Annotated in this window: 106 protein-coding genes and 2 tRNA genes; 64 read left to right on the top strand and 44 right to left on the bottom strand. The window is 73.1% G+C overall.

Features of this window, described 5'->3' with window-relative positions; genetic code table 11:
* Window positions 1-68: 68 nt before the first annotated feature.
* A tRNA-Ser gene (locus GPA02_RS09130) sits at window positions 69-157 on the top strand.
* Window positions 158-398: 241 nt separating this feature from the next.
* On the opposite strand, the gene GPA02_RS09125 is transcribed toward GPA02_RS09130, so the two are convergent.
* Window positions 399-1484: a glycoside hydrolase family 88 protein gene (locus tag GPA02_RS09125; RefSeq protein WP_162457737.1), complete on the bottom strand. Its 1086-nt coding sequence runs from the start codon at window positions 1482-1484 to the stop codon at window positions 399-401.
* Between the two features lie 143 nt (window positions 1485-1627).
* Between GPA02_RS09125 and GPA02_RS09120 the strand changes: the two genes are divergently transcribed.
* The 6 genes from GPA02_RS09120 to GPA02_RS09095 are packed head-to-tail and all read left to right on the top strand — an operon-like array spanning window position 1628 to window position 7249.
* Window positions 1628-2323 (top strand): FadR/GntR family transcriptional regulator, encoded by a 696-nt coding sequence (locus GPA02_RS09120; RefSeq protein WP_156199601.1) that lies wholly within the window; start codon window positions 1628-1630, stop codon window positions 2321-2323.
* Window positions 2320-3234, top strand: coding sequence for a dihydrodipicolinate synthase family protein (locus GPA02_RS09115; protein WP_156199600.1), 915 nt, complete (start codon window positions 2320-2322; stop codon window positions 3232-3234). Before GPA02_RS09120 ends, GPA02_RS09115 begins: the two co-directional genes overlap by 4 nt.
* Window positions 3235-3257: 23 nt before the next feature.
* Complete coding sequence (locus GPA02_RS09110; RefSeq protein WP_156199599.1) at window positions 3258-4586, top strand: ABC transporter substrate-binding protein; 1329 nt, start codon at window positions 3258-3260, stop codon at window positions 4584-4586.
* Window positions 4587-4602: 16 nt separating this feature from the next.
* Window positions 4603-5565: a carbohydrate ABC transporter permease gene (locus GPA02_RS09105; protein WP_156199598.1), complete on the top strand. Its 963-nt coding sequence runs from the start codon at window positions 4603-4605 to the stop codon at window positions 5563-5565.
* Complete coding sequence (locus GPA02_RS09100) at window positions 5562-6416, top strand: carbohydrate ABC transporter permease (RefSeq protein ID WP_156199597.1); 855 nt, start codon at window positions 5562-5564, stop codon at window positions 6414-6416. The genes GPA02_RS09105 and GPA02_RS09100 overlap by 4 nt, the downstream gene beginning before the upstream one ends.
* 20 nt (window positions 6417-6436) lie before the next feature.
* Complete coding sequence (locus GPA02_RS09095) at window positions 6437-7249, top strand: aldo/keto reductase (protein ID WP_204986551.1); 813 nt, start codon at window positions 6437-6439, stop codon at window positions 7247-7249.
* A gap of 130 nt (window positions 7250-7379) precedes the next feature.
* Here the strand turns inward: GPA02_RS09095 and GPA02_RS09090 are convergent, their stop codons facing one another.
* Window positions 7380-7586: a hypothetical protein gene (locus GPA02_RS09090; RefSeq protein ID WP_156199595.1), complete on the bottom strand. Its 207-nt coding sequence runs from the start codon at window positions 7584-7586 to the stop codon at window positions 7380-7382.
* A gap of 164 nt (window positions 7587-7750) precedes the next feature.
* On the opposite strand from GPA02_RS09090, the gene GPA02_RS09085 reads away from it, so the two are divergent.
* Entirely contained in the window at window positions 7751-8554 is an 804-nt protein-coding gene (locus GPA02_RS09085; protein WP_204986550.1) for a helix-turn-helix transcriptional regulator, read from the top strand.
* A gap of 34 nt (window positions 8555-8588) precedes the next feature.
* Here GPA02_RS09085 and GPA02_RS09080 read toward each other — a convergent pair whose 3' ends face one another.
* The 7 genes from GPA02_RS09080 to GPA02_RS09050 all read right to left on the bottom strand — a co-directional run bounded on the left by GPA02_RS09080 (window position 8589) and on the right by GPA02_RS09050 (window position 16531).
* Complete coding sequence (locus GPA02_RS09080; RefSeq protein WP_156199594.1) at window positions 8589-9599, bottom strand: NAD-dependent epimerase/dehydratase family protein; 1011 nt, start codon at window positions 9597-9599, stop codon at window positions 8589-8591.
* A gap of 93 nt (window positions 9600-9692) precedes the next feature.
* Window positions 9693-11117, bottom strand: coding sequence for an FAD-dependent monooxygenase (locus tag GPA02_RS09075; RefSeq protein WP_156199593.1), 1425 nt, complete (start codon window positions 11115-11117; stop codon window positions 9693-9695).
* A gap of 211 nt (window positions 11118-11328) precedes the next feature.
* Entirely contained in the window at window positions 11329-12348 is a 1020-nt protein-coding gene (locus GPA02_RS09070; RefSeq protein WP_156199592.1) for a LacI family DNA-binding transcriptional regulator, read from the bottom strand.
* Between the two features lie 33 nt (window positions 12349-12381).
* Window positions 12382-13341 carry a glycoside hydrolase family protein gene (locus tag GPA02_RS09065; RefSeq protein ID WP_156199591.1) on the bottom strand — a complete coding sequence of 320 codons (960 nt, stop codon included), beginning with the start codon at window positions 13339-13341 and terminating at the stop codon, window positions 12382-12384.
* Between the two features lie 47 nt (window positions 13342-13388).
* Window positions 13389-14234 carry a carbohydrate ABC transporter permease gene (locus GPA02_RS09060; protein WP_156199590.1) on the bottom strand — a complete coding sequence of 282 codons (846 nt, stop codon included), beginning with the start codon at window positions 14232-14234 and terminating at the stop codon, window positions 13389-13391.
* Window positions 14231-15160, bottom strand: coding sequence for a carbohydrate ABC transporter permease (locus GPA02_RS09055; protein ID WP_156199589.1), 930 nt, complete (start codon window positions 15158-15160; stop codon window positions 14231-14233). Before GPA02_RS09055 ends, GPA02_RS09060 begins: the two co-directional genes overlap by 4 nt.
* Before the next feature lie 57 nt (window positions 15161-15217).
* Window positions 15218-16531: an extracellular solute-binding protein gene (locus GPA02_RS09050; RefSeq protein WP_156199588.1), complete on the bottom strand. Its 1314-nt coding sequence runs from the start codon at window positions 16529-16531 to the stop codon at window positions 15218-15220.
* 480 nt (window positions 16532-17011) lie between these two features.
* Here GPA02_RS09050 and GPA02_RS09045 point away from each other — a divergent pair, with 480 nt between their 5' ends.
* Window positions 17012-17503 carry a glycoside hydrolase family protein gene (locus tag GPA02_RS09045; protein WP_204986549.1) on the top strand — a complete coding sequence of 164 codons (492 nt, stop codon included), beginning with the start codon at window positions 17012-17014 and terminating at the stop codon, window positions 17501-17503.
* A 151-nt stretch (window positions 17504-17654) separates the two neighbouring features.
* Window positions 17655-18104 (top strand): DUF898 family protein, encoded by a 450-nt coding sequence (locus GPA02_RS09040; protein WP_240133961.1) that lies wholly within the window; start codon window positions 17655-17657, stop codon window positions 18102-18104.
* A 48-nt stretch (window positions 18105-18152) separates the two neighbouring features.
* Here GPA02_RS09040 and nhaA read toward each other — a convergent pair whose 3' ends face one another.
* The 4 genes from nhaA to GPA02_RS09020 form a co-directional block, all read right to left on the bottom strand.
* Complete coding sequence (gene nhaA / locus GPA02_RS09035; protein ID WP_193567850.1) at window positions 18153-19421, bottom strand: Na+/H+ antiporter NhaA; 1269 nt, start codon at window positions 19419-19421, stop codon at window positions 18153-18155.
* 131 nt (window positions 19422-19552) lie between these two features.
* Window positions 19553-21196, bottom strand: coding sequence for an ABC transporter permease (locus tag GPA02_RS09030; RefSeq protein ID WP_156199586.1), 1644 nt, complete (start codon window positions 21194-21196; stop codon window positions 19553-19555).
* Window positions 21193-22131, bottom strand: coding sequence for an ABC transporter ATP-binding protein (locus GPA02_RS09025; protein WP_156199585.1), 939 nt, complete (start codon window positions 22129-22131; stop codon window positions 21193-21195). Before GPA02_RS09025 ends, GPA02_RS09030 begins: the two co-directional genes overlap by 4 nt.
* Window positions 22132-22166: 35 nt before the next feature.
* Window positions 22167-22820: a TetR/AcrR family transcriptional regulator gene (locus GPA02_RS09020; protein ID WP_156199584.1), complete on the bottom strand. Its 654-nt coding sequence runs from the start codon at window positions 22818-22820 to the stop codon at window positions 22167-22169.
* A gap of 149 nt (window positions 22821-22969) precedes the next feature.
* Between GPA02_RS09020 and GPA02_RS19000 the strand changes: the two genes are divergently transcribed.
* From GPA02_RS19000 to GPA02_RS08960, 12 genes are all read left to right on the top strand, one after another.
* Complete coding sequence (locus tag GPA02_RS19000; protein WP_193567849.1) at window positions 22970-23206, top strand: YtxH domain-containing protein; 237 nt, start codon at window positions 22970-22972, stop codon at window positions 23204-23206.
* Window positions 23206-23619 carry a phage holin family protein gene (locus GPA02_RS09010; protein WP_156199583.1) on the top strand — a complete coding sequence of 138 codons (414 nt, stop codon included), beginning with the start codon at window positions 23206-23208 and terminating at the stop codon, window positions 23617-23619. The genes GPA02_RS19000 and GPA02_RS09010 overlap by 1 nt, the downstream gene beginning before the upstream one ends.
* Complete coding sequence (locus GPA02_RS09005; RefSeq protein ID WP_156199582.1) at window positions 23616-23882, top strand: DUF3618 domain-containing protein; 267 nt, start codon at window positions 23616-23618, stop codon at window positions 23880-23882. Before GPA02_RS09010 ends, GPA02_RS09005 begins: the two co-directional genes overlap by 4 nt.
* Window positions 23879-25012 carry a YihY/virulence factor BrkB family protein gene (locus GPA02_RS09000; RefSeq protein ID WP_204986548.1) on the top strand — a complete coding sequence of 378 codons (1134 nt, stop codon included), beginning with the start codon at window positions 23879-23881 and terminating at the stop codon, window positions 25010-25012. The genes GPA02_RS09005 and GPA02_RS09000 overlap by 4 nt, the downstream gene beginning before the upstream one ends.
* Before the next feature lie 246 nt (window positions 25013-25258).
* A complete protein-coding gene (locus GPA02_RS08995) occupies window positions 25259-26140 on the top strand; it encodes a manganese catalase (protein ID WP_156199664.1) in 882 nt (293 codons plus the stop codon).
* Window positions 26141-26227: 87 nt separating this feature from the next.
* Window positions 26228-27052 (top strand): ammonia-dependent NAD(+) synthetase, encoded by an 825-nt coding sequence (gene nadE / locus GPA02_RS08990; RefSeq protein WP_156199581.1) that lies wholly within the window; start codon window positions 26228-26230, stop codon window positions 27050-27052.
* Window positions 27049-27639 (top strand): cysteine hydrolase family protein, encoded by a 591-nt coding sequence (locus tag GPA02_RS08985; protein ID WP_193567848.1) that lies wholly within the window; start codon window positions 27049-27051, stop codon window positions 27637-27639. Before nadE ends, GPA02_RS08985 begins: the two co-directional genes overlap by 4 nt.
* A 274-nt stretch (window positions 27640-27913) precedes the next feature.
* Complete coding sequence (locus tag GPA02_RS08980; RefSeq protein ID WP_156199580.1) at window positions 27914-28117, top strand: CsbD family protein; 204 nt, start codon at window positions 27914-27916, stop codon at window positions 28115-28117.
* A gap of 83 nt (window positions 28118-28200) precedes the next feature.
* The gene (locus GPA02_RS08975) at window positions 28201-29247 is read left to right on the top strand and encodes an iron-containing redox enzyme family protein (RefSeq protein ID WP_193567847.1); all 1047 of its coding nucleotides are present in this window, start codon (window positions 28201-28203) and stop codon (window positions 29245-29247) included.
* Entirely contained in the window at window positions 29240-29440 is a 201-nt protein-coding gene (locus GPA02_RS08970) for a CDGSH iron-sulfur domain-containing protein (RefSeq protein ID WP_156199579.1), read from the top strand. The genes GPA02_RS08975 and GPA02_RS08970 overlap by 8 nt, the downstream gene beginning before the upstream one ends.
* On the top strand, window positions 29440-30444 hold the full coding sequence (locus GPA02_RS08965) for a glycosyltransferase family 2 protein (RefSeq protein ID WP_156199578.1): 1005 nt from the start codon (window positions 29440-29442) through the stop codon (window positions 30442-30444). The genes GPA02_RS08970 and GPA02_RS08965 overlap by 1 nt, the downstream gene beginning before the upstream one ends.
* Window positions 30445-30516: 72 nt before the next feature.
* A complete protein-coding gene (locus tag GPA02_RS08960; RefSeq protein WP_156199577.1) occupies window positions 30517-32079 on the top strand; it encodes a SulP family inorganic anion transporter in 1563 nt (520 codons plus the stop codon).
* Window positions 32080-32107: 28 nt separating this feature from the next.
* Here the strand turns inward: GPA02_RS08960 and fgd are convergent, their stop codons facing one another.
* The 3 genes from fgd to GPA02_RS08945 form a co-directional block, all read right to left on the bottom strand.
* Complete coding sequence (fgd, locus tag GPA02_RS08955) at window positions 32108-33118, bottom strand: glucose-6-phosphate dehydrogenase (coenzyme-F420) (RefSeq protein WP_156199576.1); 1011 nt, start codon at window positions 33116-33118, stop codon at window positions 32108-32110.
* A 79-nt stretch (window positions 33119-33197) separates the two neighbouring features.
* Window positions 33198-34133, bottom strand: a complete 936-nt coding sequence (locus GPA02_RS08950) for a formylglycine-generating enzyme family protein (RefSeq protein ID WP_204986547.1) — start codon at window positions 34131-34133, stop codon at window positions 33198-33200.
* A gap of 138 nt (window positions 34134-34271) precedes the next feature.
* Window positions 34272-35225 (bottom strand): AraC family transcriptional regulator, encoded by a 954-nt coding sequence (locus GPA02_RS08945; RefSeq protein ID WP_156199575.1) that lies wholly within the window; start codon window positions 35223-35225, stop codon window positions 34272-34274.
* Between the two features lie 78 nt (window positions 35226-35303).
* Between GPA02_RS08945 and GPA02_RS08940 the strand changes: the two genes are divergently transcribed.
* Window positions 35304-36212 (top strand): NmrA family NAD(P)-binding protein, encoded by a 909-nt coding sequence (locus tag GPA02_RS08940; protein ID WP_156199574.1) that lies wholly within the window; start codon window positions 35304-35306, stop codon window positions 36210-36212.
* A 123-nt stretch (window positions 36213-36335) separates the two neighbouring features.
* Here the strand turns inward: GPA02_RS08940 and GPA02_RS08935 are convergent, their stop codons facing one another.
* A complete protein-coding gene (locus GPA02_RS08935; protein ID WP_156199573.1) occupies window positions 36336-36920 on the bottom strand; it encodes a TetR/AcrR family transcriptional regulator in 585 nt (194 codons plus the stop codon).
* Window positions 36921-37028: 108 nt separating this feature from the next.
* Here GPA02_RS08935 and GPA02_RS08930 point away from each other — a divergent pair, with 108 nt between their 5' ends.
* The 5 genes from GPA02_RS08930 (at window position 37029) to GPA02_RS08910 (ending at window position 41236) form a co-directional block, all read left to right on the top strand.
* On the top strand, window positions 37029-37481 hold the full coding sequence (locus GPA02_RS08930; RefSeq protein WP_156199572.1) for a hypothetical protein: 453 nt from the start codon (window positions 37029-37031) through the stop codon (window positions 37479-37481).
* A complete protein-coding gene (locus tag GPA02_RS08925; RefSeq protein WP_156199571.1) occupies window positions 37478-37975 on the top strand; it encodes a nitroreductase/quinone reductase family protein in 498 nt (165 codons plus the stop codon). The genes GPA02_RS08930 and GPA02_RS08925 overlap by 4 nt, the downstream gene beginning before the upstream one ends.
* 36 nt (window positions 37976-38011) lie before the next feature.
* On the top strand, window positions 38012-39355 hold the full coding sequence (locus tag GPA02_RS08920) for a sensor histidine kinase (protein WP_156199570.1): 1344 nt from the start codon (window positions 38012-38014) through the stop codon (window positions 39353-39355).
* Window positions 39352-40044, top strand: coding sequence for a response regulator (locus GPA02_RS08915; RefSeq protein ID WP_275689720.1), 693 nt, complete (start codon window positions 39352-39354; stop codon window positions 40042-40044). The genes GPA02_RS08920 and GPA02_RS08915 overlap by 4 nt, the downstream gene beginning before the upstream one ends.
* Before the next feature lie 76 nt (window positions 40045-40120).
* On the top strand, window positions 40121-41236 hold the full coding sequence (locus GPA02_RS08910; protein ID WP_156199569.1) for a fatty acid desaturase family protein: 1116 nt from the start codon (window positions 40121-40123) through the stop codon (window positions 41234-41236).
* 42 nt (window positions 41237-41278) lie between these two features.
* On the opposite strand, the gene GPA02_RS08905 is transcribed toward GPA02_RS08910, so the two are convergent.
* Both GPA02_RS08905 and GPA02_RS08900 read right to left on the bottom strand, forming a co-directional pair.
* A complete protein-coding gene (locus tag GPA02_RS08905) occupies window positions 41279-44128 on the bottom strand; it encodes a glycoside hydrolase family 2 protein (protein ID WP_156199568.1) in 2850 nt (949 codons plus the stop codon).
* Window positions 44129-44230: 102 nt separating this feature from the next.
* Entirely contained in the window at window positions 44231-45649 is a 1419-nt protein-coding gene (locus GPA02_RS08900) for an MFS transporter (RefSeq protein ID WP_170296838.1), read from the bottom strand.
* Window positions 45650-45739: 90 nt separating this feature from the next.
* On the opposite strand from GPA02_RS08900, the gene GPA02_RS08895 reads away from it, so the two are divergent.
* On the top strand, window positions 45740-46168 hold the full coding sequence (locus tag GPA02_RS08895; protein WP_156199567.1) for a winged helix-turn-helix transcriptional regulator: 429 nt from the start codon (window positions 45740-45742) through the stop codon (window positions 46166-46168).
* A 50-nt stretch (window positions 46169-46218) separates the two neighbouring features.
* On the top strand, window positions 46219-47106 hold the full coding sequence (locus GPA02_RS08890) for a helix-turn-helix domain-containing protein (RefSeq protein WP_156199566.1): 888 nt from the start codon (window positions 46219-46221) through the stop codon (window positions 47104-47106).
* A 5-nt stretch (window positions 47107-47111) separates the two neighbouring features.
* Here the strand turns inward: GPA02_RS08890 and GPA02_RS08885 are convergent, their stop codons facing one another.
* The gene (locus GPA02_RS08885) at window positions 47112-47981 is read right to left on the bottom strand and encodes a helix-turn-helix domain-containing protein (RefSeq protein WP_156199565.1); all 870 of its coding nucleotides are present in this window, start codon (window positions 47979-47981) and stop codon (window positions 47112-47114) included.
* A 109-nt stretch (window positions 47982-48090) separates the two neighbouring features.
* Here GPA02_RS08885 and GPA02_RS08880 point away from each other — a divergent pair, with 109 nt between their 5' ends.
* Genes GPA02_RS08880 through GPA02_RS08845 form a run of 8 tightly spaced genes read left to right on the top strand, consistent with a single transcriptional unit; the run spans window position 48091 to window position 59608 of the window.
* Window positions 48091-51501 carry a DUF5107 domain-containing protein gene (locus GPA02_RS08880; RefSeq protein ID WP_156199564.1) on the top strand — a complete coding sequence of 1137 codons (3411 nt, stop codon included), beginning with the start codon at window positions 48091-48093 and terminating at the stop codon, window positions 51499-51501.
* On the top strand, window positions 51498-52802 hold the full coding sequence (locus GPA02_RS08875; RefSeq protein WP_156199563.1) for a cellulase-like family protein: 1305 nt from the start codon (window positions 51498-51500) through the stop codon (window positions 52800-52802). Before GPA02_RS08880 ends, GPA02_RS08875 begins: the two co-directional genes overlap by 4 nt.
* A 53-nt stretch (window positions 52803-52855) precedes the next feature.
* Entirely contained in the window at window positions 52856-54175 is a 1320-nt protein-coding gene (locus GPA02_RS08870) for an ABC transporter substrate-binding protein (RefSeq protein ID WP_156199562.1), read from the top strand.
* Window positions 54172-55104 (top strand): carbohydrate ABC transporter permease, encoded by a 933-nt coding sequence (locus tag GPA02_RS08865; protein ID WP_204986546.1) that lies wholly within the window; start codon window positions 54172-54174, stop codon window positions 55102-55104. Before GPA02_RS08870 ends, GPA02_RS08865 begins: the two co-directional genes overlap by 4 nt.
* 1 nt (window position 55105) lies before the next feature.
* On the top strand, window positions 55106-55969 hold the full coding sequence (locus tag GPA02_RS08860) for a carbohydrate ABC transporter permease (protein ID WP_156199560.1): 864 nt from the start codon (window positions 55106-55108) through the stop codon (window positions 55967-55969).
* A complete protein-coding gene (locus GPA02_RS08855) occupies window positions 55966-58029 on the top strand; it encodes an alpha-galactosidase (protein ID WP_156199559.1) in 2064 nt (687 codons plus the stop codon). Before GPA02_RS08860 ends, GPA02_RS08855 begins: the two co-directional genes overlap by 4 nt.
* Window positions 58026-58826, top strand: a complete 801-nt coding sequence (locus GPA02_RS08850; protein ID WP_204986545.1) for a hypothetical protein — start codon at window positions 58026-58028, stop codon at window positions 58824-58826. Before GPA02_RS08855 ends, GPA02_RS08850 begins: the two co-directional genes overlap by 4 nt.
* 47 nt (window positions 58827-58873) lie before the next feature.
* Window positions 58874-59608: a helix-turn-helix domain-containing protein gene (locus GPA02_RS08845; protein WP_240133960.1), complete on the top strand. Its 735-nt coding sequence runs from the start codon at window positions 58874-58876 to the stop codon at window positions 59606-59608.
* Here the strand turns inward: GPA02_RS08845 and GPA02_RS08840 are convergent.
* Together GPA02_RS08840 and GPA02_RS08835 are read right to left on the bottom strand one after the other, a co-directional pair.
* Window positions 59563-60138, bottom strand: coding sequence for a dihydrofolate reductase family protein (locus tag GPA02_RS08840; RefSeq protein WP_156199558.1), 576 nt, complete (start codon window positions 60136-60138; stop codon window positions 59563-59565). The two genes, GPA02_RS08845 and GPA02_RS08840, sit on opposite strands and share 46 nt — an antisense overlap.
* Window positions 60139-60214: 76 nt before the next feature.
* A complete protein-coding gene (locus tag GPA02_RS08835; protein WP_162457736.1) occupies window positions 60215-63094 on the bottom strand; it encodes an endo-1,4-beta-xylanase in 2880 nt (959 codons plus the stop codon).
* A 520-nt stretch (window positions 63095-63614) separates the two neighbouring features.
* Here GPA02_RS08835 and GPA02_RS08830 point away from each other — a divergent pair.
* Together GPA02_RS08830 and GPA02_RS08825 are read left to right on the top strand one after the other, a co-directional pair.
* Window positions 63615-64565 carry a bile acid:sodium symporter family protein gene (locus tag GPA02_RS08830; protein WP_240133959.1) on the top strand — a complete coding sequence of 317 codons (951 nt, stop codon included), beginning with the start codon at window positions 63615-63617 and terminating at the stop codon, window positions 64563-64565.
* Between the two features lie 235 nt (window positions 64566-64800).
* Entirely contained in the window at window positions 64801-65853 is a 1053-nt protein-coding gene (locus GPA02_RS08825; protein WP_156199556.1) for a zinc-dependent alcohol dehydrogenase family protein, read from the top strand.
* 99 nt (window positions 65854-65952) lie between these two features.
* Here GPA02_RS08825 and GPA02_RS08820 read toward each other — a convergent pair whose 3' ends face one another.
* Both GPA02_RS08820 and GPA02_RS08815 read right to left on the bottom strand, forming a co-directional pair.
* Window positions 65953-66738 (bottom strand): ABC transporter permease, encoded by a 786-nt coding sequence (locus tag GPA02_RS08820; RefSeq protein ID WP_156199555.1) that lies wholly within the window; start codon window positions 66736-66738, stop codon window positions 65953-65955.
* Window positions 66735-67790 (bottom strand): ATP-binding cassette domain-containing protein, encoded by a 1056-nt coding sequence (locus GPA02_RS08815; protein ID WP_193567846.1) that lies wholly within the window; start codon window positions 67788-67790, stop codon window positions 66735-66737. The genes GPA02_RS08820 and GPA02_RS08815 overlap by 4 nt, the downstream gene beginning before the upstream one ends.
* Before the next feature lie 61 nt (window positions 67791-67851).
* On the opposite strand from GPA02_RS08815, the gene GPA02_RS08810 reads away from it, so the two are divergent.
* Window positions 67852-68847 carry a helix-turn-helix transcriptional regulator gene (locus GPA02_RS08810; RefSeq protein WP_156199554.1) on the top strand — a complete coding sequence of 332 codons (996 nt, stop codon included), beginning with the start codon at window positions 67852-67854 and terminating at the stop codon, window positions 68845-68847.
* Window positions 68848-68888: 41 nt separating this feature from the next.
* Here the strand turns inward: GPA02_RS08810 and GPA02_RS08805 are convergent, their stop codons facing one another.
* The 3 genes from GPA02_RS08805 to GPA02_RS18935 all read right to left on the bottom strand — a co-directional run bounded on the left by GPA02_RS08805 (window position 68889) and on the right by GPA02_RS18935 (window position 71485).
* Window positions 68889-70202 carry an FtsX-like permease family protein gene (locus GPA02_RS08805; protein WP_156199553.1) on the bottom strand — a complete coding sequence of 438 codons (1314 nt, stop codon included), beginning with the start codon at window positions 70200-70202 and terminating at the stop codon, window positions 68889-68891.
* Window positions 70199-71101 carry an ABC transporter ATP-binding protein gene (locus GPA02_RS08800; protein WP_156199552.1) on the bottom strand — a complete coding sequence of 301 codons (903 nt, stop codon included), beginning with the start codon at window positions 71099-71101 and terminating at the stop codon, window positions 70199-70201. Before GPA02_RS08800 ends, GPA02_RS08805 begins: the two co-directional genes overlap by 4 nt.
* Window positions 71102-71176: 75 nt before the next feature.
* Window positions 71177-71485: an ATP-binding protein gene (locus tag GPA02_RS18935; RefSeq protein WP_170296837.1), complete on the bottom strand. Its 309-nt coding sequence runs from the start codon at window positions 71483-71485 to the stop codon at window positions 71177-71179.
* Between GPA02_RS18935 and GPA02_RS18930 the strand changes: the two genes are divergently transcribed.
* The 3 genes from GPA02_RS18930 (at window position 71477) to GPA02_RS08785 (ending at window position 72702) form a co-directional block, all read left to right on the top strand.
* Complete coding sequence (locus GPA02_RS18930; protein WP_170296836.1) at window positions 71477-72121, top strand: molybdopterin-dependent oxidoreductase; 645 nt, start codon at window positions 71477-71479, stop codon at window positions 72119-72121. The genes GPA02_RS18935 and GPA02_RS18930 overlap by 9 nt on opposite strands.
* A 53-nt stretch (window positions 72122-72174) precedes the next feature.
* Window positions 72175-72507 (top strand): hypothetical protein, encoded by a 333-nt coding sequence (locus GPA02_RS08790; RefSeq protein ID WP_156199551.1) that lies wholly within the window; start codon window positions 72175-72177, stop codon window positions 72505-72507.
* Window positions 72508-72629: 122 nt separating this feature from the next.
* A tRNA-Arg gene (locus GPA02_RS08785) sits at window positions 72630-72702 on the top strand.
* A gap of 68 nt (window positions 72703-72770) precedes the next feature.
* Here the strand turns inward: GPA02_RS08785 and GPA02_RS08780 are convergent.
* On the bottom strand, window positions 72771-73577 hold the full coding sequence (locus GPA02_RS08780) for a TIGR03619 family F420-dependent LLM class oxidoreductase (protein ID WP_156199550.1): 807 nt from the start codon (window positions 73575-73577) through the stop codon (window positions 72771-72773).
* Window positions 73578-73681: 104 nt separating this feature from the next.
* Here GPA02_RS08780 and GPA02_RS08775 point away from each other — a divergent pair, with 104 nt between their 5' ends.
* The gene (locus GPA02_RS08775; RefSeq protein WP_156199549.1) at window positions 73682-74482 is read left to right on the top strand and encodes an isocitrate lyase/PEP mutase family protein; all 801 of its coding nucleotides are present in this window, start codon (window positions 73682-73684) and stop codon (window positions 74480-74482) included.
* Window positions 74483-74495: 13 nt separating this feature from the next.
* The gene (locus GPA02_RS08770) at window positions 74496-74855 is read left to right on the top strand and encodes a TraR/DksA family transcriptional regulator (RefSeq protein ID WP_156199548.1); all 360 of its coding nucleotides are present in this window, start codon (window positions 74496-74498) and stop codon (window positions 74853-74855) included.
* Here GPA02_RS08770 and GPA02_RS08765 read toward each other — a convergent pair whose 3' ends face one another.
* The gene (locus GPA02_RS08765; RefSeq protein ID WP_156199547.1) at window positions 74856-75092 is read right to left on the bottom strand and encodes a hypothetical protein; all 237 of its coding nucleotides are present in this window, start codon (window positions 75090-75092) and stop codon (window positions 74856-74858) included.
* A gap of 48 nt (window positions 75093-75140) precedes the next feature.
* On the opposite strand from GPA02_RS08765, the gene GPA02_RS08760 reads away from it, so the two are divergent.
* Entirely contained in the window at window positions 75141-75284 is a 144-nt protein-coding gene (locus GPA02_RS08760) for a hypothetical protein (RefSeq protein WP_156199546.1), read from the top strand.
* A 31-nt stretch (window positions 75285-75315) separates the two neighbouring features.
* Here the strand turns inward: GPA02_RS08760 and GPA02_RS08755 are convergent, their stop codons facing one another.
* The 7 genes from GPA02_RS08755 to GPA02_RS08725 all read right to left on the bottom strand — a co-directional run bounded on the left by GPA02_RS08755 (window position 75316) and on the right by GPA02_RS08725 (window position 83444).
* Window positions 75316-76788 carry an NAD-dependent succinate-semialdehyde dehydrogenase gene (locus tag GPA02_RS08755; RefSeq protein WP_156199545.1) on the bottom strand — a complete coding sequence of 491 codons (1473 nt, stop codon included), beginning with the start codon at window positions 76786-76788 and terminating at the stop codon, window positions 75316-75318.
* A gap of 96 nt (window positions 76789-76884) precedes the next feature.
* Window positions 76885-77592 (bottom strand): aldolase/citrate lyase family protein, encoded by a 708-nt coding sequence (locus GPA02_RS08750; protein ID WP_156199653.1) that lies wholly within the window; start codon window positions 77590-77592, stop codon window positions 76885-76887.
* Window positions 77593-77636: 44 nt separating this feature from the next.
* The gene (gene hpaH / locus GPA02_RS08745) at window positions 77637-78422 is read right to left on the bottom strand and encodes a 2-oxo-hept-4-ene-1,7-dioate hydratase (RefSeq protein WP_156199544.1); all 786 of its coding nucleotides are present in this window, start codon (window positions 78420-78422) and stop codon (window positions 77637-77639) included.
* A gap of 60 nt (window positions 78423-78482) precedes the next feature.
* The gene (gene hpaD / locus GPA02_RS08740; RefSeq protein ID WP_156199543.1) at window positions 78483-79643 is read right to left on the bottom strand and encodes a 3,4-dihydroxyphenylacetate 2,3-dioxygenase; all 1161 of its coding nucleotides are present in this window, start codon (window positions 79641-79643) and stop codon (window positions 78483-78485) included.
* Between the two features lie 35 nt (window positions 79644-79678).
* Window positions 79679-81238: a 5-carboxymethyl-2-hydroxymuconate semialdehyde dehydrogenase gene (hpaE, locus tag GPA02_RS08735; RefSeq protein WP_156199542.1), complete on the bottom strand. Its 1560-nt coding sequence runs from the start codon at window positions 81236-81238 to the stop codon at window positions 79679-79681.
* Window positions 81239-81261: 23 nt separating this feature from the next.
* Window positions 81262-81963 carry a GntR family transcriptional regulator gene (locus GPA02_RS08730; RefSeq protein ID WP_156199541.1) on the bottom strand — a complete coding sequence of 234 codons (702 nt, stop codon included), beginning with the start codon at window positions 81961-81963 and terminating at the stop codon, window positions 81262-81264.
* Window positions 81960-83444 (bottom strand): fumarylacetoacetate hydrolase family protein, encoded by a 1485-nt coding sequence (locus GPA02_RS08725; RefSeq protein WP_156199652.1) that lies wholly within the window; start codon window positions 83442-83444, stop codon window positions 81960-81962. Before GPA02_RS08725 ends, GPA02_RS08730 begins: the two co-directional genes overlap by 4 nt.
* A gap of 143 nt (window positions 83445-83587) precedes the next feature.
* Here GPA02_RS08725 and GPA02_RS08720 point away from each other — a divergent pair, with 143 nt between their 5' ends.
* Both GPA02_RS08720 and GPA02_RS08715 read left to right on the top strand, forming a co-directional pair.
* Entirely contained in the window at window positions 83588-84958 is a 1371-nt protein-coding gene (locus tag GPA02_RS08720; protein WP_156199540.1) for an MFS transporter, read from the top strand.
* A 55-nt stretch (window positions 84959-85013) separates the two neighbouring features.
* The gene (locus GPA02_RS08715) at window positions 85014-86909 is read left to right on the top strand and encodes an FAD-binding monooxygenase (protein WP_156199539.1); all 1896 of its coding nucleotides are present in this window, start codon (window positions 85014-85016) and stop codon (window positions 86907-86909) included.
* Between the two features lie 6 nt (window positions 86910-86915).
* Here GPA02_RS08715 and GPA02_RS08710 read toward each other — a convergent pair whose 3' ends face one another.
* A complete protein-coding gene (locus GPA02_RS08710; RefSeq protein WP_156199538.1) occupies window positions 86916-88607 on the bottom strand; it encodes a thiamine pyrophosphate-binding protein in 1692 nt (563 codons plus the stop codon).
* A gap of 242 nt (window positions 88608-88849) precedes the next feature.
* Between GPA02_RS08710 and GPA02_RS08705 the strand changes: the two genes are divergently transcribed.
* The 7 genes from GPA02_RS08705 to gndA all read left to right on the top strand — a co-directional run bounded on the left by GPA02_RS08705 (window position 88850) and on the right by gndA (window position 96402).
* Window positions 88850-89899 carry an ABC transporter substrate-binding protein gene (locus GPA02_RS08705; protein WP_156199537.1) on the top strand — a complete coding sequence of 350 codons (1050 nt, stop codon included), beginning with the start codon at window positions 88850-88852 and terminating at the stop codon, window positions 89897-89899.
* A 37-nt stretch (window positions 89900-89936) separates the two neighbouring features.
* Complete coding sequence (locus tag GPA02_RS08700; RefSeq protein ID WP_156199536.1) at window positions 89937-90983, top strand: FecCD family ABC transporter permease; 1047 nt, start codon at window positions 89937-89939, stop codon at window positions 90981-90983.
* Window positions 90980-92032, top strand: coding sequence for a FecCD family ABC transporter permease (locus GPA02_RS08695; RefSeq protein WP_156199535.1), 1053 nt, complete (start codon window positions 90980-90982; stop codon window positions 92030-92032). Before GPA02_RS08700 ends, GPA02_RS08695 begins: the two co-directional genes overlap by 4 nt.
* A gap of 139 nt (window positions 92033-92171) precedes the next feature.
* Window positions 92172-92996 carry an ABC transporter ATP-binding protein gene (locus GPA02_RS08690; RefSeq protein WP_156199534.1) on the top strand — a complete coding sequence of 275 codons (825 nt, stop codon included), beginning with the start codon at window positions 92172-92174 and terminating at the stop codon, window positions 92994-92996.
* 72 nt (window positions 92997-93068) lie between these two features.
* Window positions 93069-93149 carry a putative leader peptide gene (locus GPA02_RS19595; protein WP_414635341.1) on the top strand — a complete coding sequence of 27 codons (81 nt, stop codon included), beginning with the start codon at window positions 93069-93071 and terminating at the stop codon, window positions 93147-93149.
* A gap of 99 nt (window positions 93150-93248) precedes the next feature.
* A complete protein-coding gene (locus GPA02_RS08685) occupies window positions 93249-94706 on the top strand; it encodes a dicarboxylate/amino acid:cation symporter (RefSeq protein ID WP_156199533.1) in 1458 nt (485 codons plus the stop codon).
* Between the two features lie 247 nt (window positions 94707-94953).
* Entirely contained in the window at window positions 94954-96402 is a 1449-nt protein-coding gene (gndA, locus tag GPA02_RS08680) for an NADP-dependent phosphogluconate dehydrogenase (protein ID WP_156199532.1), read from the top strand.
* Between the two features lie 93 nt (window positions 96403-96495).
* Here gndA and GPA02_RS08675 read toward each other — a convergent pair whose 3' ends face one another.
* Entirely contained in the window at window positions 96496-97458 is a 963-nt protein-coding gene (locus GPA02_RS08675; RefSeq protein WP_156199531.1) for a helix-turn-helix transcriptional regulator, read from the bottom strand.
* Between the two features lie 62 nt (window positions 97459-97520).
* On the opposite strand from GPA02_RS08675, the gene GPA02_RS08670 reads away from it, so the two are divergent.
* Both GPA02_RS08670 and GPA02_RS08665 read left to right on the top strand, forming a co-directional pair.
* Window positions 97521-98105, top strand: coding sequence for a DinB family protein (locus GPA02_RS08670; protein WP_156199530.1), 585 nt, complete (start codon window positions 97521-97523; stop codon window positions 98103-98105).
* Window positions 98102-98563 carry a VOC family protein gene (locus GPA02_RS08665; protein WP_156199529.1) on the top strand — a complete coding sequence of 154 codons (462 nt, stop codon included), beginning with the start codon at window positions 98102-98104 and terminating at the stop codon, window positions 98561-98563. Before GPA02_RS08670 ends, GPA02_RS08665 begins: the two co-directional genes overlap by 4 nt.
* 5 nt (window positions 98564-98568) lie before the next feature.
* Here the strand turns inward: GPA02_RS08665 and GPA02_RS08660 are convergent, their stop codons facing one another.
* Both GPA02_RS08660 and GPA02_RS08655 read right to left on the bottom strand, forming a co-directional pair.
* Window positions 98569-99315: a glycerophosphodiester phosphodiesterase gene (locus GPA02_RS08660; protein WP_156199528.1), complete on the bottom strand. Its 747-nt coding sequence runs from the start codon at window positions 99313-99315 to the stop codon at window positions 98569-98571.
* 84 nt (window positions 99316-99399) lie between these two features.
* Entirely contained in the window at window positions 99400-99945 is a 546-nt protein-coding gene (locus GPA02_RS08655; protein ID WP_204986544.1) for a GNAT family N-acetyltransferase, read from the bottom strand.
* 69 nt (window positions 99946-100014) lie between these two features.
* Between GPA02_RS08655 and GPA02_RS08650 the strand changes: the two genes are divergently transcribed.
* A complete protein-coding gene (locus GPA02_RS08650; protein WP_240133957.1) occupies window positions 100015-100485 on the top strand; it encodes an aminoacyl-tRNA deacylase in 471 nt (156 codons plus the stop codon).
* A 3-nt stretch (window positions 100486-100488) separates the two neighbouring features.
* Here the strand turns inward: GPA02_RS08650 and GPA02_RS08645 are convergent, their stop codons facing one another.
* From GPA02_RS08645 to GPA02_RS08630, 4 genes are all read right to left on the bottom strand, one after another.
* Entirely contained in the window at window positions 100489-101313 is an 825-nt protein-coding gene (locus GPA02_RS08645) for a carbohydrate ABC transporter permease (RefSeq protein ID WP_156199527.1), read from the bottom strand.
* Window positions 101310-102161: a carbohydrate ABC transporter permease gene (locus GPA02_RS08640; RefSeq protein WP_338027518.1), complete on the bottom strand. Its 852-nt coding sequence runs from the start codon at window positions 102159-102161 to the stop codon at window positions 101310-101312. The genes GPA02_RS08645 and GPA02_RS08640 overlap by 4 nt, the downstream gene beginning before the upstream one ends.
* Before the next feature lie 101 nt (window positions 102162-102262).
* Window positions 102263-103612, bottom strand: coding sequence for an ABC transporter substrate-binding protein (locus GPA02_RS08635; RefSeq protein ID WP_156199525.1), 1350 nt, complete (start codon window positions 103610-103612; stop codon window positions 102263-102265).
* A gap of 123 nt (window positions 103613-103735) precedes the next feature.
* Window positions 103736-104518, bottom strand: a complete 783-nt coding sequence (locus GPA02_RS08630) for a LacI family DNA-binding transcriptional regulator (protein ID WP_162457735.1) — start codon at window positions 104516-104518, stop codon at window positions 103736-103738.
* Window positions 104519-104663: 145 nt separating this feature from the next.
* Between GPA02_RS08630 and GPA02_RS08625 the strand changes: the two genes are divergently transcribed.
* The 5 genes from GPA02_RS08625 (at window position 104664) to GPA02_RS08605 (ending at window position 111752) form a co-directional block, all read left to right on the top strand.
* Window positions 104664-105866, top strand: coding sequence for an ROK family protein (locus GPA02_RS08625; protein ID WP_162457734.1), 1203 nt, complete (start codon window positions 104664-104666; stop codon window positions 105864-105866).
* Window positions 105867-106004: 138 nt separating this feature from the next.
* Window positions 106005-108440: a glycoside hydrolase family 2 protein gene (locus GPA02_RS08620; protein ID WP_240133956.1), complete on the top strand. Its 2436-nt coding sequence runs from the start codon at window positions 106005-106007 to the stop codon at window positions 108438-108440.
* A gap of 33 nt (window positions 108441-108473) precedes the next feature.
* Entirely contained in the window at window positions 108474-109547 is a 1074-nt protein-coding gene (locus GPA02_RS08615; protein WP_156199522.1) for a DNA polymerase IV, read from the top strand.
* Entirely contained in the window at window positions 109544-110449 is a 906-nt protein-coding gene (locus GPA02_RS08610) for a serine hydrolase domain-containing protein (RefSeq protein WP_156199521.1), read from the top strand. The genes GPA02_RS08615 and GPA02_RS08610 overlap by 4 nt, the downstream gene beginning before the upstream one ends.
* A 124-nt stretch (window positions 110450-110573) precedes the next feature.
* Window positions 110574-111752 carry an ROK family transcriptional regulator gene (locus tag GPA02_RS08605; RefSeq protein ID WP_156199520.1) on the top strand — a complete coding sequence of 393 codons (1179 nt, stop codon included), beginning with the start codon at window positions 110574-110576 and terminating at the stop codon, window positions 111750-111752.
* Window positions 111753-112051 lie beyond the last annotated feature (299 nt).

Below are 112051 nucleotides of genomic sequence, written 5' to 3'. Positions count from 1 at the left end.
CCGGTCGGCTCGCCGCCCAGAGGCGCTTTGCCCGTCGCGCCAGACGTTGGGTACCCTAGGTACCGCTAGGAGACGTCGCATAGTCAGGTCTAGTGCGCATCCCTGCTAAGGATGTGAGCCCGCAAGGGCTCCGTGGGTTCAAATCCCACCGTCTCCGCCGAAGAGGTCGAGCCCGCCCCGCGATTGTCGGGGCGGGCTCGATGTCGTTGGGCACCTGACAACGGGCGGGATGTGGGAGGAGCCAAGCGGCCTGCGACGGACGAGCCGGCCGCTGTGCGACGGCGTCCCACCGTCTCCGCAGCGAAGCCCCGGTTCCCTGATGGAAATCGAGGCTCTTCGTTGCAGGACGCGGGTCCCCACGTGGCGGCTCGGCGTCCGGGGTGGGCGGACGCAGCACGTCACGCGAGGGCGTACAACCCCTCCCCGCCGCTGGCCTGCACCAGCGCTTCGAGGTAGAAGTAGTCGCCCCACGCCGTGGACTCACGGAGGCCGCGACCGGCCGGGTAGTGGTAACAGCTGTACTCGATGAGACCCTGCTGACCCTTGCGAGCGTCGGTAACAGCTGCTTCGGTGACGAGAGAGGTGAGCGACTTCAGCGCCTTGCCCCGCACCTCGTTCCGCGTCGTCTCGGCCACCGTGCTGTCACGCGTCAGGTACAGCGCGCCGGAGACCGCGATCGCGGTAGCTGAGGCGTCGGGGATCGTGTCCGCTCCCTGCGGCATCACGAAGTCCCACGGCGCGAGGCCTGACGGCAGGCTGTTGTCGAAGAAGCGCAGGGCGAGCTCGGCCGCTCGAGTGGCGTAGTCGGGCTCGTCGAGGTGATGCGAAGCGAGAGCGAGCCCGTAGATCGCCCATGCCTGCGCCCGCGCCCACGCGGAATCGTCGTGCGCGCCCTGGAGCGTCGTGCCGCCGATCGGCTCTCCAGTGTCTGGCTCGAGCTCGAACGCGTGGTAGAGCCAGCCATCGGCTCGCGCGAGATGGCGGACCGAGGTGTGCACATGTGCCCGAGCGACCTCGAGATACCGTGCCTCGCCGCTCGCTCCGTACGCCCAGTAGAGCAACGGGACCGTCATCAGGGTGTCGGCGATGAATCGCCCGGGCGGGCCGTCGTTTCCTGCGGCCCACGGCGTCGCGATGCCGGATGAGTCCGACCAGCCGTGCGCGCGGATGAACCCGCCTACCTCGTTGAACCGACCGGCAAGGATGTCGGCAGCACGTAGCGCAACCGCCCGTGCAGCGTCGTCGTCGGTCCGCCGTGCCGCCACCGCCGCGCCGAGGAAGTACTGGAACCCGGCATCGTGATCGAGACGGCCGGCGCGCTCGTCGAGGTACGCCGCCAAGCGCTGCTGCGCATGCGCTGCGCCCTCCATCAGTGCCGCCTCCGGACGCACGCTGTCCGCCAGGTGGAGCTGGCCCGGCCAGAACCCCGCCGACCATGGCAGCTCCTCCTGCGGCGACGTGGCGTAGACGAGGTTCTCGCTCACGTACGGGAAGCATGCTCGAAAATCCGCCAGGCCCAGGTGGATGTGCTCGAGGGCACGGTCGATGGCGTCGTCGACTGCGACGGATACTTGACACATAACTGATATCTCATATCCAATAGCCCCGACACGTCAAGGGAGGACATGTGAGGCAGCCGCTGTCACAGCAGGCCGAGAGCCGCATCCGAGAGCTGATTCTGGAGCGTTCGCTGCGGCCGGGGGACCCGCTGCCCTCGGAGGGTGAGATCGCTCGGTTGCTCCAGATGAGCAAGCCCTCGGTTCGTGAGGGTGTCCGCCGCCTCGAGACTCTCGGTGTCGTCGAGGTGCGCCACGGCCTCGGTTTGTTCGTCGGGACCCTCTCGCTGGACCCGATCGTCAAGCACCTTCCCTACACCCTCGCGGCCGACAACGTCCCCCTCGCCGAGCTGCTTCAGGTCCGCCAGTCGCTGGAGTCCGGACTCATCGCCGACGTGATCCCGCTCAGCACCCCGGCCTGGCTCGACCGGCTGGACGGTCTCGTGGAGCGGATGCACGAGACCGCCACCGAGGCAGGCGTCGACCCCGCCGTCGACCAGCAGTTCCATCTCGCGTTGTTCGAGCCGCTCGGCAACCGCCTCGTGCTGCAGCTGATCGACGTGTTCTGGCAGGCCTTCACTCGCGCTTCGGAGAGCCAACCGCGCACCGCACGCCACACGGCCGACGATCACGCCGCGATCGTCGACGCTGTTCGCGCGCAAGACCCGGTCGCCGCAGCACGCGCGGTCCGCGAGCACTTCGCCGATATCGAGATGGCGGTCGGCACCCCGGCTCAGCTCCAGTCGCAGCAGGAGGCGGCCTCATGATCCCGGCCGGCGTCTTCGCCGCCACGCTCGTCGGATATGCCGACGACGGCGCTCTCGACCTCGATCGGACCGGGGCGCATTACGCCCGGCTCCGTGAGCGGGGTATCGACGGCCTGTTCGTCGGCGGGACGACAGGTGAGTCGTTCCTGCTCGATCGTGACGAACGAGCCGCGATCATCGAGCACGCCGACGCCACACTGGGCGACTTCCCCTGGATCGCGCACGTGGGGTCGATGGACACCACTGCGACGATCGAGCTCACCCGTCTGGCTGACCAGACGGGCGCGGCGGCGATCGCGGTGATCACGCCCGTCTACTTCGCGCTCTCGGCCCGCGAGCACGCAGAGCACTTCCGCGCCGTCGGGCGCGAGACGAGCAAGCCGTTGATCGCCTACCACATCCCGGCGCGCTCGGGCGTGCAGCTCGGTCCGGACTTCTTCGCCGACCTCGCCGCGGAGGGCGTTCTCGCGGGCCTCAAGTACTCCTCGACCGACCTGTACCCGATGGTCGAGGTGATCCGCCGTGCTCCCGAAGGCTTCGCCGTCTACAACGGCTCCGACGAGGTCCTGACCGGTGGGCTAGCACTAGGTGCGATCGGCGGGATCGGATCCACCTACACCGTGCTTCCGGAGACCTACGCGGCCATCTATGCAGCCGCGGCGGCCGGAGACCTGACCGCAGCGCGCGCGCACCAGGTTCAGGCGAACACGCTGGTCGAACAGCTGCAGCGCCACAACTTCCTCGCATTCCTGCGCGCACTCATCGAACGCGACGGCGTCGACCTCGGCCCCAGCCGCGCACCGCTGCTCGCTCTCGACGAGGACGAGGCCGCCGAGGTGCGCGAGTGGGCGCAGCGCCACGCCGACCTCCTAGCCGCCGGCCCGCGATCGCCAGCCACAACCACGACCTGACCACAGACCATCAGGGAGGAACGATGATGTCCCACACCCGACGTTTTTCACGCCGTCAAGCACTGATGATCGGCGTCGCGGGAGGCGCCGCGACCCTGACCGCCTGCACCGGAGGCGGGCTGGGTGACGGCAGCTCGCAGAGCGACGATGAAGGTGGGGACGGCTCGGGCGGCTCGCTCGAGATCGTCTGGCCCGGTACGTCCGATCCGGAGATCGCCGTCGCCGAGGAGTTCGGTGCCGCGATGGCCGAGCAGGGCATCGAGATCGAGTTCAACTTCCTGTCCTGGGCCGACATGCAGCAGCAGCTGGCCGTCCGGATCCAGGCCAATGATGTCCCGGACATCACGATGACGCAGGACGTCACCGACCTGGTCGGGCTCGGAGCGCTGGAGCCGCTCGAGGGCTACCTCGAGGACTCGGCGGTCGACACGACCTTGTTCAGCCCTGGTTCCCTGGAGTACTCCACGATCGACGGCAAGCTGTACTCCCTGCCCTACCTGGCGCAGGCGTTCACCCTGATCGTGAACGAGCCGATGCTCGCCGAGGCGGGCTTCGCGCCGGAGGAACTCCGGACATGGGACGACGTCGTCGCGGCTGCGGCCGCGATGACCGACGGCGACCGGTACGGCTTCGCCTGCCCGCTCGGCAACCCTCGGTTCGCCTTCCGCGTGCCTCTGACCATGGGGTACTCGAACAACCTCAACCTCGGCGACCCTGACCCGGCCGCCGAGCAGCGGTGGTTGGAGCTGCTCGACCACCTCGTGGCACTCCAGCCCTACCGCCCGGCGGCGGATGTCGCCTGGGACTACCCGGAGATGTGGCAGGCGTTCGCGAACGGGCAGGTGGGCATGATCGTCGCGGGGACGTACTTCTCGGCGAACGTCCAGCCGCTCAACCCCGAGGCGCTCGAGACAGCCGTCAGCATGCCCTACCCGGCAGGCCCGTCGGGCGAGGCGCTGGCACCGGTCTCCAATGCCGGTTATGCGATCTTCTCCGGCTCCTCCAACAAGGAGCTCGCCTGGACGGTGCTCCAGGAGCTGGCGAGCCCGGAGTGGACCGCGCGACTGGCCGCCGTGGTCAACACGCCGGCGCGAGCCGACGTGACCATCGACGACATGGCCGATGCGGTCGCCGAGGTGTATCCCGACGCCGTCGAGGGCCGTCTCACCCAGCTCGAGAACGACATGGCGGTGATCCAGACGAGCGGGACTCCGCTGAAGCAGATCGTGGGGCAGCCCGAGATGGAGGCCGAGGTGCAGGAGGTCCTGCTCGACCTCCTCGACGGATCGATCGAACGAGACGAGGCCTACGGCCTGCTGATCGAGCGGCTCGGCGCGATCGCCGACGGCTGACCGGGAGACACACGTCATGACCGAGGCCGTCAGCGCAGCGATCGGCACCGGAGGTCGCGGTGCCGGCCGGGTACGCGGCAGGACGGGCGCGTGGATGCGCGGACAGGGTTTCTGGCTCGCGCTGATGTCGCCGGTGCTGCTGTTCCTGATCGTCACCCAGTTCTGGCCGCTCGTCGACACGAGTCGGATCAGCGTGTTCGACTACCAGCCGACCCGCTCGCCCGACAGCACCTTCGTCGGGGTCCAGAACTACGTCGACCTGTTCGTCAACGACCGCAGGTTCTGGATCATCACCCGGAACAGCTTTCTGTGGATGCTCGGCTCGACCGCGGTCCAGGTCGTCGTGGGCACTGCGGGGGCGCTGGTGCTGAACATGAACCTGCGGCTCCGTGGGCTTTGGCGCGGTCTGATGATGGTGCCGTGGGTGACCCCGGTCGTGGTCGTCGCGATCATCTGGCGGTGGATGTTCGACGGCGGCGAGAACGGCCTCGTCAACTATTACCTCGGTCAGGCTGGACTGCTCTCCGACCCGCTCGTGTGGCTGAGCTCCGACGTATGGGTCTGGCCGGTCGTGCTGCTCGCCTCCACCTGGAAGGGCACGCCGTTCGTCATCCTGCTGGTTCTCGCTGGGCTGCAGTCGCTTCCCGGTGAGCTGATCGAGTCTGCTCGCGTAGACGGTGCCGGGGCGTTCAAGCGGTTCCGGTACGTGGTGCTCCCGCACCTGCGTCCCACGCTCGCGGTGACCACGCTCATCGCACTCGTGACGGTGTGGTTCAAGTTCGAGCTGATCTGGGCGCTCACGACCGGAGGGCCGGCGTTCGCGACGACGATCTTGCCGATCTACGTGTTCACACAGGCGTTCCGCGACTTCAACTTCGGGATGGCCGGCGCGGTGGCCACGATCGCGATGCTCACGCTGCTGACGGTCGTCGGTGTGCTCGGGCTTCTCACCCGGCTTCGTAAGGAGGGCTCCTCGTGAGCGACGTCCGCGTGCGGCGCGCGGTCGCCTCGGTCGCGGGCCGCTACAGCGCGGTCCTCGCCCTGATGCTGTTCCTGCTGCTACCGGCGATCTGGCTGGTGCTGTCCTCGCTGCGGCCGAACCGCGAGATCTTCACCTCCATGCCGTCGTGGTCTTTCCTGGGGCTCACGCTCGACAACTACGAGTGGGCGCTGTCGGAACGCGGCATGGGCATGGTGCAGCTGTTGGCCACCACCTTGTTCGTGTGTGCGGCAACGGCCGTCCTGACGGCCGTGTTCGCCATGCTCGCAGGGTACGGCCTCGCGCGCTACCAAGGGGTCGGGGCCCGCGCCGCGGTGGTCATCCTGCTGCTGGCGCAGATGATCCAGGGCCCGATGATCTTGATCCCGTGGTACTCCGTCACCGCGCAGCTGGGTTTGCTCAACACCCGGACCGTGCTGATCCTGATCTACCAGACGATCACCCTGCCGGCTGCGGTCTGGCTCATGTCGAGCTTCTTCCGGCGCATCCCGCAAGAGCTGGAGGAGGCGGCAGCGATCGACGGCGCAGGCCGGCTGCGCACCCTGGCTCAGGTGGTGCTGCCGATCGCGATGCCTGGGGTCGCCGCAGTGACGATGTACGCCTTCATCCTGGCGTGGAACGATTACCAGTACGCACTGACGCTGACCTCGAGCCGGACCACCAAGACGGTGCAGGTGGGCATCGCCCAGGTCATGGAGAGCCTCGGCGCGACGAACTGGGGCGGGATCATGGCCTCAGGGGTGCTCGCGATCGTGCCCGTGGTCATCGTGTTCGCGCTGGTCCAGAAGACCTTGATCTCCGGACTGACCGCGGGAGCGGTCAAGGGATGAGCAGTATGGTCCGACACCCGATGGTGACCCTGTCCTCCGGCACGCAGGTGCCCATGACCTCGTTCGGGACGTCGCAGCTGCGCCCGGACGAGGTGCGCCCGGCGATCGCGGCCGCCGTTGCCGCCGGGTACCGGCTGGTGGACACCGCGGCCAGCTACCGCAACGAGATCAGCGTGGGCGAGGCGATTCAAGCGCTGCCCGAGGCGGACGAGGTGATGGTCTCGACCAAGATCCGCGGCCCGGCGCATGGCTATGACTCCACGATCCGTGCCGCGCACGAGAGCATGGAACGGCTGCAGCGCCAGCATCTCGATGTGCTGCTGATCCACTGGCCGCTACCAACGGTCGACAGATACGTCGACACCTGGCGTGCGCTGCAAACCCTTCGTGACGAAGGCCTCGTGAGCACGATCGGTGTGTCGAACTTCCTTCCGGAGCACCTGCAGCGCCTGTACGAGGAGACCGGCGAGTGGCCTGCGCTCAACCAGATCGAGTGCCACCTGCAGAACTGGCGGCGCGAGGAGGTCGCCTTCCACGCCTCGACCGGCATCCGTACCCAGGCGTGGAGCCCGCTGGCCAAGGGCGGGGACGTGCTCGAGCACGAGGCAGTGCTCGCCGCCGCTCGCCGGACCGGGCGTACCCCGGGCCAGGTGGTGCTGCGGTGGCACGTCCAGCGCGGTGTCCTGCCCGTACCGAAGTCAGCCACGCCCAGCCGGATCGCTGAGAATGCCGCGATCACCGACTTCGAGCTCACTGATTCGGAGATGACCTCGTTCGAGGTCCTCGACGTGGGGATCTGGCTCGGCCCGGACCCCAGGACTCACGTGGAGTAGTCGGCGCATGAGTCGATCCTGACCCCCTTCGTTTCCCGCGCCCGCGTGGCGAGTGACCTCAGGGTGGCGGGAGGCGTGGAGCGTGGTGCGCGGCTGCGCATCCCGTACCTGCCGGCGAGGTCGCCGGCACCTACACGCGCGTGATACCGGACCCGGTCGAGGCGACGTGGAGCGGCCCGTCGCACACCACCGTGCGCGTCTCGCCCTCGGTGCCACCTCCGAAGGACGGCGGCGCTGAGCACCCAGAGAGCGCGAGCGCGAGGGCGAGGACGAGCTCGGCGACGAAGCCGACGCGCATGCCGCCGGTGCGTGCTGCGGGCGTGGGGGTGAGTGCCATCGGAGCTCCCCTCCTGGATAGCGATCTTCGGTCTCGCGCGGATCGGCGAGCCGTGCTCACGACTGTGCGGCGGCACCCACGACGTCGACCATTCGCATCGGTGCGTATTCCGCTCGGGGACCCGCGGGTCTACCGTCAAGGGATCGCAGGCGACGGGAGCGATCGTGAACGGCAGCCAGCTCCGCGAGGGCGACGCGGACCAGATGATGCGGGTGATCGCCGACGCCCATCACGACGACCCCGGCGCGGGGATGCCGTGGGCACTCCTCGAGGGACTCGCGCAGCTGATCCCCTCCGACTCGATCAGCTACCAGCACCACGACGTCGCCGGCCGGTCCACGCTCGCGATCCAGGGGGTCGACGACGCACTGACCCGCTCCGGGCCAGACCGCGACACGCTTCCCACCGAGGAGGAGTCGGAGCCGTTCTGGGACCTCTTCTGGCAGGCGCCGTGCTCGTGGCCGCAGCGCAGCGGCGATCTCCGCACCGTGATCATGCTGACGGACTTCCTGCCCACGAGGCGCGAGCAGCTCGCCGACCCGACGCTGCGCGAGGTGCATACCGACGTCCGGCACGAGCTGATGCTCTCCCTGCCCGCGGAACCCCGGCACGCGCGCCGGATCATCTTCGTCCGCACCGACGACGCGCCGTTCGCCGAGCGCGACCGGCAGGTCGTCTCGCTGATGCGCCCCTACGTGCACGAGCTGTGGCTCGACGCCGAACGACGACGAGGCGCTGCGCCGCGGCTCTCCTCACGGGAGTGGGAGGTCCTGGTGCTCGTCGGCGGCGGCCTGACCCACGCCGAGGTCGCCGACGTCCTGTTCATCTCGCCCGCGACGGTCCGCAAGCACATGGAGCACGTCCGAGAGCGGCTGGGAGTGCACTCCGCCGCGGCTGCGGCGGCGCTGGCGCTCCCGTTCGCGCCGCCCCTGCGCCCCGATCGGGTCGTGGCGGAGCTCCGCTCCTGACCGGTCCTGCCGGCGACGGCGCTGCCGGCAGCTGCTACGACCCGAACCGAGCCACCAGCCGCCCGAGCGCGGCGTCGACATCGGGGTCCACGACCTTCCGCCGCTCGTCGGCGTCGTACCAGGCGATCACCTCGGCGGCGCCCTGCCAGTAGCGGGTGGTCGCGGTGTACTCCGGCACCAGCGCCTTGATCTTGCTGTTGTCGAAGACGACCGAGTGGACCTTGTCGCCCACGAGGCCGTCGCGCTCGTGGGGCAGCTCGGTGCCGATGACCCACCCAGGGAGCGGGACGAGCGTCGGCTCCGGGGCGCCGGCGGCCCGGGCGAGGATGCGGGTGATCTGCGCCCAGGTGAGCACCTCGTCGGAGGTGATGTGGAAGGTGTCGCCCACCGCACGGCGGTCGCCGAGCAGGCCCACGAACGCCACCGCGAAGTCGCGGGTGTGGGTCAGCGTCCACAGCGACGTGCCGTCGCCGAGCACCGGCACCGGGAGTCCGCGGCGCATCCGGTCCACCGCCGTCCAGCCGCCCGGGATCGGGATGCTGCGCTCGTCGTAGGTGTGGCTCGGCCGCACGATCGTCACCGGGAAGTCCCGTTCCCGCCACGCCCGCACCAGCAGCTCCTCGCTCGCGATCTTGTTCCGCGAGTACTCCCAGTGCGGGTTCTTCAGTGGCGTCGACTCCGTGATCGGCAGCCGCTCCACCGGCTTCGCGTATGCCGACGCCGAGGAGATGTACACGTACTGGCCCACCGCGCCGTCGAAGATCTCGACGTCGGCCGCCGCCTGCTCGGGCGAGAACGACCGGAAGTTCACGACGACGTCCCACTCCTGGCCCGCCACCGCCGCCCGGATCGAGTCGGGGTCGCCCGCGTCGCCGACCAGGCTCCGCGCCCCCACGATCGGGGGCCGGGCGTCCGGGGCGTCCGACGACGCCGAGACGCCCCGGTTCAGCAGCGTCAGGTCGTGACCCCGCTCGATCGCCAGGCGGCTCGACGCCGCGCTGATCGTGCCGTTGCCGCCGATGAACAGGATCCGCAACGCTGCCATGCGCGCCACCCTAGCCAGCCTGCCGCCACCACGGACCCGCCCTCACCGACCAGGCCTCGGATGCCTCGGATGCCGCGACGCCGCGGGCCCCGGCTAGCGAGCGCCTGCAGGCTCCCCGAACCACCGCCGCATCGCGTCGTCGAGCGCGCCGTCGCCCGCCCAGACGACGTGCCCGTCCGGGCGGAGCAGCAGCGCCTCGGCGTCGACCTCCTCGGCGGAGTCGACGACGTGGTCGACCCGGTCCTCCCACCCAGCCGTGGAGAGCTGCCCGGCGGGGTCGAGCAGCAGGCCGCGGCCCTCGTGCATGAGCTCGTACAGCCGCCGCCCGCTCGCGAGCGGGCGGTCGCGCTGGCGGCGTCCGAGCAGGTCCGGGCCCTCGCCGACGTCGTAGCGGATCCCGGTCGCCGTCACCAGCTCCATGAGGTGCCGCGTGACACCCGGGATGTCCATGAGGTGCGACAGCAGGCGGCGCACGGCCTGCGGCCCGGGCTCGAGCCGCATCAGCTCCGACTGTGCGCGCGTGTTGTCCAGCACGTCCGCCGCCACCGGCCGGCGCTCGCTCTCGTAGCTGTCCAGCAGGCCGTCGGGTGCCCAGCCGCGCACCTGTGCGGCGAGCTTCCAGCCGAGGTTGAACGCGTCCTGCAGCCCGAGGTTGAGGCCCTGGCCACCGAGCGGGGCGTGCACGTGCGCCGCGTCGCCCGCGAGCAGCACTCGACCCACCCGGTAGCGCTCCGCCAGCCGGGTGGCATCGCCGAACCGGGACAGCCAGCGCGGCGAGTGCGCGCCGAAGTCGGTGCCCGCCACCTCGCGCACGCGCGCGGTGAGCTCTTCGAACGTCGGCGCCACGGCGCTCCCGCTCACGTCCGCCGCGGGCACGACGCCGCGGAACGTCCCCGTCCCGGTCGGCCCGACGCCGAACCCCAGGTTCGTCTGCCGCACCTCGCCCACCACGGCGGCGACCTCCTCGGCGGGCGCGTCGACGTCGAACTCCGCCAGCAGCCACTCGTGCGACGCGGGCTCGCCCGCGAAGTCCACGCCCAGCGCCTTGCGGACCGTGCTGCGGCCGCCGTCGCACGCGACCACCCAGCGAGCCTCGAACGTCCCACCGGACGCGAGCCGGCCGGTGACGGCCTCCTCGGTCTGGTCGAGCCCGACCACCTCGGCGCCGCGTCGGATCACGACGCCGCGCTCGACGGCGTGCTCCAGCAGCAGCCGCTCCACCTCGGTCTGCCGCAGCCCTAGGATGTACGGGTGGGCCGTGTCCAGCTCGGCCGACGGCTTCATGATCCCCGCGAAGTGCACCCCGGTCGGGTAGGTCTGACCCGCCCCGAGGAACCGCTCCAGGATGCCCCGCTGGTCGAGCATCTCCAGGCTGCGGACGTGCAGGCCCAGCCCGCGCACCACCTTCGTCGGCTCCGCATCGCGCTCCAGCACGGCAGCCTCGATGCCGTGCAGCGCGAGCTCCGTCGCCAGCCAGACACCGGTCGGGCCCGCGCCCACGATGGCCACGTCGATCATGCATCACTCCCATTTCCACGTATAAGTTCCGGACATTCTGGACCGGGAAATGGGTCTTGCGGCAAGAGGGGGGTCGATATATATTCTGAAAGAGCAAGAACGACGGCGTTCTTTTCTCTTTCTCTTCCTTTCGGATCCTCTTCTCACGGATCGCGTTCCTGCCATGGGTCGGCACGGCACAGCCGTCGAGCCCGCGAGCCGTGCGGCCGCGCTACCGCGGCGCCGGCCCCACCGACCCCCGCCGCACCACCGGGCACGCGACGAGCTGCTCACCGACCGGGTCGGCGCCGTCGAGCTCGGCGAGGAGGGCGCGTGCGGCGACGCGGCCCATCTCACGGTGGGGGAGCGCCATGGTCGTCAGCCCCGGTGTCAGCTCGGCCGACACCACATAGAGGTCGTCGAAGCCGATGACCGAGAGGTCGTCGGGGATCCGCACGCCGCGTGCCGCGGCGGCGCGGTAGACGCCGATCGCCATCTGGTCGTTGAACGCGAAGATCGCCGTCGGCGGCTCCGCGGAGTCGAGCAGCACGCCCGCCGCGCGCTCGCCGCCGGCCGAGCCGGACTCCTCACGCACGACCAGCGCCGGGTCGGCCGCCAGCCCGTGCCGCGCGAGCACCTCCTGGTAGCCGCGCAGCCGGCGGTCGACGGCGGGGCCGTCGTTGCGGTCGCGCACGAACCCGATCCGCCGGTGCCCCTGCGCCACCAGCTCCTCGACGGCGGTCTCCGCACCCTGCTGCTCGTCGGGCACCACGAAGGTCGTCTCGCCGTCCGCGGGCCGGGAGTCCAGCAGCACCGTCGGCAGCCCGTCGAGCACCGGCGGCAGCGACACCACGCGGTGGTACATCGTCGCGTACAGCGCACCGGCGACCTGCTGCTGGCGCAGCGCCCGCACCGCGTGCTCCTCGAGCGCGGTGTCACCGCCGGTGTTGACGAGCATCAGCAGGTAGCCGGCCCCCCAGGCCGCCTCCTGCGCGCCCTGGATCAGCTGCCCCGCGTACGGCGTGGTCGCGATGACGTCGCTGATGAACGCGAGCGTGCTCGACCGCTGCGTGCGCAGCCCCCGCGCGAGCGAGTTCGGCGCGTACCCGAGCTGCTCGGCGGCCGCCCGCACCCGTTCGCGCGTGTCGTCGGCCACCCGCGCACCCGCGGTGTCGTTGAGGACCACCGACACGGTCGACGGCGCCACACCCGCGAGCTCGGCGACGTCGCGGATCCGGGGTCTCCTCGTCACTGACGGCCCTCCTCGGCTGATCCCGGCCACACTCTAGGACGGCCGGGTCACCGTGATGCTGCCGTCCTCGGCGACGCCCACCGGCATCGGGTCGAGGATCCGACCGCCGAAGCCGCCGTCGGCGTCCACGTGCTCCCACGCCATCAGGTACCAGCACCCGCGGTGCTCTACGAACCGCCCCGCGTACAGGCTCGCGTCGGGGTCGCCCAGCAGGAACCGGTCGCTCTCCAGCCGGAACGGACCCAGCGGCCCGTCCCCGGTGAGCACGTGCGTGCCGCCCTCGGCCACGAACCCCGGCCGCGCGCGCCGGACCGCGCTGTGCTCGGCCGCCGTCAGGCAGAACGCCACCCGCCACGCGCCGCCCAGGTGCACCAGCTGCGGCACCTCGAGGTGGAAGAACTCGCGCGGCTCCGACACCGGCGGCGTCGCCTCCCAGGTGCGCAGGTCGTCGGAGACGGCGTGCCCGATGACACCGCGGCCGTCGAGCGGGCCGTGGTTCGCGCGCGCCGTCAGCAGCATGTGGAAGCGGCCGTCGGTCGGCTCGTGCCAGACCCACGGGTCGCGCCACGCCTCCTCGCGCACCCCCGGGTGCAGCCGCTCGTACCAGCGGTCGTCGGCCTCCAGCAGCAACCCTTGCTTCGTCCAGGTCAGCAGGTCGGGGGAGGTGGCCAGCCCGACGCGCTGCACCGCGCCGCCCTCCGCCGTCGAGACGCCCGTGTAGAACATGTGCCACACGCCGTCGTGACGCATGACGCTGCCCGTCCACGTGGCCAGCGAGTCGAACTCCTCGCCGTCACCGGGTCCGAGCGCGTCCGGCAGCACCTCCCAGCTCCGCAGGTCCCGGCTGACGGCGTGCCCGATCGTGGCGTTGTGGTGCCGCCGGTCGGGGTCGCCGAGCGCGCGCGGCGCCTGCAGGTAGAACACGTGCACGTCGTCGCCGTCGTGGGCGAACCAGAAGTCCCAGACCCAGCGGTCGGGCAGCGCAAGAGGCATGCAGCAGTCGATCTCTCTCGTCGGACGGGCTCGGGCAGGGGCGGGCGTCAGCCCTTGAGGCCCGAGGAGGCCAGGCTCTGGACGAACCAGCGCTGGAACAGCAGGAACACGACCAGCACCGGCAGCACCATCAGCACGCCGAAGGCGAAGATCTGCCCCCAGTCGTAGGGCGGCTGGCCCTGGAACACCGCGATAGCGAGCGGCAGCGGCCGCTTCTGCGGCTGGTCGATCATCATCACCGGCCACAGGAACGAGCCCCAGGTGGTGAGGAAGGACAGGATCGCGACCGTCGCGAACACCGGCTTCGACATCGGCACGATGATCTGCAGGTACGTGCGCCACACGCCCGCGCCGTCGAGCCGGGCCGCCTCCTCGGTCTCCTTCGGCAGCCCGATGAAGAACGAGTAGAAGAGGTAGATCGAGAACGCGCTCGCGACGAACGGCAGGATCTGGATGTAGTAGGTGTTCCGGTGGTCGTTGAGCGCGTAGAACAGCGGCACCGCGATCGCCTCGAACGGCAGGATCGTCAGCGCGACGACGCCGAGCATGACGGCGTTGCGGCCCACCCACTGCAGCCGCGCCAGCGCGTAGGCGGCCATCGAGTTGACGAGCAGGCCGAACGCCACGACGCACACGGTGACCAGCAGCGACGTGAAGAAGAAGTCGGCGAAGTAGCCGGTGGCGGGGCTGGCGAAGCGCCCGAGCATGCCGGTGTAGTTGTCGAGGGAGAGGTCGCGCGGCACGAACCCGCCGACGCCGTCGATCACCTCCGACGACGGCTTGAACGACCCGATGACCAGGTACGCGATCGGCGCCACGAACACCAGCGCCAGCACGGTGAGGACGAGATAGCTGCCGGCGGTGCGCGCCGGGCGGGAACGACGGGTGGTCATGCGATCTCACGCTCCTCGCGCAGCACGCGGCGCTGGATCAGGGTGATCGTCAGCACGATGAGGAAGAAGAGGACGGTGATGGCCGAGGCGCGGCCGACGTTGTTGGTCTGGAACGCCGTCGTCACGGCCTGGAACATCACGGTGGTGGTCGCGTCCTGGGGGCCGCCGCCGGTCATGATGTAGACCTGGTCGAACAGCCGGAACGACAGGATCGTCGTCACCATCGCGACGAAGATCAGGGTGTTGCGCAGGCCGGGCAGCGTGACGTTGCGCAGCCGCTGCCAGGCGTTCGCCCGGTCCAGGGCGGCGGCCTCGTACAGCTCGGCCGGGATCGACTGCAGCCCGGCGAGGATGATGACCATCTGCAGCCCGGCGCCCTGCCAGATCGACATGACGATGATCGCGAGCAGCGCGGTGCTGGGGTTGCCCAGCCAGTCCTGCGCCGGGATCAGCCCGAACGAGATCGTGTCGAGCACCGAGTTCAGCAGCCCGAGCTCGCCGCGGGTGTAGATCACCTTCCACACGACGGCGACGAGCGCCATCGGGAACACGACCGGCATGAAGAAGAAGGTCCGGAACACCGGCATGCCGCGCAGCGGCTTGTTGAGGAGCAGCGCCAGCGCCAGCGCGAGCGAGGTCTGCAGCGGCACGACGACCGCCGCGAAGATCAGGTTGTTGCGCAGCCCGGTCCAGAAGTCGGTGCGAAAGTCGGGGTCGAGCAGGATGCGCCGGTAGTGCTCGAAGCCGAACCACGACGGCGGCTGCGGGGTGTCGAGGCGGACGTTCTGCGTCGACAGCCAGCCCGCCAGCAGGAACGGCACCAGCACGAACAGGACCAGCCCGACGGCGGCCGGCGCCATCATCGTCCAGCCGGCCAGGGTCTCGCGTCGCCGGGCACCGGACCGGCGGGTCGCCACTGCGCTCATGCGTGCCTCCTCACGGGGTGCGGCGGGCGGGAGCGGTGCCCCCGCCCGCCGCCGTGATCAGTTCTGGCCGTAGCCGTCGTTGTCCTGGAAGTCCAGGTCGATGGTGCGCGCCGCGGAGTCGAGCAGCTCCTGGGCGTTGCCGCCCTCGTAGGCGCCGAAGAACGCCTCGGAGAACTGCTGGCTGATCAACGGGTAGGCCGGGGTGATCGGCCGCGGCACCGCGACGCAGCCCGTGCTCGGGACGTCCTCGCCGCAGGTGGCCTGCAGGGAGGCGGCGAACAGCGCGAGCGGGCCGTCGGCGCCGTAGAGCTCGCTGGACTCCAGCACTGTGGTGGTGGCCGGGGGAGCGGCGTTGGCGTCGGTCATCGCCGCGACCTGCTCGTCGGTGACGAGGAAGTCGAGGAACGCTGCGGCGCCCTCGGCGTTGTCGCTGGCGGGGTTGACGCCCCACGCCCACGAGCCCTGACCGCTCTTCGGGCCGGCGCCGAAGTCGGGCAGCGGCAGCACGACGAGGTCGTCACCGAGCGCCTCGGCGTAGGGGTTGTAGGTCCAGTGGCCGACCCAGCTCAGCGCGACCCGGCCGTCGACGAACGCGGCGTCGTCGGTGTTGGGATCGATGTAGGAGCGCCAGCCGGCGAACCGCTCGACGGCGGCCACGACGTCCGGGTGGTTGATGTTCCCTTCCGCGGTGTTGTCGACGAGGATGTCGTGACCGGTCGACCACACGACGGGCAGGAACCCGTAGGTCGGCCACTCGGCGCCGTAGTTCTCCTTGATGTCGAGCACCTGGCCGTCGTCGTCGACCGCGGCGAGCGCCTCGAGGGCGGCCTCGAACTCGTCGACGGTCCAGGCGTCGTCGAGCCCGGTCGGGTACTCGACGCCGGCGGCCTCGAGCAGCGCGGCGTTGCCGTAGATGCCGAGCGAGGCGTCGAACTGCGAGACGCCGTAGAGCTCGCCGTCGCCGGGGTAGGTGTTCTGCGCGAGCACCGAGTCGGTCTGGTTCTCGACCGTCTCGGGTGCCACGAGGTCGCCGAGCGGCGCGAGCTTGCCGGCGTACACGAGCGAGGCCATCATCGGGCCGTCGTACTCGAGCACGTCGGGCAGCGCGTCCGGCGAGGTGGTGGTGACCGTGCTGGTGTAGTCGGCCTCCGGGACCAGCTGGAGGGTCGCGGTGTAGTCCTCCTGGGACTCGTTGAAGGCGTCGACCGCGGCCTGCAGCGCGTTCACCTCCGACTCCTGGCCCTGGTGCGCCCAGACGGTGACCTCACCGCTGCCGCCGCCCTCCGAGCCGCCGTCACCGCTGCCGCTGCTGCACGCCGTCAGCGCCAGCGCCGCCGCGACGGCGATCCCGATCCTTGTCCGATTGCTCATGTGCCGCTCCCGACGTCTGTGTCTGATCGAGCGATCCGCCGAATCGATTTGGCGAATCGATTTGGCAATGATGGTCTCGGTGTCGGCGGGCTGTCAAGCGGCTGCCGTGACCGACGCCGTCGAGGGCCTACGGTGGCGGTCGTGACCGAGGCCGACCCCGCCCGACGCGCCGACGGCGGTGCGCCCGCCGGCCCCCCGTCCCGCCGCCCCGCTCTACGCCGACCCGGTGCACCACGCACCCACCGACCCGACGCTCGTGCGCGCCCCGGACGGGACGTGGCGGATGCTCTGCACCCAGCGGCGCGCGGCCGACCGCGGGCCGGGCGTGCAGTGGGTGCACGGCACCGACATCGGCGTCGCGGCCTCCGACGACGGCGGCCTGACGTGGCGCTACCTCGGCGTGCTCGACGGCGTCGACCCGGAGGAGGGGCGGAACACCTTGTGGGCGCCGGAGGTGCTCTGGGCGAGGGCAGCTATCACATGTTCGTCAGCCACATCCGCGGTGTGCCCGACCGCTGGGAGGGCCACGAGCGCCGCATCCTGCACCACGTCTCGCCCGATCTCGAGCGGTGGGAGTGCGTGGGCGAGGTGCCGCTGTCGTCGGACCGCGTCATCGACGCGTCCGTCCACCCGCTGCCCGGCGGCGGCTACCGGCAGCGGCAGGGTCTCGTGCTCGACCAGCCCGGCTCGCGTCCGTGGGACGCCACGGTCGGCCGCCACGCCGACGTCGTCGTCGGGACCGACGCCGCCGGTGCCGAGCTCGCCTGGGTCTTCTACTTCACCCACCGTCACGAGCCGGGCGCCGCGACCGGCCCCGACCAGGCGCTCTCACCCCAGCCGGACGTCCCGATCCGCCACGCCACCGACGTGCAGGTCGCGACCCTCACGGTCGTCGACGGCCGGCTGGTCTGCGACCGCGACGGCGTCATCGACCTCGACCTGCGCCGCGCCACCTCGCCGACGCGGACGTGAGCGGGACGGTGGCGCTCTCGTCGCTCGGACCATCGGCGGAGCTGCCATGCCTGCTCGGCGTGTTGCCTGTGACGCCAGGCGAGAAGCCGGTGCCACCCGGCAGGATCCGGGGCTGAGCACGACGGTGTGCAGCCACGCACGAGGAGAGAGCATGAGTGTCAACCCGAGCCAGCCGCAGGACCGTGCGATGTCCTACCCGGGACCGCACCAGAGCGTGGCGCCCGGTTCCTACGTCCCCGCCGTCTCCGGCCCGAGCGGCGCACCGATGCCGATCCAGCCTGCCCCGCACGCGCCGCTGTTCGGGTTCGACGGCGGGGCAGCCACGTGGTTCGGTGTCCAGCTCGGCGGCTTCCTGATCACGCTTCTGACCGCCGGCATCTGCTACCCGTGGGCCGTGGTGATGACCTACCGCTGGAAGACGAAGCACACCTACCTGCAGGGACGCCGGCTGCGCTTCACCGGCACCGCGTTCGGCCTCTTCGGGCACTGGATCAAGTGGCTGCTGCTCATGGTCGTCACGCTGGGCATCTACTCGTTCTGGGTCTACCCGCGACTGACGAAGTGGATCGTCGAGCACCAGGAGCTCGACCCCGTCGGGTGACCTCGCCCACGCGCACCTGAGCGTCGCGCCGGCGCGGCTGCTGGCGGCTCAGCCCGGGTCGTCGACGCCGCCGATCTCGCGGTGGTCGTGGTCGGGCTCGCCGTCGTCGTTCATGTCCGCCTGGCGCGCCTGGTGTGCGTCCCACTGCAGGGTGGCGGCCGCGAGCACGGCGGCCAGCACCGTGCCGAGGAGGACGCCGAGCGTCGCGGCGTCACCGTGCGTGGCGTCGGTGTAGGAGAGCTCCGCGATGAGGAGCGAGACCGTGAACCCGATGCCGGTGAGGAAACCGACCGGGAGCAGGTCTCGCAGCCCGATCGCGTCCGGCAGTCGCAACGGGGTCACCCGCGTCACCAGGGCCGTGACCCCCAGCACGCCGGCGATCTTGCCGATCAGGAGCCCGCCCACGACGGCGGGCAGCACCGGCTCGGTGAAGATGGCGGCGACGCCGTCGCCGTCGACCAGGTTGACCCCCGCAGCGAACAGCGCGAACACCGGCAGCGCCACGAGCGCCGAGATCGGTCGTACCAGGTGCTCGTACCGGTGCACCCGCGACTCCGTCTCGCCGTGGATCGGGCGGGCCGCGACGGTCAGGCCCAGCAGCACGCCGGCGATCGTCGCGTGCACGCCCGAGGCGTGCATGAAGCCCCACGCCACCGCGGCGATCGGGAGCAGCAGCCACCAGCGCGCGTAGCGGGTCCGGGCCACCAGCCCGAACACGGCGACGGCGCCGAGCGAGGCCGCCAGCGCGGGCCAGGAGATCGTGTCGGTGTAGAAGACCGCGATCACGCCGATCGCGAGGAGGTCGTCGACGACCGCCAGCGTCAGCAGGAAAACGCGCAGCGCCACCGGGAGCCCGCGCCCGAAGATCGCCAGCACACCGAGCGCGAACGCGATGTCCGTCGCCGTCGGGATCGCCCACCCGCCCTGGGCGGCCGGGTCACCCAGCAGCGTGACCGTCACCGCGAACACGACAGCGGGCAGCGCCATGCCACCCACCGCGGCGAGCACAGGCACCGCCGCCTGCTGCGGCCGCCGCAGGCTGCCCGCCACCAGCTCGTGCTTGAGCTCGACACCCACCACGAAGAAGAAGATCGCCAGCAGCCCGTCGGCGGCCCAGTGGGCCACGGTGAGGTCGAGGTGCAGGGCGGCCGGGCCCACGACGGCGTCCGACAGCGCGGCATAGGCCCCGCGCCACGGCGAGTTCGCCCAGACGAGCGCGGCGGCCGCCGCGATCAGCAGCAGGGCGCCGGCTGTCGTCTCGGTCGAGCCCCAGCGGTGCAGGCGCGTGCGGAGGGCGGGGCGGGTGTCGACGGGCACAGGGCTCCCAGGGTCGGACCTCCCGCGCGGCAGGGTCGCCGACGCGGCTCGCCGACCAGGCTTCCCGGCACACCGCCGGACATCCTACGTGCCGCTCGGCCCCGGCCCGCGAGGCCGCCGGACCGCGACCGTCACCCGGTGCCGAGCACGTCGCGGCGCCGGTAGGCCGCCACCCCCGCGACGGCCACGGCGGCGGCCACCGCCGTCAGCGTCGCGACACCAGCGGCGGAGACCGGCTCCAGCGGGTGGTCGCCGACGTGCTCGAACGGCGACAGCCAGCCGGCGACGTCGGGCATGTCGAGCATGGGGCCGAAGAACCCGACGACCAGCGCGAGCACCACGACCGCCCACACCAGCGGCAGCCAGCGCGGCACGCCCCCGTAGAGCAGCGCCGCCAGCGCCAGCACCACCCACACGGCGGGCGCGTACGCCACCGTGGCGAGCAGCATCTCGCCGAGCATCCGCGGCTCACCCACGCTCACCGCGGCACCGACCCCGGTCGCCAGCCCGGCGACCACGAGCAGCCACAGCGCGGCGCCCGCGACGACGCCCAGGTGGCTGCCCAGCCACGCGGGTCGCGACACGCTCGCCGCGAGCACCGGCTCGCTGCGGCCGCTGGTCTCCTCGGTGCGGACGGTCTGCGCCGCGAGCACGGCGTAGACGGCGACGGTCAGCCCGAACGTGAGCGCCAGCACCGCGAGGAAGCCGGCGCCGATGTCCTCCGTGCCGCCGAGCACGACCAGCAGCTCCTCCGGTGCGCCCTCGAACGCCTCCAGTGCCGGGCCGGTGAACGCGCCGTAGGCGCCGCCGGCGACGGCGAGCGCCAGCGACCAGCCCACCACCTGGGTGCGCTGCAGCCGCCACGCGAGGGCGAGGGGGCTGCGCAGCCACGACGCGGCCCGGGCCGAGCCGAGCCGGGGCGGCACCAGGCCGGCGCCGACGTCACGCCGGACCGACAGCGCGTACCCGAGCGCCGCCGTCAGGACCGCCGCCACGACCGAGATCGCCAGCGGCCACCACCGGTCGAGCACGTACGGCGCCGTCTGCTGCCCCCAGCCGATCGGCGACAGCCACGACAGCACGTTGCCGTGCTCCGACGTCATGTCGCCGAGCGCCCGCAGCGCGAACGACCCGCCCAGCACCGCGCCGGCGGCGCCCGCAGCGGCGCGCGGGTACTCCGACAGCTGCACCGTCGTGGCCGCGACCCCTGCGAACGTGAGACCGACCGCGCCGACCGCGGCGGCGAACAGCCACGAGCCCGGCCCCGGGAACCCCTGGCCGGTCATCAGCAGCCCGACCAGCAGGGCCACCGCCACGTTCATCGCTGCTGTCAGCAGCAGCGCAGCCGTGAGCTGTGCGTGGCGTCCGACGACGCCGGCGCGGACCAGCTCGGCACGCCCCGAGTGCTCCTCGGCCCGGGTGTGCCGCACGACGGTGAGCAGGCTCATCAACCCCGCCCCGACGAGCACGTAGGTGCCGTACAGACCGGCGAGCAGGTGCTCCAGCCGGGGGTCCTCCATGCCGTAGCCGGGGCCGCCGAACAGCGCCCCCATCGGGCCCTGGAGCAGCGGTGCCACGGCCCGGATGTCCTCCGGGGTCGCGTAGATCTGCTCGAGCGCCGTCACGAAGTACCCCATGAGCGCGGTCAGCCCCAGCACCCAGGCGGGCAGCCGCACCCTGTCGCGCCGCACCATGAACCGCAGCAGCACTCCCGTGCCGCTGATCGCGGCGGTTCCGGAGCGCCTCGCGCCCCGGCTCGCGGTGGTGCTGCTCATCGGACCGAGGCCTCAGCCGCTGCCGGGAGACCGTCGCCGTAGTGCCGCAGCAGCAGCTGCTCCAGGGTCGGCGGATGGGCGGTGATCGCCTGCACCTCGAGACCGGCGAGCTCCCTCATCAGCCCGGCCACGTGCGCGCCGTCGACCTCGAACGTGACCTGACCGCCCTCGGTCCGGACGTCGTGGATCCCCGGCAGCGCGGCGAGCCCGTCCGTCGGTCGGCCCGTGAGGACGGTGACCGTCGTGCGGGTGAGGTGCCGCAGCTCCTGCAGCGACCCGCTCTCGACGATGCGCCCGTCGCGGATGATCGAGATCCGGTCGGCCAGCGCCTCCACCTGCGCGAGCACGTGGCTGGACAGCAGCACCGTCCGCCCCGCCGCCCGTGCCTCGCGGATGCACTCCTGGAAGACCGCCTCCATGAGGGGATCGAGCCCGGCGGTCGGCTCGTCGAGCAGCAGCAGCTCGACGTCGGAGGCCAGCGCGGCGACCAGCGCGACCTTCTGCCGGTTGCCCTTGGAGTAGGTGCGTCCCTTCTTCCTGGGGTCGAGGTCGAACCGCTCGCAGAGCTCGTCGCGGCGTGCGGCGTCGGTGCCGCCGCGCAGCCGTGCGAGGAGGTCCATCGCCTCGCCGCCGGTGAGGTTGGGCCAGAGCTCGACGTCGCCCGGCACGTAGGCCAGGCGGCGGTGCAGCGCGACGGCGTCGGTCCACGGGTCGCCGCCGAGCACCCGGGCGGTGCCGCCGTCGTGGCGCAGCAGGCCGAGCAGGATACGGATGGTCGTCGACTTGCCGGCGCCGTTGGGGCCGAGGAAGCCGTGCACCTCGCCCCGACCGATCTCGAGGTCGAGACCGTCGAGGGCGACGACGTCGCCGTAGGACTTGCGGAGGTCGCGGACCTCGACGACGGGCGCGTCGAGATCCCGCACGGGTGCGGTCATGAGGTTCCTTCTGGTCGGTGGGTCTGCTGGCGCGGTCAGGCCTGGGCCTGCTCGCGCGCCGGCGGGTCGCCCACGTACATCAGGTACTCGTCGAGCATCCGGCGGTCGGCGAGGAAGCCCTGCGTGAACAGCTCGAGGAGCGGCAGGGTCGTGGAGTCGAGGTGCCGGCGCAGGCACGCCACCAGCTCGTCGCCGTCGCGAGGCGCGTCCAGGGACAGCCGGAGCGCGAGGTGGCCGAGCGCGCTCTCGGTCAGGTAGCGCACCCTCGCCCCCTCGTCGTGGCTCGGCCGCACCACCCCTGCGGCGACGGCGTCGGCGACGTAGCCCATCGCGTCGTCGACCATGTGCTGGACGAACGTGCGCGCGTGCTCGCCGCCCGCCTGCACGCTGCGAGCGATGTAGGCGACGTACGGCACCAGCCCGTCGACCATGGCGAGACGGGTGAGCAAGGAGGCCCCGGCGTCGGTCATCCCCTCGCGCTTGAGGTCGCGCACCACGGCGAGGACGTGCTCGTCGCAGGCGCGGTGCAGGGCGTCCTTGGAGCCGAAGAGCTGCACGATCCTGCCGGCGCTCACGCCGGCCTCGGCGGCGACCGAGCGCAGCGGGGCGCCGAGGCCCTCGCGCCCGAACACCCGGACCGCGGCCTCGCGGATCGTCTCCGCCGTCGTCGACGGCGCTGCTAAACGCATGTTTAGAGGCTAGGTGAGCGGCGCAGCCGTGTAAAGGGCCCGACCGATACCCGCCGCGCTGCATGCCTCGGGCGTCGACGGGTACCGGGGTGTCACGCACCGAAGGGCGTGGCCGACCGGTCGCGTCTCCCCCACCCGAGAGGGGCACCATGAAGGGCAAGATCGCACTGCTGGTCGGGATCGGCGTCGGGTACGTGCTCGGCACGCGCGACGGCCGTCAGCGCTACGAGAAGATCAAGGCCAAGGCCGACGAGCTCTGGCACAGCGACGAGGTCCGCAGCAAGGTGGCCGACGTCCAGGACAAGGTCGCCTCGGTCACCGGGCTCGGCGGCGGCAACGGTCAGGACTCCGGCGGATCGAGCACCGGCTACCCGCAGGGGCACTGATGGTGACGCCGTCGCAGGAGCCCACCGGCACCTCCGACCGCTCCACGGGCGAGCTCGTCGCCGACCTCACCGAGCAGATCAGCACGCTCGTGCGGCAGGAGCTGCAGCTCGCCCAGCAGGAGATGCGCGCCAAGGCGCGCGGCGTCGGGACCGGCGCCGGCATGTTCGGCGCCGCCGGGCTGCTGGCGCTGTACGGCGTCGGCGCCCTGGTGATCACCGCGATCGCCGCGCTGTCGCTCGTCCTCGAGGTGTGGCTTGCCGCCCTCGTGGTCACGCTCGTGCTGCTCGCCGCGTCCGGCGTCGCGGCCCTCGTCGGCAAGCGCAAGGTCGACGAGGCGCTGCCGCCGACGCCCGAGCACACGATCGCGAGCGTCAAGAAGGACATCGCCGCCGTCACCGGGGAGGACCGATGACCACCGCCGCGCACCCCGACGACCCGCCGGAGGGCGTCGCCGCCATCGAGGACGACATCCGCCGCACGCGCGCCGAGCTGCGCGACACCGTCGACGCGCTCTCCGACAAGCTCGACGTCGGAGCACGCGCCCGGCCGTACCTCGCGCGGGCGCGCGCCGCCGTCCTCACCCCGGAGGGGCGGCCCCGGCCCGAGACGCTCGCGCTCGCCGCGGTCGCCGCCGCCGGTGTGGTGGTGCTGCTCCTGGCCCGCTCCCGCCGATGAGTCGTCACGCCGGGGCGGGCGAGGCCCGGGCGCCCGAGGGCCCCACCGACCTCACCAAGCCCTCCTGGACCTACGTGCTGCGGCGCACGGTCCGGGAGATGCTGCGCGACCAGTGCACCGACCTCGCGGCCGCGCTCACGTACTACTCGGTGCTGTCGCTGTTCCCGGCGCTCATCGCGATGCTGTCGCTGCTGGCGCTCACCGGCCAGCAGGAGGACACCGTCGCCACCGTGCTCGACACCCTGCGGCAGGCCGGCGCGGCCTCGGCCGCCGACACCCTCGAGCCCGTGCTCACCGAGCTCAGCCAGACGCCGCGCGCCGGCCTCGTCCTGATCGGCGGGCTCGCCGTCGCGCTGTGGTCGGCGTCGAACTACGTCAACTCCTTCGGCCGTGCGATGAACCGCATCTACGAGATCGACGAGGGCCGCCCGATCTGGAAGCTGCGCCCCGTCATGCTGGTGCTGACGGCGCTGATCGTCGTGCTCGCGGCCCTCGTGGCCCTCGGTCTGGTGATCACCGGGCCGGTCGCGCGAGCGATCGGCGACGTCGTCGGGCTGGGGGCGGTCGCGGTGACGGTCTGGAACGTCGCCAAGTGGCCGGTGATGCTCGCCGTCGTCGTCGTGATCGTCGCGCTGCTGTACTTCGTGACCCCCAACGTGCGGCAGCCGCGGTTCCGCTGGATCAGCGTCGGCGCCGTCGTCGCGATCCTCACGTGGGTCGTCGCCTCGGCGCTGTTCGGGCTGTACGTGGCGAGCTTCTCCAGCTACAACGCCATCTACGGGTCGCTCGCCGGCGTCATCGTGTTCCTGCTGTGGCTGTGGATCACCAACCTCGCGCTGCTGTTCGGCGCCGAGCTCGACGCCGAGCTGGAACGCGGTCGCGAGCTGCAGGCCGGCGTCGCCGCCGAGCGGAGGGTGCAGCTGCCGCTCAAGGACGACGCCGCGATCGTCAAGAAGGAGCGCACCCGCGCCGAGGACGTCGCGCGTGGCCGCCGGCTGCGCCGCAGCGCGGGCGCGAGCGAGGAGCCGTCCGAGGCCGCGGACGGACGCGTGAGCGCAGCGGGTGAGGATGAGTCGCCCAGGCGCGCGGACGCTGCACCGGAGGAGCGCCCCGCGCGCGGCGAGCGCTGAGCACGGCGGCGGAGACCGGGCGCTCGACGGGCGCTCGGGCCGCTGCACGCGCGGTTGCGACGCCGTCGAGCGCCCGGTCTCCGCCGCGGCTCCCGACGCCGGACCGCCGCCCGGGGCCGCGCAGATACTCCCGCGCAGGCTGCGGTGTCAACCCGGTGGAACGCGCCACCCGCGCGTGGTGCCCTGACGGAGGCGCCGCCCATGGTCGCCCGACCGATCCCCGTCGCGGCGCCGGACGGAGGCACGATGTTCTTCCACAAGCAGGAGCTCCAGTTCAACGCCACACCGGAGCGCCCGGACGCCGTCTACGCCCGCAAGCTGCAGGAGGTGCTGGGCGGCCAGTACGGCGAGATCACGGTCGCCATGCAGTACCAGTTCCAGGCCTGGAACATGCACATCCCGGGCAAGTACCGCGACCTCGTCTTCGGCATCGGGGCCGAGGAGCTGGGCCACGTCGAGATGCTCGCGATCATGATCGCGCAGCTGCTCGAGAAGGCGCCCCTGGGGATCACCGAGGAGGCGGTGCAGGACGACCCGACGGTCGCGGCGATCGTCGGCGGCACCGACGTGCAGCACGCGATCGTCGCCGGTGCCGGCGCGCGACCGGTCGACAGCAACGGCAACCCCTGGCAGGGCAGCTACATCACCGCGAGCGGCAACCTGCTCGCCGACTTCCAGGCCAACGCGAACGCCGAGATGCAGGGCCGCGTGCAGGTGGCGCGGCTCTACCACATGACCGACGACCACGGCGTGCGGGACCTGCTCGCCTTCCTGCTGGCGCGGGACACGATGCACCAGAACCAGTGGCTGGCCGCGGTCGCGGAGCTGCAGGAGGAGGGCGCCGAGAAGCTGCCTGTGCCGAGCAACTTCCCGCTCGAGAAGGAGCACCGCGAGGTCGCCACCCAGTACCTGAACTTCTCCGACGGCGTGCACGCCAAGGAGGGCTCGTGGGCGTCCGGGCCGACCCCGGACGGGCACGGCGAGTTCAGCTACCACGACGGCCCGACGACGACCGCCCCGATGCCGCCGCCCACCCACCCGGACTCGCGGTTCTACGGCACGACCGAGCTGCCCAACGTCGTCGAGAAGCTCGCCGGGCGCGCGCAGGACGCGCTGAACAAGGAGTGAGCGACGGCGCCGTCCCGACCGGTCCGTGGCCCTCGACCCCCGCAGCCGGAGGGGGTCGAGGGCACCGGACCGCGTAGCGTGGTCGGCATGCGCGAGCTGCAACGGAGGATCGTCGAGGAGATGGGCGTCCAGCCCGACATCGACCCCGCCACCGAGATCGAGCGGAGGGCGCGGTTCCTCGCCGACTACCTCGAGAAGACCGGCGCACGCGGCTACGTGCTCGGCATCTCGGGCGGCCTGGACTCCACGCTCGCCGGGCGGCTCGCCCAGCTCGCGGTGGAGCGGCAACGCGCGGCCGGCGGTGACGCGGTCTTCGTCGCCGTGCGGCTGCCCTACCGGGTGCAGCACGACGAGGACGACGCCCAGGCGGCCCTGGAGTTCGTGGCCGCCGACGAGGTGGTGACGTTCGACGTCGGCGAGGCGGTCGACGCGTTCGAGGCCGAGTACCTGCGCGCGACCGGTCGGCCGGTCACCGACTTCACCAAGGGCAACACCAAGGCCCGGCTGCGGATGGTCGCGCAGTACGCGCTCGCGGGCGACCGCGGCCTCGTGGTGATCGGCACCGACCACGGCTCGGAGTCGGTCACCGGGTTCTTCACGAAGTTCGGCGACGGCGCCGCCGACGTGCTGCCGCTGTTCGGTCTGGACAAGCGGCAGAACCGGGAGGTGCTGCGCGAGCTCGGCGCACCCGAGCGGCTGTGGGCCAAGGTGCCCACCGCCGACCTGCTCGACGGCGTGCCCGGCCAGCCCGACGAGGTCGAGCTCGGGCTCACCTACGACGACATCGACGCCTACGTCGAGGGCCGCGAGGTGGCCGACGGCGTCGCCGAGCGCATCGAGGCCGCGTGGCGCCGGACGCGCCACAAGCGCACCACACCGGTCACCCCGAGCGACACCTGGTGGACGGCGTGACCGCCACCGCGTCGCGCTCGGCGCTCGCGCTGCTGCTCATCGACCTGCAGAACGCCTACTTCGAGGCGCCCGAGCTCGCCGCCGTCAAGGACGAGCTCGTCGCCCGCGCCAACGAGCTGGTCGCCGCCGCGCGCGAGGCCGGCCGCCCGGTCGTGCTCGTGCGCACCGAGCACGAGCGGGACCGCTCGACGTGGACGATCAACATGCACGCCGACGACGAGGGCTTCGCGTTCCCCGGCACCGCGCAGGCCGCCTACGTCGACGAGCTCGACACGACCGACGCCGTCGACATCACCAAGACCCGCGACGACGCCTTACACGGCACCTGCCTCGACGAGGTCCTCACCGAGCTCGGTGTCACCCACCTGCTGCTGGGCGGGGTGTCGACCCACAGCTGCGTCGCCGCGACCGCCACCTCGGCGTTCGCGCACGACTACCACGTCGCGATCGCGGGCGACGCGATCGCCTCGGAGAACACGGGCCTGTCGGAGGCGATGCTGGAGTTCCTCACCGACGAGATGCGCCAGCCCGTCCTCGACCAGGCCGCGAGCCTCGCGCTGCTGCGCGACGGCCCGGCCGACGCCTGAGCCGGGCACTCCGACCACACCCGCCACCACGACACCGGGCCGCCCCCACCCCCGGCCGGCACCACCCCGCCGCCCCCAGCCGCCGAGATCGAGCTTCTGAGTCGAGATCGAGGATCTGCACCCTCGATCTCGACCCAGAAGCTCGATCTCGACGCCGTGGACCGAGCACGCGGGGATGCGTGCATATCCCGTCGCGTGCATGCACCGTTGCTCAACGGGTACCGGCGAGGCAGCCGCTGACATCCCTGGCGGCCAGGTGTGGAAGGAGAAGCACATGGGTCTCGACGACAAGATCGGGAACAAGGCTCAGGAAGCCCTCGGCAAGGCCAAGGAGGGCGTCGGCGACGCTACCGACGACCGCGAGCTGCAGGCCGAGGGTGCCGCCGACCAGGCGGGCGCGAAGGCCAAGCAGGCCGGCGAGTACCTCAAGGACGGCCTCCGCGACGCCGCCGACGGCATGCGGGACGCCTCCCGCTGATCCGTCACCCCGGCACCGACCGGACGGGCCCTCGAGCCCGCCGGTCGGTGCCGTCCTCTCCCACCACCCTTCCGGAGGACCCCGTGGTCACCACCACCCTCGACACGGCCACCCAGCAGCCGTTCACCTCGCGCGGGCCGCTGAGCGACGCGGTGCTGCGCCGCCTCACGGGCACCGAGCGGGACCGGGCGCTCGACGCCCTCGCACGCTCCGCCGTCGCCGGCACCGCGGACGTCGTCCGCGACGACGACATCCAGCTCGCCCTCTTCACCCTCTACGCCTCCGCCTACGGCTCGATCCCGGCGCTCGCGGCCGACCTCGAGTGGGACCCGGCGCTCATCGAGACCAGGCTGCTGCTCGAGGCAGGCCTCGAGCACGCCGTCCGGGCCGCGGTCCCGGTGCCGGAGCTGCCGCCGCCGACAGGCGACGCCGTCGCCCGCGCACTGTTCCACCTCACCAGCGACGACACCGGCCCCAGCCTGTCGCGCTACCTCGCCAAGCGCGCGACCGCCGAGCAGGTGCGCGAGTTCTTCGTGCAGCGCTCGATCTACACGCTCCGCGAGGCCGACCCGCACTCGTGGGCGATCCCGCGGCTGTCCGGCCGCGCGAAGGCGGCACTCGTCGAGATCCAGGCCGACGAGTACGGCGGCGGCCGGCCCGACCGCATGCACGCGGCGATCTTCGCGAAGGCGATGCGCGCCGTCGGGCTCGACGACACCTACGGCGCCTACGTCGACGACGTCCCCGCCGTCACGCTCGCCTCGCACAACCTCATGTCGATGATCGGTCTCAACCGGCGGCTCCTCGGTGCGATCGTCGGGCACCTGGCGGCGTTCGAGATGACGTCGTCGATCCCCAACCGCTTCTACGCCACCGGGCTGCGCCGGCTCGGCCACGGCGAGGACGTCACCGACTACTTCGACGAGCACGTCGAGGCCGACGCCGTCCACGAGCAGATCGCCGGGCGCGACCTCGCGGGTGCGCTGGCCGAGGACCGGCCCGAGCTGCTGCCGGACATCATGTTCGGCGCCGCCGCGTGCCTGGCGGCCGACGCCTGGGTCGGCGGTCACATGCTGACGGCGTGGGAGCACGGCCGGTCGTCGCTGCGGAGGTCACCCGACCATGGCTGAGGAGCGCGCGACCATCACGCCCTACCCGGACGGCCCGATCCTGGTCCGTGGCGACGTCGACCTCCTCGGGCCCGACGGCGCCCCGATCGAGCGCCGGCGTCGCACCGTCGCGCTGTGCCGGTGCGGGCTGTCGACGATCAAGCCCTTCTGCGACGGGTCGCACAAGCCCGCCGGGTTCCGCACGGACGACTGATGGGCCCGCGGCTCCCGGCGGAGTGCGTGATCCCGCTGCGGTGGTCGCCCGGCGAGCCGTGCGACGAGATGACCGCGTACCTGGGCCGGCTGCGGGACTGGCTCGACGTCACGGTCGTCGACGGCTCCGAGCCGGTCGCCTTCGCCGAGCACGCGCGGGCCTGGGGCGCGCTCGTGCGCCACGTCCCGGTCGCGTGCGACCGCGGCGCGAACGGCAAGGTGAACGGGGTGCTCACCGGGCTCGCGCTCGCGCGGCACGAGATCGTCGTGCTCGCCGACGACGACGTCCGGCACGACCGTACGACCCTCGCCCGGCTGGTAGCAGCCGCGGCGGGCGCGGACCTCGTCCGACCGCAGAACCACTTCGACCCGCTGCCCTGGCACGCCCGCTGGGACACCGCACGCTCCCTGCTCAACCGGGCGGTCGCCTGCGACTACCCGGGCACGTACGCGGTGCGCCGCTCGGCGCTGCTGCCGGGCGGCTACGACGCCGACGTGCTGTTCGAGAACCTCGAGATGGAGCGCACGGTGCGGGCACGCCTCGGGGTCGTGCTCGACAGGCCCGACATCCTCGTCGTGCGCCGCCCGCCGGACGTGCGGCAGTTCCTCGACCAGCGTGTGCGGCAGGCCTACGACGACCTCGCGCAGCCCGGCCGGTTGCTGCTGGAGGCCGCGGTGCTGCCGGTGCTGCTCGGCTCGCGGCACCGGGCCCGGGCGGCCGGGCTGCTCGCGCTGGCGCTCGTCGGGCTCGCCGAGGTGGGCCGACGGCGCGCCGGGGGCCGCGCCGTCTTCCCGGCGTCGTCGGCGCTGTGGGCGCCGGCGTGGGGCGCCGAGCGCGCCGTGACCGTCTGGCTCGCGCTGCTGCAGCGGCTGCGCGGCGGTGTGCCGTACCGCGGCCGCTGGCTGCGCCGCGCCGCGACCCCGGCGCGGGTGCTGCGCCGTCGCCTCGGGACCCTGCGCGCGCCGGCCGGTCCGCCGTCCGGCACGCGCAGGGCTAGGGTGTAGGCCGTCCAGCGCAGCGTCGCGCGCTCCACCCGGCCGCCGACGGCCGGGCTCACAGATCGAAGGAGCCGCAGCGTGCCCGAGACCCCTGCGCCCCAGCACGACCCCGCGCAGCCGACCGACGCCACCGCGGCGCCCGCCCCGGTCGAGGGGCCGCCTGAGGCCGACACGTCCTGGTCGGTGCGGTCCGCGCTGCGCTCGCCGCGCCGGCTGCGCACCGAGGTGCTGGGCGGCCTGGTCGTGGCGCTCGCCCTGATCCCCGAGGCCATCGCGTTCTCGATCATCGCCGGCGTGGACCCCAGGCTGGGCCTGTTCGCGTCCTTCACCATGGCGGTGACGATTGCGATCGTCGGCGGCCGGCCCGCGATGATCTCCGCCGCGACCGGCGCCGTCGCGCTCGTCGTCGCCCCGGTCGTGCGCGACCACGGCGTCGACTACCTGCTCGCCACCGTCGTGCTCGGCGGGCTGCTCCAGGTCGCGCTCGGCGCGCTCGGCGTCGCACGGCTCATGCGGTTCATCCCGCGCTCGGTGATGGTCGGGTTCGTCAACTCGCTCGCGATCCTCATCTTCGTCGCGCAGCTGCCGCACCTGGTCGACGTGCCGTGGCAGGTGTACCCGCTGTTCGCCGTCGGGATCGTCGTCATGGTGCTGCTGCCGCGCTGGACCACCGTCGTGCCGGCGCCGCTGGTCGCGATCGTGCTGCTGACCGCGGTGACCGTGCTCGCCGCGATCCGGGTGCCGACGGTCGGCGACGAGGGCGAGCTGCCCGAGTCGCTGCCGCAGCTGCTGGTCCCCGACGTCCCGCTCACCTGGGAGACGCTGCGCATCGTCGCGCCGGTCGCGCTCACGATGGCGGTGGTCGGGCTGCTGGAGTCGCTGCTCACCGCCAAGCTCGTCGACGACATCACCGACACCCACTCGAACAAGACCCGCGAGGCGTGGGGGCAGGGCGTCGCCAACGTCGTCACCGGGTTCTTCGGCGGCATGGGCGGCTGCGCCATGATCGGCCAGACGATGATCAACGTGAAGGTCTCGGGCGCCCGCACCCGGATCTCGACGTTCCTCGCCGGGGTGTTCCTCCTCGTGCTCGTCGTCGGGCTGGGCGACCTGGTGGCGATCATGCCGATGGCCGCGCTGGTCGCGGTCATGGTGATGGTCGCCGTCGGCACCTTCGACTGGCACTCGGTGCGCTGGCGCACCCTGCGCCGGATGCCCCGCTCCGAGACGCTGGTCATGCTGACGACGGTCGGGGTCACCGTCGCCACCGACAACCTCGCCTACGGCGTGCTCGCAGGCGTGCTGGCCGCGATGGTCGCGTTCGCGCGCCGCGTCGCCCACCTCACCCGGGTGGTCCGGCTCGACGCCAGCGACGACGGCGACCGGCGGGTCTACGCCGTCGAGGGCGAGCTGTTCTTCGCCTCCTCCAACGACCTCGTGTACCAGTTCGACTACACCGGCGACCCGCGCGAGATCGTCATCGACGTGTCGAAGGCGCACATCTGGGACGCGTCCTCGGTCGCGGCGCTCGACGCCGTCGCGCAGCGCTACGAGCGCAGGGGCAAGACGGTCACGATCGTGGGGATGAACGACGACAGCGCCCGCCGGCACTCCCGGCTCGCCGGCACCCTGGGCGGCTGAGACCGCCAGGACGGCCCGGTCGCCTCGCTCAGCCCTCCCGCAGCAGCGGCGCGACATCGCGGCTGAACAGCTCGATCGCCCGCCGCTGGTCGTGCCCGGGGAAGTGGAACACCAGGTGGTTGAGGCCCCAGTCGACGTACTGGCGCACCTGCGCCGCGACCTCCTCGGGGTCGGAGCCGACGATCCAGCGCGACGCGATCTGCTCGATCGGCAGCGCGTCTGCGGCCTTCTCCATCTCCAGCGGGTCGGTGATGTCGTGCTTCTGCTCCTTGCTCAGCGCGAGCGGGGCCCAGAAGCGGGTGTTCTGCAGCGCGGCGTCGGCGTCGGTGTCGTAGGAGATCTTGATCTCGATCATCCGGTCGATCGACTCGACGTCACGGCCCGCCTTCTCCGCGCCCTCGGCGACCGCCGGCAGCAGCTGCTCGGTGTAGAGCTCGGCGCCCTTGCCCGACGTGCAGATGAAGCCGTCGCCGGCGCGGCCGGCGTAACGGGCGACGACGGGGCCGCCCGCCGCGACGTAGATCGGCACGCCGCCGTCGGGGGTGTCGTAGATCGAGGCGTCGACGGTCGAGTAGTGCTCGCCCTCGAAGGTCACCCGGTCACCGGTCCAGAGCGCCCGCATGAGGTCGACGGCCTCCCGGAGCCGCGCGAAACGCTCCTTGAACGGCGGCCACTCGCCCTTCCAGCCCGAGGCGATCTCGTTGAGCGCCTCGCCGGTGCCGACGCCGAGGAACACCCGGCCCGGGTAGAGCAGACCCATCGTGGCGAACGCCTGCGCGACGACAGCCGGGTTGTACCGGAACGTCGGCGTCATCACGCTCGTGCCCAGCCGGATCGTCGAGGTCCGCTCGCCGACCGCCGTCAGCCACGCGAGCGAGAACGGCGCGTGCCCGCCCTCGTGACGCCACGGCTGGAAGTGGTCGGAGACGGTCGCGGACTCGAATCCCGCGCCCTCGGCCACGACGGCCAGCTCCACCAGCTCCCGCGGCGCGAACTGCTCCGCGGACGCCTTGTACCCCAGTCGCAGCGGCAGTGTCATCGGTGTTCCTCCCGGAGTCGGCACGCAGACGGCGGCGGGCCGGCACGACCGTCCGGCACGCACACCCGACGCTAGTCGGTCACCGGTCGAACGCGACCCGGAAGCCCTGGTTGCCCGAGGAGGAGTCCGGGGTGTTGCTGGTGCGGGCGGCGACCCGGTAGCGGTTGCAGTAGGAGTCGTGGCACAGGTAGGAGCCGCCGCGCATCACGCGGGCCTCGCCGTGAGCCGGGCCGCGCGGGTCGTGCTGGACGGCGGTGGTGTGCTCGGTGCCCCATCGGTCGGCGACCATCTCCCACACGTTGCCCGCGACGCCGTACAGGCCGTAACCGTTCGGTGGGAACGCCCGCACCGGGCAGGTGCCGCGGTAGCCGTCCTCCGCGGTGTTCCTGGTGGGGAAGCGCCCCTGCCAGATGTTGCACATGTGCACCCCGCCCGGGGTGAGCTCGTCGCCCCAGGGGTAGCGCGCCTGGACCAGCCCGCCGCGCGCGGCGTGCTCCCACTCCGCCTCGGTGGGCAGCCGGCCGCCGACCCAGGCCGCGTAGGCCTCGGCGTCGCGCCACGACACGTGCACCGCGGGGTGGTCGGCCCGGTCGGTGACGTCGGAGCCGGGCCCCTCGGGCGCGCGCCACGACGCGCCCTCGACGGCGCACCACCACGGCGCCTGCTCCACGCGCGGCGACACCGCACGCAGCGCGGCCGGCAGGAAGCCCGCGAAGACGTAGGACCAGCCGATCTCCTCCGCCTCCGTCACGTACCCGGTGGCCTCGACGAACGCGGCGAGCTGCGCCGTCGTCACCTGCGTGGCGCCGATCGCGTACGGCGACAGCACGACCTCGCGGACCGGGCCCTCGCCGTCGAGCGGGTTGGCATCCGGGTCGTCGCCGCCCATGAGGAACGAGCCGCCGGCCAGCTCGACGACGTCGCCCGCCGGCCCGCCCGACCCGGCGACGGCGACCGGTCGCCCGGCCGCGCTCGCCGGCCGCGACGGCGCGCAGCACGCTCTCGTCTCGACCACGCCGCCAACCTAGCCGCGCCCGCAGCCACCGAGCTCGCACCGTCCCGCCGAGTTCGCACCGGGCGCGGTGCGAACTCGGCGGGACGGTGCGAACTCGGCGTCGGGGTGGCTGTGGGTGAACGGGTGGGGTGGCCGTCGTCAGCCGGTGCTCGCGACCGCCCGCGGCCGGTCACGGAACTGCTTCGGCGACAGACCGCGCAGGCGCTTGAACGCGACGCTGAGCGCGAAGGCGTTGGAATAGCCCACCTCGCGCGCGATCGACTCGATCGTGCGATCGGTGCTGCGCAGCAGGTCCGCCGCCAGCGCGATCCGCCAGGCGGTGAGGTAGGCCATCGGGGTCTCACCGACGGCCGCCGTGAACCGCCGGGCCAGTGCCGCACGGGAGCAGCCGACGTGCGCCGCGAGGCTCGCCACGGTCCACGGGTGCGCCGGGTCGTCGTGCAGCGCCCGCAGCGCCGGGCCCGCCACTGGGTCGTTGAAGGCGCCGTACCAGCCGGGCGCACCGGCCTCGGAGCGTGCGAACCAGGCGCGCAGCGTCGCGACGAGCGCGATGTCGAGCAGCCGGTCGAGCACGACCTGCTGACCGGGCCCGTCGCGGTCGACCTCCTCCAGCAGCAGCCGCATGACGGGACCCTGGACCTCGGCGGCGGGGACGACCAGCACCGGTGGCAGCGCGTCGAGCAGCTTGCCGGTCACGTCGCTGGTGACCTGGTAGGTGCCGCTCGCGAGGACCGCGGACCCGTCCGGGGTGCGGCCGCTGGTGCGCGGCCCCAGCCGCAGCGCAGCGGTGAGGTCCGTGCCGTCCACCGCGGCCAGTCGGTTGCCCTCGTGGACGACGATGTCCGGCACGGTGCCCGGCGAGTCGGCCACCGTGTAGTGGTCGGGCCCCTTGACGACGGCGACGTCGCCCACCTCGAGACGGCGCGGCTCGCCGTCGTCGGGCACCACCCACGCGTGGCCCCGCAGCACGGTGGCGAAGGCGAGCGCGGCGCCGTCGGCGATCCGCAGGCCCCACGGCGGCTCGAGCACCGCCTGGCAGAACGCGGCGGTCCGCGCACGGACGCCGTCGAGCAGGTCGGTCAGGGGGTCCATCGGATCAGCGTAGACGCTCGCGCATGAAAGTGCTCCTCTCAGATATGGAAAGGCTCATCCCGCTGTCCTTGACTGGCCGTGTCGAACCACACCACGACCCATCACCAGGAGGACGACATGTACGCGATCACCGGGATCACCGGCCACGTCGGCGGGGCCGTCGCCACAACCTTGCTCCAGCACGGACTGCCGATCCGCGCGCTCGTGCGCGACGGCGAGAAGGGCGCGCCCTGGGCCGCGCGCGGCGCCGACGTCGCGGTCGCCGACCTCGGCGACCGGCTCGCGCTCGCCGACGCGCTGCGGGGCGCCGAGGGCGCCTTCGTCATGCTGCCCACGCTGCCCTCGGGCACCGACGCCGACCACGACCGCCTGGTCGGCTCGATCGCGGCGGCGGTCGCCGTCAGCGGCGTGCCGCACGTCGTCGCGCTCTCGTCGTGGGGCGCCGAGCTCGCCGACGGCAACGGGCCGATCCGGTGGCTGCACCGGTTCGAACACGCGCTGCGCGCGACCGGCGCGACCGTCACCGCCGTGCGCGCCTGCCACTTCCAGGAGGCGGTCGAGCCGGTCCTCGGTGCCGTGCTCGACGCGGGCGTCCTGCCCGTCTTCGGCGACGACGTCGACCGGCCGGTGCCGATGGTCGCGACCTGCGACGTCGGGGCGCTCGCGGCCGAGCTGCTGCAGGCACCGCCGCGCACGCACCAGGTGGTCGCGGTCGAGGGACCGGTGGTCACCGACCGCGAGATCGGCGCGATGCTCGCGGCCGAGCTGCGCCGCGATGTCCAGGTGGTGCCGCTGCCGCGCAGCGAGTGGGAGCCCACCCTCCAGCAGGCGGGGACGAGTGCTGCGCTCGCCGCCGAGATCGCCGGGCTCTACGACGCCGACCTCGCCGGCGTGCTGCAGCCGCACGGCGACCGCCGGGTCGTCGGGTCGACGCCGCCGTCGGCGACGATCCGCGACCTCCTCACCGCCGCGGTCTCGGCGGCCTGAGCGCTCGCCCGCCCGCGCCATCCCCGCGCCGAGTTCGCACCGTCCCGCCGAGTTCGCACCGTGCACGGTGCGAACTCGGCACCAAGGTGCGAACTCGGCGGGGTCCGGGCGGTTCGGGGCGGGTCAGTCGTCGGCGCCGGCCCAGATGGCGCGCAGCGGGCTCAGGCCCTCCTCGACGTAGCCGGCGATCGGGTGCTCGCCGCCGTCCTCGAACCACAGCTCGAGCGCGGCGAGGTAGCCGAAGGCGAGCGCGCTCGCGGCCACGCGCGCCTGGCCGGGTGTCAGTCCGTCCGGCGTCTGCAGCATCGGCGCCACCTCGCGCGCGATGCGCTCGAGGTTCGCGCAGACGGCGGCGCGCACGGCGGGCTCGGAGACGAAGTACCGCACGCGCCGCCAGGGCGTCTCGACACCCTGCTCGGCAGCCGCGGCCTCGTAGCGCCGCACCGCCGCGACCAGCGACGACACCGGGTCGAGCGGGTCGAACCGCTCCCGCAGCTGCTCGGGGCTCATCGCGTCGAACTCGTCGGCGACCAGCAGCCCCTCCTTGGTACCGAAGTAGCGGTACACCGACGACGGCGAGACCTCCGCGGCGGCCGCGACCTGCTCGATCGTCACGTTGGCGAACCCGCGCTCGTCGAAGAGGTCCAGCGCGCGCTCCTGGATCGTCTGCATCGCCTCGCGCCGCCAGCGCTCTCGCAGTCCCGCCATGGCACGAGCGTACCGCTCTGACAGTCACTATCAGAAAGGTCTTGACTCTCTCGTTCGTATAAGAGACAGTTGCTCTGCAACTGACAGTCACTTTCAGAACGGAGTCGTATGACCACCGCCACCACCACCGCCCCCGAGACCCGCCGCAGCCGGGCACCGCAGCGCTGGCTCTGGGCCGGGCTCGCCACCACCGTGCTCGTCACCGCCGGGAGCCTCGCCGCCTCGTCGGTCATCAGCGACCACGTCCAGGCCTCCTACCCGTCGTTCACGGCGGAGGAGGTCGGTGCCGCGACCACGGCGTACCAGGTGATCCTGCTCGTCGTCGGCCTGCTCGGCGTCGGCGGCTGGCTCGTCACCCTGTGGGGCGCCCGGCGCCGGGCCCGCTGGACCACCTGGGTCGCCGTCGCGCTGCTGCTCGGCGCGCTCGTCGTGGCCGTCACCGGCCTGACCCTGCAGGACACCTCCGGCGACGTCGGGCTCGCGCCTCTGCAGGGTTGGCTCCAGCTCGCGCCGTGCGTCGTCGGCGCGCTCGCCGTGGCCTCGCTGTGGCGCCGCCGATGACCGCAGCGCTCAAGCGTCGGCTGTACCGCGGCGGCCGCCCGGGCCGGCTGATGCGCGTCTGGAACCGGGTCGACACCGTGCTGTACCGGCTGCCCCTGCTGCGCCGCTCCGCGGCGGCCGTGCTCACCGTGCGCGGCCGCCGCTCGGGGCGGCTCGTGCAGGTGCCGGTCGCCGTCGCGGAGGTCGACGGCGTCGCGCACCTCGTCTCGATGCTCGGCCCGGGCGCGGGCTGGGTGCGCAACGTCGAGGCCGCCGGCGGCCGCGCCCGCCTGCACTGGCGCGGGCGCGAGCGCGACGTCCTGCTCGCGTCGGTGCCGGTCGAGGACCGGCCGCCGGTGCTGCGCCGCTACCTCGCGGTCGCCCCCGGCGCCCGCCCGCACGTGGGGCTCGGCCCGGACGCCTCGCTCGCCCGGCTGCGCAAGGTCGCGGACCGGCTGCCCGTCTACCGGGTGCTGGACGCGGCGTCGGCCCCGCCGATGGGGGAGGATGCCTGACGTCGGAGGACGTCGAGCGCGCGGAGGTGTGACCGGATGGCCGAGCAGCCGCACCGGCCGCCCCGGGCGCGCCCGCCGGACGAGCGGCACCGCTCGCCGCAGCGCGTCGTCGACGCCGCGCAGCAGAACGTGGTGCGCCGCGTCGAGCAGCTGATCCAGCGCGTCGGTGTGCGGCTGCTCTCGCGCGACTGGCTGTGGGCTCTCACCTGGCTGCTGATGGCGGTCGGGCTCGCGGTGAACGCCGCGACGATGCCAGCGCTCTACGACGCCGTCGTGCCGATCGCGCTCGCGACCGCCGTCGTGCAGGCGGCCAGCCTGGTGTGGGCGCTCACTCGCCCGTGGCTCGCGGTCGCGGGCGCGACGGTCGCCACGCTCGCGACCGCCCTGCTCACCGCCACGGCCGACGGCGGCTGGCCCTGGCCGATCCCGGTCGTCACGCTGGTCACGCTCGCGCTCACGGTGTTCGTGCTGGCGGTGCGTGCGAGCTGGCCGGCGCCCGTCGCCGGTGCGCTGGCGCCCGTCGCGGCCGCCATCCTTGCCTCGCTGCCGTGGCAGGAGGGCCGGCAGGGCGCGGTCGCCACCAACCTGGTGACGGCGATCTCGGTGCTCGCGCTCGTCGTCACGTTCGGGATCCTCGTGCACCAGTGGCTGCGCAGCCGCGCCGAGCTGCTCGAGCAGCAGGAGATCGTCGCGCACGCGCAGGAGCGTCAGCTCCTCATGGAGGAGCGCAACCGGATCGCGCGCGAGCTGCACGACGTCGTCGCCCACGGGCTCTCGGTCATCTCGATCCAGGCCTCGACGATGCAGTACCGGATCCCCGACGTCGGCGAGGAGGTCGTCGCCGAGCTCGAGGACATCACCGACTCCGCGCGCCGCGCGCTCGTGGAGATGCGCGGGCTGCTCGCGGTGCTGCGCCAGGAGGACGCCGAGAAGGAGCTCGCGCCGCAGCCCACGATGGCGGTGGTGCCGGCGCTGGTCGAGTCGAGCAGGCGCGGTGCCGAGACCGTCAGGCTGCACGTCGACGGCGACCTCGACGACCCGCGGGTCTCCGAGGCCACCTCGCTCACGGTCTACCGGATCGTGCAGGAGGCGCTGAGCAACGCGCTGCGGCACGCACCCGGCGCCGAGATCGACGTCCGGCTCACGATCGGCGCCGACCGGGTCGTCGTCGAGGTGGAGAACTCCCGCCCCACCCGGGCGCCCCGGCCCAGCGACGGCGAGGGGTTCGGGCTGCGCGGCATGCGCGAGCGGGCGGGGTTCGTGCACGGCTCCCTGGTCGCCGAGCCCACCGCGGCGGGCGGCTTCCTCGTCCGCGCGGCGCTGCCGAGCCGGCAGGGCGAGGCCGCCGCGGGTGAGAGGATCGAGGGGGACCAGCAGTGACCGAGGGGCACGACGTGCACGACGACGCACCGATCCGCGTCGCCATCGTCGACGACCAGGCGATGGTGCGCGCCGGCTTCGGCGCGCTGCTGGCCGCGCAGGACGGCATCGAGGTGGTCGGCGACGCCTCCGACGGCGCGGCCGCCGTCGACCTCGTGCGGCGCACCCGCCCCGACGTCGTCCTCATGGACGTGCGGATGCCGGAGGTCGACGGGATCGAGGCGACCAGGCGGATCGCGGCGCTCGACGACGTCGACCCCCGCATCGTCATCCTCACCACCTTCGACCTCGACCAGTACGTGTTCGAGGCGCTGCGCGCCGGTGCGAGCGGCTTCCTCCTCAAGGACGCGCCGGCCTCCGACCTCGTGCACGCGGTCCGGGTGGTGGCGGCCGGCGAGGCGCTGCTCAGCCCCTCGATCACACGCTCGGTCATCGCCGAGTTCGTCGCGCAGCCGACACGCACGCAGCCCGACGACGCCCGGTTCGCCGACCTCACCGAGCGCGAGCTCGCGGTCACCCGGCTCGTCGCGCGCGGGCTGTCGAACGCCGAGATCGCGGCCGAGCTCTACCTGGCCGAGCAGACCGTCAAGACCCACGTCAGCCGGGTCCTCATGAAGCTCGGGCTGCGGGACCGGACGCAGATCGTCGTGGCCGCGTACGAGAGCGGTCTCGTGACCGTCGGGTCCTGACCGTCACTCTCGAGTAGCACCCAGGTCGAACCTCGCGGGTGACGACGCCGGGGCGTCGCTCGAGGAGTCTTGAACCATGACGCAGCTTCTCGACGCCCCGCCGGCACCCGCGCCCACGCGCGCGGCGCCGCGGCGCGAGCGCAACACCCGGCACCTCTCCGACTTCACCGATCTCACGAAGCGGGTGCGGGCCGCTGGCCTCATGAAGCGCTCGTACGGCTACTACGTGTCGAGGCTCGTCGCGTTCCCGCTGATGCTGGGCGCGCTCGCGTTCGCCTCCGTGCAGGTCGGCGACAGCTGGTGGCAGCTGGGGATCGCGGTGGTGCTGGCGCTGCTGATGACCCAGATCGCGTTCCTCGGCCACGACGCCGCGCACCGTCAGATCTTCGGCTCGGCCAAGGCGAACGAGTGGACCTCCCTGCTGGTGATCAACCTGCTGGTCGGGATGGGGCTGGGCTGGTGGCAGCTCAAGCACGGCAAGCACCACAACGCCCCCAACCAGGCGGGCAAGGACCCCGACGTCCGGCGCGGCACGGTCGCCTACACGCCCGAGGACGTCCGCTCCCGGAGGTTCGCTATCCAGCGCTGGTTCTCCAGCCACCAGGGCGTGTGGTTCTTCCCGATCATGATGCTCGCCGGCATGCAGCTGCACATCGGGGGTCTGCAGCGGCTGTTCGCCCGCGGTCCGGTCGACCGCCGCTGGACCGAGCTCGGGCTCATCGCCGTGCGGCACACCGCGCTCATCACCTTCGCGTTCGTCGTGATGTCGCCGCCGATCGCGATCGCGTTCCTCGCGGTGCAGGTGCTGGTGTTCGGGTTCTACCTCGGCATGTCGTTCGCGCCGAACCACATCGGGATGCCGATGGTGCCCAAGGAGGTCCGCATCGACTTCCTGCGTCGCCAGGTCCTCATGAGCCGCAACATCAGCGGCGGCCGCGCCGTCGACACCCTGCTCGGCGGGCTGAACTACCAGATCGAGCACCACCTCTTCCCGTCGATGTCGCGCCCGAACCTGCGCAAGGTCGCGCCGATGGTGCGCGAGCACTGCGAGCGGCTCGGCATCAGCTACCACGAGACGTCGCTGCCGCGTGCGTACGTCGAGGTCGGCCGTTACATCAACCGCGTCGGCCGCGGCAACATCGACGTGTGGGCCTGCCCGCTCGCCAGCTCGATGCGCTCGGGCCTCGTCTAGACCGTCCCGGTCCGGCTCGGCCGGCTCCGCCCCGACACCGGGCTAGCGGAGCAGGCCGAGCACCTGTGCGCCGTCGAACGTGTGCTCGGGTGCGAACGCCGGGCTCGCCATGTAGGCCAGCAGCGAGCGCCGGAACGCCGCCCGCACCAGCCGGTCGGGCTCGGGCTCGAGGTTGAGCGAGCAGACGACCAGCCGGCCGCGGCCCAGTCGCCCCTCGACGAGCGCGCCGAGGCGGCGAGCCTCGAACCAGGTGTCGATCGGCTGCACGATCGGGCGCACGTGCTGCGGCAGCCCGTCGACGAGCATCGCCCTCGCGCCGTGCACGAGCTCCCACCACTGCCAGTCGGTGGTCCCGTCGGTGGGGAATCCCGCGAACGCCGGGTGCTCCGGGTCGTGCAGCAGACCCAGCGTGTGCGGCGCCTGGTCGTGCGTCCACGCGGTGTTCCAGAACACCGTGGTGAAGCCGAGCGCGACGTCGTTGCCGACGTCCTCGGGGCGGACGAGCAGCAGCACGTCCGCGCCGGCCTCGGCGCGCCCGATCGCGTCCTGCGGGTCGTGGGTGACGTGCACCGTGCCGTTGGCGGCACCGTCGGCCCCCTCGGCGGCGGGCATCACCCACACCGCCCAGTCGTTCTCCAGCAGGGCGCCGTCGGCCGTGCGCAGCGTGAGCACGAGCGAGTAGCGCGCCGCCTCTCCGGCCGGTACCGGCAGCGTCGTGACGCCCCACCGGTTGTGGTTGCCGACCTCGAGGACGGCGTCCTCCGCGACGACCCCGCCGGTCACCTCGGTGCCCGCGTCGTCGCGCAGCGACCAGGTGACCTGCGCGCGCAGGGGCGCGGCCCCGAAGTGGGCGACCTGGAACTCGACCTCGAGGCCCTCGCCCGCCGGCACCACCCGGCGCGGCAGCCGCGCCAGCGGCACCGTCGGGCCGCAGAAGCGGGCGAACTCCTCGGGCGTGCAGTAGGGCTTCGGCTCCCAGAACGGGTTGACCACGCCGACGAGGGCGGTGCCCTGCCCGGGGAAGTCGGTGAGCCCGAGCAGGTGGAAGCCGCCGAAGCCCACGGTGCGCAGCGCCGACTCGACGTCCTCCTTGTAGCAGAGCAGCTGCAGCCGCCCCGAGACGCGCAGGAAGTCCTCGGCCTGGTCGGCCATGCCGTTCTCGCGCAGGAAGTCGGCGAACACGCCGAAGTTCCGCGGCTGCATGAGGCCGGTGTAGCGGTCGACCTCGGCGAGGTCGGGGTACGCGCACCACTGCCCGATCTCGTGGCTGACCACCGGCCGGTCCGAGCGTGCGACGCGCTCGGCGTAGTCGGTGCAGGTCTCCGGCGGGGCGCCGTTCATCCGGGACTCCAGCCCCTCGCCCCATCGGTGGGCGCGTGGCTCGAAGTCGTTGTCGAAGTCGTTCTCGGGCAGCACCGGCCAGCCGGCGCCGGCGGTGTAGAGCCGGCGGGGGTCGTAGGAGCGCCAGCGCTGCAGCCACGCGGTGAGGAACTCGACGTCGCGGCCGCCCGGCTCGTTGCCGTGCGCCATCATCACGAACGACGGGTGGTTGCCGTAGGTGTCGAGGATGCGGCGGGTCTCGACGTGGACGTAGTCGTCGACGGGGCGTGACTCGCCGAGCCCCGCGCCCTGGTTGGCCCACACCGGGCCCTCGACCTGGAGGTAGAACCCGGCCTCGTCGGCGGCCTGGAACGCCGCCTCCGGCGGGCACCAGGAGTGGAACCGGAGCAGGTTGAGGCCGTAGCTGCGGGCGACGTCGATGACGCGACGCCACGACGCGACGTCGGTGGGCGGGTAGCCGGTGAGCGGGAACACGCAGGACTCCAGCGTGCCGCGGACGAACGTCTTGCGGCCGTTGACCAGCAGGTGCGGCCCGTCGGTGGTGATCTCGCGCAGCCCGAAGGTGGTCGTCGTGGCGTCGTGGTGCTCGACGCCGTCGACGACCGTGACGATCTCGATCTCGAGGTCGTACAGGTGCGGCGAGAACTCGTCCCACGTCCGTGCGTCCGGTCCGAGCGGCACCTCGACGTCGACGTGCCCGCCCGCCGCTGTCAGCCCGCGGGCGTCGAGGTGCTCGCCGTAGTCCTCGTCGAAGGCGACGACGACGGGCTCGGTCGCGACGCCGTCCTCGCGGCTGCGTGCGAGGACGCGGACGGTGCCGACGCCGGCGCCGGCAGGCCCGGCCGCGAGGTCGATCTTGGCGGTCACGACCCGCCGCGCGACATCGGGGACGGCACGCACGCGGCTGATCCGCACCGCCGGCTCGGCCGTGAGGGTCAGTGCGCCGACGACGCCGTTCCAGTTCCCCTGCGTGTGGTCGGTGACGCTGTGGGCGTTGGGGCCGACGTCGACGACCATGCGGTTGTCGACGCGCAGCGTCAGCAGGTGGGTGCCGGGGGAGAGATGGCCGAGGTCGTGGGCGTGCGGCGTCGTCAGGCTGTCGGCGCGCCCGACCAGGCGCCCGTCGACCCAGACCGTCGACTCCCAGTGCACCCGCTCCAGGCGCAGCACGACCGGGCGGTCCGCCCAGTCGGCCGGGACCACGATCTCGCGCTGGAACCAGGCGGCGCCCCGGTAGTACACCCGGGGCTGCAGCCAGAACGGGATCGAGATGTCGCCGGGCTGCCGGTAGGGCTCGTAGCGCTCGTCGTCGAAGAACGACCGGTCGGCGATGCTCCCGGTCCACGGGGTGTCGAGCGCGATCTCGTCGCCGATGCCCTGCTCCTGGATCGAGCCCGGCAGCGTCACCTCGTGCTCGGCGGCCAACGGTGCGAGGAACCACTGCTCGCGCTCGCCCACGCCGTCCGGGTCGAGCCGGCAGGCCCACGTGCCGGCGAGGTCGACCTCCCGGCGATCGGTGACGGCGTCGGAGAGCCGGGGTGCGGTGGTCATGGCGCTTCCTCCTTCGGACCCGCTGAGCTAGCACGACGCTAGGGCCGCTCACCGCGACGCGGGATAGCGGATCCCGCGCGGTCCATGGACGAAACGACGGCATCAGCCGACGGGGCGCGTGAGCCGGCGCTGCCGCCTCGAGGCCGCCAGCCCGATCACGAGCGCGAGCCCGGTGGCGACCGCCGGGACCAGGAGGGCGCGGGTGTGGTCGGCGAGCGCCGGGGGTCCGTCGCCGGCCACCAGCACGGCGGTCACGAGTGCGAGACCGAGCGCCCCGCCGAACTGGAACGCCGTGTAGACGACGCCACCGGCGACGCCGTGCTCGTCCTCCCGGATGCCCTCGGTCGCTGCGTCGGTGAGCGGGCCGTACACCAGCGCGAACGCGACGGCGACGAGCAGGAGCGAGGGCAGCAGGTCGAGGTAGGCCCAGTCGTCGGTCAGCCGGAGGACGAGCAGGTACGAGCCGAGACCGGCCGCGACGCCGAGCGTCATCACGACGGCGCTCCCGAGCCGCTGGACCAGCCGCGGCGCCAGCAGCGGGGCGAGCAGGAGGTCCGCGCCCATGATCGCGAACGTGAGGCCCACCTCCAGCGGCGACCAGCCACGCAGCTCCTGGAGGTAGAGAGTGAGGACGAACTGGAACCCGAAGAACGCGCCCATGAACAGCAGGCCGACGGCGCCGGCGTGCGCGAGCAGCCCCTCCCGCAGCAGGCCGAGCCGGACGAGCGGCGCGGCGGCCCGGCGCTCGACGACGACGAACGCCACGAACAGCGCGGCCGCGAGGACGGCGCCGGCGAGCGCGCCGGGCGACAGCCCGCCCTCGCTCGCGCTCACGACCGCGAGCACGAGGGCGACCATGCCGCCGGTCGCGGTGACCGCCCCGGCCAGGTCGAAGCTGCCCACGAGGCTCGCGCGCGGCCCGTCCGCCCGGATCGGACGGACCGCCACGGCGAGCAGCGCCAGCCCGATGACCACCGGGGCGAAGAAGACCCAGCGCCAGCCGACGCTGGTGAGCGCGCCGCCCGCGACCGTGCCGAGCGTGAAGCCCGCGGCGCCGACCGCTCCGTACACCGCCAGGGCGCGCGTGCGCAGCGGGCCCTCGGGAAAGCTCGTGGTGACGATGCTGAACCCGGCCGGGGTCAGGAAGGCGGCAGCCACACCCGTGGCGAACCGGGCTACGACGAGGATCCAGCCGGCGGTGGCGACCCCGCCGAGGACCGAGAATCCGATGAAGACCACGAGCGCGCCGAGGAAGACGCGGCGCCTCCCGACGAGGTCGGAGACCCTGCCTCCCAGGAGCATGAACCCGGCGTAGCCCAGCACGTACGCGCTGATGATCCAGTGCGCGTCGTGGTCGGCCACCCCCAGGTCGTCGCTGATCACGGGCACGGCGACGTTGAGCATCGCGATGTCGATCCCCTCGAGGAAGAGGGCGCCGCACACGACGAGCAGCAGCGCCCAGGCGCGAGCGGTCATCCGCTCGGCTCGTCGCGGGGAGGGGGTGGAGGTGGCAGCGGTCATGGCCTGCTTCCGGTGCTCAGAGTGCTCACGCACGGAACGTGCGCCTGGTTACCTCTTGTAACCAGCTGGAGTCTGCGGCACCCTCGGGTCATGACGGAAGAAGGCACTTCGACCTCACCCGGTCACACCGAGGTGACCGACGCCTGCGACACGGGGTGGGACGTCCTCCAGTGGGACGCGCGGGAGGGCTGCGAGGTCCGCCAGATCCTCGACCGTGTCGCCGACAAGTGGTCGCTGCTCGTCATCGCGCTGCTGCGCGAGGACACGCTCCGGTTCAGCGAGCTGCGCCGGGCGATCGACGGCATCAGCCAGCGGATGCTCACCGTCACGCTCCGGAACCTCGAGCGTGACGGGCTCGTGACGCGCACGGTGTACCCCGAGGTCCCGCCGCGGGTCGAGTACCGCGTGTCTCCTCTCGGGCTGACGCTGCTCGGGACGATCGAGTCGCTCGTGACGTGGACCGAGGAGCACCAGCTCGAGATCGCGCGGGCGCGAGCGGAGTTCGACGCGGCGCGCTGACGACAGCGCCGGGTTTGACCTGCCGGCGACGAGCGGATTGCATGCCGCCCATGGAGGAAGCGGCGGTGCCGGACACGCTGGTCGGCGACGGGTTCGCGGGCCAGCGGATGGTCGTGGTCGCCCGCCCGGTGGTGCGGGCGGCGCTCACCCGGCCGGTGACCGGGTCGCTGCTGGTCACCGACGCCGGCTTCTTCCCGCGCGCCAGTCGCCACGGGCGGCGTCGACCTGCGGGGTGCGAGGAGCACATCCTGCTGGTCTGCACCGACGGCGGCGGGCAGTGCACCACCCCGGCGGGGACGGTCACGGTCGAGCGCGGCGACGCGGTCGTGATCCCCGCGGGGCAGCCGCACGAGTACCGCGCGTCGGACCACGCGCCGTGGACGCTGTGGTGGTTGCACGTCGCCGGTGCGCAGGCGGGCGAGGTCGTGCGCGCGGCGCTCGAGGCGGCGGGCTCCGCCGTCGTCCACCTGCGCGACGCGGCCGCGGTCGCGAGCCTGGTCTCGCAGGTGATCGACCACCTCGACGCCGGGACCTCGGGCGACCTGGTGCGGGCGAGCGGGCTCGCGTGGAACGCCCTCACGCACGTGGTCGCGACCGGTCGCCGCACGCGCGGCAGCGCCACGACGCCGGTCGAGCAGGCGCTGGAGCACCTGCGCGCGACGACGCCGCGCCGCACCTCGGTCGCGTCGCTCGCCGCGATGGTCGGGCTCAGCGCCTCCCAGCTCGGCACCCTGTTCCGGCAGCAGGTCGGCGTACCGCCCGTGCGCTACCAGCGCGACCTGCGGATGGCGCGGGCGCGCGAGCTGCTCGACACGACCTCGCTGCCGGTGGCCTCGGTCGCCCAGGCGTGCGGCTACGACGACCCGCTGTACTTCTCGCGGCAGTTCCACCGCGCGAACGGGCTCTCGCCCACGGCGTTCCGCGACCGGTCGCGGTAGCCGTTCTACGTGCCGGCCCGCTCCCTGAACACGGTCGGGCTGCAGGCGTGCACGGCGCGGAACTGGCGCGAGAAGTAGAACGGGTCGTCGTAGCCGACGGCGCGCGCGACGTCGGCGACCGGCATCGACGTCGTCATCAGCAGCTCGGAGGCCCGCGCGATCCGCAGCCGCTTGACGTACTCGATGACGCCGCCGCCGGTCGCCTTGCGGAACAGCGCCGCGAAGTGGGACGTGCTCAGCCCGACGCGTGCCGCGAGGTCGCCGACCCGCACCGGGGTGTCCAGGTGGTCGCGCAGGTAGGCCTGCGCGGCCCGCACGGGCTCGGTGCGCTCCTGGCTGCCCGCCGCGGCGTCGGCCGCCAGCTGCGCCAGCACCGACCATGCCGCACCCGAGGCGCGCAGCAGGCTGGGCACGGTCTCGTCGGTCTCCAGCGCGGCCAGCGCCCGCTCGAGCTCGCCGACGACGCGCAGCGGCTCGTGGGTGTCGACGACGGCGGCGAGGCCGTCGGGAGCGACCGCCCGCTCGACGTCGGCCACGTCCTCGCCGCGCACGTGCATCCATGTGATCGTCCATGGGTCGTCGTCGTGGCTCCAGTACCGGTGCGGCGTGCGCGCCGGGATCACCAGCGCCTGGCCCGGCCCCACCCTGAGCAACCGGTCGCCCGACCGGCACGCACCGCGGCCGGAGGAGGCGACGATGACGATCGTGCCGCGCGAGCCGTGCTGCCGTGTGGCGCCGTGGTGCAGGGCGTGCGGGTAGTAGCCGGCGTCGGTCACGAGCAACCGGCGGGTCAGGCCGGACGCGAGCGCGGTGCGCACGACGTCGGGCGGCAGTACCCGGCGCCGCTCGCCCGGGAACCCCTCGCGGATCCGCATGGCGCCGACCCTAGCGGTCCCGTAAGTGGCTGCGGATCATCGGATCGTCCAGGCAATGCCGTCGTTCTCTGCATTCTCCGGCGGCGGGGCGGCTTCCTACGGTGGTGCCATGCTCGATGTGGAGACCTCGACGGCACAGCTTGCGCTGCCGCCCCGGCCCGCCCACCTCTCCGACGCACCGGTCGCGGTCTGGGAGGAGCCGCTGACGCTGCCGACCTACGAGCCGATGCCGCCCGAGCGCTACCCCTCCTACCTCGACCGTCGCGTCTACCAGGGCTCCTCCGGCCGGGTCTACCCGCTGCCGTTCCACCACCGGATCGCGACCGAGCCGACCCCGCGCACGTGGCGTGCGGTCCACCTCGAGAACGCCTGGGTCCGGGTCGTGGTGCTCCCGGAGCTCGGCGGCCGGCTGCACGTCGCGCGCGACCTGGCCTCCGGCGTCGACCTGTTCTACTGCAACCCCGTCATCAAGCCCGCCCTCGTCGGTCTCGCCGGCCCCTGGATCGCCGGCGGCATCGAGCTCAACTGGCCGCAGCACCACCGGCCCGCCACCTACCTGCCGACCGACTACCACCTGGCGACCGAGGACGACGGCTCGGCGGTCGTGTGGTGCTCCGACCACGACCCGTTCGCCCGCATGAAGGGCATGCACGGGTTCCGGCTGCGCCCGGACTCCAGCGCGATCGAGCTCGACGTGCGGCTCTACAACCGCACCGAGCTCACCCAGACGTTCCTGTGGTGGGCCAACGTCGCCGCCCGCGTCGACGACGACTACCAGTCGTTCTTCCCGCACGACGTCCGGCACGTGGCCGACCACGCCCGGCGTGCGGTCACGGCGTTCCCGCACGCCGACAACCCCTACTACGGCATCGACTACGCCGCTCGGGCCGGGGAGGTGCGGCACGCGTCCGACGGCACCGAGGTCACCGGCGACCGGCTCGACTGGTACTCGAACATCCCGGTGCCGACCTCCTACATGGTGCTCGGCTCCGCGGAGGACTTCTTCGGCGGCTACGACCACGCCACCCGGGTCGGGTTCGTGCACGTGGCCGACCACCACATCGCGGTCGGCAAGAAGCAGTGGACCTGGGGCAACGCACCGTTCGGGCACGCGTGGGACGCCAACCTCTCCGACGACGGCGCCCACTACATCGAGCTGATGGCCGGCGTGTTCACCGACAACCAGCCCGACTTCGCCTACCTCGCGCCGGGCGAGACCAAGGTCTTCACGCAGCGCTGGTACCCGATCCGCGAGCTCGGGCCGATCGACCGCGCCACGGCCGATGCGGCCGTCTCGTTGCGCCGCGCCGACGGCTCCGCCCACGTGGGCGTCGTCGTCACCCGGTCGCTCGCGGGCGTCCGCGTCGAGGTGTCGGCCGACGGCGAGCAGGTCGCCGAGCACGTCGTCGACCTCGACCCGGCGACCCCCTACCGGGCCGAGCACGCGCTGCCCAGCGGTGCCGGGCCGGTCACCGTGACCGTGCGGCACGAGGGGCGCACGCTGGTCACCTGGACCGAGCCGCAGCCCACCGACCCGGGGCCGGAGCCCGACCCGGCCACCGAGCCGCCGCTGCCGCACGAGATCGAGGCGGTCGAGGAGCTCGCGATGGTGGCGACCCACCTCGAGCTCTACCGCCACGCCACCCGCTCGCCGGTGCCGTACTGGCGCGAGGCGCTGCGGCGCGACCCCGAGCACGTCGAGAGCCTGCTCGGGCTCGCGCAGCGCGCCTACGCCGCGCGCGACCTGGAGACCGCCGACGAGCTGCTCGCGCGCGCGACCGCGCGGCTGACGCGCCGCCACGCCAACCCCCGCGACACCCGCGCCCTCTACCTGCACGGGCTCGTCCGCGAGGCGATGGGCGACGACAGCGGCGCCTACGACCGGTACGGCCGGGCGCTGTGGATGCGGCTGTGGCGCGCGCCCGCCGGGTACCGCATGGCCCGTATCGACGCCCGGCACGGCCGCGACGCCGACGCGCTGCACCGTGTCGAGGACGTGCTGCGCAGCGAGCCCGACCACCTGCAGGCCCGTGCGGTCGCCGTCGTCGCGCACGACCGGCTCGGCCACCGCGACGCCGCCGCCGCGGCGCTGGCGGAGGCGCGCGCGCTCGACCCGCTCGACCCCGTGCTGCTCGCGCTCGCCGGCGAGCAGCCGAGCGAGGACGCCCAGACCTGCCTCGACACCGCGATCGAGCTCGCGGACCTGGGCGAGCACGACCGCGCGCTCGCCTGCCTCGACGCCGCCGACGAGCGCGAGCGGCACCGCCCGCTCGGCCAGACGGCGGCCGGGCCGCTGATCGCCTACCACCGCGCGCACGTGCTCGCGCTGGCCGGGCGGCACGCCGAGGCCGCCGCCGAGCGCGCGCGGGCCGCGACCCTCGACCCCGCCGACTGCTACCCGTCGCGGCTCGCGGACGCCGCCGTGCTCGCCGAGGCCGCCGCGGCCGACCCGGCCGACCACCGCGCCCGCGCCCTGCTCGGGCACTGGAGCTACGCCGTCGGGCGCCACGACGAGGCGGCACGCCTGTGGCGGGAGAGCGCCGCGACCGAGCCGGGCGACGCCGTCGTGCGGCGCAACCTCGGGCTGTGGACGGCGAACGACCAGGGCGACCCCGCGGCCGCCGTCGAGCACTACGAGGCCGCGATCGCGAGCCGGCCCGACGACGCCCGGCTGCTCTACGAGCGCGACCAGCTCGCGGCGCTGCTGGGGGAGTCGCCGGCGCAGCGGCTCGCGCGGCTCGAGGCGCATGCCGACCTGCTCGCCGAGCGGGTCGACCTCACGGTCGAGTACCTGCACCTGCTGATCAGCGCCGGCCGCGCCGCCGACGCGCTGCCGCTGCTCACCGACGGCCGGTTCCAGGCCTGGGAGGGCGGCGAGGGTCAGGTGCTCGCCGCGTGGGAGCGCACGCGCACCCAGCTCGCGCTCGACGCGCTCGCCGACGGCGACGCCGAGGCCGCGGTCGCGCACCTGCAGGCCGCGCTCGAGCCGCCCGCGAACCTCGGCGAGGCGCGGCACCCGCTCGCGAGCACCGCGGCGCTGCGGCAGCAGCTCGGCGACGCGCTCGCCGCCGCCGGCCGCACCGAGGAGGCCCGGCAGGCGTGGGAGGACGCCGCCGGCCAGCGGGGTGACTTCCTCGGCATGAGCACCGCCGAGCACAGCGAGACCACGTACTGGTCGGTGCTCGCCCTGCGCAGGGTCGGGCGGCACGCCGAGGCCGACGCGCTCGCCGAGGAGCTGCGCGCGTTCCGGGACCGCTACGCCGCCACCGCGCCGACGGTCGACTACTTCGCCACCTCGCTGCCGGACCTGCTGCTCTTCAGCGGCGACCCGGTGGCGGCACGCGACCGGCGGGTGGCGGTGTTCGACGCCCAGCTCGCGCTGCTCGCCGGCGACCGCGACGCGGCCGAGCGGCTGCTCGACCGTCCCGAGATGCTCGCCGAGCGGCACGCCGCCGACCTGCGGCACGCCCTCGGCCGGCTCGGCGAGCGCCTCCTCGTGGGAGCGGAGGGGATGCGATGACCGCAGACCCACGACGCCGCCCGGGCGCCCCCGACCGCCTCGTCATCACGCTGTGGGACTTCTCCTGGCTCACCCGCAGCGGTGCAGGCGAGCCGTTCGAGGACCTCGACGCGGCGTGCGCCCAGGCGCGTGAGCGCGGGTACAACACGATCCGCATCTGCGCGGTGCCGTTCCTGCTGTTCCGCTCCGGGCTCGACACCACCGCGCTGCGGCTCGAGCCGCTCGGTGCCGGCACCCCGATGGCCGACCGGTACTGGCAGCACGTGCGCTGGTACGACGTCGCGGGCCCGACCGTCGTCGACGTCCGGGCACGCCTGCTCGCCCTGTTCCGCGCGGCGCAGCGGCACGACCTGTGGGTGATCGCCTCCTCGTGGGAGTACCAGCAGACCCCGGCGTTCGCCGCCGAGCCCGCCTGGCACGAGGCGCTGCAGGCGGTGCCGCCCGACGAGCGCGCCGTCGTGCTCGCCGACGCCCACGCCGACCTCCTCGACCTGCTCGACGCCGAGGGCCTGGGCGACCGGCTGCTGCTCACCGAGCTGCACAACGAGGTGCAGGCGGGTCACCTGGTCGCCGGTCTCGGGACGGCGCCCGGTGCCGACTCGGTCGCCGCGCTCACGCCGCGGCTGGAGGCCGGGATCGCCCGCTTCCGCGAGCGGCACCCCGACCGGCCGGTGACCGTCAACTACTCGCGGGTGCCCTACGACGCGATGTCGGCGCTGCCGCGCGACCTCGACGCGCTGGTGGTGCACCCGTACGTGCAGGGCCCGCTCGGCGACCTCGTCGAGACCTACGGCCTGCGCGGCCCGGTCGAGGAGTTCGACAACGACCGTGCGCGCGAGCTGCTGCGGCCCGGCGCGCCGGACCTCGCCGACTGGCGGCTGCCCGCCGAGAAGGCGTGGAAGCTGCGGGCGACGATCGTCGCCGAGCCGGAGATGTACGTCCACGACTGGTGCGACCCCGACGTCTGGGACCGCCGTCTCTACGACCGCTGGGGCGCCTTCCGGCACATGACCCTCGACCGGCTGGCGACCTGGGTCGCGGTGGCTGCCGACGCGGCGGCCGCGCGGGGCATCCCGGTCGTGCTCGGCGAGGGCTACGTGGGCTACACACCGCTGCGCGCGGGCTTCGAGGAGGGTCCCGTCGGCGCCGAGGTGTGCCGGTTCGCCCTCCGCGAGGCGGTCCGGCACGACGTCTGGGGGGCCGTCGTCTGCTCCAACGCGGCACCGCACCACCCGATGTGGGCGGATGTCGCACTGCAGCGCGAGTGCGCTGCGCTCCTCACCGACCGGCAGCTCGTCTGAGCCGGCCGGGGAACACCCCACCCGCGCCAACGACGGCGCAAGGAAGGAACGACATGTCCAGCACCTCGATCACCCGCCGCGGGGTCCTCCTCGGCGGTGCCTCGCTCGGCCTGGCCGGGCTGCTCAGCAGCTGTGTCGGCTCCGGTGGTTCCGGAGGCGGCGGGGGTGGCGGCGGCGCCACCGGTGGCGGCGGCGGGGGCGGCGGCAACGGCGCGGTCGTGCTGCAGTCCTCGATCCAGGACACCGACCCCAAGGCGGCGCTGGAGGCGCTCGTCGGCGACTACACCGACGCCGACGTCACGCTGAACTCGGTCGCGACCGAGCAGTTCCGTGCCCAGCTCACCAACTACCTGCGCTCCAACGACCCGCCGGAGGTGCTCACCTGGTACGCCGGCTCGGTCGCGCGCGCCTACGCGAGCGAGGGCCTGCTGCTCGACGTCTCCAGCCTGTGGGAGGGCGACGGCGCCTGCGCCGGCTTCTCCGACGCGCTGCGCAGCCTGTCGAGCGACCCCGACGGCAAGCAGATCTTCGTGCCCACGAGCTACTACTGGTGGTCGGTCTTCTACAAGAAGTCGGCCTTCGAGGAGTGGGGCGTGGAACCGCCGACGACGTGGGACGAGTTCCACGCGCTGTGCGAGACCCTGCTCTCCAAGGGTGTCGCGCCGCTGGCGAACGGCATCGGCTCGACGCCATGGATGGCCTCGGGCTGGTTCGACTACCTGAACCTGCGGATCAACGGCGCGCAGTACCACCGCGAGCTGCTCGCGGGCGAGCACGCCTTCACCGACCCCGAGGTGGTCGCGGTGATGGAGGAGTACAAGCGGCTGATCCCGTACTTCGACCCGAACATGGCCTCCTACTCCGCGCAGGAGGGCGCGACGCCGTTCGCGCAGAACCAGGCGGGCATGTACCTCATCGGTGCGTTCGTGTCGCAGTACATGCCGGAGGACCAGCGCGACGACCTGGACTTCTTCTCGGTCCCGGTCATCGACGACGCGATCCCGACCGCCGAGGAGGCGCCCACCGACGGGTTCTTCGCGGCCGCGAACTCCGACAACCCCGAGGGTGCGCTCGCGCTCCTGGACTACCTCGCCTCGCCCGAGCAGCAGGAGCGCTACATCGAGATGTCGAAGTCGGCGAACCTGCCGACCTCGCCCGACGTCGACACCTCGCAGTTCAGCCCGCTCGTGCAGAAGGGCATCGAGCTGCTCAACAGCACCGAGGAGATCACCCAGTTCTTCAACCGGGACTCCTCCGACGCGCTGCAGGCCACCGCCGACACGGCGCTCACCCAGTTCCTCGCCGACCCCGACTCGATGACGACCATCCTCGAGGAGTGGCAGCGGGCGGCTGAGGGCGTCTGGGGCTCGTGACCGCGCAGGCTCCCGCCGCAGCGGCGGCTGCGCCCGGCCGGACCGGGCGGCTCGGCCGTGCGCTGCGGCGGGTGCCGCCGCTGGTGTGGCTGTTCCTCGCGATCCCGCTGGCGGTCGAGCTGTTCTGGGTGTTCTGGCCGGCGGCGAACTCGTTCTCGCTGTCGCTGACCCGGTGGGACGGCATCTCGCCGGCCGTGCCGGTCGGCGGGCAGAACTTCGTCGACCTGTGGGACGACCCGATCTTCACGCGGGCGCTGCGGAACAACGTCGTGTGGGCCATCGGGTTCGGCGGCCTGTCGGTCGCGGGCGGGCTCGCGCTCGCGGTCGCGCTCAACAAGCCGGGCCCGCTGGTCGGCCTGTACCGCAGCGCGATCTACCTGCCGATGGTCGTCTCGCTCGCGGTGACCGGTCTGTTCTGGCGCGTCATGTACGCGCCCGAGGGGCCGATCAACGCCGCGCTCGGGGCGATCGGGCTGGAGTCGCTGCGCAACCAGTGGCTCGCCGACCCGGACCTCGCGCTGTACGCGGTGCTGGTCGCCGCCGTCTGGCGCCAGGTCGGCTACATCATGGTGCTGTACCTGGCGGGCCTGAAGAGCTGCGACGCCTCGCTGGAGGAGGCGGCCGCCGTCGACGGCGCCAGCGCCTGGCAACGGTTCTGGACGATCGTGATGCCGCAGCTCAAGGGCGTGAGCATGGTCGTGTTCGCGGTGACGGTCATCGACTCGCTGCGCACCTTCGACATCGTGTGGGCGATGACGCGGGGCGGGCCGTACAACATGACGCAGCTGCTGAGCACGTACATGTTCCAGCAGGCGTTCACGCTCGGGAACCTCGGCTACGCGTCCGCGATCGCCGTCGTGATCTTCGTGCTCGCGATCGGCTTCATCATCACGTACCTGGCCCGCCAGGCGCGTGCGGAGGAGGACTGACATGACCGACACCGCCCTGCCGGCGCGGCCGCCGGTGCGCAAGCCCCGGCCGGCCCGCTCGCCGTGGCTGCACGTCGGCATGATCCCGCTGACGCTGCTGTGGCTCAGCCCGATCGTGTTCGTCGTCTTCGTCGCGATCCGGCCGTTCGACGACCTCGCCGCGCGCGGTCTGGGGGCGTTCCCGGTCTCGATCTCCTGGGAGGGGTTCCGCACCGCCTTCGAGGGCGGCGGCCTGGTGCGGGCGCTCGGCAACAGCCTCGTCGTCACGGCGGCCGGCGTCGTGCTCTCGCTCGCGCTCAGCGCGTGCGCGGCGTACGCGTTGTCGCGGTTCGCGATCCCGGGCCGGCGCACGATCCTGCTCACGATGCTCGCGGGCAACCTGCTGCCGCCGCAGATCCTGCTGGTGCCGGTCTCGGCCATCACCGAGGCGGTGGGGATCTACGACACGCTCACGGCGCTGGTCGTCGTGCAGGTCGGGTTCGGCATCGGGTTCTACACGTTCGTGCTGCACGGGTTCATGCGCGGGCTCCCGGCCGAGGTGTTCGAGGCCGCCCGGATCGACGGTGCCGGTGCCGGGCTGATCTTCTGGCGGATCGTGCTGCCGCTGTCGCGGCCGTCGCTCGCGGCGCTCGCCGCGCTCGCCACGACCTGGATCTTCAACGACCTGATCTGGGCGATGACGGTGCTGCGGACCGAGGCTCGGTTCCCGATCACGGCCGCGCTGCTCAACCTGCAGGGCGGCTACTCCAGCGCGTACAACGTCATCGCGGCGGGCTCGCTGGTGGCGGCGATCCCGACCGCGATCGTGTTCTTCGCCTTCCAGAAGCAGTTCGTCTCCGGGCTGCTGGTGGGGTCGAACAAGTGACCACGTGGACGCTCCCGACCGCGTCGGGCTGCTATGTCGTCGGGCCGGCGCCGGGCGGGCTCGGGCTGGTGCTGCACCACTGGGGCGGCCCGCTCGAGGACGACCCGGCGCCGCCGACGCCGCCCCGCCGGGCCGCCTCGTTCGTGCGCGAGGAGGACCTGCTGCCTCTCGAGGCGACGGCGCTGGGCACGCGGGACGTGCACGCCGCCGAGATCGTCGCGCGCCGGGCCGACGGCCTGCGCGGGCTGCGGCTGGAGATCGCCGGCGAGGTCGCGCTGAGCTCCGACGACGACGGCGGCAGCCACCTCGTGTGCCCGCTCGCCGACGAGGTGGCGCAGGTCGACGTCGAGCTGCACCTGCGCAGCCACCCGGCGCACGACGTCGTCACCAAGTGGGCCGTGGTCCGCAACCGCTCGCCCCACGCCGTCGAGCTGCTGCGGGCCTGGGGCGGCGCGTTCGAGGCGCCGACCGGCGCCGGGGCGAGCGTCGAGACCAGGCACGGCGCGTGGTCGCGCGAGACGACCCCGGCGCTCGTCGACCTGCCGGCCGGCACCTTCAGCACCGGCAGCCGGCAGGGGATCACCTCCCACACCGCCGCCCCGGTCGTCACCGTGCGCCCGCGCGGCGTGCCCGACGGCGACGCCTGGTCGGTCGCGCTCGCCTGGTCGGGGTCGTGGCGGCTCGCGGTCGACGTCGTGCCGTTCACCCGGCACGTCCGGGTGTCGGGCGGGCCCGACGACGAGTCCGGCGTGCTCACGCTGCCGCCGGGCGGCACGCTCACGACCCCCGTGCTGGCGGGCCTGTGGGCGCACGGCGACGGCGACGCCGTCGCGCACGCCTGGCACACCTACCAGCGCGCGCTCGCGCGCGGCACCGGGCCGGAGCACCGCCCGGTCGTCTACAACTCCTGGTACGCCACGACCTTCGACGTGCGGGTCGAGCACCAGCTCGCGCTCGCCGACGTCGCCGCCGACCTCGGCGTCGAGGTGTTCGTGCTCGACGACGGCTGGTTCCGCGGCCGCACCAGCGACCACGCCGGGCTGGGCGACTGGCAGCCCGACCCCGCGAAGTTCCCGCGCGGGCTCGCCGAGCTCGCCGACGGTGTGCGCGAGCGAGGCATGCGGTTCGGCGTGTGGGTCGAGCCCGAGGCGGTCAACCCGGACAGCGACCTGTACCGGGCCCACCCCGACTGGGTGCACCACGTCGCGGGCAGGCCGCTGCGCACGCTACGCAACCAGCTCGTGCTCGACCTCGGCCTGCCGGAGGTGGAGGCGTGGGTCGTCGACACCCTGCGCACGCTGCTGACCAGCGCCGACATCACCTACCTCAAGTGGGACATGAACCGGACGATCGCCGACGGCGGGCAGACGCGGCCCGGCGGCGACGACTGGTCGTGGCGGCACACGCACGCCTACTACCGGGTGATGGAAATGCTGCGGGCGGAGTTCCCGCACGTCACCGTCGAGGCGTGCTCGGGCGGTGGCGGCCGCATCGACCTCGCCGTCCTCGAGCGCTCCGACGTCGTATGGCCCAGCGACGAGACCGGGCCCCGGGACCGGCTGGCGATCCAGCACGGCTTCAGCGGTGTCTACCCCGCGTGGACGATGAGCTCCTGGGTCACCGACGAGCCGGACCTGCTCGACACCGAGCCCGTGAGCCTCGACTTCCGGTTCGTCGTCGCGAGCGCCGGTGTGCTCGGGATCGGCTCCGACCTGCTCGCGTGGGACGACGCGACCCGCGCCCGCGCACGCGAGCACGTCGCGCGGTACCTGCGGTTCCGTGACGTCGTCCACCACGGCCGGCTGCGCCGGCACGGCTCGCCCGACGGCGCCGCCTACGCCGTGCAGCACGTGCTCGGCGACCGGGCGGTCGTGCTCGCGTGGCGACGCGGCGACGGCGCCCTGGCCGTGCCGCTCGCCGACCTCGACGCGGACGCGACCTACCGGGTCGCGTGGGGCTCCGGGGCGGAGGCGGAGCACCGCGGTGCCGAGCTCGCTGCCGGGCTGGCCGTCCCGTGGGGCTGGGGCGACTGCGACGTCGCCGAGGTGGTGCGCCGGTGACCGTGCGGATGTCCACCGACCTCGCGCGCGGCGGCCGCTGGACCTCGCTGCGGACCGGCTCGCGGGAGTGGCTGTGGCAGAACCCGGCAGTGACGCTCGCCGAGCGCGCGGCCGCGCGACCGGGCACGCCGTTCGTCGACGCCGGCGGCGGCGAGGAGTGCTTCCCCTCGGTCGGCGGCGACCCCGCGGCCGGGCTCGACCACGGCGACGTGTGGCACCGGCCGTGGGTGGGTGTGCCCGACGACGCGGCCGCGCAGACCTGGGACGGGCTGACGCTGCGCCGCCGGGTGCGGCACGACGACGAGCACCTGCGGGTGGACTACGCCGTGACCGGCGCCCCGGGCACGCCGTTCCTGCACGCGGTGCACCTCCTGCTCGACCTCTCGACCGACGCCCGGCTGCACGTGCCCGGCACGCCCGACGTCGTGGTCCCCGACCACCCTGAGGTCGGCGCCGTCACCCGCACCAGGTGGCCGGACGCCGGTGGCTTGCCGCTCGACCGTCTCGGGCCCGACGACGGCACCGCGGTCTGCGCGGTCGTGGTGAGCGACGCCGTCGAGGTCCACGACGGCGAGGACGTGCTCGCGCTGCGCTGGGGCAGCGAGCCGGGCGCGCCGACGTCGTTCCTGGTGTGGCGCAACCTCGGCGGCTGGCCGGCGGGGGCGCCGTACCGGTCGTTCGGGGTCGAGCCGATGCTCGGCGCCGCCACCGCGCTCGCCGACGCCGCGCCGGGCGAGGCGGCGGTGCTCGGCCCGTCCGGACGGCTCGACTGGTGGCTGGAGGTCCGCGGGGCCTGATCCCGCGCCCGGCGCGCACGTCGGTGGCCGGCCCTAGGCTGACGCGCGTGGACCTGGTGCTCGGCATGCGCGAGTCCGACTCGCCGTGGATCGCCTCGGTGTGGACCTGCTCGACCGAGCAGGTGCGGTGGATGACCTCGGTCGCGTCCGAGACGTGGGGCCTGATCTTCTGGGAGCAGGACGGCGTGCCGCACGTCGAGGTGACCGGGCCCGAGACCGGCACCGCCACCGCGCCGGTCCCCGCGGGCGCGACGTTCGTCGGCGTGCAGATGGCGGTGGGCACCGCGCTGCGGATGGTCCCTACCGGTCGGCTGCTCGACGGCGGGATCTCGCTGCCGGAGGTGACGCGGCGGGGTTTCGTGCTCGACGGCTGGCGCTGGGAGACGCCGGGCGTCGACGACGTCGAGGCACTGGTCGAGCGGCTGGTGGGCGCCGGCGTCGTGGTCCGCGACCCCGTGGTCGACGACGTGCTGCGCGGCGGCCGCCCCGCGCTGTCCTCACGGAGCGTGGAGCGCCGCTTCCGCGCGGCGACCGGCTTCTCCCCGGGTCGCGTGCAGCAGATCGCCCGGGCGCGCGCGGCCGCGGTGGCGCTCATGCGGGGCGAGGAGACCGCCGACGTCGCGTGGCGGCTCGGCTACTACGACGAGCCGCACCTCGCCCGCGCGCTGCGCCGCTTCGTCGGCCGGACGGCCGGGGCGCTGCGCGCGGGCGAGGGCGGAGCGATCGCGCTCGACCCTCAGGACACGACGTCGTACACGAGCTTGACGACGCCGTTGGTGTAGGTGTCGGACTCCCGGAGCCGCAGCGTCTGCCGGGGCCGGTCGGAGAGGTCGAACGGCCGCTTGCCGGACCCCAGCAGGTAGGGGAACAGCAGCAGGTTGTACTGGTCGATCAGCCCGGCGGCCGCGAGCCGCTGCGCGAGCTCGCCGCTGCCGTGGATGTAGAGGTTGCCGCCGTCGGTCTGCTTGAGCGCGGCGACGTCCTCGGTCGAGCGCAGGATCGTCGTCGGGCCCCAGTCGCCGACGAGGGCGTCCTCGCCGATGGTGCTCGACACGACGTACTTCGGCAGCTCCTTGTACGCGGCGTGGTCCTGCGAGCGCGGCCACACCGCGCCGAACGCCTCGTAGCTGCGCCGCCCGAAGACCAGCGCCGAGGTGTCGGCGAGCTCCTCGCCCTTGAGCGAGTACGCCTCCTCGACGAACTCGGTGTCGAACACCCAGCCGCCGCTCGGGTGGCCCTCGCGGGTGCCGCCGGGCGAGTCCATCGCGCCGTCCACGGTGATGAAGCCGGTCCAGACCAGCTTGCGGGTCATGCAGTCCTCCTCAGGGTGTGCGGATGCGCTCACCGTAGGACGCCGCGGGGGCGCCGTCGTGGACGAAAGCGACACGTCAGCGCAGCAGCGTCACCGTCAGCCCGGTGCGGGCGACCACGTCGCCGTCGACGGCCGCGGTGATCTGGTACGGGCCGGGCAGCAGCAGGCTCAGCCCGCCGATGCGCGTGCTCGCCTCGCCGTTGTCGTCGGCGGTGAGCCGCACGGTCGACGTCGGCAGCGCCAGGATCGTCCCGGGCAGCCAGACGCTGCGCACGGTCACCCGCTCACCCGGCTCGAAACCGGTGAGCTGCACCTGCACCGAGCCGAGGATCCGCACCCGGGCGGGGTCGACGACGACGCTCGGGTCCGCGACCACGGGGGCCTCGACCAGCTGCGCGACGCCCCAGCGGGCGGTCGACTGGTAGCCGAGCCCGGTCGGGTCGGCCCAGTTGACGACGCCGGTGCGCTCGCCCTCGCTCGCGTCGTTGACCTGGACGTCGAACCCGTGGAAGGTGCCGGCGCCGCCGGTGCCCTCGAGCGTGATCGCGGCCTCGACCGTGTACCCGACGTCGGTCGTGGTGACCGCGTAGCGGAGCCGCTCGGCCTGCTCGTCGGGGTCGCCGGTGCCGAAGGTGACGGCGCCGTCGGCACCGATGCGGATCTGGGTGTCGAGCGGGCGGTAGGCGCCGTTCTTCGCGTTGCCCGCGTCGAGGTAGATCTCGACCGAGTCCTGCGTCCACGGGTTCGACCCGGTGGAGTCGACCACGGGGTCGGTCACCTCGGCGAGCACGAACAGCTCGTCGTCGCGCCACAGCGTGCGGACCTGCGCGACCGCGCCGATCTCGCCCTCGGTCAGCACGTCGGTGGTGACGGTGCCGGCCCCGGCCCACACGTCGTCGACCGCGCCGTCGATCTCCGGGGCCTGCGCGGCCTCGGCGACCTCGAGGTAGGAGAGCTCCTCCACGAGCGACAGCGCGCCGAGGGTGCCCTCCTCGTTCCAGCCGGTCGTGGTGCCGCCGTCGGTGACGCGGAGGTCGAGGTCGAGCACGTCGCCCTCGGCCGCACCGGTCAGCGGCACGTGCGCCACCAGTGCGTACCCGCCGTCGCGCTCGGCGACGACGGTCGGGACGTCGGCGGTGCCGTCGCGCGCGATCGTCACCGTGTCGGTGCCGAGCGCGATCTCGACGGCGTCGCTCGCCTCGGTGGTCGCGTCGTCGACGTCGACGTGCACGGTGAGGTGGTCGGGCGCCCAGCGGGTCTGGAACGTCGCGATCTCACCGATCGCGATCGGCGGCAGCTGCTGCCAGGCGAGCGCGCCGGTGGCAGCGTCGTCGAGCGCGACGTCGCCCGCGAACGACAGCGCCGACCGCGGGGTGGCGGGCAGCTCGCCGTCGGCCGCGCCGTGGAAGGCGAGCTTGGCCTGGAAGCGGTCGTTGAACAGCAGCGGCGCACCCTGGTCGCTGCGCCACGAGCGGCCGTCGTTGAGGCCCCACACCGTGACCGAGTACAGGTCGTCGGCGTGCTCGCGGAAGGTGCGGAACACGTCGCGGTAGTAGTAGCCCTGCTCGACGAGACCGGGCTGGGTGACCGGGGAGCCGGTGGGCACGTCGAGCTCGGTGACCGCCTGCGTCACCGGCAGGTCGGCGAACCGCTCGAACGTCGCCTCGAGCGAGGAGACCGGCACCGCGAGGTTGAGGTGGAACTGGTGCCCGACGCCGTCGAGCGGGACCCCTCGACCGAGCAGCCGCTCGACGAGCGCGTGGTAGCGGTCCTGCTTACCGGCGGTCTCGGTGTTGTAGTCGTTGATGAACAGGGCGACCGGCCGGTCGGCGGCCGGGTCGGCGTACTGCTCGTTGAACGCCTGCTCCGCGTACGTGAACGCGAGGTCGACGAACTCCTCGCCCAGCACCTGGTACCACCGGCTGCGACGCATGCCGTCCTCGTAGGCGGTGCCGTCGTCGACGACCTCGTTGACGACGTCCCACGCCACCAGCGGGTTGCCGCCGCCGAACGCACCCCAGCCGTCGGCGAGGTACTCGGCGACCGAGAACACGTGGGTGCGCAGCCGCTCCCGCAGGATCTCCTGGTCGGCGGGGTCGTCGGTGAGCGGGGTGCCGTCGTCGTGCGTGAAGAACCAGTCCGGGACCTGGCTGTGCCACACGAGCACGTGCCCGTAGACGCGCAGACCGTTCGCCTGCGCGTAGTCCATGAGCGCGTCGACCTGCGGGTTCGGCGAGAACGAGTGGTCCTCGGCGTACCAGGCGTCGGGCTTCATGTGGTTCTCGGCCGTGATCTGCGTGAAGTGCTGCCGCAGCACGTCCGAGGCCGCGCCGATCGTCTCGCGCTCGTCGATCGCGACGCCCAGCGGGAACGGCATCGTCTCGTGCAGCGGCGGCTCGTCGGCGGCGTTGCCGTCGTCGGCGGGCGCGGTGACGACGATGTCGTCGACGTAGTAGGTGTACGGGGCGCCGGTGTCCTCGGTGCCGAGGTAGGCGACGAGCTCGGTCGCGCCCGCCGGCACCGTGAAGGTGCCGGTCACGGTGGTCCAGGCGTCCGCGGTCACGGCGGTGTTGCCGATCCACGTGTAGTCGGGCTTCATGACGAAGCGCGCGGAGGAGTCGGGCGCACCGTCGGCGAGACGGACCTGCATGCTGAAGGTCAGCAGGTCGCCCTCGCTGAACCCGTCGAGCAGCCCGACCGGGGTCTCGATGCCGACGTAGTCGGCCTCCCGGTCGACGACGGCGAGCGCGAGACCGCCCTCGTCGTCGGGGACGTAGTCGAGCGTCGGGTCACCGGTGGGCACCCAGCCGCCGGTCGTGCCGTCGTCGAACGTCACCGAGCTGATGACGGCGTCGTCGGCCTGCGCGGGTGGCGCCGCGAGCAGCGCGCCGCTGCCGATGAGGGCAGCGATGCCGAAACTTGCGAGGGCTGTGTGCCTGGAAGTGCGTCGTTGCACGGCTGATCCGTTCGTCTTGCGTGTCCTCCGCAACGCCTCCGCTGCGCTGCGGACCACCGCACGGCGGTTGTCCCCGACCATAGTGAGACGCAGCGGGCGAGAGCAATACTTTCGGTCGAGTTTCGAAAGTTGTGCCAATGGCGCGCAGCGCAGGGCGAGCGGGGCCCGCGGCGCGACGACGAGCGCTGCACCGTGATCGGGTGGCCGCGCGAGGCGCACCGGTCCGGGTGTGGTCAGGCGGTGGGGGTACGGGAGCGCAGGCGTCGTCGGAGGGCGAGCGCGAGCACGCCGGCCAGGAGGGTCACCACGGCGAGGCCGACGGCCGCCAGGGGTGCGTCGGTGCCGGTGCTCGGGAGCGCGCCGCCGGTACCGGCGCCGCGTCTCCGGTCGGACGGTCGAGCCCCTGGTGGGGGCGGAAGTGGGTTGAGATCTCGAGTGGGGGCGGAAGTGGGTTGAAACCTCGGGTGGGGGCAGAAGTGGGTGGAAAGGTGGGCGGGGGGAGAGGGGGTAGCGTCGCCTGGTGCGACGCTTCGTGGACCCCTTCGTCGTCGCGCTGCTCGCGATGCTGCTGGTCGGGCTGCTCGTCCCGATCCCCGACGAGATGCGTGCGGCGCTCGACATCTGCAGCGACATCGCGATCGTCGTGCTGTTCTTCCTCTACGGCGCCCGGCTGGCCACGAGCGAGATCGTCGCCGGTCTGCGCAACGTCCGGATGCAGGGGACCGCGCTCGCGGTGACGTTCGTGCTGTTCCCCGTGCTGGGGCTGGCCGCTGCCACGCTCGCCCGGCCGCTGCTCGGCGACCCGCTGGCCGACGGCGTCCTCTACCTCAGCCTGCTGCCCTCGACCGTGCAGTCGTCGGTGGCGCTGGTCGGGGTCGCGCGCGGCAACGTCGCGGCGACGATCACCTCGGCGACGGTCTCCAACGTCCTCGGCATGGTGCTCACACCGCTGCTGGTGCTGTGGCTGATGCACGCGCGCGGCGACGTCGGCACCGGCGGCATCCGCTCGGTGCTGCTGCTCCTGCTCGCCCCGTTCGTCGTCGGCCAGCTGCTGCAGCCCGTGATCGGGCGGTACGTGCGCGCCCGCAAGCGGCTCACCACCATCTGGGACCGCAGCACCGTGCTGCTGGTCGTGCTCGTCGCGGTCTCGACGGCGACCGCCACAGGCATCTGGTCCGCCGTCTCGCCCGCGACGCTCGCGTGGGTGCTCGTCATCAGCGCCGTCATGCTCGCGATCGCGCTCGCGGTGTCCTGGTGGGGCGGCCGTGCCCTCGGCCTCACGACCGAGGATCGCATCGCGCTGCTCATGTGCGGGTCGCAGAAGTCGCTCGCCACCGGTCTGCCGATGCTCGGCGCGCTGTTCCCCGCCGCGCTCGCCGGCCCGATCGCGGTCCCGGTGATCGTGTTCCACCAGCTCCAGCTGATCGTCAGCAGCGTCCTCGCCCGCCGCCTCGCGCGCCGCCCCGCCTGACGGGGCCCACGCCCTCCTGACCTCCAGGCAGCAGCGGCCATGACGCCGACGGTGCCCGAGCTCGTAGCCCCGTGCCGAGCTCGTACCGTGCACGCTACGAGCTCGGTACGGCGCTACGAGCTCGTGCGGCGGACACCGGCGGGTGCGTGGCACCGACCGCGGGCGGACGGGCCCTTGGTCCCGGAATCCTGCGGCTTCTCGGCCCTAGCCTCGATCGTGACCGAAGGAGATCACGATGAAGGCACTCGTCTACGAGGGACCCGGCCGCAAGAGCTGGACCGACGTCCCCGAACCCACCATCCAGCACCCCACGGACGTGATCGTCAAGATGGTCGCCACGACCATCTGCGGCACCGACCTGCACATCCTCAAGGGCGACGTCCCGGCCGTGCAGCCCGGCCGCGTCCTCGGCCACGAGGGCATCGGCGTCATCACCGAGGTGGGCAGCGGGGTCACCCGGCTCACGGTCGGCGACCGCGTCATCCTCGCGTGCGTGTCGGCCTGCGGGTCGTGCTCGTACTGCGTGCAGGGCATGTACTCCCACTGCCGCAGCCCCGAGGGTGCCGAGGGCATCGGCTGGATCTTCGGGCACCTCATCGACGGCACCCAGGCCGAGTACGTGCGGGTGCCGTTCGCCGAGACCTCGGTGCACCTGGTGCCCGACGGCGTCACGGACGCCGAGGGCATTCTCCTCTCCGACATCCTCCCCACCGGCTTCGAGATCGGCGTGCAGTACGGCCAGGTCAAGCCCGGTGACGTCGTCGCCGTGGTCGGCGCCGGACCGGTCGGGCTGTCGGTCGTCATGACCGCGCAGCTGTACGGCCCGTCGCGCGTCATCGCGATCGACCTCGACGACGCCCGGCTCGCCCGCGCCCGCAGCTTCGGCGCGACCGACACCGTGAACTCGGGTGCTGCGGACTGGCGCGAGCAGGTGATGGCGATGACCGACGGCCTCGGCGTCGACGTCGCGATCGAGGCGGTCGGCATCCCGGCGACCTTCACGATGTGCCTCGACATGATCCGGCCCGGTGGCCGGGTCGCCAACGTCGGGGTGCACGGCACCGGCGTCGAGCTGCCGCTGGACCGGCTGTGGATCGAGAACATCGCGATCACGACCGGTCTGGTCAACACGAGCACCTTGGGGATGCTGCTCAAGCTGGTGGCGCAGAAGAAGCTGCCCGCCGAGGCGTTCGTCACCCACGAGTTCTCGTTCGACCAGATGCTCGAGGCCTACGACGTGTTCGCGAACGCCGCCGAGCACGACGCGCTCAAGGTGCTCATCCACTGAGGCGCCGGGCCGCAGGCCCAGCACGAGCCGCGAGGCGGTCCGGGAACCCTCCGCCCCGGACCGCCTCGTTCGTGCGCGGCGACCTCGGCCGCGCGGCGCTCAGCTGCTGCGCCGGATCGCCCGCACCCCGACCGCGAGCCCGACGACGGCGAGGGCGGTCGCGGCGAGCCAGCCCCAGAGCACGGCGGTGGCACCGAGGTCGCCCGTGAGCTGCGCACGCATCGCCTCGACCACGTGCCTGACGGGGTTGACGGACGCGACGGCGCGCATCCAGGCCGGGCCGCCGTCGAGCGGGAGCATCACCCCCGAGAGGATGAGCAGCGGGAAGATCAGGCTCTGCTGCACGCCCCAGAACAGCCACTCGTGCTCCTTGGTCGCCAGCGCCAGCGCGTAGCTGAGCGCACCGAGGCCGACGCCGAACACCGCGAGCAGCGCGAGCCCGAGCAGCAGCCCGAACGCGTCGGCCCGGTACCCGAACGGCAGCGCGATCGCGACGATCGCGAGCCCCTGCACGACGATCGGGGCGATCTCCTTGAGCGCCCGCCCCACGAGCAGCGAGGACCGTGACAGCGGCGCCACCAGCGTGCGCTCGTGGGAGCCGGTCATCATCTCGTACTGCAGGTTCGACCCGGTGGCGCCGGTACCGAACAGCACGATCATCACGAGCACGCCCGGCACGAACCACTGCAGCGTGCCGGCGAGGTCGCCGCCGGACTGCGCCACCAGCAGCGGGCCGAACAGGCCGAGGAACACCAGCGGCTGCAGCAGGCTGAAGATCAGCGAGAACGGGTCGCGCAGCACCGGCTTGAGCTCGCGGACGAGCACGTGCCAGGTGTCGCGAGCCAGGTGCGGGCGGACGACGCGGGTCCGGACGGCGGTGGTCATCGGGTGCTCCCCTCGAGCGCGCGGGTGTCGGTGGTCGCGGGGCCGGCGGTCCCGGCCGGTGCGTCCTCGCCGGTGCCGCCGGGTGCGTCGGCCTCGCGCAGGGTGCGCCCGGTCAGGGCGAGGAAGACGTCGTCGAGCGTCGGCGGCACCGCGGTCGCGGTCGCCACCCGGACGTCGTGGTGGTCGAGCTCGCGCAGCAGCGTCGGCAGCAGCGCCGAGCCCGACGGCGCGGCGAACGCGAGGGTGCGCGGCTCCGGCTGCTCCGCGCTCACCGCCGCGACCCGCTCGACGACGGAGCGCGCGACCGGCAGCTGCGTCTCGTCGTCGAGCACGAGCGTGATGGCGTCGCCCGCCAGGTCGGCCTTGAGGGCGGCTGCGGTGTCGTCGGCGATGACCCGGCCGCTGTCCATCACCATCACCCGCTCGGCGTAGCGGTCGGCCTCCTCGAGGTAGTGCGTGGTGAGGAAGACGGTGGTGCCGTGCTGGGCGCGCAGCGTCAAGACGTGCTCCCAGAGGTTGGCGCGGCTCTGCGGGTCGAGACCGGTGGAGGGCTCGTCGAGGAACAGCACCTCGGGTGCGTGCACGAGCCCGAGCGCGACGTCGAGGCGTCGCTTCTGGCCGCCCGAGAGCTGCTGCACCGAGCGGGAGGCGACGTCGGTGAGGTCGAGCGAGGCGATCAGCTCGTCGGTGCGCTCGGTGCGTTCGCGGCGGCCCAGCCCGTAGAAGGCGCCCTGGCTGAGCAGCTCGTCGCGGACCCGCTGGGCGAAGCTGCCGGAGCTGCCCTGGCCGACGTAGCCGATGCGGGACCGCACGCCCGCCGGATCGGTGAGGATGTCGTGCCCGGCGACGGTCGCGGTGCCCGACGTCGGCGGGATCAGCGTGGTGAGCATCCGCAGGCTCGTGGACTTGCCGGCGCCGTTGGGGCCGAGGAACGCGACGAGCTCGCCGCGCCGAACGTCGATGCTGAGGTCGGTGACGGCCTCGACGACCTGCTTCTTGACGGTGAAGCGACGCGTCAGGCCGTGGCTGGAGATCACGGTGTCGTGGTGCATACCGGCACGCTAGGAAGCGATGCGGCCAGATCTTGTCCTCGATTCGAGGCAGGATCGCGGCATGGCCGACACCACCGAGCGCGCGCTCGCGCTGCTCGACCTGTTGCAGACGCACCGGCACTGGCCGGGGCGCGAGCTCGCGCGCCGGCTGGGTGTCACCGAGCGGACGGTGCGCCGCGACGTGGGGCGCCTGCGAGGCCTCGGCTACCGGGTCGAGTCCACGCCCGGTGTCGACGGCGGTTACCGGCTCGCGGCGGGCTCGACGCTCCCGCCGCTGCTGCTCACCGACGAGGAGGCGGTGGCGATCGCGATCGGGCTGCGGCTCGCGGCCACCCAGCGGCTGGCGGACGGCCCGCAGACGACGTTGACGGCGCTCGCCAAGCTGGAGCAGGTGCTGGCGCCGGCGCTGCGCACCCGCATCAACGCGCTCGCGGACGCGGTGCGGCCCAGCGGGGTCGCGCGCGGCTCGGTCGTCTCGGGCGCCGTGCTCGGCGAGCTCGCGCTCGCCTGCCGCGACCACGAGCGGCTGCGGTTCCGGTACACCGCCGCCTCCGGCGAGGTGACCGAGCGGCGGGTCGAGCCGCTCACCCTGGCGCCTGCGGACAGGCACTGGTACCTGCTCTGCTGGGACCTCGACCGCGAGGACTGGCGCACCTTCCGGGTGGACCGGCTGAGCGAGCTGGCGCACACCTACCTGCGGTTCGAGCCGCGCCAGATCAGTCAGGAGGAGATCGAGGAGCGGGTGCTCGCGGCGAGCTCGGCGAGCTCGTGGACCCCCCGCGCGCCGGCCGTCGACGTCGTCATGGACCTCGACCTGCCAGCGGTGCGCGAGTACTTCGGGCCGTGGAGCCAGGGTGCGACCGACGATGGCGGCGGTCGCACGCGGTGGCCGGTCGGCAGCGTCGAGGTCCGCGACACGATGGTCGCGATGTCCTGGATCCCCGAGGGCGTGCCGTACACCACCGACCTGCCGGAGCCCAGCCGCTCGCAGCTGCGGGAGATCCTCGTGCGGATGCTGGCGGCGCTCGACGCGCCGCCGCCGGCGAAGCCGCACTGACCGGCCCGGGACCCTCCATCCCGGGCCGGTCGGCGGGGTTCTCAGGCGAGCACGGTCCGCACCACGCCCTTGCTGGCCCACGAGCCGGCGAGGACGAGCAGGCACGCGCCCACCACGCTGACGAGGTAGGAGCCGACCGCCGCCGGGTTCGTGAACAGCGCGAACCCGAGCGCGGGCACGAGGAACACCGAGGCGGCGGCCGTGGCCAGCAGCACGGCGGCGACCAGCGGCACCGCGACCTCGCGCAGTCGCGCCCGGTCCATGAGCGCGACGTCGGTGCCTGCCAGGTGCAGCGCCCGGTACTCGGCGCGCTGGTCGATGATCCGGCCCGCCTGCATGACGCCGGTCGAGGTCGCGGCGACGACCGCCGCGATCACCAGGGTCAGCTGACCGCCGGTGCCGATGTCGGCCATCATCGTGTCGGCCCCCTCCATGCCGGCGAACATCGCCGCCGCGGCGGTCATGCTCGCGACGAAGGTCGCGAGCGCGACGCCGCCGACGCTGCGCCACGCCGTCTTCGGGGCGTCGAGCAGCCGACGTGCGGCGATCAGCTGGGTGGCGTCCTTGGCGCGCTTGACCGCGACCCGACCGACGACACCCATGAGCCACGGCCCCACCATGTTGACGACGGCGAGACCGCCGAGCAGGAGCAGGATCAGCACGATCACCGGCGCCTGGCCGGTGTTCCAGAGGACGACGAACGCGCCGCCGACCAGCAGCGCCGGCAGCACCCGGGTCCAGTGCAGACCGGGCGGCGTCGTACGGGCGGCGACGCCGAGCGGGGTGATCGCCACCCGGCGCAGGCTCGCGGCGGCCGAGACCAGCGCGACCAGCACGACCGCCAGCACCGCGGCGGGCAGCGCCCACCAGGGCAGCACGAGCTCGGCGTAGCTGAACGGCTGACGCTGGAAGGTGACCGGCAGCACGAGCGGGATCAGCCCGAAGTAGGCCACCGCGCCGATGACCGCACCGAGCGCGGCCTGCGCGGTCGAGTCCAGGAGCGCGAGCGTCGACACCTGGCTCGTGGTGCCGCCCGCCAGCCGCAGCGCCGCCAGGCGCTCGTCGCGACGCGCGACGGCGAGCCGGGAGGCCGCGCCGCCCAGCGTCGCGAGCGGGATGAGCAGCAGCCCGGACGCGGTGCCGGCGAGCAGGACGTAGAAGCCGGCGTCGTAGTCGTCCGCCGGGGCCGACGCGGCGCGCTCGGCGAACGCCTGGAAGCCGCCGAGCACGAGCAGCGCGACCGCCGTCGTCACCGCGAACGCGACGACCGCGAGCACGCCGGTGAGGCGCTGCGGGTCGCTGCGGCCGGCGTCGCGACGGCGCAGCAGCAGCCACATCTGCAGGGTCGTCCTCATCGGGCACCCGCCTGGCCGGTCGGGGTCCAGGTGGGGACGGCGGCCGCCAGCGGCGTCGTCGGGGCGGGCGCGGCGACCGGCGCCTGCTGGGCGACCGGGGCGGGCGGCGCCGTCGGGACCGCCGGCGGCTCGCCGGCGTCCGGCGACTCGACGCGGCCGTCGCGCATCCGCACGGTTCGCGCGCACCAGGCGGCGACCTGCGGGTCGTGGGTGACGACGACGAGGCTCGCGCCGGTGGCCTGGGTCGCCTCGCGCAGCACGCGAAGCACCTCCTGGCCGGTCTGCTGGTCGAGCGCGCCGGTCGGCTCGTCGGCGAAGATCACGCCGGGGGAGCAGGTGAGGGCGCGTGCGATCGCGACCCGCTGGGCCTGGCCGCCGGAGAGCTCGCCCGGCCGACGGTCCTCCATGCCGGCCAGCCCGAGGTAGCCGAGCCACTGCCGCGCGGCCTCGACGGCCTGCGCGCGCGGTACCCCGCCGAGCATGAGCGGCAGCGCGGCGTTCTCCTCGGCCGGCAGCTCGGGCAGCAGTTGGCCGGACTGGAACACGAACCCGAAGTCGTGGCGCCGCAGCGCGGTGCGCTCGCCGTCGGACATCGTCGCGAGGTCGCGGCCCGCCCAGATCACCTGCCCGCTCGTCGGCGGCAGGATGCCCGCGAGGCAGTGCAGCAGCGTCGTCTTGCCCGAGCCCGACGGGCCCATGATCGCGACGGACTCACCGGGGGCGATCTCCAGGTCGACACCGGCGAGCGCCACCGTGCCGGCGCCGGGCTGCGCGGGCAGACCGGGCTGCGCGCCGCCGGGTGGTGTCGCGACGCGGGGGACGGGGCCGCTGACGTCGCGGGCGGCGGCGCCGTAGACCTTGGTGAGGGCGCGGGCCGTGAGAGGGGAACGTGTCGTCATGCCACCCAGGTTCGCGCTGGGCCGGCCGCGTCCGCGTCGGCCGCCGGGCGGGACCTGCGACGACGGCGCCCGCCCTCAGGTGGGTACCGGGGTCCCCCCACGGTCGTACGGGTCGGGCAGCGTGAAGCACGCGCGGCCGCCCGGCCCGGGCTCGACCCACAGCCGGCCGCCGTGCGCGTCGACGAGCCCCGCCGCGATCGCCAGCCCCAGCCCGCTGCCGCCGGTGCCGCGGGTGCGGGACTCGTCGGCACGCGCCCAGGGCTGCAGCGCCCGGTCGACGAAGTCGGGAGCGAACCCGGGGCCGTCGTCGAGCACCTGGACGCGTGGTCGGCCCTCGCGGTCGACGCGCACCGTGACCTCGGTGCCGGCAGGCGCGTGCCGCACCGCGTTGTCGAGCAGGTTGCGCAGCCCGGCGCGGAGCAGGTGCTCAGCACCTCGGTGGACGGCTGGACGTCCGGCTTCCCGGTCGAGGTGCTCGACGGCGAGCGGACGGCGCTCGTCGCCTACGGCATGAACGGCGAGCCGCTGCCCGCCGAGCACGGGTTCCCGGTGCGGCTCGTGGTGTCCGGCCTGTACGGCTACGTGTCGGCCACGAAGTGGCTGGAGACGATCGAGCTGACGACCTGGGAGGGTCGCGACGGCTACTGGGTGCCGCGCGGCTGGGCCAAGGAGGGGCCGATCAAGCTCGCCTCGCGGATCGACGTGCCGCGCCGCGGCGCCCAGGTGCCGGCCGACGCGCTGGTGCTCGGCGGTGTCGCGTGGCTGCCGGCGACCGGCGTGGGCGCGGTCGAGGTGAGCGTCGACGAGGGCCCCTGGCAGGAGTGCGAGCTGGCCCCGGTCGCGAGCACCGACACCTGGGTGCAGTGGCGGCTGCCGCTGCCCGGCCTGCCCGCCGGGCGGCACCGCGCGCGGGTGCGCGCGATCGACGCCGAGGGTCGCCCCCAGAGCGAGGAGGTGCGCCCGCCCGCCCCCGACGGGGCGACCGGGCTGCACGAGCAGGAGTTCGAGGTCGTCGGCTAGCTCCGCCGTCGGCCCAGGACGGGAACGTCCCGGCACGAGAAGGAGGAGATGGGATGAGCACGACCACCGCCCGGAGGACCTGGGCAGCGCTGGGCCTGGCGGCCGCGCTGGCGCTCGCCGGCTGCGGCGCCGGGTCCGGCGACGGCGACGACATGACGCCGGAGCCCTCGGAGGAGATGACCACCGAGGACATGGCCACCGACTGCGCGACGGAGGAGATGTCCGAGGACGCCGAGGGGATGTCGGAGGACGCCGAGGACATGGACGACGCCGAGGACATGGACGAGGAGATGACCGAGGACATGACCGACGACGCCGAGGACATGGACGACGGCACCGCCGACGCCATGGACGAGCCGGACGAGGAGATGTCCGAGACCTGCTGACGCGGGCGCCGGTCCGGCTCGGTCGCGGGGCCCGGTGTGGCGCAGCCGACAACCCTCGGTTCGCGTCGCTCACCGCGAGGCGGTAACATGCTCTGCGGCCCGCCAGCCAGATCGGCGGACAAGCGCCCGTAGCTTAATGGATAGAGCATCTGACTACGGATCAGAAGGTTGGGGGTTCGAGTCCCTCCGGGCGCGCACTGGTTGAGACAGTACGGAACGGCGTCACTCCGCGAGAGCGGGTGGCGCCGTTCCTGTCTCTGCGCTCAGCGGCCGAGCGCTCGCACCAGCGCCGCCATCCGCTCGCTCACGCGCTCGTGCTCGCCCAGGTGCACGGCGACGCGCGTGGCCCCGGCCTCCCGGTAGACCGCGACGCGCTCGGCGAGCTCGTCGACGCCGCCGCCCCACTCCAGCCGCACGGTCGCGGCCACCTCGCGGTCACCGGCGAGGTCGGCGAGCCGCCCGGCGAGCCGCGTGTACTGCGCCGGCGTGGTCGCCATGCCCTGCCAGGCGTCGCCGTACCGCGCCGCCCGGCGCAGCGCCGCGTCGCTCTGGCCGCCGACCACGAGCGGCACCGGCACCGCAGGGAGCGGCGCGAACACCCCCTGCTCGTAGGAGAACCGGCGGCCGGTGTAGGGCGCACCACCGCCGGAGAACAGGTGCCGCAGCAGCGCGAGCACGTCCTCGGTGACGGCGCCGCGGTGCGCGTGGTCGGCGCCGACAGCGTCGAACTCCTCCCGGCTCCAGCCGGCACCGAGCCCGAGCAGGAGCCGCCCGCCGGAGAGCTCCTGCAGCGTCGCGGCCTGCTTCGCCAGCACGAACGGGTTGCGCAGCGGCGCCACCAGCACCGAGGTGCCGAACCGGAGCCGCTCGGTGACCGCCGCGAGGTGGCCGATCGTCACCAGCGGCTCGAGCACGCCACCGAACTCCGGCCCGTACGGCCCGGGCGGCAGCACGTGGTCGGGGAGCCACGCCGTCGCGAACCCGAGGTCCTCGGCCTCGCGGGCCAGGTCGCGCAGCGCCCCGACCGGCATGGACGGCGACTCGTTCGGGAGCACCACGTCGAGATCCATGGGTGGCCGAACCCCGCCGCCGCTGTGAGCATTCCCGGCGCCCACCGGGTGAGCGGGCGCGCAACCGCCGCCCCGGCGTCGGCGGCCCCGGCTAGCCTGACCCGATGACCGCGACCCCCGCGCCCGACGCCGCCGCGACCGCCGCGCGCGCTCGCCGCCTCTCCGAGCTGCACGCCGCGCCCGAGATCCTCCGCGTCGTCAACGTGTGGGACGTCGTGTCCGCGCGGACGGTGCTCGCGCTGCCCCAGACGACCGCGCTCGCCACCGCCGGGCACTCGATCGCCGCGTCGTTCGGCTACGCCGACGGCACGATCCCGCTCGAGACCACGCTCGACATGGTCGGCCGGATCGTCGCGGTCGCCGGCGACGTGCCGGTCTCCGCCGACCTCGACGACGGCTACGACGACCCGGCCGACACCGTGCGGCGCGCGATCGGGGTCGGCATCGCCGGCGCCAACATGGAGGACCGGCTGGCACCGCTGCCGGAGGCCGCCGCGCGCGTCGAGGCGCTCGTCCGCGCCGCCGACGCCGAGGGCGTGCCGTTCGCGCTCAACGCCCGCACCGACGCGTTCCTGCGCGCGCCCGGGCGGGCGGTCGAGGAGTCGGTCGCCGACGCCGTCGAGCGCGGCCGGGCCTACCTCGACGCCGGCGCCGACATCGTGTTCGTGCCAGGCATCCTCGACGCCGACGTCACCCGGCAGCTGGTCGAGGGCATCGGCGAGCGCAAGGTCTCGGTCATCGGCCTGCCCGGCGCGCTGAGCGCCGCCGAGTACGAGGCGCTCGGCGTCGCCCGCATCTCCTACGGCCCGACCACCCAGAACGTCGCGCTCACCGCGCTCCAGGACGTCGCCGCGAGCCTGTACGCCGACGGCGTGATCCCCGCCTCGACCCGCGCGCTCAACTGAGCAGGGGGCCGGTGTGCTCGACGAGCGGCTGACCGCCGAGCTGCGCGAGGCGCTGCTCGCGCGGCGAGGCGAGTCGCAGCGGCGGCTCGCCTCGCTCACGGGACACTTCCAGGACATCGTCGACGCCAGCGTGAGCTCCAACGCCGACGACGAGCACGACCCCGAGGGTGCGACCATCGCGTTCGAGCGCTCCCAGGTGGACGCGCTCGCACGCGACACCCGGCGGGATCTCGCCGAGGTCGACGCCGCGCTCGCGCGGCTCGACGAGGGCCGCTACGGGACGTGCGAGGTGTGCGGCGGCCCGATCGCCGTCGAGCGGCTGCGGGCGCGGCCGACGGCCCGCACCTGCGTCGGGTGCGCCGCGCGTCGCTGATCAGCGGCTGGGTGCGGGGTCCCGCTCGGCCGCGCTCGGCTGCGCCGTGTCACCGGCGAGCGCACGACACCGGCTCAGCCAGCCGCCGAACGCGCGCGTGAGCCGCGGCATCACGACGTAGCTCATCAGGGACACCAGCACGAGCGTCAGCACCAGCGTGACGACCGGCAGCGGCAGCCCGTCGAGCAGCGGCCCCAGCAGCCACAGCAGCGCCGTCACCACCGGGTAGATGCCCACCCAGGTGAGGACGGCGATCTTCCAGCGGGTGGTTTCGAACCGGAGGCCATGCTGGCGGCGGAGTCGGCGGTCGTGGTGTTCCGGACCGCGGTCGCGCAGTGGCTGCGCGAGGACGAGCAGCGACCCTTCGACGAGATCGCCTCAGCCACGCTCGCGTCGCTGCGCACGCTCGCGCAGCCGGCCGCGGGCTGAGGGTGCCGGGCGCGCGCAGCGCTCGGGCTCCTCAGCCGAACGGGTTCGGCGTCAGCGTGTACTTGGTCTGCAGGTACTCGTGGATGCCCTCGGCGCCGCCCTCGCGGCCCAGCCCGGAGAGCTTCCAGCCACCGAACGGCGCGGCCGCGTTCGAGACCACGCCCACGTTGAGTCCCATCATCCCGGTCTGCAGCCGCTCGATCATGCGCTGCCCGCGCGCCAGGTTCTCGGTGTAGACGTAGGAGACCAGCCCGAAGTCGGTGTCGTTCGCCAGCCGCACCGCCTCGTCCTCGTCGCGGAACGGCACGATCGCCAGCACCGGGCCGAAGATCTCCTCGCGCAGGATGTCGCTGCCCGCCTGCACGTCGCTGAGCACGGTCGCCGCGTAGAACGACCCCGGCCGGTCGAGCCGGTGCCCGCCGGTGCGCAGGGTCGCGCCCCGCTCGACGGCGTCGGTCACCAGCGCCTCCGCCTTCGCGACCGCACGGTCGTCGATGAGCGGGCCGATCGTCACGCCCTCCTCGGTGCCGCGACCGGTCCGGAAGGACTCGACGCGCTCGGTGACCCGCCGGGTGAACTCCTCGGCGACGTCGGCGTGCACGATGAAGCGGTTGGCCGCCGTGCACGCCTGCCCGATGTTGCGGAACTTCGCCGCGATCGCGCCGTCGACCGCCTTGTCGAGGTCGGCGTCGTCGAACACGACGAACGGGGCGTTGCCGCCCAGCTCCATCGAGGTGCGCAGCACGCGGTCGGCCGCCTGCCGCAGCAGCGTCTGCCCGACCGGCGTCGAGCCCGTGAACGACAGCTTGCGCAGCCGCGGGTCGGTGATGATCGGCTCCGACAGCGCCCCGGAGTCGGAGGTGTTGACGACGTTGACGACACCGGCCGGCAGCCCCGCCTCGACGAGGAGCTGCACGAAGAACGTCGTCGTCAGCGGGGTCAGCGCCGCCGGCTTGACGACGACGGTGCAGCCCGCGGCCAGCGCCGGCGCGATCTTGCGGGTCGCCATCGCCAGCGGGAAGTTCCACGGCGTGATGAGGAAGCACGGCCCCACCGGGTGCTGGGTGACGACCATCCGGCCGGTGCCCTCGGGGTTGGCGCCGTAGCGACCCTGCACGTGCGCGGCCTGCTCGCTGAACCACCGCACGAACTCGTTGCCGTAGGCGACCTCGCCGCGCGCCTCGGCGAGCGGCTTGCCCATCTCGATCGTCATGAGCAGCGCGAGGTCCTCGGTGCGCTCGCGGACCAGCTCGAAGGTGCGGCGCAGCAGCTCGGCGCGCTCGCGGGCCGGCGTCGCGGCCCAGTCGTCGGCGGCCGCGCACGCGGCGTCGAGCGCCGCGGTGCCGTCGGCGACCGAGGCGTCGGCGACCTCCTTGACGACCTCGCCGGTGGCCGGGTCCTGCACCGCCAGCGTGCGGCCGCCCTCGGCCGGCCGCCACTCGCCGCCGATGAACAGCCCGTCCGGGACGCTCGCCAGCAGCCGTGCCTCTCGCTCGTCGGTCATCGTTCCCGTCCTCTCGGGGGCAGACGTGGGTTGAAACCTGGTGTGGGGGCAGAAGTGGGTTGAAACCTTGTGTGGGGGCGGACGTGGGGCGAGAGCTCAGGGGATGAAGCGCGCGGCGAGTGCCTCGCTGCCGCGCGCGAGCAGGGTGACGTCGGCGCCGACGACGACGAAGCTCGCGCCCGCGTCGAGATAGCGCTGCGCCGCGTCGGGGTCGAACGCGTTGACGCCCACCGCCTTGCCCTGCGCGCGAACCGCCGCGAACGTGCGCAGCACCGCCTCGACGACGTCGGGGTGTGTCTGCTGCCCGAGCAGGCCCATCGAGGCGGCCAGGTCCGCCGGGCCCACGAACACGCCGTCCACGCCGTCGACCGCCGCGATCTCCCCGGCCGCCTCGACGGCCGCCGCGCTCTCGACCTGGACGAGCAGGCTGACGTGCGCGTCGCCGTCGGCGAGGTAGCCCTCCGTCCGGTTCCAGCGCGAGGACCGTGCGAGCGCCGACCCGACGCCACGCACGCCACCGGGCGGGTACCGCACCGCGGCCACCGCCGCACGGGCCTCCTCGGCCGAGCCGACCATCGGCACGATCAGCGTCTGCGCCCCGAGGTCGAGCACCTGCTTGATGACGACGGTGTCGTTGCTCGGCACCCGGACCACCGTCGTCACCGGGTAGGCGGCCGCGGCCTGCAGCTGGGCGAGGATCGTGCCGAGGTCGTTGGGCCCGTGCTCGCCGTCGATCAGCAGCCAGTCGAGACCGGCGCCGGCGCAGATCTCGGCGACGAGCGGGCTGCCGGAGCAGCACCACATCCCCACCAGCGCTCGGTCGGCGGCGGCGAGCGCGTCGCGGAAGGTCACTGGAACCGGCACGTGATCGTCCCCATCGGTCCGTAGTCGCACAGCACGCTGTCGCCGCGGGAGACCCACACCGGGCGCGTGAACGAGCCCGCGAGCACGATCTCGCCGGCCTCCAGCCGGTCGCCGTGCTGCGCGAGCTTGTCGGCGAGCCACGCCACCCCGGTCGCGGGGTGGTTGAGCACGCCCGCGGCCACCCCGGTCTCCTCGATCGTCTCGTTGCGGTACAGCAGCGCTGACACCCAGCGCAGGTCGACGGCGTCGGGCCGGGTTGGGTTGCCGCCGGTGACCATCGCGCCGTAAGCGGCGTTGTCGGCGATCGTGTCGACGATCGTGCGGCCCTCGAGCTCGATGTGGGAGTTGAGCACCTCCAGCGCCGGCACCACGTACTCGGTCGCGCGCAGCACGTCGGCGACCGTGCGCCCCGGGCCCTCGAGCGGCTCGCGGAGCAGGAACGCCAGCTCGACCTCGATGCGGACGTTGGAGAACGCGTCGAACGGCAGCGTCGCGCCGTTGGGCCAGACCGTGTCGTCGAGCACGACGCCGTAGTCCGGCTCGTCGATCCCGGTCGCCGCCTGCATCGCCTTCGACGTCAGCCCGATCTTGCGGCCGACGAGGCGCCGGCCGGCCGCCGTCGCCCGGTCGCGCCAGACCCGCTGGATCCGGTAGGCGTCCTCGACGTCGGCGTCCGGGTAGCGGGCGGTGATGCGGGGCACCACGGTCCGGCTGCGGTCGGCCTCGGCGAGCTCGTCGGCGATCGCCGCGATCGTCTCGGCAGGGAGCATCCGTCCTCCTCTCGAGATGTCCAACCTACGGCCGCGCGAACGGCGCGGGGGCCGGGCCGGTCACAGCTGGTGGCCGAGCTTGTACTCGCCCTGCTTCCACTCGGGCAGCGGCTCCTCGTCGTCGCGGCGGGTGTAGGAGAACCCGTCGGCGCCGATCGTCACCGCCATCTCCGAGGAGTCGGTGCGCGCGACCACCGGCTGCGGGTTGCCGTCGAGGTCGAGCACGAGCGAGGCCTCGGTGTACCAGCTCGGCACCACGGGGTTGCCCCACCAGTCGCGGCGCTGGTTGTCGTGGACGTCCCACGTGATCACCGGGTTGTCGGGGTCGCCGGTGTAGTAGTCCTGCGTGTAGATCTCCACGCGGTGCCCGTCCGGGTCGCGCAGGTAGAGGTAGAAGGCGTTGGAGACGCCGTGCCGGCCCGGGCCCCGCTCGATGCAGTCGGAGCGCCGCAGCGCGCCGAGCTTGTCGCAGATCGCGAGGATGTTGTGCTTCTCGTGGGTCGAGAACGCGACGTGGTGCATGCGCGGCCCGTCGCCGCCGGTCATCGCGGTGTCGTGCACGGTCGGCTTGCGGCGCATCCACGCCGCGTAGACGGTGCCCTCCTCGTCCTGGATGTCCTCGGTCACCCGGAACCCCAGGTGCTGCATGTACGACACCGCGCGCGGCACGTCCGGCGTGACCTGGTTGAAGTGGTCCAGCCGCACCAGCGCGCCGGGGGTGTAGAGGTCGTAGCGCCACGCGAGCCGCTCGACGTGCTCGACGTCGTGGAAGAACTCGTAGGGGAACCCGAGAGGGTCCTCGACCCGCACCGAGTCGCCGAGGCCCTTCGCCCAGCCCTCCGGCCGCCGCTCGACCCGGCAGCCGAGCTCGGTGTAGTAGGCGACCGCCCGGTCGAGGTCCTCCGGGGTGCGCACCCGGTAGGAGAACGCGGCCGCCGCCGCGACCGGTCCCTGCCGCAGCACGAGGTTGTGGTGGATGAACTCCTCGAGCGAGCGCAGGTAGACGGTGCTCTCGTCCTCCTCGGTGACGACCAGGCCCAGCACGTCGACGTAGAACGCCCGGGAGGCGGCGAGGTCGGTCACCACGAGCTCCATCGAGGCGCACCGCACGATGTCGGGCGGCGGCGCCGAGGGTCGCGGCACCGGGTTCGCGCAGACGATCGGCGCCTCCTGCGAGACGGAGAAGCCCGAGGAGGTCATGGTCTTGTCGTGCGTGGTCATGTCAGGCGTCCTTGCGTGTCGACGACGACGGCGGCTCAGCGGGTGACGGGCCCCGCCGGTGCGACGGCGTCGGAGCCCTGCTCCGACCTGCCGAAGGTGGGGTTGTGGACCTTGCCCAGCGTGACGTGCACCGCCTGCTGGTGGGTGTAGAAGTCGATCGAGCGGTAGCCGCCCTCGTGACCGAGCCCGGAGGCCTTGACGCCGCCGAACGGGGTGCGCAGGTCGCGCACGTTGTTGCTGTTGAGCCAGACCATGCCGGCGTCGATCGCCTGCGAGAAGTTGTGGGCGCGCTTGAGGTCGTTCGTCCACACGTACGCCGCGAGCCCGTACCTGGTGTCGTTGGCGAGCGCGAGCGCCTCCGCGTCGTCGGCGAACGGCGTGATCGCCACGACCGGGCCGAAGATCTCCTCCTGGAAGATCCGCGCCGTCGGCGGCACGTCCGCGAACACCGTCGGCGCGACGAAGTTGCCGGTCGGGAACGCCTCCGGGCGGCCGCCGCCGGCGACCAGCCGGCCCTCGGACCGCCCGATCTCGATGTAGCTCATCACCTTCTGAAAGTGCTCGGGGTGCACGAGCGCGCCGACCTCGGTCTCCTTCTCGTGCGGCAGCCCCACGCGCACGCGCGCGGCCTGCGCGGCGTAGCGCTCGACGAAGGTGTCGTAGATCTCGCGCTGCACGAGGATCCGCGACCCCGCGGTGCAGCGCTCGCCGTTGAGCGAGAACACCCCGAAGATCGTCGCGTCGATCGCGGCGTCCAGGTCGGCGTCGGCGAACACGACCGCCGGGCTCTTGCCGCCGAGCTCCATCGACAGGCCCTTCAGGTGGGGCGCGGCGTTGGCGAAGATGATCTGCCCGGTGCGGCTCTCGCCCGTGAACGAGATCAGCGGCACGTCCGGGTGCTTGACCAGGGCGTCGCCGGCGTCCTCGCCGAGGCCGTGCACGAGGTTGAACACGCCCTGCGGCAGCCCGGCCTCCTCAAAGATGCCCGCCCACAGCGAGGCCGACAGCGGCGTGAACTCGGCCGGCTTGAGCACCACGGTGTTGCCGGTGGTCAGCGCGGGCGCCAGCTTCCAGGACTCCAGCATGAACGGCGTGTTCCAGGGTGTGATCAGCCCGGCGACGCCGATCGGCTTGCGGTTGACGTAGTTGATCTGCCGGCCCGGCACCTTGAAGGCGTCGTCCGCCTGCGCCACGATCAGGTCGGCGAAGAACCGGAAGTTCTCGGCCGCCCGCCGCGCCTGCCCCAGCGCCTGCGTGATCGGCAGCCCCGAGTCGAACGACTCCAGCTCCGCCAGCCGCGCGTCGCGGGACTCGACGATGTCGGCGACCCGGTGCAGGATCCGCGACCGCTCACGCGGCAGCATCCGGGGCCACGGGCCCTCGTGGAAGGCGCGCCGCGCGGCCTGCACCGCCCTGTCGACGTCGGCCGCACCGCCAGCCGCGCACTGCACGTAGGTCGTGTTGCTGACCGGGTCGAGCACGTCGAAGGTGGCGCCGTCGAGGGAGTCGACGGTCTCGCCGTCGACGTAGTGCTGGATCCGGGTCGGCAGGTCCGCGGGGACGTGCCGGGCCGGGTACTCGCTGGCGGTGCTCATGCGGGTGCCTCCTTCGGCTGCGCTCACAGCTCGGGCAGCGTGACGGTCTGGTCGGGGTGGGTGGTGCTGAGGAACGCCTGCAGGGTGCCGGCGCGGTGGCGGCGCATCTGCTGCTCGATCTCGGTGACCGGCGCACCGCGCTCGATCAGGTCGACGATCGCGTCGTGCTCGGTCACCGACTCCCGGGCACGGTCCGGCACGAACGCGAAGATCGAGTCGCGCATGTTGCCCAGCCGTGCCCACTCGGCGTCGACGAGCTCGACGAGCCGCGGGTTGGGGCAGGCCCGGTAGAGCGTGGCGTGGAACTCCTGGTTGAGCACCGTGAACGCGTGCGGGTCGAAGCCGCGCGGGTGGTCGAGGCCGTCGCGCATGTGCTGGTTGATCTCGCGCGCGCGGCGCAGGTCGGCCGCGCTCAGCTCGGGTGCGGCGAGCGCGACCGCGGCGGCCTCGACAAGGCTGAGCGCCTGCATGCTCGCGCTGTAGCGGCGCTCGTCGACCATCGACACGTGGGCGCCCACGTTGCGCTCGAACGTCACCAGGCCCTCGGCCTCGAGCTGGCGGATCGCCTCGCGCACCGGCACCACGCTCATCTGCAGCTCGGCCGCGATCGTGCCGAGCACGAGCCGGTAGCCGGGCGTGAACTGCTGCGACGCGATGCGCTCCTTGATCCACCGGTAGGCCCGCTGCGACTTGCTGAGCGCCAGCCGGCTGTCGGTCTCTGTCACGGCCGTCCCCGCTGCTGCTCGAAGCGGGCCCGCCACTGCGCGTTCATCGGGAACAGCCCGTCGACCGGGGCCCCGGCGGCCACCTGCTCGGCGATCCAGGCGTCCTCCTCCTCCTGCGCGAGCGCAGCGTCGGCCACCTCCTCGGCGAGCGACGGCGGGACGACGACGACGCCGTCGTCGTCGCCGACGAGGATGTCGCCCGGCTGCACGGTCGCGCCGCCGCAGGAGATCGTGACGTCGGTGTCCCACGGCACGTGGCGGCGGCCGAGGACGGCGGGGTGCCGGCCGGCCGCGAACACCGGCAGGATGCCGGCGACCGCCTCGGAGTCGCGCACGCCGCCGTCGGTGACGACGCCGGCCGCGCCGCGGGCGCGGGCGCGCAGCGCGAGGACGTCGCCGAGCGTGCCCGACCCGGTCTCGCCGCGCGCCTCGATGACGATCACCTCGCCCTCGCCGACGGCGTCGAAGCAGCGCTTCTGGGCGTTGTAGCCGCCGCCGTGGGAGGCGAACAGGTCCTCGCGGTTCGGGACGAACCGCAGCGTGCGGGCCGTGCCGACGAGGCGGGCGCCGGGGCGCAGGGGTGCCACGCCGTCGAGCACGACGTTGTCGAGGCCGCGCTTGCGCAGCTGCGCCGAGAGGCCTGCGGTGGGAGCGGCCTCGAGCTTGGCGCGCAGCGCCGGGTCCAGGCCAGGCGCGGGCAGCCCGGCCGCCTCGCGCGAGCCCCAGGCCTCCTCGCGCTGCCGGTCGTCGACCGCGGGCGTCGACCCGAGGGCGGGGTCGAAGGGCGTGCTGCCCGCGGTGACGGTCGTGACCAGCCGGCCGGTCGCGACGCCGGCGGCGGGGGAGTCGACCTCGACCTCGACGACGTCGCCCGGGCCGACGACGCTCGACCCGGCGGGGGTCCCGGTCAGCACGACGTCGCCCACCTCGAGCGTCATGTGCTGCGAGAGGTCGGCGACGACCTGCGCGAGCGGGAACAGCAGACCGGCGGTCGTGTCGTCCTGCACGAGCCGGCCGTTCACCCAGGTGCGAACCCGCAGCGCCGCCGGGTCGAGGGCGGCCGCGTCCAGCAGCGACGGCCCGATCGGGGTGAAGCCGTCGCCGCCCTTGGAGCGGACGTTCGAGCCCTTGTCGTTCGCGCGCAGGTCGTACACGCCGAGGTCGTTGGCGGCCGTGACCCAGCCGACGTGGCGCCAGGCCTCGGCGAGCGGCACGCGCCGCGCCTCGGTGCCGATGACGAGCGCGATCTCGCCCTCGAAGGCGAGCAGCTCGGTGCCCGCCGGACGTTCGACCGTGCCGCCCGAGGCGGCGACGGAGCTCGACGGCTTGAGGAAGTACGACGGGTGGGCCGGTCGGCGGCCGCGCTGCTCGGCGCGGGAGGCGTACGAGAGGTGGACGGCGACGATCTTGCCCGGGCGGCACGGGAGCGCGGCGAAGCGGTCGTCGGTCACGTGCGCCGGGGGCACCGGTGGTGTCGTCATGAGCTCCCTCGCCCTTGTCATGTATCCGAAATCGTATACGATGACGATCCGAGGGGCAACGGTGCTGCCGGTGCCCGCTACCACGACAGAGACGTCACCCCCGTCGCCAGACACCGACGTCACGACACCCAGCGGGAGCTCTCATGGAGACCTCGGCGGCCACCCCGAGCGGTGGCATCACCCTGCGGGAGCGGCGCCGCGTCGTCGCCGCCACGATCGTCGGCACCACGGTCGAGTGGTACGACTTCTTCATCTACTCCTCGGCGGCCGCGCTCGTGCTGCCGACCCTGTTCTTCGAGGGCCTCAGCGGCGCCGGCGCCACGATCGCCGCGTTCCTCACCGTCGGCATCAGCTTCCTGTTCCGACCGTTCGGTGCGTTCATCGCCGGGCATCTCGGCGACCGCTACGGCCGCCGCGTCGTGCTGGTCGGCACGCTCGTCCTCATGGGCGTGGCGACCGCGCTCGTCGGCGTGCTGCCGACCTACCAGGCGGTCGGGGCGCTCGCGCCCGCGCTGCTGCTGCTCCTGCGGGTGCTGCAGGGCATCTCGGCCGGCGGCGAGTGGGGCGGCGCCGCCCTGATGGCCTGCGAGCACGCGCCCGTGCGCAAGCGCGGCCTGTACGGCGCCGGGCCGCAGATCGGCGTCCCGCTCGGCCTCATCGGCGCGGCGGGCGCGATGGCGATCATGAGTCAGGTCGCCCCGGGGGACGCCTTCCTCGCCTGGGGGTGGCGGGTGCCGTTCCTGCTCTCCGTCGTCCTCATCGGTGTCGGCTACTACGTGCGCCGCAAGGTCGAGGAGAGTCCGGTGTTCACCGAGATCGCGCAGCGCGCGGTGCAGACGCGGACGCCGATCGCCCGACTGTTCCGCGCCCACACCCCGCTGGTGCTGCTCGCGGCGCTCGTGTTCGCCGGCAACAACGCGGTCGGCTACATGACGACCGGGCCGTTCCTGCAGAGCTACACGATCAACCCGGACGGCCCGCTCGGGCTGCCGCGCAGCGACGTGCTGTGGGCCGTCGTGGGCGGCGCGCTCGTGTGGCTGGTCTCGACGCTGGTCGCCGGCTGGGCCAGCGACCACCTCGGCCGCCGGAACACCTTCGTGCTCGGGTGGGTGCTGCAGGCCGCCGGCGTGCTCGCGCTGTTCCCGCTCATCCACCTCGGCTCGGTCACCGCGGTGTTCGCCGCGTTCGCGCTGCTCAGCGTCGGGCTCGGGTTCACCTACGGGCCGGTGTCGGCCTTTTACGCCGAGCTGTTCCCGGCGTCGATCCGCTTCTCCGGCGTCTCGATCGCCTACGCGATCGGCTCGATCGCGGGCGGTGCGTTCGCGAGCACGATCGCGCAGGCGCTGCTGGAGGCGACCGGCTCGACGAACGCGGTGACCGTCTACCTCATGGCGATGACCGCCGTCGGGCTCGCGGCGACGCTGCTGATCCGCGACCGCACCGGCATCCCGCTGGGTCCGGACCACGAGGCCGAGCAGGCCGCGAGCCCCGTCGTGGGGGCGAGCCGCGCATGAGCGCGCGAGCCCATCACCGCACGGCAGGCGCCGTGCCCGAGGCGAAGGAGCGCTGATGCAGTTCCACCACCACGGCTACGTCTCCGGCGACCCCCGCGTGCTGCCCGCGGCGGGCACCGGCGTCGACCGCCCCGCCGAGCTGCCCGACGAGGTCGACGTGCTCGTCGTCGGCTCCGGCCCGGCCGGCATGCTGCTCGCCGCCCAGATGTCGCAGTTCCCCGACGTCGTCACACGCGTCATCGAGCGCCGCGAGGGTCGGCTGCGCCTCGGCCAGGCGGACGGCATCCAGCCCCGCAGCGTCGAGACGTTCCAGGCGTTCGGCTTCGCCGAGCGAATCATCGCCGAGGCCTACAACATCGGCTGGATGAACTTCTGGGGTCCCGACCTCGACGACCCGAGCCGGATCGTGCGGACCTCCCGCACCGAGGACTACGGCTACAAGATCAGCGAGTTCCCGCACCTCATCGTCAACCAGGCGCGCGTGCTCGACTACTTCGCCGAGGCCGCCGCGACCGGCCCGGGGCGGATCGTGCCCGACTACGGCATCGAGTTCCTCGGGCTGCGCGTGCACGACGACGGCAGCCACCCCGTCGAGGTGACGGTGCGGCACACGACCGGGCCGCGCGCCGGCGAGACCCGGACCGTGCGGGCCCGGTACGTCGCCGGGTGCGACGGCGCCCGCAGCCGCGTGCGCGACGCGATCGGCCGCAAGCACGTCGGCGACTTCGCCAAGCACGCGTGGGGCGTCATGGACGTGCTCGTCAACACCGACTTCCCCGACTGGCGCATCAAGTGCGCGATCAGCTCCAGCGCCGGGAACATCCTGCACATCCCGCGCGAGGGCGGCTACCTCAGCCGCATGTACATCGACCTCGGCGAGGTGCCGCCCGACGACAACCACAAGGTGCGCGAGACCCCGATCGAGGAGATCGTGCGGCGCGCCAACGCGATCCTGCACCCGTACTCGATCGAGGTGCGCGAGGTCGCGTGGCACAGCGTCTACGAGGTCGGGCACCGGGTGACCGACAAGTTCGACGACGTCCCCGAAGGGGAGGACCGCACGCCGCGGGTGTTCCTCACCGGCGACGCCTGCCACACCCACAGCGCCAAGGCCGGCCAGGGCATGAACGTGTCGATGCAGGACGGCTTCAACCTCGGCTGGAAGCTCGGGCTGGTGGTGAGCGGCCGCAGCCCCGAGTCGCTGCTGTCGACCTACTCGGCCGAGCGGCAGCCGGTCGCCCAGCAGCTGATCGACTTCGACCGCGAGTGGTCCTCGCTGATGGCGCGCAAGCCGCACGAGATCACCTCGCCCGACGACCTCGCGCGCTACTACCTCGCCACGGCCGAGTTCCCGTCGGGCTTCATGACCAGGTACGAGCCATCGGCGATCACCGGCACCGACGAGCACCAGCACCTCGCGACCGGCTTCCCGATCGGGATGCGGTTCAAGTCGGCGACGGTCACGCTCGCGTGCGACGGCAACGTCGTCCACCTCGGCCACCACGCGCGCGCCGACGGTCGGTGGCGCGTGTACGCCTTCGCCGACCGGCCCGGCCCGGGCGAGCCGTCGGCGCTCGCGGACTGGGCCGAGTGGCTGGCGACGGCCGAGGACTCGCCGCTGCTGCGCCACACCCCGCCCGACGGCGACCCGGACGCCGTCCTCGACGTCAAGGCGATCTACCAGCAGTGCTTCGCCGACGTCGACGTGACCCGCGTGCCGTCCGTGTTCCGGCCGGTCTCCGGCCCCCTCGGCCTGGTCGACTGGGAGAAGGTCTTCGCCGCCGGCCCGACCGTCTGGAGCCCGACCGACATCTTCGACGAGCGCGGGATCTCGCGCGACGGCGCCGTCGTCGTGGTCCGCCCCGACCAGTACGTGGCCGCGATCCTCCCGCTCACCGCCCGCGCCGACCTCGCCGACTTCTTCGCCCGCAGCCTCCTCCCCGCCCGCTGACGCCGGTCAGGAGGTGGGGCGGGAGGTGTTGGCCCGCAGGATCTCCTCCTGGTACGGGGCGACGACGGTGGGCGAGACGCGCAGGTCGAGGAGCAGGAAGGGGCGCTCGTCGGGGGAGCGGTCGCGCCAGGAGGCGAGCGCGTCGAGGTCGGCGAGCGTGCGCACCACGACACCCTCGGCCCCGACCGCGCGGGCGAGAGCGGCGAAGTCGACCTCGTCGATCGTCATCGGGCCGCTGGCCAGGCCCTGCCGGCCGTAGACGTGGACCTCGGCGCCGTAGGCGCCGTCGTTCCAGACGACGCACAGCCCGCGGCCGCCCGCGACGCGCACCGCGGACTCGAGGTCCGCGGCCGCCATCAGGCCGCCGCCGTCGCCGGTGCTCAGCACCACGGTCGCGTCGGGCTTGGCGCGGGCTGCGCCCGGGACGCTCGGGAACCCGAGCCCGATCGACTGGAACGCCGTCCCGACCATGATCATCCGGTCCGGCGAGGCGACCGGCCAGTACATGTTCGCCCAGCCGATGAAGTGCCCGCCGTCGGAGACGACGACGCGGTCCTCCGGCAGCAGCTCGGCGATGCGCCGGGCGGCGCTGCGGGGGTCGAGGCGGCCGTCGGCGGCCAGCTCCTCGCCGGCGTCGTAGGCGCGCGCCGCGGCGACGTCGACCGACTCCCGCCAGCCGCTGGGTGCCGAACCCAGCCGGTCCAGCTCGACCAGCAGCGCCTCGGCGACCAGCCGGGCGTCGCCGCGCACGTACCCGCTGACGAAGGGGTGCGTCGCGGTCGCGGCGACATCGACCTGCAGCACCTCGGTGCCCGGCGCGAACAGCTGCCCGAAGCGCATCGTGAACTGGTTGAGCCCGGCGCCGACGACCAGCACGACGTCGGCCTGCCCCACGAGCTCCATCGCCCCCTCGGCGCCGAATCCGCCGGTGACACCGAGGTCGTGCGCGTCGTCGGGGAAGACCCCGCGGCCCAGCGCCGTCGTCGCGGTGAGCGCGCCCACGCGCTCGGCCAGCTGCCCGAGCGCCGGGCCGGCCCCGGCCAGCCAGGCGCCGCGCCCCGCGAGCAGCAGCGGCCGGCGTGCGCTCGCGAGCCGCTCGGCGAACCGCGCCAGCTGCGCCTGCGCGAACGGGCCGGTCGGTGCGAGCGGGGGCAGCAGGCGCGGCTCCGGCGGCGAGCCGACGTCGCCGCCGCCCTGCGTCGTCGTCGTCGCGACCTCGGTGGTGACGACGTCGTACGGCAGCGCGAGCACCGCGGGCGTGCGATAGCTGAGCGCGTGCTCGACGGCGAGCACCACGGTGCCGCCCGCGTCGGCCCGGCCGACCGTGTACGTGCGTGCCCCGACCGCTGCGGCGAGAGCGATCTGGTCCACGTCCCAGGGTCGGTGGCCCGACGTCGGCGCCTCGCCCGCGATCAGCAGCAGCGGCACACGCGCCTGCGCCGCCTCCGCCAGCGCCGTGATCGTGTTCGTGAACCCGGCGCCGTAGGTGGCGGTCGCCGCCGCGAGGCGACCCGACGCGCGGAAGTAGGCGTCGGCGGCGACGACGCAGCCGGCCTCGTGGCGCATCGGCGTGTAGCCGACGCCGGTGCCGCGCTCGAGCGCGTCGATGAGGTGGGCGTTGCCGTTGCCCATCACGCCGAACACGTGGTCGACGTGCCGGGCGAGCGTGTGGGCGACGTGGGCGGAGAGGGTGGTCACGCGCGCATGTCCTTCGTGAGGTCGGTCTCGCCGGCGGCTCCCGGGCGACGTCGCCCGGTCGCAGTGACCGTGCCAGGGGTGGTGGCCGGTGCCGGTGACCCGAGCATAGGAGGGGCACCGGACAGGCCGCGGCCGGCCCGGTCTCGTAGAGCGATCTACGTCACACGGGTCTGTGGTTTCCAGCACGAATTAGGAAAGGCTAGCCTTGCCTAGTTCCTGCCAGCCCCTGAAACGGAGCTCACATGCGCGTCACGCGCCCGTTCGCGGCCGCCGTCGCGGTTGCCGCCTCCCTGGTCCTCGCCTCCTGCGCCGGCGGCGACGCCGGCAGCGACGCCGGTGACGGCGATGGCGCCGTCGACACCCCCGAGGCGTCGTCCGCGTTCCCGGTCACGATCACCCACGCGTTCGGCGAGACCGTGATCGAGTCGCAGCCCGAGCGGGTCGCGACCGTCGGGTGGAGCAACCAGGAGGCCGCGCTCGCGCTCGGCGTCGTCCCGGTCGTCATGGAGGAGGCCACCTGGGGCGACGACGACGGCGACGGCGTGCTGCCGTGGGTCGAGGACGCGCTCGCCGAGCTCGGCGCCGAGACCCCGGCGCTCTACGACGGCACCGACGGCATCGACTTCGAGGCCGTCGCCGACGCCGACCCCGACGTCATCCTCTCCGCCTACTCGGGCCTGACGGACGACGACTACAGCACGCTCAGCCAGATCGCCCCGGTCGTCGCCTACCCGGACGTGCCGTGGGGCACCACCTGGCAGCAGACGATCACGATGAACGGCACCGCGCTCGGCCTGGCGGCCGAGGCCGAGGCGCTCGTCGAGGAGCTGCAGACCCAGCTGGCCGACGCCGTCGCCGGCTACGACAACATCGACGGCCAGCCCGCGATGTTCGCCTGGGTGGACGTCACCGACCTGTCGAGCGTCGGCTTCTACAGCCTCGCCGACCCCCGCGAGCGGTTCCTCGTCGAGGAGGCCGGGTTCACGGTGCCGCAGGCCGTCGCGGCGGCGAGCACCGACGAGTTCTTCACCACGATCAGCGCCGAGGCGGTCGACGAGCTCGCCGACGTCGAGGTCATCGTCACCTACGGCACCGGCGAGGAGCTCGAGGTGCTGCAGTCCGACCCGCTGCTCTCCCGGATCCCGGCGGTCGCCGACGGCGCGATCGTCTTCCTCGACGAGACGACCGACCCCACGACGGCGTCGTCGGCGAACCCGAGCCCGCTCGGCATCGCGCACCTCATCGAGAACTACCTGCCGCTGCTCGACGAGGCCGCCGGCAAGGCCTCCTGAGCCCGAGGAGCGAACCACGACCACGACGCAGCGCGAGGTGACGGCCCCAGCGGTCGTCGCCGTCAGGCCGGTCGCCGCCGCGAGGCGGCGCCCGGCCTCCGTGCGCACCCTCGTGGCGCTGCTGCTCGTCGTGGTCGTCGCGCTCCTCGGCGTCGCGTCGGTGACGTTCGGCGTGCTCGACGTCGGCTGGGACGACCTGGTCGCGGGCATCACCGGGCACCAGGACACGACGGCGCAGGCCGCAGTCGTCAAGCGCATGCCGCGGACGGTGTTCGCGATGGTCATCGGGGCCGCGCTCGGCATCTCGGGCGCCGTCATGCAGGGCGTCACCCGCAACCCGCTGGCCGACCCCGAGATCCTCGGCGTCAACGCCGGCGCCTCGCTCGCCGTCGTCGTGGGCATCGTGTTCCTGGGGCTGTCGACGGCGGTCGGCTACATCTGGGTCGCGATGGTCGGGGCCGCGGTCGCCGCGGTGTTCGTCTACGTCGTCGGCTCGCTGGGCCGTGGCGGCGCGACGCCGCTCAAGCTGGCGCTCGCGGGCGCCGCGACCTCGGTGGCGCTGGGCTCGCTGGTGAGCGCGATCCTGCTGCCGCGCGCGCAGGACATGCAGCAGTTCCGGTTCTGGCAGATCGGCGGCGTCGGGGGCGGCACCTGGGCCACGATCGCGCTCGCGCTGCCGTTCCTCGCGGCGGGGCTGCTGATCTCGTGGGCCTCGGCGCGCGCGCTCAACTCGCTCGCGCTCGGCGACGAGCTCGCCGCGGGGCTCGGGCAGGACGTCGTGCGCGCCCGGCTGGTCGCCGCGCTCGGTGGTGTCGTGCTCTGCGGCGCCGCGACGGCGGTCGCCGGCCCCATCGGGTTCGTCGGCCTGGTCGTGCCGCACGTCGTGCGGCTGCTCACCGGGGTCGACCACCGCTGGCTGATCCCGCTCTCGGGGCTCGGCGGCGCCGCGCTGCTCACCGGCGCCGACGTCGTCGGCCGCCTCGTGGGCGGCACCGAGGAGATCCAGGCAGGCATCATCACCGCGATCGTCGGCGCCCCGTTCTTCATCTGGATCGTGCGCCGGCAGAAGGTGCGCGAGCTGTGACGGCGGTGCAGGAGGCGAGCCCCGCCACCGCCGACGTCGTCGCCGCCGGCCGCCGTCGCCGCGCACGACGGCGCCTGCTCGTGCACGTCGGGCTCGCGGTCGCGGTCGTCGTCGCGCTCGTGCTCTCGCTCGTGCTCGGCCGCACCGTCTACCCGCTCTCCGACGTCGTCGCGGTGATCATGGGCGCCGACGTCGACGGCGCGTCCTTCACGGTCGGCACGCTGCGGCTGCCGCGCGCGCTCACCGGGCTGATGGTCGGGCTCGCGTTCGGCCTCGCGGGGTCGACGTTCCAGACGATGCTCCGCAACCCGCTCGCCAGCCCGGACGTCATCGGCATCAGCTCCGGCGCGAGCGCGGCCGCCGTCATCGGCATCCTCGTGCTCGACCTGAGCCCGAGCGCGGTGTCGGCGTTCGCGACCGTGGTCGCGCTGCTGACCGCGCTCGTCATCTACCTGCTCGCCTACCGGCAGGGGGTCGCCAACACCCGGCTGATCCTCGTCGGCATCGGCATCTCCTCGATGCTCGCGAGCGTGGTCTCCTACGTGCTGTCCGGCGCGGCCGCGTGGGACATGCAGGTCGCGATGCGGTGGCTGACCGGCAACCTCAACGGCGCCACCTACGAGCGGCTGCTGCCGCTGCTGCTCGCGGTCGTCGTGCTCACCCCGGTGCTGCTGCGCCTCACCCGCGACCTGGAGGCGCTCCGGCTCGGCGACCAGACCGCCGCCGCGCTGGGCGTACCCGTCGAGCGCGTCCGGGTGCTGCTGATCGTCTGCGCCGTCGCGCTCATGGCCTTCGGGACGGCGGCCGCCGGCCCGATCGCGTTCGTCGCCTTCCTCTCCGGCCCGATCACGGCGCGCATCCTCGGCCCGGTGGGCTCGCCCGTGCTCGCGTCGGGGCTGTTCGGCGCGCTGCTGGTGCTCGTGGCCGACTTCGTCGCGCAGTACGCGCTCGGCACCCGGTTCCCGGTCGGCGTCATCACCGGCGCGCTCGGCGCCCCGTTCCTCATCTACCTGCTCGTGCGCTCCCAGCGGACCGGAGGGGTGATGTGACCGTGCCTCGTCAGCCGACCCGCCCGACCCGCCCGACCCGTCCGACCCGGCCGACCCGTCCGATCCGGCCGATCCGTCCGACCCTGCCGAGCTCCCTCCTCCCGACCCGACCCACCGACCGGCTCTGCGAGGCCTCCGCATGACCTCCGACCACACGCTCGCCGCGGCGGGCCTCAGCCTCGGCTACGGCGACCGCACCGTCGTCGACGACCTCGACCTCGTGATCCCGCCCGGCAAGGTGACCGCGATCGTCGGGGCGAACGCCTCCGGCAAGTCGACCGTGCTCAAGGCGATGTCGCGCCTGCTCGCCCCGCGCACGGGTGCGGTGCTGCTGGACGGCAAGGAGATCCACCGGACGCCCACCAAGGAGGTGGCGCGCACGCTGGGGCTGCTGCCGCAGTCGCCGGTCGCGCCCGAGGGCATCGCCGTCGCCGACCTCGTCGGCCGGGGCCGCCACCCGCACCAGGGCATGCTGTCGCGCTGGAGCGCCGAGGACGACGCCGCCGTCGCGCGTGCGCTCGAGGTGACCGGCACCGCCGACCTGGCCGATCGCGCCGTCGACGAGCTCTCGGGTGGGCAGCGGCAGCGCGTGTGGATCGCGATGGTGCTCGCGCAGGAGACCGACGTGCTGCTGCTCGACGAGCCGACCACGTTCCTCGACGTCGCGCACCAGGTCGAGGTGCTCGACCTGCTGACCGACCTCAACCGCGAGCTCGGCACCACGATCGTCATGGTGCTGCACGACCTCAACCTCGCCGCCCGCTACGCCGACCACCTCGTCGCGATCCGCGACGGCGCCCTCTACGCCTGCGGCGAGGCCGCCGAGGTGCTCACCCGCGAGTGCGTCGCCGACGTGTTCGGGCTGAGCAGCGTCGTCGTGCCGGACCCGACGTGCGGCAAGCCGATGGTGCTGCCGCTCGGGCGCCACCACGTCGCGGAGGGCCACCGCACGGTCCCCGCCTGAGCGCGTCCCAGATGGTGAGACGTGCCGACGGCGGCGCCCTGCCCGTCCCGACGCGGGTACCGTGCACTCGTCATGCACACGTTCACCTCGGGCTCCTTCACGAGCCGCCGCGCCGTCGACCTGCTCCGGGTCGCCAGCGCCATGTGTCGCTGACCGCACGCACCGCCTGACCGACCAGGCGTGCGCTCGCCGCCCTACCCGGCCCCCGCGGCGACCCCGCGACCTCCTCCACCACCTACCTGGAGCATCTCCATGTCCTCGACCGACACCGCCGCCTCGAGCGGCACCCCGACGGAGCAGCCACGACGACGGCTGCGGCTGCCCTCGTTCTCCGTCCAGATCCTCATCTCGCTCGTCCTGGGCGTCGTGCTCGGCGCCGTCGCCCTGCGCATGGGCCCCGTCGGCGTCGACGCCGACGGCAACGACATCCCGAACTGGCTCACCGACACCCTGGCCACGATCGGGTCGAGCTTCGTCACGCTGCTGCGCACGATCGTGCCGCCGCTGGTCGTGACGGCGATCATCGCCTCGATCGCCAACCTGCGGAAGGTCACCAACGCCGCCCGCCTCGCGGGGCAGACGCTGCTGTGGTTCGCGATCACCGCGCTGATCTCGGTCCTCATCGGTATCGGGCTCGGGCTGATCCTGCAGCCGGGTGCGAACACGTCGGTCGACGCCTCCCAGGCCGGCGAGCCGGGCCGCACCGGTACGTGGGTCGACTTCCTCACCGGTCTGATCCCGGCGAACTTCCTCGGCCTCGAGGTCTCGGGCAACGGCGCGAGCTTCAACGTGCTGCAGCTCGTGGTCATCGGCATCGTCGTCGGCATCGCCGCGCTGCGCACCGGCAACAAGGCCGAGCCGTTCCTCGCGTTCAACCGCTCGGCGCTCGAGGTGATCCAGAAGGTTCTGTGGTGGGTCATCCGGCTCGCGCCGCTCGGCACGATCGGCCTCATCGGGCGCGCCGTCGCGACCTACGGCTGGGACTCCCTCGCCCCGCTGGGCACCTTCACGATCGCGATCTACATCGGGCTGGCGCTCGTGCTGTTCGCGGTGTACCCGATCGTGCTCCGCGCCAACGGGCTCAGCATCGCCCGCTACTTCCGCGGCGCGTGGCCGGCCATCCAGCTGGCGTTCGTGTCGCGCTCCTCGATCGGCACGCTGCCCGTGACGCAGCGCGTGGTCGAGCGCAACCTGGGCGTGCCACGCGAGTACGCCTCGTTCGCCGTGCCGTTCGGCGCGACCACGAAGATGGACGGCTGCGCTGCGATCTACCCGGCGCTGTCGGCGATCTTCGTCGCGCAGTTCTTCGGGATCGACCTCACCATCTGGCACTACGTGCTCATCGCGTTCGTGTCGGTCGTCGGCTCCGCCGCGACGGCGGGCGTCACCGGCGCGGTCGTCATGCTCACGCTGACGCTGTCGACGCTCGGGCTGCCGCTGGAGGGCGTCGGCCTGCTGCTGGCGATCGACCCGATCCTCGACATGGGCCGCACCGCGGTCAACGTCGCCGGGCAGGCCCTGGTGCCGACGATCGTCGCCAAGCGCGAGGGCATCATCGACCAGGCGAAGTACGACTCCGCCACCGCCGAGGACCTGTTCCGCGACTCCGACACCGAGCCCGGTGCCGCCACCGCGGACCGCACCGAGGAGGCGGAGGCGCGCGACGCCGTCCGCACCGAGGACCGCGAACCCGCCTCCACCTCCGCCTGAGGTTTCAACCCACGTCTGCCCCCTGCCGAGGTTTCAACCCACTTCTGCCCCACCCGCCCGATGCGGCAGGGCGGACGTGGGTTGAAACCTGGTGTGGGGGCGGAAGTGGGTTGAGACGTGCTGTGGGGGGGCGACGGCGTCGCGAGGGTGAGACGCGTTCGTCACCGGTGCGGGATGCTGGCATCGTCTGTGCTGACCGCGGCCGGCCCGGTCGCCGCCCGCACGCACGCGCACGAACGGAGACACGATGACCACCCCCACCGCCAACATCGCCGTGGTCGGCCTCGCCGTCATGGGCTCGAACCTGGCGCGCAACCTCGCCAGCCGCGAGGGCAACGTCGTCGCGGTCTACAACCGGACCACGGCCAAGACCGACGCGCTGCTCGAGGCGCACCCCGAGGCCGGGTTCGTCAAGGCGACCACGGTGCAGGAGCTCGCCGACGTGCTCGTGCGGCCGCGCACGGCGATCATCATGGTCAAGGCCGGCCGCGCCACCGACGCCGTCATCGACGAGCTGGTGAGCGTGTTCGAGCCGGGCGACATCATCGTCGACGGCGGCAACGCCCTGTTCACCGACACGATCCGCCGCGAGAAGGCCGTCCGCGAGACCGGCATCAACTTCGTCGGGGCCGGCATCTCCGGCGGCGAGGAGGGCGCGCTGCGCGGCCCGTCGATCATGCCCGGCGGCAGCGCCGAGGCGTGGGAGACGCTCGGCCCGATCCTGCGCTCGATCGCGGCCGTCGCCGAGGGCGAGCCGTGCGTCACGCACGTCGGCACCGACGGCGCGGGTCACTTCGTCAAGATGATCCACAACGGCATCGAGTACGCCGACATGCAGCTGATCGCCGAGGCGTACGACCTCATCCGACAGGGCACCGGCAGGTCCCCGGCCGAGATCGCCGACATCTTCGCCGAGTGGAACACCGGCGAGCTGGACTCCTACCTCATCGAGATCACCGCCGAGGTGCTGCGCCAGGTCGACGCGGCCACCGGCACGCCGCTCGTCGACGTCATCCTCGACTCCGCCGGCGCCAAGGGCACCGGCGCCTGGACGGTGCAGACCGCGCTCGACCTCGGCGTCCCGGTCTCGGGCATCGCCGAGGCCGTGTTCGCCCGCTCGCTGTCCTCCGACCGCGAGGCGCGCGCCGCCGCCCGACACCTGCCCGGGCCGGACCAGACGTGGCAGGTGGAGGACGAGGCCGCGTTCGTCGAGGACGTGCGGCGCGCCCTGTACGCGTCGAAGATCATCGCCTACAGCCAGGGCTTCGACGAGATCATCGCCGGCGCCAAGGAGTACGGCTGGGACATCAAGAAGGGCGAGATCGCCAAGATCTGGCGCGGCGGCTGCATCATCCGCGCGCGGTTCCTCAACCGGATCACCGAGGCCTACGAGACCGACCCCGGGCTGGTCAGCCTCGCGACCGCGCCGTACTTCCGCGACGCGCTCGCGCAGGCGCAGGACTCCTGGCGCCGCGTCGTCGCCGGTGCCGCCATGTCGGGGATCCCGGCGCCGGCGTTCGCGGCCTCGCTCGCGTACTACGACGGGCTGCGCGCCGAGCGGCTGCCCGCCTCGCTCGTGCAGGGCCAGCGCGACTTCTTCGGCGCCCACACCTACAAGCGCGTCGACCGCGAGGGCACCTTCCACACGCTGTGGTCCGGCGACCGCACCGAGGTCGAGGCCGAGGACACCCACTGACCTCCTGACGCCGGCCTCCGTCGTCGGGTCGTGGGTAGGTGCCCGACGGCGGGAGGCCGGTCCCGCCGCCCGGCTTCGTGAGCTCCCGCTCGCTCAGCCGCCGGCGATCCTGCCGAGGTGCCCGGCCAGCCGGGCCGCGGCGTCGCGCAGCTCCGGCGGGTCGAGGACCTCGGTCTCCAGCCCGAGCGCGGCGACGTGCATCGCGAGCCAGTCGAGGTCCTGCGCGCCCGCCACCAGCACGCACCAGCCGTCGCCGTCGTCCTCCACACGGCCGGCGTCGGGCGGCACCCGACGGCGCACCTCGGCGGCCGGCGCGCGCAGCCGCACCCGCGCGTGGTGGCGGTAGGCCGCGGTCGCGATCGCGTCCTGGACGTAGGCCACGGGGTCGGGGTGCTCACGGGCGTGGAAGCGCCACGTGGTCGCCTCGACCCCCTCCACGCGGTCGAGCCGGAAGGTGCGCCAGTCGTCGCGGTCGACGTCGAAGGCCATGAGGTACCAGCGCTGCCCGGTCGTCACCATGCGCACCGGTTCGACGACGCGCTCGGTCGCCGCGCCGTCGGCCCGGGCGTGGCGGAACCGCACACGGACGCGGTCCCGGACGGCGCGCGCGATCGTCACGAGCACGTCCGGCTCGACGGCGGCGCCCGCCACGAGCGAGTCCGTCGCCTGGTAGAGCGCGCGCACCTCGGCCCGCAGCCGCGGCGGCATCACCTGGTCGAGCTTGGCGAGCGTGCGCACCGCCGCGTCTCCCGCTCCGGTGACCGCGCTGGTCGCCGCCAGCTGCAGCGAGACGACGGTGGCGACCGCCTCCTCGTCGTCGAGGAGCAGCGGTGGCAGCCGGCTGCCCGGCCCGAGGCGGTAGCCGCCCCCGACGCCGGGCGTGGCCTGCACCGGGTAGCCCAGCGCCCGCAGGCGGTCGACGTCGCGCCGCACCGAGCGGTCGGTGACGCCGAGCTCGGCCGCGAGGTCGGTCGCCGTCCAGGACGGGCGGCGCTGCAGGAGGGCGAGGAGTCGCAGCACCCGCTCGGCGGTCGCCTCGGTGCTCGTCACGCCCATACCGACACTCTCTCACCGATCCCGGAACGTCACTGTCCGCAATAGCGAGCACGATGCCACCCATGACGGAACCGACCGGGTGGAACGCCCTGCTCCGCGACCAGATCGAGTGGCACTGGGAGCACCACGTGCGCCCCCGGTTCGCGGGGCTGACCGACGAGGAGTACCTCTGGGAGCCTGCACCGGGCTCGTGGTCGGTGCGGCCGCGGGGCACCGGTGCGGCGCCGATGCAGCTCGGCGCGGGCGAGATGACCTGGGACGTCGAGATCCCCGAGCCGGAGCCGGCCCCGGTGACGACGATCGCCTGGCGGCTCGGCCACGTGATCGTCGGGGTGCTCGGCATGCGCAACGCGTCGCACTTCGGGCGCGACCCGGTGACCGAGCGGACCCACACCTACGCCGCCACCGCTGCCGAGGCGCTCGCGCAGCTGGAGGCGGAGTACGCGACGTGGGTCGCCGGGGTGACCGCGCTCGGCGACGATGGTCTGCAGCGACCCTGCGGGCCGGCCGAAGGACCGTTCGCCGAGTACCCGATGTCCGCCCTGGTGCTGCACATCCACCGCGAGCTCATCCACCACCTGTCCGAGGTCTGCCTGCTGCGCGACCTCTACCAGCACACCCACGCGACCACGGGAGCATCCGCATGAGCAGGACCGTCCAGATCACCTTCGACGCCCACGACCCGCGCGGCCTGTCCGCGTTCTGGCAGCAGGTGCTCGGCTACCTGCACCCCGCCCCGCCGGGCGTCGAGCTCGAGCCCGGCGTCGACGGCCAGGCGGCATGGGACGAGTTCGTCGAGCGCTCCGGCCTGCCCGAGGAGCAGCGCAACTCGGCCTCCGCGCTCGAGGACCCCGACGGCGTCGGGCCCCGGCTGTTCTTCCAGCAGGTCCCCGAGGACAAGGTCGCGAAGAACCGCGTGCACCTCGACGTCCGGGCCGCGCCCGGTCTCGAGGGGGACGAGCGGATGGCGGCCCTGGAGGCCGAGTGCGAGCGGCTGGTCGCACTCGGCGCCACCCGGCTGCGCCGCCACGAGCCCGAGCCACCCATGAGCGGCGGGTTCATCGTCATGGCCGACCCCGAGGGGAACGAGTTCTGCCTCGACTGAGGTGCCTACCGGCCCCGGCCGCTGAGCCAACCGGCGAGGCGGTCGGGTCGGTCGGTGACGATGCCGTCGACACCGGCATCGAGAGCCAGCGCCCACTCCTCGGGGTGGTTGAGCGTCCAGGGGATGACGGTGTGACCCGCGCGCTGCAGCGTGCCGAGCAGCTCCGGGTCCTCGAGCAGCCGCCGCCCGTTGGGGTTGCATCCGCTCACGTCCAGCTCGGCGAGCAGCCCCAGCAGGTCGGCGGGCACCTCGTCGATCAGCAGCTCGCGGCGCAGCTGCGGGGCGACGTCGCGGGCGGTGGCCATGGTGGTCAGCGAGAAGCTCTCCACGATCAGGCGACCCTCGAGGAAGGGCTGCGAGACGCCGTCGAGCACTCGGGAGAGCGGCTCGGTGGGCCAGTCCCCCTTGATCTCGAGCACGAGCCCGATCTCGGGATGCGTGCGGAGGAACTCGATCACGTCGGCCAGCAGCGGCACCCGCTCGCCGGCGTAGACGGGGGAGAACCAGGAGCCGGCATCGAGGGCCGCGACCTCGGCCGCGGTGTGCTCGGCGACGCGGCCCGTGCCGGTGGTGGTCTCGTCGAGGGTGCTGTTGTGGATGACGGCGGCCTCGCCGTCGGAGGTGACCTGGATGTCGAGCTCGAAGTAGTCGGCGCCGGCGCGCCAGGCCGCCTCGAACGCGGCCATCGTGTTCTGCGGGGCGATGGCGGAGTTGCCGCGGTGCGCGACGATCACGGGTCTGCGCTCGGTCATGCCTGCGACTCTAGCGACGCGAGGGGACAGCGCGGACAGGGCAAGCTCATCGCCGCCGGCGGAGGCGGTGGCACAGCCGGGGGGCTACTCGAGCGCGTCGAAGGCGGCCTGCACGGCGGCCGGGTAGACGATCGTGCCGGGGAGCCGGCGGTACGCGCTGAGCGGCCGCAGCTGGCCTGCGGCCGGTGGAGCCCAGTCGGGTAGCGGCAGGCTGACGCCGTGCGCGCGGGCGTCCTCGAAACCGAGCCGGCCGTAGTACGCCGGTGACCCCTCGAGGACGACGAATGGCTCGCCGTCGGCGTCGACGGCCGCGACGGCGGCGTGCACCAGCGCAGCGCCGATGCCTTCACGTTGCCGCTCAGGGGCGACGGCGAGCGGGCTGAGGTTCGGGACCTCGAGGACGGAACCGTCCGGGCGCTCGAGGAACGCCGTGCCGACCATGACGTGCCCGACGACCGCGCCGCCGTCGAGTGCCACGAGACACCAGCCCGGCCGATGGTGCGACGTGGCGCGCAGGGCGGCGGGGAGCTCGCCGTGCTCCTCGCGGTCGAACGCGGCGGCGTTGACGGCGGCGATCGCCGCCACCTCAGCAGGGTCGGAAGGGTTCTCGGCGCGGATCGCGATGCTCACCTGCGTCAGTGTTCCGGTCACGATGCAGGTGAGCACGATCAATATGTGCCGGCTCGTATGCTCGTGCAGGTGAGTGAGCCCGATGGCCTGGTCCGTGTCCGCGCCGATGCGCAGGCGCGCGACATCCCCATCGAGGTCAAGGAGCGGCCCTACGCGAACAGCCTCGAGGAGGCCGCGGCGATCCTGGGGATCCGCCCGGCCGACATCGCGAAGTCGATCGTGATGCGTGCGGGCAGCGATCGGTACGTGTTCGCGATCGTGCCGGGCGATGCCTCGGTCTCGTTCGCCAAGCTCCGCGCGCTGCTCGGGGTGAACAAGCTGAAGTTCCCGTCGGCGCAGGAGGCGCTCGACGCCGTCGGGCACGAGCGGGGCACCATCACCCCGCTGGGGAGCCTGCACGAGTACCCCACCTACGTGGACGCCTCGCTGGCCGGCCGCCGGGTCTCGATGGGCAGCGGCGCGCACGGGTACAGCGTGTGGGTCGAGGTCGACGACCTCGTACGCGGCCTCGGTGCCACGCTCGCGGACATCGCCGGCTGACGGTTACTTCGTCGCCCCCGACGTGAACCCGTTGTAGACGTACCGCTGCAGCGCCAGGAACAGCACGAGGATCGGGATGATCGTGATCACGACCCCCGCCGAGATCACCTCCCACTGCGCGCCGAACGGGCCCTTGAACGCGAACAGCGAGGTCGAGATCGGGCGCAGGTCCGGGTTCGTGATGTACAGGAACGGGATGTAGAACTCGTTGTAGATCGCGATGCCCTTGATGATGATCACGGTCGCGATCGCCGGCTTCAGGTTCGGCAGGATCACCTGCAGGAAGATCCGCAGGTGACCGGCGCCGTCGATCTTGGCCGCCTCGTCGAGCGAGCGCGGGATGCTGCGCATGAACTGCACGAAGATGTAGATCGAGATGATGTCGGTCCCCATGAAGAGCACGATCAAGGCAGCCTGACTGTTGTACAGACCCAGCGCCTTCACCACCTGGAACGTGGCCACCTGCGTCGTCACCCCGGGGACGAGCGTCGCGAGCAGGAACAGCGCGAGCGTCACCCTGCGGCCGGCGAACGTGAAGCGGTCGATCGCGTACGCCGCGGCCGCGCCGATGAGGATGGTGCCGGTGATCGCCGCCACCAGGATGATCGCCGTGTTGGCGAACCCCAGCAGCATCCCGCCGCGCGTGAACGCCGTCGCGTAGTTCGACAGGTTCAGCCAGTTCTCCGGTGCGTCGAACGGCCCCGTGCTGAGGAACTCCTGGTTGGTCTTGAAGGATCCCGTGATGATCAGCGCCACCGGCAGCAGCATCATCACGGACGCCACCACGAGCGAGGCGTACTTCACGACGGCGACCGCTGCCCGTCTCATGTCAGGTCCACCCTCTCCTCGGGCACCAGCCGCCGTTGGATCCACGTGACGACGAGCACGATCGCCAGCAGCACCACCGCCATCGCCGAGGCGAGCCCGACCTTGTTGTTCTCGAACGCCATCTTGATCGTGCGGATCACGAAGGTCTCGGAGCCGTTGCCGCCGTTGGTCATGATGTACGGCACCTCGAAGACCGACAGCGAGCCCGAGATCGCGAGGATGAAGCTCAGCCCGACGATCGGCTTGATCGCGGGCAGGATCAGGTGACGGAACTGGTGCCAGCGGTTCGCGCCGTCGAGCTCGGCGGCCTCGTAGATCTCGCCGGGGACCGAGGCGATCGCACCGAGGAACATGACGAAGTTCAGGCCCATGTAGCGCCACACGCTCACGGCCGCGAGCGTGTAGTTGATGACCTCCGGGTCGCCGGTCCACTGCCGGATCACGCTCTCGAGGCCGACCGCGAGCAGCGCGCTGTCGAGTCCGCCTCCCGGTCTGATGAAGTTGAGGAAGATCAGCCCGATCGCCACCCCGTTGATGAGGTACGGGAAGAACAGGATGCCCTTCCAGAGGTTCTTCAGCCGGACCCGGAAGCTGAGGATCGTCGCGAAGTACAGCGCCAGCGCCATCTGCACGAAGGAGGCGCCCAGGTAGTACAGCGAGACGACGAAGACGCGCAGGTTGTCCGGCTCGGTGAAGACGTCGACGTAGTTGGCCAGCCCCACGAAGTTCTTCACCCGGTCCAGGCCGTCCCAGTCGGTGACCGAGTAGAAGAACATGTTCGCCACCGGCACGTAGGTGAAGGTCACGAGCAGCACGATCGGTGCCAGCACGAACAGGTACGGGACCACCCGGTCGCGACCACGCCGCGCCGTGACCCGCCTGCCCGGTTGCCGGGCGGACGGGTCGACGGCTCGGCCGGGCGCTCGCCGCGCCGGCGTCATCAGCGCCATCAGCCCCCGCTGACGGCCTGGATCGCCTCGCTCCAGGCGGCGTTGAGGTCGTCGAAGACCTGCTGCTTGGTCCGGGCGCCCGAGCGGGCGTCGTCGACGATCTTCATCCGGTAGTCCGGCGAGGTCGTCAGGATGCCCGACTCGGTGTCGATGTCGCTGAACAGGGACTCCTGGCCCTCGGGGGCTGGAGCCATCTCGACCAGCTCGACCTGGTCGATGAACGCCTGGAGCGACTCGGGCACCGGCCCGTCGACCAGCGGTGACAGCCCGATCTGGGACTCGGAGAAGCCCGACTCGTGGTTGAACCAGTCGATCCATGCGCGGGCGGCGCACTTGTTGCTCGAGTGGACGTTGATGGCGAGGTTGTAGTCGCCACCCGCGACGGCGTGGAAGGTGCCGTCGACCTGCGCCGGGAACGGCATGTAGCCGATGATGTCGCGGGTCTCACCCGCGGCCTCGGCGGCATCCTGCATCTGCGGGATGGCCCACGAGCCGAGCATCATGACGCCGATCTGACCGGTGGCGAGCATCTGCTTGGACTGCTCCCAGTTCGTCGTCGTCGGGTCGGCCTCGGTCAGGCCCTGCGCGACGACGTCGTAAAGGAGGCCGTCGATGACCTCCATGTCACCGCCGCCCGACCAGGGCGCCTCGTCGGTCGTCATGCCGTTGGTGTACTCGGGGTCGCCCGAGACGCCGCCCGCGTAGGACTGCCAGGCCGTCAGCGGCCAGCCGTCCTTGTAGTTCGTGTAGAGCGGCGCGATGTCCGGGTGCGCGGCCTTGACCGCCTCGAGGTCGCTGAGGAACTCCTCGGGCGTCGTCGCGAAGTCGGTCACCCCGGCGCTCTCGAAGACCTCGACGTTGTAGACGGCGCCCATCACGTTGCCCACCACGGGGATCCCGTAGGACAAGCCCTCGAAGGACTCCGGCTCGACCCAGCGGTACTGCGTCTGCATCTCGGACAGCTCGCCCAGCGGTTCGAAGAACTGCGAGAGCTGGTCGGGGGCCACCGATCCCGGGATCGCGAGCACGTCGCCGTAGTCGTCGGTGCTCATCCGGGTCTTCACCTCGCCCTCGTAGTCGGTGATGCCCTGGATGTCGACGTCGCCGATCTCCGGGTACGCCTCCTTGAAGGTGGCGACGTAGTCGTCGAAGGTGCCGTCCTCGACGAGGTCGGTGCGCCACGTCAGCACGGTCAGGTCACCGGCGGGTCCGCACGTCTCCGGGTCCATGTCCTGCGCACCGGACTCGCCGCCCTCACCGGCGCTGCCGCCCCCGCACGCTGCCAGGCCCAGCATCGCGGCCGTCGCGGCCACCACGACGGCGGTCCTCGTGGTCCGAGTCAAGAGCATCGTTGTCTCCTCACGTCTTGGCCGGGCGTTCATTGACCGGCTGGCGAGTAACTTAGAGCGCTTAAGTAAGCCTGTCAACGGGCACGGCGAAACTGCGGGCGGTGCCGCCGGTGCGCTTCCTGGTCAGCGCGGTGCGGGACCGGTGCTGCGGCGGGTGATCACCTGGGCGTCGGCGTCGTGCACCAGGTGCACCAGATCCCCCGCGGCTGCAGCGAGCAGCGCCCGGGCCGTCAGCCCGCCGAGTTCGTGCACGTCGCGGCTGATCACCGACAGCGGCGGGTCCGCCAGGCGCGAGACCGACGAGTCGTCCCACGCGAGCACCGACAGGTCGCCCGGCACCGCGAGTCCGGCGTCACGCGCGGCGCGCAGCCCACCGATCGCCATCTCGTCGTTGTCGTAGACGATCGCCGTCGGGCGGTCCGGCCGGGCGAGCATGCCGGCGGTGGCGCGGTAGCCGCGCTCCTCGGTGTAGTCGCCCTCGAGGGTCTCGCTCGACGCGCCACGCGCGGCCAGCTCCTCGGCGAAGGCCAGATCGCGCTGGCGCGTGTGCCGCAGCCGGCTCGGGCCGGAGACGCGCCCCAGCCGCCGGTGGCCGAGGCCGGTCAGGTGCGCGACGCCGAGCCGCATGGCGGCCGCGTTGTCGACGAGGACGGCGGAGGTCGCCTCGTCGTCGCACCCACCCAGAGCGACGGCGGGCATCCCGAGCTCCCGGCACAGGGTGGGGCGCGGGTCGTCCTCGACCAGATCCGCGATGACCACGCCCCCGACCAGGCCTGCCTCGGCCCAGCGTCGCAGCGCGACGCGCTCCTCCTCGGGGGAGCCGACGATCAGCAGCTCGATGGCAGCGCCAGCGGCCTGCAGCACCGGGTCCATGCCGTCCAGCAGGCCCGAGAAGAACACATCCATCCCTCGATGGCCGGGCGCGCGGAGCACCGCCATGCCGAACCGCACGGGGGGTGTGGGCGCCGGTAGGGTCGCCGATGACGCCTGGCCGCGACTGCTCACCTCGGCAGTATGGCCCACGGCGCCCGATGGTGAGCGAGGAGAGCGCGTGCGCACAGCAGCGGCAACGAGCAGGGGTCTCGTCCTCGACGTCGTGCGACAGCGCCGGGCCGTCTCCCGGGTCGAGCTGGCCGAGATCACCGGGCTCACGCAGGCCACGATCTCCACGGTCGTCCGAGGGCTTCTCGACGACGGCCTGCTCGTCGAGTCCGGCGAGCGCGAGTTCACCGGTGGCAAGCCTCGCGTCAAGCTCGTGCTCAACCCGCGTGCGCGCTGCGCCGTGGGAGTCCAGCTCGGCGCGGACTGGATCATCCTCGCCGTGGTCGACGCGGCCGGCGCGATCGTCGCGCGGACCCGCGTCCGCGGCGCCCGGGACGAGGCGCCGGAGGTCGTGGTGGCGAGCATCGCGCGCGACGTCGAGCACCTGCTCGCCGTGGCCGGGCTGCCGCGGGAGGTCGTCGTCGGGCTCGGCCTCGCCCTGCCGGGCGTCGTCGATCTCGAGCACGGGTCGATCCTGTCCTCGACCTCGTTGCCGCGGTGGGAGGGCTTCGGGGTGCGTGACGCGCTGGCGGATGCCGCGGGTCTGGACGTCGAGGTCGAGACCAACTCGGCAGCCGCGGCGATCGGGGAGTTCTGGGCCAGCGGTGACGGGGACTCCAAGGCGCACTGCACGTTGTACATGGGGGTAGGCATCGGTGCGGGGATCGTGCTGGCCGGGAGCCTCTACCGCGGCGCGAGCGGCAACGCGGGGGCCTTGGGCCCGGTCGGCCTCGGTGTCGGTCGTGCGGCGCAGACCGGTCTCGACGACCTCGCCGGCCCCGCCGCCGTGGCGGCCAACGCCCGCGCGGCGCTGGCGCGGGGACGCACGTCCTCGGTCGTGCTTCCCGAGCCCGCGGACCCGTTCACCGACTTCGCCGCCGTCGCCACGGCCGCCGTGCTCGGGGACCCGCTCGCCACGTCGCTGATCGAGGAGTCCGCCGAGCACATCGCCGACGCGGTGCTCATGCTCGCCAACGTCCTCGACCTCGACTCGGTCGTGCTGGCAGGCCCGTCGTTCGCGGTCGCGGGCTCGATCTATCTCGCCGCCGTGCGGCACCGCCTCGCGACCTCGTTCCACGCGCGCGGCAGGCACGGCGTCGACGTCCGGCTCTCGGCCCAGATCTCCGACGCCGCCGCGGTGGGCAGCGCTGCGCTCGTGCTCCAGCTGGAGCTCGCGCCGCGGCATCTGGGTGTGGTCTCCGAGCTGGCCTAACCCGGCGGGGACTTGACTAACTTAGGCAGCCGATGAAAGTGTGTGCGGCGCCTGACCCCCACACCGCCGTGCAGAAGGACGACCGTGACGAGCATCAGCCTTGATGGACCGTGGACGTTGCGGGTCGTCGACGGAGACGTGCCTGACCAGCTCCGGGGCGCCGACATCGCCGCCGCGGTACCCGGTTGCGTCCACCTCGACCTGCACGCGGCGGGCCTGATCGCCCCGCCGCTCGACGGTGACAACGAGACCTCACAGCAGTGGATCGGGGCGACCACGTGGCGGTACCACCGCAGCTTCGACTGGCACCCGGGTGGCGACGACCGCCACGACCTGGTCGCGCACGGCCTCGACACGCTCGCGACCGTCGAGCTCAACGGTCACGTCGTCGCGGTCACGGAGAACCAGCACCGCAGCTACCGGTGGGACGTGGGGCACCTCCTCCGCGAGGGCCGCAACGAGATCGCCGTGACCTTCGCAGCGCCGGTCCCCGAGGCCGAGCGGCGCGAGCGGCAGCACGGCGGTCCGCTCCCGCACGTCAACCACCACCCGTACAACACCCTGCGCAAGACCGCCTCGAACTTCGGCTGGGACTGGGGACCCGACGTCGCGACCTCCGGGATCTGGCGCTCGATCGCGATCGAGGGCTGGAGCGGGGTACGGATCGCGCAGGTGCGACCGCTCGTCGACGTCGACGGCGCCGACGGCGTGCTGACCGCGCACGTCGAGCTGCAGCAGGACGGGCTCGCCCGCGACCGTGAGGTCGAGGTCACCGTCTCGCGCGGCGGCGAGAGCTGGGCGGCCGGTGGCACCGTCCGCACCACGGGCGCGGTGCGCGTGCGGGTGCCCGACGTCGAGCGGTGGTGGCCGATCGGGCACGGCGAGCCGCACCGGTACGACGTCGTGGTCCGGGTGGCCGACCAGACCTGGACGCACAAGGTGGGGTTCCGCACCGTCGAGATCGACACGACGCCCGACGAGCACGGCACGCCCTTCGTGCTGCGGGTCAACGACCGCCCGATCCAGGTCCGCGGCGCCAACTGGATCCCGGACCACGCCTTCTTCCCCGCGATCGATGAGGCGAGGCTGAAGCGGAGGGTGCGCGACGCCGTCGAGGCCAACATGAACCTGCTGCGCGTGTGGGGTGGTGGCCTGTACGAGTCGGAGGACTTCTACGAGATCTGCTCCGAGCAGGGCGTGCTCGTGTGGCAGGACTTCCTGTTCGCGTGCGCTGCGTACGCCGAGGAGCCGTGGCTCGCCCGCGAGGTCGAGGCCGAGGCCCGCGAGCACGTCGCGCGGCTCAGCGCGCACGCCGCGCTCGTGCTGTGGTGCGGCAACAACGAGAACGTGTGGGGTTACGTCGAGTGGGGCTGGCGCGCCGAGCTGGCGGGCCGCACCTGGGGCGAGGGCTACTACGTCGACCTGCTGCCGCGGCTGGTCGCCGAGCTCGACCCCACCCGGCCCTACATCCCCGGCAGCCCCTTCTCGCCGTCGCCGTTGATGGCGCCCAACGACGAGGCCAACGGGACCGTGCACATCTGGGACGTGTGGAACCGCGAGGACTACACCCGCTACCGCGACTGGCGGCCGCGTTTCGTGGCCGAGTTCGGCTTCCAGGCCCCGCCCGCCTGGACCACGCTGCTCGACGCCGTCCACGACGAACCGCTCGACCCCTACGGCCACCAGCTGCTGGTGCACCAGAAGGCCGAGGAGGGCAACCTCAAGCTCGAGCGCGGCTACACCGGGCACTTCCCGCCCCCGCGCACCTTCGACGACTGGCACCTGACCACCCAGCTCAACCAGGCCCACGCGATCCGGTTCGGCGTCTCGCACTTCCGTGCGCTCGCGCCGCTCAACACCGGCACGGTGGTGTGGCAGCTCAACGACAACTGGCCCTCGGTCTCGTGGGCCGCGGTCGACCACGCCGAGCGCCGCAAGCCGCTGTGGTACGCGCTGCGCCAGGTCTACGCCGCCCGGTTCGCCACGCTGCAACCGACGGCCGACGGCGGGCTGGAGCTCGTGATCCTCAACGACACCGACGAGCCCACGGTCGGCGAGGCCGTGATCACCCGCCACGACTTCGCGGGTACCGCGCTCGCGCGGACCGTGGCCGAGGCCGTGGTGCCCGCACGCGGCGTCACCCGCGTCCGGGTTCCGGCCGACGTCGCCACGGCCGCCGATCCCGCCGCCGAGATCCTGCTCGCGGAGCTGCCCGGCTACGCACCAGTGGTGCACGACTACGCCGACGTGCTCGAGCAGCGCCTCGATCCCGACGCGATGACGGCGACGGCGGTCACGAGCGCGGACGGCGCGGTGATCACGGTGACCGCGGCCTCGTACGTGCGCGACGTCGTCGTGCTCGCCGACCGCGCGCACCCGGACGCGACCGTCGACGACTCGCTGATCAGCCTCCTGCCCGGTGAGAGCTTGCAGCTCGCCGTGGTGGCCGGCGGTCCGCTCGACCCGGAGGCCGTGCTGGCGCCGACCGTGCTCCGCTCCGCCAACCAGCTGCTCGGTGCGGCGGTGGGCCAGGTCGCAGCCCTCCCGGTCAGTCCGGGCGGCGCACGCCCCTGACCCCGCACCGCCGCCAGGACTAGCCTGGCGACCATGGCCGGCGAGGACGCGAAGGCGTGGTGGCTGTTCCACGTCGACCTCGACCAGTTCCTCGCTGCGGTCGAGATCCGGCGGCGCCCGGAACTGGCCGGCAAGGCGGTGGTGGTCGGCGGCGACGGGGACCCCACGCGCCCGCGCCAGGTTGTGGCCACCGCCACCTACGAGGCACGCGCGCTCGGCGTGCACAGCGGGATGCCGCTGCGTGCCGCGCTTCGCAAGGCGCCCGACGCCGTCTTCCTCCCGAGCGACCACCCCACCTACGAGGCCGCCTCGGCCGAGGTGATGGCCGTGCTCCGGTCCTTCGGCCACCCGGTCGAGGTGTGGGGCTGGGACGAGGCGTTCGTCGGCGCCGAGACCGACGACCCGCACACGCTGGCCGACGCGATCCGCGCCCGCGTGCGCGAGGAGACCGGCCTGACCTGCGCCGTCGGGATCGGCGACACCAAGGAGCGCGCCAAGATGGCGACATCGTTCGGCAAGCCGGGCGGGGTGTTCCGGCTCGACCGCGACACCTGGTGGCAGGTCATGGGCGAGCGCCCCGTCGCGGACCTGTGGGGGATCGGCACGAAGACCGCGGCGCGGCTCGCCGAGCACGGCATCGTCACCGTCGCCGACCTCGGTCACGCGGACGCCGACGCGCTCGCCGCCTGGTTCGGCCCCACGATCGGGCCGGGTCTGCGCCGGCTCGCGCGCGGCGGCGCCAGCCGCACCGTCACCACCGAGCCGTGGGTACGCAGGTCCGTCAGCAAGCAGGTCACCTACCCGACGGACCTCACCAGCCGCGAGGAGATCACGACGGCGGTGCTCGCCCTCCTCGACGACGTCCACGCGCTGCTGCTCGCCGAGGGCCGGGTGGCGACCCATGTCGCGGTGACGGTGCGGACGGCGTCGTTCTGGACCCGCACCCGCGCCGCGAAGCTGCCCGAGCCCACCACCGACCTCGCGGCGCTGCGCGAGCGTGCCGAGGTCGCGCTGGCCAGGTTCGAGATCGAGCGGCCGGTCCGTCTGCTCGGGGTCCGCCTCGACCTCGCGGAGCCGTCACCGGGGGCGGCTACCGTCGCGGGGTGACCACCGCGACCGACGTCCTCGACCGGATGGTGACCGCGATCGACGCCGAGCGCCTGGGCGCGTACGGGGTGCACGTGCTCGTGGGCGACGACGAGGCCCAGCACCGCTGGCGCAGCGACGACCGCGTCGACATCTACTCGGTGTCGAAGGGCGTGAGCGCGCTCGCGGCCGGAATCGCCGTCGACGACGGGCTGCTGTCGCTCGACACCCGCGTCGGCGACGTCCTCACGACGATGGACCTCGGCGACGGCGTCGAGCGCGTGACCCTGCGCCACCTGCTGACGATGACGAGCGGGATCGACTTCGCGTGGTTCGGCGACCACGGCGTCCGGTGGCCCGACCTCGCCCAGGAGATGCTGCGCCGCCCCAGCCGTGGCCCGGGCGAGCTGTTCCAGTACTCCGACGCCAGCACCTACGTGGCGATGCGGATGCTCGGGGCGCTCGTGGGCGACGTGCGGGACTGGCTGCTGCCGCGCCTGTTCGACCCGCTCGGCATCCACGACCCGCAGTGGCACCGGTGCCCGCTCGGCTGGATCATCGGTGGCACCGGTCTGCAGCTGCGCACCGCGGAGCTCGCGCGGATCGGACGCCTGCTGCGCGACCGCGGCGTCTGGAACGGCCGGCGCCTCGTCAGCGGCGGGTGGGTCGATGCCATGCACGCGGACTGGGTGCAGACCGACCCGAGCGGCCGCCCCGGCCGCTTCGCCCGCTACGGCCTCGCCACCTGGGCCGGACCCGGCGAGGGCTGGCGCCTCGACGGCCTCTACGGGCAGTACGTCTACGTCGACGACGCCCGCGACGCCGTCGTCACCATCACGGCGCACGAGGAGACCCACGACCACCGGCTCGTCGAGATAGCCGCCGAGGCCCTCGCCGTCCGAGCGCCCGACGCCTCGCGGTGACCTCGACGACGCCGCGCGCGCCTAGTTCCTGCCGGTCACGAGGTGCGGCACGAACGGGTAGCCACCGGCGGGCGCCGGGGCTCGCTGCGCGGGCGTGGACCACCCGGGCAACTACAGTGCTGGCGTGGCGGAGCGTCGTGGGAGCGAGGGCGTGCGCTCGGGCAACCTCGCGGCGGTGCTCCGGCTGGTGCACCTGCACGGACCGTCCTCGCGCGCGCGGCTGACCGCGCTGACCGGCCTCAACCGCTCGACCGTCGCCGCGCTCGCGGCCGAGCTGGTCGACCTCGGGCTCGTCGAGGAGCGCGCGCCCGAGGAGACCAACCGCGTCGGTCGGCCCTCGCCCGTGCTCGCCGCGCACCCCGGCGTGCTGGCCGTCGCGGTCAACCCCGAGGTCGACGCCGTCACGCTCGCCGCGGTCGGCCTCGGCGGCCAGGTCGTGGTGCGCGAGCGCGTCGAGACGAGCAGCCTCGTCACCCCGGCCGAGACGGCGGAGCTCACCCGGGCGGTCGTCGAGCGCTGGCAGGCCGGCCCGCTCGTCGAGACCCACCTGGTCGGCGTCGGGCTCGCGGTGCCGGGCCTCGTGCGTGCCTCGGACGGTCTGGTCCGGTACGCGCCGCACCTGGAGTGGCGCGACGCCCCGGTGCGCGCGCTCGTCGAGGAGGCCACCGGGCTGCCGGTCGCCGTCGGCAACGACGCGAGCCTGGGCGCGGTCGCCGAGCACCGGTTCGGGGCCGGCCGGGGCGTCGACGACCTCGTCTACCTCAACGGCGGCGCGAGCGGCATCGGCGGCGGTCTCGTCGTCGCCGGGCACCCGGTCGCGGGCGCGCACGGGTACGCGGGCGAGTTCGGGCAGAACCGGCCCGGCATCGCGGCCACAGCCGACCGCCGCGCCGGCCCGGAGACCGGCGCCGCGGTGCTCGAGGACGAGGTCAGCAGGGCCCGGCTGCTCGACGCCGTCGGGCTGCGCAGCGCCGACGAGCCCACGCTCGCCGAGGCGATCGCGACCGCCACCGACCCGGCGGTCCCCGCCGAGGTGGACCGGCAGCGGCGCGTGCTCGCGACCGCCCTCGCCAACGCGGTCAACGTGCTCGACCCGTCGGTCGTCGTGCTCGGCGGGTTCCTCGCGACGCTGGCCGCGCCCGCCCTCGCCGGCCTGCGCGACGCCGTCGCCGAGCAGGCGATGACCGGCGTCGCCGACGACCTCGAGCTCCGCGTCGCGGCGCTGGGGGAGGACCGCCTCATGATCGGGGCGGCCGAGGCCGCCTTCGCCGACCTGCTCGCCGACCCGCTGCGCCTGGCCTGACGCGCAGCAGGCCATGCGCGCAGCCCCGCCTCCTCGTCCCGGCCCGCCCCCTCGTCCCGGCCCGCGATCTCGTAGCCCGCTGCCGATCTCGTAGCGTGCACCGTACGAGCTCGGCACAGGTGTACGAGCTCGCCAGGTGGGGTCGCCGAGTGGTCGCCGCGCCTGGTGCCGGCGCCCCGCACGTAGGCGCCCGCGCCCAGGTGGCCGCACCCAGCGGCCCGCGCCAGGTGGCCGCACCCAGGTGGCCGTGCCGGGTGCCCGCGCCCGGGTGCCCGCGCCCGGGTGGCCGCGCCCGGGTG

Origin of the sequence: Actinotalea caeni, from assembly GCF_009733795.1 — a bacterium.
GTDB classification, from domain to species: Bacteria; Actinomycetota; Actinomycetes; order Actinomycetales; family Beutenbergiaceae; genus Pseudactinotalea; species Pseudactinotalea caeni.
The sequence above is the reverse complement of the archived record's forward strand: the minus strand, read 5'-3'. Positions and strand labels throughout refer to the sequence as shown.

What these genes read in the sequence shown, in the direction of transcription:
- GPA02_RS09115 (WP_156199600.1), top strand. Translation starts at nt 2,320, where the DNA reads ATGATCCCGGCCGGCGTCTTCGCCGCCACGCTCGTCGGATATGCCGAC.
- GPA02_RS09110 (WP_156199599.1), top strand. Translation starts at nt 3,258, where the DNA reads ATGATGTCCCACACCCGACGTTTTTCACGCCGTCAAGCACTGATGATC.
- GPA02_RS09105 (WP_156199598.1), top strand. Translation starts at nt 4,603, where the DNA reads ATGACCGAGGCCGTCAGCGCAGCGATCGGCACCGGAGGTCGCGGTGCC.
- GPA02_RS09095 (WP_204986551.1), top strand. Translation starts at nt 6,437, where the DNA reads ATGGTGACCCTGTCCTCCGGCACGCAGGTGCCCATGACCTCGTTCGGG.
- GPA02_RS09090 (WP_156199595.1), bottom strand. Translation starts at nt 7,586, where the DNA reads ATGGCACTCACCCCCACGCCCGCAGCACGCACCGGCGGCATGCGCGTC.
- GPA02_RS09080 (WP_156199594.1), bottom strand. Translation starts at nt 9,599, where the DNA reads ATGGCAGCGTTGCGGATCCTGTTCATCGGCGGCAACGGCACGATCAGC.
- GPA02_RS09075 (WP_156199593.1), bottom strand. Translation starts at nt 11,117, where the DNA reads ATGATCGACGTGGCCATCGTGGGCGCGGGCCCGACCGGTGTCTGGCTG.
- GPA02_RS09065 (WP_156199591.1), bottom strand. Translation starts at nt 13,341, where the DNA reads ATGCCTCTTGCGCTGCCCGACCGCTGGGTCTGGGACTTCTGGTTCGCC.
- GPA02_RS09060 (WP_156199590.1), bottom strand. Translation starts at nt 14,234, where the DNA reads ATGACCACCCGTCGTTCCCGCCCGGCGCGCACCGCCGGCAGCTATCTC.
- GPA02_RS09055 (WP_156199589.1), bottom strand. Translation starts at nt 15,160, where the DNA reads ATGAGCGCAGTGGCGACCCGCCGGTCCGGTGCCCGGCGACGCGAGACC.
- GPA02_RS09050 (WP_156199588.1), bottom strand. Translation starts at nt 16,531, where the DNA reads ATGAGCAATCGGACAAGGATCGGGATCGCCGTCGCGGCGGCGCTGGCG.
- GPA02_RS09045 (WP_204986549.1), top strand. Translation starts at nt 17,012, where the DNA reads ATGTTCGTCAGCCACATCCGCGGTGTGCCCGACCGCTGGGAGGGCCAC.
- GPA02_RS09040 (WP_240133961.1), top strand. Translation starts at nt 17,655, where the DNA reads ATGAGTGTCAACCCGAGCCAGCCGCAGGACCGTGCGATGTCCTACCCG.
- GPA02_RS09030 (WP_156199586.1), bottom strand. Translation starts at nt 21,196, where the DNA reads ATGAGCAGCACCACCGCGAGCCGGGGCGCGAGGCGCTCCGGAACCGCC.
- GPA02_RS09025 (WP_156199585.1), bottom strand. Translation starts at nt 22,131, where the DNA reads ATGACCGCACCCGTGCGGGATCTCGACGCGCCCGTCGTCGAGGTCCGC.
- GPA02_RS09020 (WP_156199584.1), bottom strand. Translation starts at nt 22,820, where the DNA reads ATGCGTTTAGCAGCGCCGTCGACGACGGCGGAGACGATCCGCGAGGCC.
- GPA02_RS19000 (WP_193567849.1), top strand. Translation starts at nt 22,970, where the DNA reads ATGAAGGGCAAGATCGCACTGCTGGTCGGGATCGGCGTCGGGTACGTG.
- GPA02_RS09010 (WP_156199583.1), top strand. Translation starts at nt 23,206, where the DNA reads ATGGTGACGCCGTCGCAGGAGCCCACCGGCACCTCCGACCGCTCCACG.
- GPA02_RS09005 (WP_156199582.1), top strand. Translation starts at nt 23,616, where the DNA reads ATGACCACCGCCGCGCACCCCGACGACCCGCCGGAGGGCGTCGCCGCC.
- GPA02_RS09000 (WP_204986548.1), top strand. Translation starts at nt 23,879, where the DNA reads ATGAGTCGTCACGCCGGGGCGGGCGAGGCCCGGGCGCCCGAGGGCCCC.
- GPA02_RS08995 (WP_156199664.1), top strand. Translation starts at nt 25,259, where the DNA reads ATGTTCTTCCACAAGCAGGAGCTCCAGTTCAACGCCACACCGGAGCGC.
- nadE (WP_156199581.1), top strand. Translation starts at nt 26,228, where the DNA reads ATGCGCGAGCTGCAACGGAGGATCGTCGAGGAGATGGGCGTCCAGCCC.
- GPA02_RS08980 (WP_156199580.1), top strand. Translation starts at nt 27,914, where the DNA reads ATGGGTCTCGACGACAAGATCGGGAACAAGGCTCAGGAAGCCCTCGGC.
- GPA02_RS08970 (WP_156199579.1), top strand. Translation starts at nt 29,240, where the DNA reads ATGGCTGAGGAGCGCGCGACCATCACGCCCTACCCGGACGGCCCGATC.
- GPA02_RS08965 (WP_156199578.1), top strand. Translation starts at nt 29,440, where the DNA reads ATGGGCCCGCGGCTCCCGGCGGAGTGCGTGATCCCGCTGCGGTGGTCG.
- fgd (WP_156199576.1), bottom strand. Translation starts at nt 33,118, where the DNA reads ATGACACTGCCGCTGCGACTGGGGTACAAGGCGTCCGCGGAGCAGTTC.
- GPA02_RS08945 (WP_156199575.1), bottom strand. Translation starts at nt 35,225, where the DNA reads ATGGACCCCCTGACCGACCTGCTCGACGGCGTCCGTGCGCGGACCGCC.
- GPA02_RS08935 (WP_156199573.1), bottom strand. Translation starts at nt 36,920, where the DNA reads ATGGCGGGACTGCGAGAGCGCTGGCGGCGCGAGGCGATGCAGACGATC.
- GPA02_RS08930 (WP_156199572.1), top strand. Translation starts at nt 37,029, where the DNA reads ATGACCACCGCCACCACCACCGCCCCCGAGACCCGCCGCAGCCGGGCA.
- GPA02_RS08925 (WP_156199571.1), top strand. Translation starts at nt 37,478, where the DNA reads ATGACCGCAGCGCTCAAGCGTCGGCTGTACCGCGGCGGCCGCCCGGGC.
- GPA02_RS08920 (WP_156199570.1), top strand. Translation starts at nt 38,012, where the DNA reads ATGGCCGAGCAGCCGCACCGGCCGCCCCGGGCGCGCCCGCCGGACGAG.
- GPA02_RS08910 (WP_156199569.1), top strand. Translation starts at nt 40,121, where the DNA reads ATGACGCAGCTTCTCGACGCCCCGCCGGCACCCGCGCCCACGCGCGCG.
- GPA02_RS08905 (WP_156199568.1), bottom strand. Translation starts at nt 44,128, where the DNA reads ATGACCACCGCACCCCGGCTCTCCGACGCCGTCACCGATCGCCGGGAG.
- GPA02_RS08900 (WP_170296838.1), bottom strand. Translation starts at nt 45,649, where the DNA reads ATGACCGCTGCCACCTCCACCCCCTCCCCGCGACGAGCCGAGCGGATG.
- GPA02_RS08895 (WP_156199567.1), top strand. Translation starts at nt 45,740, where the DNA reads ATGACGGAAGAAGGCACTTCGACCTCACCCGGTCACACCGAGGTGACC.
- GPA02_RS08890 (WP_156199566.1), top strand. Translation starts at nt 46,219, where the DNA reads ATGGAGGAAGCGGCGGTGCCGGACACGCTGGTCGGCGACGGGTTCGCG.
- GPA02_RS08885 (WP_156199565.1), bottom strand. Translation starts at nt 47,981, where the DNA reads ATGCGGATCCGCGAGGGGTTCCCGGGCGAGCGGCGCCGGGTACTGCCG.
- GPA02_RS08880 (WP_156199564.1), top strand. Translation starts at nt 48,091, where the DNA reads ATGCTCGATGTGGAGACCTCGACGGCACAGCTTGCGCTGCCGCCCCGG.
- GPA02_RS08875 (WP_156199563.1), top strand. Translation starts at nt 51,498, where the DNA reads ATGACCGCAGACCCACGACGCCGCCCGGGCGCCCCCGACCGCCTCGTC.
- GPA02_RS08870 (WP_156199562.1), top strand. Translation starts at nt 52,856, where the DNA reads ATGTCCAGCACCTCGATCACCCGCCGCGGGGTCCTCCTCGGCGGTGCC.
- GPA02_RS08860 (WP_156199560.1), top strand. Translation starts at nt 55,106, where the DNA reads ATGACCGACACCGCCCTGCCGGCGCGGCCGCCGGTGCGCAAGCCCCGG.
- GPA02_RS08840 (WP_156199558.1), bottom strand. Translation starts at nt 60,138, where the DNA reads ATGACCCGCAAGCTGGTCTGGACCGGCTTCATCACCGTGGACGGCGCG.
- GPA02_RS08825 (WP_156199556.1), top strand. Translation starts at nt 64,801, where the DNA reads ATGAAGGCACTCGTCTACGAGGGACCCGGCCGCAAGAGCTGGACCGAC.
- GPA02_RS08820 (WP_156199555.1), bottom strand. Translation starts at nt 66,738, where the DNA reads ATGACCACCGCCGTCCGGACCCGCGTCGTCCGCCCGCACCTGGCTCGC.
- GPA02_RS08815 (WP_193567846.1), bottom strand. Translation starts at nt 67,790, where the DNA reads ATGCACCACGACACCGTGATCTCCAGCCACGGCCTGACGCGTCGCTTC.
- GPA02_RS08810 (WP_156199554.1), top strand. Translation starts at nt 67,852, where the DNA reads ATGGCCGACACCACCGAGCGCGCGCTCGCGCTGCTCGACCTGTTGCAG.
- GPA02_RS08805 (WP_156199553.1), bottom strand. Translation starts at nt 70,202, where the DNA reads ATGAGGACGACCCTGCAGATGTGGCTGCTGCTGCGCCGTCGCGACGCC.
- GPA02_RS08800 (WP_156199552.1), bottom strand. Translation starts at nt 71,101, where the DNA reads ATGACGACACGTTCCCCTCTCACGGCCCGCGCCCTCACCAAGGTCTAC.
- GPA02_RS08790 (WP_156199551.1), top strand. Translation starts at nt 72,175, where the DNA reads ATGAGCACGACCACCGCCCGGAGGACCTGGGCAGCGCTGGGCCTGGCG.
- GPA02_RS08780 (WP_156199550.1), bottom strand. Translation starts at nt 73,577, where the DNA reads ATGGATCTCGACGTGGTGCTCCCGAACGAGTCGCCGTCCATGCCGGTC.
- GPA02_RS08775 (WP_156199549.1), top strand. Translation starts at nt 73,682, where the DNA reads ATGACCGCGACCCCCGCGCCCGACGCCGCCGCGACCGCCGCGCGCGCT.
- GPA02_RS08760 (WP_156199546.1), top strand. Translation starts at nt 75,141, where the DNA reads ATGCTGGCGGCGGAGTCGGCGGTCGTGGTGTTCCGGACCGCGGTCGCG.
- GPA02_RS08755 (WP_156199545.1), bottom strand. Translation starts at nt 76,788, where the DNA reads ATGACCGACGAGCGAGAGGCACGGCTGCTGGCGAGCGTCCCGGACGGG.
- GPA02_RS08750 (WP_156199653.1), bottom strand. Translation starts at nt 77,592, where the DNA reads ATGTGGTGCTGCTCCGGCAGCCCGCTCGTCGCCGAGATCTGCGCCGGC.
- hpaH (WP_156199544.1), bottom strand. Translation starts at nt 78,422, where the DNA reads ATGCTCCCTGCCGAGACGATCGCGGCGATCGCCGACGAGCTCGCCGAG.
- hpaD (WP_156199543.1), bottom strand. Translation starts at nt 79,643, where the DNA reads ATGACCACGCACGACAAGACCATGACCTCCTCGGGCTTCTCCGTCTCG.
- hpaE (WP_156199542.1), bottom strand. Translation starts at nt 81,238, where the DNA reads ATGAGCACCGCCAGCGAGTACCCGGCCCGGCACGTCCCCGCGGACCTG.
- GPA02_RS08725 (WP_156199652.1), bottom strand. Translation starts at nt 83,444, where the DNA reads ATGACGACACCACCGGTGCCCCCGGCGCACGTGACCGACGACCGCTTC.
- GPA02_RS08720 (WP_156199540.1), top strand. Translation starts at nt 83,588, where the DNA reads ATGGAGACCTCGGCGGCCACCCCGAGCGGTGGCATCACCCTGCGGGAG.
- GPA02_RS08715 (WP_156199539.1), top strand. Translation starts at nt 85,014, where the DNA reads ATGCAGTTCCACCACCACGGCTACGTCTCCGGCGACCCCCGCGTGCTG.
- GPA02_RS08705 (WP_156199537.1), top strand. Translation starts at nt 88,850, where the DNA reads ATGCGCGTCACGCGCCCGTTCGCGGCCGCCGTCGCGGTTGCCGCCTCC.
- GPA02_RS08690 (WP_156199534.1), top strand. Translation starts at nt 92,172, where the DNA reads ATGACCTCCGACCACACGCTCGCCGCGGCGGGCCTCAGCCTCGGCTAC.
- GPA02_RS19595 (WP_414635341.1), top strand. Translation starts at nt 93,069, where the DNA reads ATGCACACGTTCACCTCGGGCTCCTTCACGAGCCGCCGCGCCGTCGAC.
- GPA02_RS08685 (WP_156199533.1), top strand. Translation starts at nt 93,249, where the DNA reads ATGTCCTCGACCGACACCGCCGCCTCGAGCGGCACCCCGACGGAGCAG.
- gndA (WP_156199532.1), top strand. Translation starts at nt 94,954, where the DNA reads ATGACCACCCCCACCGCCAACATCGCCGTGGTCGGCCTCGCCGTCATG.
- GPA02_RS08675 (WP_156199531.1), bottom strand. Translation starts at nt 97,458, where the DNA reads ATGGGCGTGACGAGCACCGAGGCGACCGCCGAGCGGGTGCTGCGACTC.
- GPA02_RS08670 (WP_156199530.1), top strand. Translation starts at nt 97,521, where the DNA reads ATGACGGAACCGACCGGGTGGAACGCCCTGCTCCGCGACCAGATCGAG.
- GPA02_RS08665 (WP_156199529.1), top strand. Translation starts at nt 98,102, where the DNA reads ATGAGCAGGACCGTCCAGATCACCTTCGACGCCCACGACCCGCGCGGC.
- GPA02_RS08660 (WP_156199528.1), bottom strand. Translation starts at nt 99,315, where the DNA reads ATGACCGAGCGCAGACCCGTGATCGTCGCGCACCGCGGCAACTCCGCC.
- GPA02_RS08645 (WP_156199527.1), bottom strand. Translation starts at nt 101,313, where the DNA reads ATGAGACGGGCAGCGGTCGCCGTCGTGAAGTACGCCTCGCTCGTGGTG.
- GPA02_RS08635 (WP_156199525.1), bottom strand. Translation starts at nt 103,612, where the DNA reads ATGCTCTTGACTCGGACCACGAGGACCGCCGTCGTGGTGGCCGCGACG.
- GPA02_RS08630 (WP_162457735.1), bottom strand. Translation starts at nt 104,518, where the DNA reads ATGGATGTGTTCTTCTCGGGCCTGCTGGACGGCATGGACCCGGTGCTG.
- GPA02_RS08615 (WP_156199522.1), top strand. Translation starts at nt 108,474, where the DNA reads ATGGCCGGCGAGGACGCGAAGGCGTGGTGGCTGTTCCACGTCGACCTC.